Origin of the sequence: Methanosarcina sp. MTP4, from assembly GCF_000970045.1 — an archaeon.
Classification (GTDB): domain Archaea; phylum Halobacteriota; class Methanosarcinia; order Methanosarcinales; family Methanosarcinaceae; genus MTP4.
The window spans coordinates 2825312-2940654 of the sequence record NZ_CP009505.1 but is presented as its reverse complement, the minus strand read 5'-3'; the positions used below and the strand labels follow the sequence as shown (position 1 = coordinate 2940654).

Genomic DNA, 115343 nt, shown 5'->3' with positions numbered 1-115343 from the left:
TAATGGTGCAGCGGGGTAGTGATTCCATCATCGCTCACGGGAGTCTTGTGCTTGAATATGAAGATATAATAACCGTGATCGGGGAAGGGGATGCAGCCAAGCGCACTGCTGATATACTTCACAAATAATTTTAAATATTTTGCAAGGTATAGTCTTTGATAATGGTTCTTGATGTCCCTGAGAATATATTTCCTATAAATATACTTTATGAAAATAAAAAAACTGCGAAAATAATTTAGCATTATAAATTCAGGCTTAAAAAGGACGAGTGATTTTTTTCCTGTGTGTGAAAAACATATACGGAAGGGGATAATCACTCTGATTTTCTTCTCCTGAATTTTTTCCTGTGGGGGATAGCAGACTGATTAAAGACTGAACACTTTCACCCTGCTTTGTACAGATTTAAATATTCCAAATGCATACCTTAAAGTGCCTCTCTATAAGAAGACAACCAAGAGGCCTGAGGTAGAACTATGAGACAAATTGCAGAATCAATTAAAGACAGGTTTTTGAAACTTGGCGTCGATGTGCCTATTGAGGACATCGAAGAAAGACTCGACGAACTGATAAAGAAATTCAAAGTGCCTGACAATGAAGCGCAGCGCAGCGTTGTCAATTATTTCTTGAAGAAATATTCCATTCCTAAAAATGAGTTTTATGTGAGACAGGCTGAGCCTCAACTTACCAAAATTACTGATATCTCTGAAAATGGGCAGTGGGCAAACATTAATGCAAAGGTCATACAGCTCTGGGAAAACAATCACGAGTCTATTTCCCAGGTCGGACTTCTGGGGGATGAGACTGGCATCATAAAGTTTACCAAATGGCAAAACGCTGAACTCCCTAACCTCGAAGAAGGGGAAAGCTATCTTTTCCGGAGTGTGGTGACGGGTGAATATAACGACAGGTTCCAGGTCCAGCTCAATCGGAATAGCTCGGCAGAGAAGCTTTCCGAACCAGTGGAAGTCGGAGGGGGCGATTTCACTCCAGGCCAAAGGGAGTCCGAACTCAGGAATATTGTCGACCTTGAGGGAAATAACCAGTGGGTTACGGTCAGGGGAAAAGTGGTGCAGCTCTGGGAAAATTCCCACGAGTCAATAGAGCAGACAGGGCTTATAGGGGACGAGACAGGGGTTGTCAAGTTTACTAACTGGGCAAGTTCCGAACTTCCGGACATGGAAGAAGGCAAAAGTTACCTGTTGAAAAACGTGGTGGTGAGCGAGTGGAACGGCAGAGCTCAGATCCAGCTTAACAGAGGGAGTTCCATTGAAGGGCTTGATGAGGATATTGAAGTTGGGACCTCAACTTTCACATACTCCGGAGCAATGGTGGACATCCAGACTGGCTCAGGGCTGATCAAGCGCTGCCCTGAGTGTAAGCGGGCCCTTGTGAAAGGCGCCTGTGCCGAGCACGGGAAGGTAAGGGGGGAATACGATCTAAGGATCAAGGCGGTCCTGGATTCCGGAACTTCTACCCAGGATGCCCTGATAAACCGCGAACTTACCGAAGAGCTTGCAGGCATCTCCCTTGACGGCGCAATTGCCATGGCTGCAGATGCTCTTGATCCGGGGGTTGTGCTGGACAGGCTGAAACAGGAACTCATAGGAAGGTATTACATAGTTAGCGGTCCGAAACTTGACCGGTACCTCCTTGTGGAATCGATTGCACCGAAGGATTCTCTGGACAGGGAACTCCTTGAGGCAATGCTTGCGGAACTGGAGGTGGAGTAAAATGGCTGGCTTTTTCAGAGAAGTGGCACGTAGAGTATTTGCTCAGGAATTGAAGGATTCGAACCTGACCTCCAGGGACGAGAGCGACCAGTACGCTCCGCAGTATCTCCTGACCCCGACCGGGGCAAAAGTGAACCGCATCTTCCTTGTGGGCACCCTTATCGAAAAAGAGGACATCGGTACGGACTCCGAGTACTGGAGAGGCAGGGTCTCGGACCCGACGGGCTCTTTCCTTGTCTACGCAGGGCAGTACCAGCCCGAACCCGCACAGTTCCTGTCGGAGTGCGAACTTCCTGCTTTTGTGGCGGTGGTGGGGAAGGCCAGTACCTACACCACAGATGACGGAAATGTCTTAACTTCAATCCGTCCCGAATCTATCCAGCAGGTGGACGAACTGACCCGGGACCTCTGGGTGCTCGATACGGCAAAAGAGACTCTTGAACGGATTAAGGGCTTTGAGACGGAAGAAGACCCAAACGCAAAACTTGCAAAGGAACACTATGCAACGGATACGGCTTTTTACCGTTCTATAGTTAAGAAAACACTTGAGTCCCTAAGGGAAAATGTGTGATTGAAAACCTTTCCGGAGAACAGGAGATTTATTTTCCTTTTCTCTGTTTCTTTCCTTTCTTTTTCTTGTCCTTTCTCTTTATATATAGAGCGTAAAACCCCTGGGTCTTTAGCCCAGGGGCTATAAGCGTCAACTTACCCTTGATTCTTTATGTAATATTCTGCCGCTGCTCTGCTAAAGTTTCCGATATAAGAAGCAAAATAACCATCACTTTACAACGTCCTTTCTTTTATTTCGTTTGCTAATAAGGTTAAAGGCAAAATCTTGATAAACAAAAGAAGCATGCTTATAAATAAAAAAGCATCACGAGATGATCCTATGAAAACTTATCTTCTGGTCTGGTTCAACAGTGAAGGCGAGCGTCCTTCCGAGGTCAACAGGAGACTTATGTCTCTCGGTTTTGAACTCACCAAGGGCAGTTACGACTTTGAATTCCAGTGGAACGGCATCGCAAGCCTCGATCAGGTCCTGGAGCTTGGGGACAAGGTGTACCTTAGCCTTCATGGTACGGGTGCTATGTTCAAACTGGAAACTATGTGAGCTTCACGACAATATGAACCGCAAGACAATATAAGCCGCATGAACTAATGAAGCGGATAAAGGGGTAGCAGGGGCATAGGTGTCTCAGAGACTCCAGATGCCGGGTCATGGCTGTTTCCGGTAAAAAAGCTCGGTAAAATCAGTTCTTTGAAGGCATTGTTCCGGAAGTGTAGTCCGGGCTATCAATATATGCCTTAATTTGAATTAGTTCTTTTCGGCATGTTTTCTTTTCCTTCCGGCTCATCAGTATAAGTTCAGGGTGTACCTTTTTTGCCTTTTTCAAGTCCCTTGAGGGTATCCTTAAACTTCATGAACCCGCAGATGTCTCCTTCGAGGGAAATGATCCTGCCGGTTACGGATCCTTTTTCGATTAGCAGTTCCACGACGCTGGGCCTTGACATCCTGGGTTTGGTAGGCGAGCCCGGGCAGATCAGCATTACTTCTTTTTTCTCTATCAGGGGGTGGTGCAGGTGTCCGAAAATCAAAACGTCCACACCCATTTCCTGTGCAAGATAGCCCTGGGCAGTCGTGTCCGTTATGGAGAGCCCTCCTTCATGCACGACTCCGATTTTTACCCCCTCAACTTCGAATTTCAGCCTTTCGGGTAGGCGCTGCCTCAGTTCAAAGGGGTCCGTATTTCCGAAAACGGCTTTAAGTTTCCCTGTGGCTTTGAAAGCTTCGTAAGCTTCGAGAGAACTGAAATCGCCTGCGTGGACGACCAAGTCGCAGTCAGCGAGAATGGTTTGAAGTTGCGGAGGGATATTGCCGGTTTTCATGTGAGTGTCGGAGAGTACGATAAGTTTCATTGGAAAACCTCTTTCTAGCTCTTTACTTTTTAACTCCTGGCGTTTAACCCCTACTGATGGGATAAAGCATTGATTGTACAAAGTCTGTCCTTCAGATTAGGTGTACAAAAGATAAAAACGTGCAATATGGAATTAGCACGAGACCCTGATAACATTAAGTAACAGCCTCAGGTGCCTGACTGATCCGGATTAAAACCGTTTTCCGGGTTGAACCTGTGGAAATAAAAAATAGCCGGGAATTTCCCGGGAACTTATTTAAGATTCAAGGGTCAGGTCAACGAGTTCATATTCAAGGTTTTCGGTCTCGAGCCGGTTGAGGAGCGCCGCAACCTGTTCGTCGACGGATACGACAAGAGAAGAAAGCCCATGATATGCTGCCTCTATTACGGATTCGCTGGTGCCGAACATGACGTTCGGGGTTACCCCGATCTTGCGAAGAGCTATCAGGGCTTCTACTCCAATGGCTGATATATACGGTTTTGAAGCTGCGAGCATCTTCAAACGTTCTATGTCCACATTTCTTGAGCCCCCTCTCTCTACCCTGGGGACCTTGCAGACCGTAATGCTTGCGGTTTCCAGGTCGATGAGGCCTCTGAGGTTGGTTACTCCAACGTCTTCCCCGACTTCCGCATTGGAAATGATAGTCCCGGCTGCTCCTGTCTTATCAGTACTACTGACATACAGGAGTCCGCCTTCCATTTTCAGGTAGACCTCCTGGCCTTCCTTGAGTTCTTCCCTTGAGATGGCTGTCCAGGTCGAGACATGGCTGATGATGTCCTCCATGACAAAGCGGGCGTAGCGTTTAAGTTCTCCGGCGTTTTCAAGGACCCATTCAACGCCTTCTTTTGTAATCCTGTACCTCACCCGTCCTTCGGTGACGATCAGTCCGTCAGCAACCAGCTCTTTGATGTATTCGGAAACTGCCTGGGGGGTTATCCCTATCTTGGCAGCGATTTCCTTTTGCCTCACATTCGGCTGGTGGGCTGCGACCTCGATCAGGACCTGGAACTTCGTGACTCCGCTCTTTGTCTGGAGGATTTTAATCATCAATCGTAATTCTCCTCGTTTCCTTCGATTAGTTTTAATCTTTGTCCCATAACCGAAAGGTGTTCAGACCTGCGGGCAACGGAACATATGTAAAATGGGTTCTTGTTAAGGGTCCGGGTCAGGTTGCTCATTGAATTATTACCTTCTCCGACCAGTCTTTCCAGTTCTTCGATTGCGTCCTTGACCTCTTCATAGGGTTTAAAGGTCAGCATGATTATATCGCTCAAATCTTCAAAAGAACACTGGAAATTTACCTGTACTTTTGAATAGGATGTATGGAACTCTTTTGAGGGCTTCTGCCCCGCTTCGGGAACTCTCCACTGGCTCTCAAGAAGTCCGGCTTTTTTCAGAATCTGAAGACTTCTTCCCGAGTCAGTGCCCATAAACTCATCAAGTTCGGTTTTTGTCATCCATTTGCTCGAAAGTGCATCAAAAACTTTTTTGTGAGTTCGGGACCCGAAAGTCCTGAGTAATGGTACTAAATAGGAAGGATCGTTGATTATTCGAGTTCGTTTACCCATTTATTTCCTCTCCTTCTCGCCTTACACTATAAGCTTTCAAATATAATAAATATTTGTGAGGGTGATTAGTCCTCAAATCCGATTTCAAGCCCTTCCGTTCCTTTCCACTTGAAAATGGGGGCTGAACGCTTCATTCCGCGGCATTTCTCATGCAGGGCATGGACAACTATGGGAAGAGCAATGGTCGCATCCACAAAGACCTGTACTTTTTTTGCCTGGGCTGCTATTTTCCCCCAGGAAACTGCTTCGTCAAAAGTACAGCCTGAGAGTCCTCCCCAGTGGGGAGAATCTGATGTGTACTGGATTGCATAATCATGCCCTCCTACATCGTTTCCCAGGATGGACGCGATTACTTCCGTTTGCTGGATGAAATTCTTGGGAACTCCACCGCCAACGTAGACTACGCCGGTTCTCCTGGATTTTTCCACAATTTCCGTGATCTCATCCACATCTTTTATCTGGTCAATTTCGATTTTTATTCCTCTTCTCCTTGCAATTGTGAGCCCGATTCCAATGGAACTGTCCGAGATTGCCGGGACAAAGATCGGGATGTTGTGCCTGTATGCACTTACGACTATTGAGTCTTCTGGGGCTCCGCGCTTTGCCAGTTCCTTTCCGAGCAGGTACATGAACTCCCTTGACGAACAGGACATCTCTCCGATTTCCTCTGCAAAGTCCGCAATAAGGTTGTCAGCTACCCTGAACTCGTCTTCAACTGCAAAAACGTCGTAGATCCGGTCCACACCATGTTCAAAAAGTTTTTCGTCATTTGCCAGATGTGAACCCACGTAATGTTTCCTGCCAAGGGCTTCGTGGCAGTCATGGAACAGGTTTGCCCCGGTACTTACAAGGCAGTCGATCATTCTTTCCCGGATCATGTAGGAGATGACCCTGCGCATGCCTGCAGGGACCATGGCTCCGGATAAGCCCATGAGGACTGTCATGTTCTCTTCTTTGAGCATGTTTTGCCAGGCCTGGACTGATTCAGCCAGTTTTCTACCCTGGAAGCCGGTTCTGAGCATCCCGTCCAGTACATCGCTTACGGACCGGTCCTTTACATCTATTGGAACGGTTGGGGTGTTGGTAAATACATTGTGATGCATGCCACTCTCCGCAATGAATAATTGATTGATGAATTGGGGTTAATAGTTCTTCTTTTTGGGAGGCAGTAGGGTCTCCTATAAAGCGACTAATAAGATCTCATATAATAGTCTCTTCTGAATGATAACAGTTTCCGGATCTGTATGTATTCGGCAACAGGATTGGAGGTACTATTAGCTCATGAGTTTGTATATTATTTATTAAATATTAATATATGCTGACCCTCGGTTCAGACCTGCCGTCCCGACAGGACTTCAAAAGCATTAAATCCCTGAAAAAGGGATTTGTCTGCCGAATACGGGGCCCCTTTTTGACAACAGGTCCTATGTTTGATAACAGGTCCTATGTTTGATAACAGGTCCTATGTTTGATAACAGATCCTATTAGATTACAAAAACCGCTACAGAGATTACAGTCATCCAATCTCCGTTCTCCCCGACAACGGACGAGTCGGGAATGCTGAAAGTCTTGAGGGGTATCTCATTGGTCCAGGTACTGTACATGCTTTTTGCAAGCTTTACAGCATGTTCCCCTACGTCTTTTGCAGTTTCTCCATAAGCGTGGTATTCTGAAATATAACCATGCTTATTTATGTCTTGTGGAAGAGCGCATCCGACAGAAGTACTGAGCATCCTTCTCGGTTCGTTTGAAGAGATTCTGGACATTACACAAAAGACGACTTCTCCCGGACTTAACTCTTTCAAACCGTCTTCCCTGGATACAATTTCACATTTTGGGGGCAAGATCGAACTTACGGTCACGAGGTTAAAAGTCTCAATACCTGCATCTCGGAGCGCAACTTCAAATGATTCTAAGTGCTCGGGGTGGGTGCCCACTCCACTTGTAAAAAATACCTTCCTGGGAATTAATTTCGTGATCATTTTTACATCCTTGAAAAATAGTCAATTTAAACTGAGTTCAGATAGCAATTATTATTTTTAAGCATTGCCCTTAGATATTGGCGCAAAAAAAGAGTCAATTATTGTTTATCCTGGTAAATAATGGTTATAAACTATTTATATTTCCTATTGTTGTATTTTTAATGTCTTTTTGTCCAAAAAAACTCTTTTAATGCACATTTTTCTAAATATACTTGATTTAAATTTTTATTAACTTTTAAATATATCTAATCTACTGATTTTTTTCTGTCTCCTGGGTTCCTGCTCTTTCTCCTTTATCTCTACTTCTCTACTTCTCTACTTCTTTACTTCCCTACTTCTCTACTTCTCTACTTCTTTACTTCCCTACTTCCCTACTTCTCTTCTTCTTCTTCTTCTTCTTCTTTTTCTCCCCTTTTCTTTCTCTTTTTTTTCATTATCCCTCACAAACTTTATATCCTGTAGAAGAATTAAATCGTTATTGTGTTCACTCCCTGCAGTTTCTCATATTTTCGAGAGGCAATTAAAAGCGGCTTGCAACTGGCCTTCCTGGTCTTTATATCAAAAGGGAATCTTTTCCGTATGCTCCCGGCTGTGGAGGCATTTGCAGAGAAAAAAGCTTTCGGGCGGAATATCCTTATTGGGAATGCCTTTTATCTTATCTGATATCTGATATCTGATTATTGTTAATTGACCTTTATGTCGGTTTAAATGATAGAAAAGCTTAACCTTAAAATTCTTGAATTGCTGGTTGACAAACAGCTCTCGATAAGCGGGCTTACCAGGGAACTGAAAGCCGAAGGTGTGGACGAACACCGCCTGATCCTAACCGGCTACCTGAGGGCGCTCAGGGACCTGGAAATTCTGCAGGAAATAGAGGTCCCCCCTTCCAAAATCTATGCCATGCCCGAATCATTCGTGGACTCCCAATCTACAGGGCTCGCGGTTGCCGGGACTTCAGGGGTTTCCGAAAACTCTGAAAACATTTACTTCCTTATAAGGACTCAGCTCCTTAAAATCGACCTGGACCTCCGGATTCCCGTCGGTGTGCATGTAATCTCAAAGTTGTTCGAAAGACCCTGCTTTCGCAAGGAGCTGAAGCTTGTCGGGATTACCAGCAAACACCTGGATCAGTACTGTGAAAAGTCCGGTGTTGTAAGTGAAGCCTTCGCCACGCACCTGAAAAAATATCGTTCCGAGGTGACGCGGATAGAAATCCCTCCTGACGACCCTGCCTACGAAATTCGGGAAAACAGCGAAGAGATTTCCAGGTTTGCAAACGAAGTGCTTGCCGGGATAATTAAGCACAGGATCGACCTTGATGGTCTTGTCGCGAAGAGCAAACAAACAACCCTCCTTCCCTGAAAATCAGTTTTTTTCTTTGAATGTCAAATCATTTTTTAAGTTTTGGTGTTAACTGGGTAAAAATTAATCAAAGCTGACGGTGTTCTGACCATGAAAGTAGCCTGCGTCCAGATGGACGTGCAGCAGTGCATGAAGCAAAAAAATCTTAATAAAGCTCTCTCCATGGCGGTGGAAGCCGCAGAAAATGGAGCCGAACTTATCGTGCTTCCTGAGGTCTTTTCTACGGGTTTTTGTTATGAAAAATTTGACCGGGTTGCGGAAAGTTTCCCTGGTCCGACCCTCGACGACCTATCATGTTTTTCCGAAACTCATGACTGCATTCTTGTAGGTTCGGTAATCGAAAAAGTCTCTGCAGAAAGATTCACTGCCGAAAAAACCGCTTCAGAAAAGTCTTCTCCGGAAATTGGTTTAAAGGGTGGAAACGTCGATGAAAATTCCGCCCTCTTCTACAACATGGGCTTTTGCATTGAGTCCGGGAAGCTTGTGGGCACCTACCGGAAAACCCATCCTTTCAAAAGCGAAAACATTTACTTCTCTAAGGGTGACTCGATAGAGCCCATATTCCTGAAAAAACATAACCTGAAAATCGGTTTTGAGATCTGCTATGAACTGCGCTTCCCCGAAGTTGCGAGAAAACTCACTCTTGCCGGCTCCGGCCTCCTTATCACCACCGCCGCTTTTCCCAACCCTCGCTCGGAGCACTGGAAGACCCTTGTGAAAGCCCGGGCAATCGAAAACCAGCTCCCCCACATAGCCTGCAACCGTACCGGAAAAGCCCCTGACGCGAGCTATTTCGGAGGATCAATGATCATTGATGCCTGGGGAGATGTGAAAGCCGACGCCGGGCATAAGGAATGCATAATAATCTCAGAGCTCGATCTTAAGCACAAAGAAGAGGTAAGGGAAGCGATTCCTGCTTTTGAAGACCGGCGGCCGGAACTTTATTGATTTACTATCTGAAATTCCTTTTTATATCCTTTTTATAATATCTGAGATCCGGATTTTCGCATGTTTGAGCTTTAAACCCGTACATTTTTTTTGCTTTTTGATCTTGACAGGGGTTTTTGTTTCGTCGTTCATGCCCCTTGTCCACTTCCGGGTCTCATGTCCACTCCCGGTCCCGCAGGAAACGGCTTTTTCTTTATATAAATAGTGTCAGAATCCCATTCAAATACAAATTAGCAACCAAAACCCTTCTCCTTTTTCTTTTTGTACGTCCTTAAGTTTCAGCCACTGATTAATAACGCACCTGAACGTATAATTTTTATAATAGATGCTGGCAAAAAGAGATACGCCTTATCGGCAATCTACGGATTTCCAGTTTTATTTTTACGCCGGGTCCGCTACCTTAAAACACAGATGAGGAACAGCATAATGTCAGATGAGAACCGTGTCGGAAGTAAGATCCTACAGCTTAGAGAAGCCCAGGAAATGACCGTTGAAGAACTGGCTGAAGCAAGCCAGAGCAGCGTGGAATTAATCCAGCAGTTAGAAAACGGAGCCCTGGTTCCGTCCTTGACACCTCTTTTAAAGATTGCCCGGGCTTTAGGCGTCCGCCTCGGTACTTTTCTGGATGACATGCCCCAGAGTGGGCCTGTGGTAGTCAGGGCAGGGCTTTCCGAAAACGTCGTCCGTTTTTCGGGAAAGACCGAACAGCCCAAAAAGAGCGCCCTGGAGTTCTACTCCCTCGCCTCGGATAAGTCAGACCGCCATATGGAGCCTTTCATCATTGACATCCACCCCTCCCCTGAGGAAAGCCACAAGCTCTCTTCCCATGAAGGTGAAGAGTTCATCTATGTCCTTACCGGGGAAATCGAGATCTTCTACGGGAAAGACGTCCACAGGCTGAGTGCAGGAGACAGCATCTATTACGACTCAATCGTCCCGCATGATGTCCACGTGGCGGGAAGCGAAGACACAAAAATCCTGGCTGTCGTCTACGCCCCTCTCTGAGGATAGAAAACAGATGCAAGACACAGGGTAAGTGCAGTTAAGCGTAAAATATACCATCAAAATCTCGGGAATCTCGGGGATTTCTAGATACATAACCCCAAGAGTCTGAAGGTCTAAAGGAATTTACATGTTCAAAACAACGGTTGCTCCACGCTTTGGAGATATTGACGCCCTCGGGCACGTGAATAACACGGTCCTTCCTGTCTGGTTTGAAATCGGGAGAAATTCCATATTCCGGCTTTTTAGCCCGGATCTCGACCTGTCTCCTGAAATATGGCATTTGATTCTTGTCAGGATCGAGTTTGATTTTCTTTCCCAGATGTATTTCAGGTCAGATGTGGAGATCAGGACTTTTATTGAAAAGATCGGGAACAGTTCTTTTACCGTAGGGCATGAAGCCTGGCAGGAAGGGGAACTAAAAGTAAGGGGACAGGCAGTGCTTGTCTATTACGACTTCAAGCTCCAGAAAGCTCTTCCACTTCCAGACCCTGTCCGGAAGATGCTGAAAGAGCATATGCTCCCTGCGGCGGTAGAGAGTGCGGAATCCCCCGGTTTAGAAGCCTAAGCCTTATTCTGGACCCGAACCCGGGCTCATACTCGGGTTTATACCAGGGTTTAATTTAAGGGTTGATTTCACCATGAATCATGTTCGAACTTTGGCTAAGACTCGGGCTTGATTTCAGGCCTGACTTATACGCCCGAACTCAACTTAAACTCAGGCTCAGAACCGGAATCAGATGTAATCCTCGAGGTTCTGCAGCGCGCACGATATTTTACGATAGACAGAGTACTTTTTACCATTCACAGTTTTGAGATTATATACACGATTAAGAGGCTGAAACCATGCAGCTTATTGAAGATACAATAGGGGAGTATTTTGAAAAACAGGTGGCTGTGGACCCGGACCATGAATTCATCGTTTATCCGGACCGGAACCTGCGTTTTACTTACGGGCAGTTCGACGAAAGGGTTAATGACCTGGCAAAGGGGTTGCTTGCAATCGGCATCGGAAAAGGAGACCATGTCGGGATCTGGGCGAGGAATGTCCCTGACTGGCTGACTTTCATGTTTGCAACCGCAAAAATCGGGGCCGTGCTTGTTACGGTAAACACATCCTATAGGAGCCATGAGGTGGAATACGTCCTCAAGCAGTCGGACATGAAAGCCCTGGCTATTATCGACCGCTTCAGGGATGTCGACTACCTGCAGGTCATATACGAGCTGATCCCGGAACTCAGGAAATCCGAAAGGGGACGTCTGAGGAGCAAGGATTTTCCCCACCTGAAGAGTATCATTTATGTCGGGCAGGAAAAGCACAGGGGCATGTACAATACAAACGAGTTGATGCTTCTTGGCAGCCATTCCCCTGACGATGAGCTTCGGGAAATCATGGGGACCGTTCGCTCCGATGACGTGGTCAACATGCAGTACACTTCAGGGACCACCGGCTTTCCCAAGGGGGTCATGCTAACCCACAAAAACATCCTGAACAACGGGCTTTCCATCGGGGACCGGCAAAAGTTTACCCACGAGGACCGGCTCTGCCTGCCCGTGCCTCTTTTCCACTGTTTCGGGATCGTGCTCGGGGTAATGGCGATCCTGACCCACAGGGCAACCCTGGTGATGCTGGAAATTTTCGACCCCCTGCTGGTGCTGGCTGCGGTGCAGAAAGAGAAGTGTACGGCGCTCTATGGCGTCCCGACCATGTTCATTGCCGAGTACACCCACCCCATGTTCGACATGTTTGACATGAGTTCTCTCAGGACAGGGATCATGGCAGGTTCGACCTGCCCTGTGGAGGCCATGAAAAAGGTGGTCGATGACATGCATTGCTACCAGATTACCAGCGTCTACGGGCTTACGGAAGCTTCTCCAGGTATGACCCAGACCACGGTTGACGACCCCCTGGAGCTCAGGGTGGAGACTGTAGGCAAGTCCTTCCCGGGCGTGGAAGTCTGTGTCATGGACCCCGATACGGGAGAAATCCTTCCCCCGGACACCGTGGGAGAGCTCTGCTGTCGTGGCTATAATGTGATGAAAGGCTATTATAAGATGCCGGAAGCCACAAAGCAGGCAATCGACGAGCGGGGCTGGCTGCACAGCGGAGACCTCGGGACCTGCGACGAAAATGGGTACTACCGGATAACAGGCCGCATCAAGGATATGATTATCCGGGGCGGGGAAAACATCTACCCCCGGGAAATCGAAGAGTTCCTGCACGTCATGCCCGGTATCAGGGACGCTCAGGTGGTGGGAATCCCGGACGAGAAATACGGGGAAATCGTAGGTGCTTTCGTGATCCTCGAGGAAGGCGTGGACCTTGCTGAAGAGGACATCCGGGACTATGCCATAAGCAAGATTGCCCGGTATAAAGTCCCGAAACACATTTTCATTGTTGATGAGTATCCCCTTACTGCAAGCGGCAAGATTCAGAAGTACAGGCTCAGGGATCTGGCAGTGGAACTTTCTGAAAAGAGTAAGAACTGATTCTGTCTGGTATTCTCCTGGAACATCTGTCAGAAAACCCTATCTAACAGTCGGCTAACAAGTCGGCTGCTTTTTTCCTTTTTTTCCTTTTTTCAAATTGTGAGCCCCGGATAAGCAGGCTCTCAGGTCGGGCAGACACAGGACAAGTGAAACCTCTGGAGTTTAAAGCCGTTAAAAATTTGTTCCGCATTAAATTCTTTGCCTTAAAACCAAAATTTAAAGCTATCCATTTCTAGGGGCATCTATGAATATTTAAGCAATTTCAAATCTTTAAGCGGGGTTAAATATTAAGGGGACATTAAATTTTGGATGGGTATTAAAAAATCGACATAATTTATTATATATACAATTTCAACATTGAAAGGAGTGTAGTTGTAGAAGAAGTACAGAAGTACTTCAAAAACTCAAAGATAAGTAACTCAAAGAATATGTGGGAGTATTCTTTGAGTTGTTTGAGTTGGGGGGTTTCATCGATTGAGGGTCCAGGGCCAAAAAGGGCTCTCAATCAATCCTAAACCTGACGTTTTTAAGCAGTATAGAACAAGGAAACAAGGAGTAATTACTTTAGAATAATTGCTTTATGTTCAAATTACTTTTCTGATCTGTTCCCCGAACCCCTGTTACGTCCATCATAGATGAACACTAACTCCTTTCAGTTGCTTTTATATATACTTTACGTCACTGTTTCAATATTATGTGGGTTTAAGTTTTTTATACTGCTTTCTTGGTTTTCAGATTCTTCCTTTTTCCAAAGATTCTTCAATTTGCTAATTTATTGGAATGATGGGTTTTTATTGGATGTTCAAAATGCTTTAAATTGGATTCGAATGATCCTTAAATGTTCCAATCTTTAGACAACAGTTGCACAATATCAAAATTCTAAATCAGATTTCAATGCAGGTTTTAATGCAATGCCAAATTTTCAAATGGTTATAAACTTCTAAGGCGTTAAATTATTTAATGAAATAGTAATTTCGGAGACTTTAAAAAATTTTAAATATCCAACAATATTGAAGATCCTAAAAACATTGAGGAATATTGAAAATTTGACATAATTCATTATATATAGAATTTTGACATTAGAATTATTAGAAGTAGAAGAACTGCAATCCAGTTTAAACAAGACATATGGGAATATTTAAGGGGTTTTCATCGATTGAGAGCTCGGGGCCAAAAAGGGTTTCTCAATCAATCACTACCTTTTAATTCCGATTCTTGAATACCAGCTTTTAAATCTTCTTTTTGGATCTTTCGTTTTTCTTACACTATTTTTCTTACAATATGTCTCTTTTCTTACCCTTGTGCCTCTTTTTTTCAAATAATCGGTTTTGACATTGACCTTTTTCCACATTATTTTTTTCTTTTCTTTCTCCCCGAAATAAGCTTCAAAATTATTGCACTTTTTCCCGTCCTTTGCAGCTTTCTTTTTGTGTCGGTTGTAAATCTCAACTCCTGGTTACATAAAGAACCTTCTGAAGCCATCAGAATCTTCTGAATCAATCTCCTCAAGGAACCACATTTTTGAAGCAATTATAATATTTTAGCTTTTAATACCTTTTTAAGTGCTGGAAATATCCTAAAACCTAAAAGTATTTGACAGGCACAAAAGTTTCAAGCAACTAAAAAACTTTCACACCTTTAAAACATTCCGAATAATTGAAAATTCAGCGTAATTTATTATATATAGTAATGCCGCGTAAAAAAGATTGCAGTTGTATAGTGCAGTTGTATGAGTAGTACAACTTTCAGAGAATATATGGGAGTATTCTTTGAGTTGGGGGTTTCACCGATTGAGGGCTCAGGGCCAAAAAGGGCTCTCAATCACCAACATCTTAAGCAATCGATTATCTTCTTCTTGAACAATCAATTTTTTGTTAAGCCTTTTCGATTTTCTGCTCTTCCCGTTTTTTTCTCTTCCTTGAGTTAGTTCCCCCTTCAGTCAACAATTACCTTAAAGGGAAGACCAATTCCGGCTCTAAAGGATATATTGAAAGAGCCCGCTTGACCGGAAACCGAAATACTCCGCTTATTATAGTTAATCTGCTTCAGTAATTATGTTTTTTTACCCTGCTCCTTTATTCCCTTTTTTGCTGTTGGTCTATTTTTTAAAGTATTGATTATAATTTAATATGTTTCAATCAGATCTAAATTTTTTCATAACTTCCCTTTAAACGGGCTTAATTGGGAAGTTTTTAGGACTACTGAAAATTCCTCTTTAGTTTTTTAAATTACCCTCTTAACTTCATAATTATTTTTTTCCATTTTGGATGCATTTGCTTTGATCTATAGCCTCAAGTACGAGTTATAAATGCAACGCATTATATTTATCATCAATTATATATATTGGTACATGATATTTTTATATCGGAATTCTTTTCACGGCATGAGGTACGGAACCTGATATAAGCAGGTTTCATGAGTATGTTTTTCTCAGGTTTTCCGGGGTCCGCTTCCAAAAACATAGGTGCAGTGGAATTCTCGGAAAGTGGAGTTCCGGGATTAGGGGGTATTTCCAGTGGAGAGAAATGAAAAGGAACTTAAGTCTGCGGTGGATCTTAAATCTGTAATAGGCCTTAAGTTGGTAGTGCCCGATACGCCTGAAAACCTTAATATCTGCAAACAATACTGCGGTACATGTCCGAGCCTGCCTTTCTCACCGAATCCTTACCTGTTCTGTGCCCGGGGCTGTTCTTCCGCAAATGTTGAGAAGAAGGGTTGCAATTGTACGGGCTGCCCGATTTATAAAAAATACAGATTAGGGAGTCTATATTTCTGCGAAACAGGGAAGGCTGAGGAAAGGCGGGAATAATATCCTCTTCCGGGAAGGCCGAGGAAAGGCGGGAATAATATCCTCTTCCGGGAAGGCCAAGGAAAGGCGGGAATAATATCCTCTTCTTTCTGTGCCTCTTCAGAACTTCTAACTCTCTTTCTGAAGGGGGATTCTTACTTCCTGTTTTCGTTTTTTTTCCTTTCGTTTACCTTTCTTTAGTTTCGTTTCATTTCCTTTTTCTTTTTTTCTTTTTCTTGCGCTTCGTTTCCTATCTTTTACCCGGGAGCATCACTCTGTTTTTCGGATATCTCATGAATCAGGACAAAAAGCAGTCTGGGAACATGGCTTCAGAGGTTTGAATTACGCAAGTATACGGACTTTTTAAAATATTAATCTTTTATTATATATTTCTCAATTAAATTTATAAATGTTGCCAACTCCCCTACTGGTAAAATCGGTAATAAGAAATGAGGATGAGTTTGAATGAGGATCAATCCGGTTGTTTTTTTCGTTTCGGCAAGTATTGTTGTCCTTTTTGTGGTTCTGGGGGCGGTTTTTACGGAACCTGCAGGACTTTTTTTCGGAACGGTCCAGGACTTTATCGTTTCCTACCTGGGATGGTTTTACATCCTTTCGGTGGCAATTTTCCTGGGTTTCGTGCTCTGGCTGTACGTAAGCCCTTATGGGGAAGTGCGGCTCGGGAAAGATGAGGACAGGCCGGAATACAAAAATTCCACCTGGTTTGCGATGCTTTTCAGTGCTGGAATGGGGATCGGTCTCCTCTTTTACAGCGTTGCCGAGCCTATCATGCACTTCAGTGCTCCCCCGGAAGCTCCTGGGGGGACCGTCCTAGCCGCAAAGGAAGCCATGAACCTTACCTTCTTCCACTGGGGACTGCATGCCTGGGCGATCTACATCATAGTCGGGCTTTCCCTTGCTTACTTTGCTTACCGGCACGATCTTCCTCTTACAATCCGCTCTACCTTCTATCCCCTGCTCGGTGAAAAAATATACGGGAGTTTGGGGGACCTGGTGGAAATCATGGCTATTTTCGGAACCCTTTTCGGGGTTGCGACCTCTCTGGGGCTCGGTGTCATGCAGATCAATTCCGGGCTGACTTACCTGGGCTTTGCCGAGAGCTCAATCGAAAACCAGATCTGGCTTATCATCCTGATCACCTTGGCAGCCACGGCTTCCGTGGTTTCGGGGCTTGATAAGGGTATCCGTCGCCTGAGCCAGTTGAACATCGGGCTCGGGGTTCTGCTCCTTTTATTCGTGCTTCTCACGGGCCCCACGGTTTTTTTGCTAAGTTCCTTCGTAGAGAGCCTGGGTTACTACCTGCAGACCCTTCCTGCCCTGAGTTTTCAAACGGACGCCTTTAAGGGAGTCGAGTGGCAGAAAAGCTGGACCATGTTCTACTGGGGCTGGTGGATTTCCTGGTCTCCCTTCGTGGGCATGTTTATTGCCAGGGTCTCAAGGGGAAGGACGATCAGGGAATTTATCCGCGGAGTCCTTGTTGCTCCAACTTTTGTTACCTTTCTCTGGGTGATCGTTTTCGGGAATACTGCCATCCACATGGAACTCTTCGGCCCCGGCGGGATTGTGGCTGCGGTTTCGGATAGTGTGCCAACAGCCCTCTACGCCATGCTTAGCCAGCTGCCTCTGGGTTTTCTAAGCTCCGCACTTGCAACCCTGGTCGTAGCAACCTTCTTCATTACTTCTTCGGACTCAGGTTCCCTTGTAATCGCAATCCTGGCCTCCAACGGGGAGCCTACACCTCCGATTTCCCAGCGCATTTTCTGGGCTTTTACTCAGGGGGCTGTTGCAGCTGTTTTGCTCCTGACTGGCGGGCTTGTTGCCCTGCAGACAGCTGCCCTTACAACTGCTCTTCCTTTCTGCGTGGTCATGCTTTTCATGTGCAAAAGCCTCTTACAGGGCCTCCGTTCGGAGAGCTATGCCCTCAGTCCCGGAGAAAACCCCCCGCAAGCTCCGGATACAATCACAGCTGAAACTCATCCTGAGCTATCAGAAGCCTTTTAATTCATCGGATAACATATTTTCACATGAGGGAAAAGCATGAATAACTGGAAGGGCCGCCTTAGAGATATCCTGGAAGGAAAAATCGAAGATGAGTCGGAAGCCCCTGTCCTGGAGGAAAGGATAGAGGAAAAGGCTGAAGTCCATGTTACTTCTTTTATCGAAAACAGTGTGCTTCCTGCTTTCAGGGAACTCTCTGCCGAACTGGAAAAACATAAGCGCTGCTCTGTCATTGATGTCGATGAACAAAAAACCGAAGCTTCCCTGAAGGTTTATTTCCAGGACGCAGAGGAGTTTTATTACGCTGTCAGAGGGAGAACCTACCAGAAAGGCGATTTCGCATTCCCACAGCATGCCGAGACCCAAAATGAGTCTTCCCTTGAAGCCGAAGTGATACTCAGGAGCGGGAGCCATCATATGGGGGACATAAATTCTTTTTCCATGGATGATATCATCAAAGATTTTCTGGATGAGTATTCGAAGTGGGCGAAGTTTTGAGCGTGTGAGTCTTGTTTTTTTGAAGAGATTGAAAACAATTGAAAGGAATAATATTAATTTTTGAAGCTTTCTAAGAGATAAAATATATATTTTTACAAATTATGGCATTTTTAAGCTTTTATTTTTTTAATTAAGCTAAATTAATCTTCTATTAGCCTGGATAAATCTTTTCAAGCTTATTTTTTTCACGAAGACACTCTCATAAATTATTTTCCGTTAATTATATATTCGTTCGAATGTTTGTTATTATGATGGGGGTAGCTTTGTTCCTGATTATGCTGCCTTTACGGGGTTTGTATTTAATTTTTCATCGAATGTGGGTGGTATGGGTTTATGAAAATGAATATAAGGTTAATTTTTCTGTTGATATGCGTTGCTCTTATGACGGTCATTGCATCAAATGCAGCGGCAGCTGATGCCTTTGCAGTCGATAAGATTACAGCTGTGACGTCTGATACTGCGGACGACGGAGGGCCTGTCTGGTCTCCTGATGGGGATGAAATCCTTTTCCGAAGAAGTGGGGAGCTCTACAGGGTATTTTCTGACGGCTCTAGAGAAGCCCGGCTAACCGATACAGGAGGGAAGGTCGGGGATTATTCATGGTCTCCGGACGGGAATAAAATCCTGTATACCCTTGTAATTGAAGAGGAGTTTAATTCCAATCTCTGGGTCATGAATGCAGACGGGTCCTCGGCGAGCAGGCTGACCGTCCCGACGGAAGAATATGTGGAACCGACAAAAAATGATTTCGGGTCCTGGTCTCCTTCAGGCTCGAAAATAGCCTATACTTCCGTGCTCGGGCTTCACTCAAGCAACCTTATTGTAATGGAGCCGGACGGTTCCGGTAAACAGAGCCTTGCAGGTTTCAGCGGCAATTATTTCTCTTCCGTTGCCTGGGCTCCTGATGAATCAAAGCTGGTGTTCGAATCGGATTCGGTTGAGTTCGGAAGATATATCGGAGTTCTAAATTCCGATGGAAGCGGCCTGACAACCGTAGCATACGGATATCTGACTCCTCAAATCCAGTCCTGGCAGTCGGAACTGTGGTCTCCTGATGGTTCAAGAATTTTGTATTCCTCTTATGAAAACGACCCGGAGGAAAAGTTGTTCAGGGACATATTCACCGTAAACGCCGATGGTTCCGGAAAAACCTCGTTGACTGCAACTGACTCGGATAACCGTAATCCGCGTTTTTCGCCGGATGGGGACAGGATCGTCTTCGTGTCTGATACGACCGGAAACAAAGACATCTGGGTCATGGACGCGGACGGGAAGAACAAAGTTCAGTTGACTGTCAGTCTGGCATCTGACGACTGTCCCGTATGGAGCCCTGACGGCACAAAGATTGCTTTTTGCTCTGACAGGCCAGGAAACTTTGACATCTGGATAATGGAGCTCTCTGAAAGCACTCCCGGGGGTGTTCCCACTCCCGAGAATGCTCCATTGCCAAACATAACCGATGTTACGGTTGACCCTTCGGGTGAAGTTCCCGAAGACAGGACCGCCACCATCTCCGTAACCTTAATAAATGACGGTGGAATGTCATCCGAGGGCTATATCACTGTTTCTTTCCCGAACGATGAGGAAATCTTGAGTGTTACGGGCACCGGCGGCGAGTACAATAAATTTTATCCCAAAGGCAGTTCTATCTACGGAAAGAACGGCATTTCCTTTTTTTCAGAAGATCCGATGGGCTAGCTCCAGGAACTTAACTGGGACTCAGGCCAGGAAGAAACCCTGACGATTGAAGTGAAACCGAATGCAGGTTCGGATGAAATCCTGTTTTTCGCAAGAGCCGCTCTGAAAAATGACGCTGCTGTCGATTATGAAATAGACCCTGTTTCCTCAGAAAATGTTGACCAGCAGGGCTGGTATGTTTATACTCATTCAATTCCCGTGACCGCTGTGGACCCGGGCTCCCTCTCTGGCTCCCTTAATCTGGAAATCTTATCTCCTGCAGCTAATTTTACTGCCACGAAAAACGTTTCTGAGCCCGTGGAGGTCAAAATTACGGACGATTCCGGAAATCCGGTCACTGATTCAGGTCTCATTTTTGTTAATGCCAGTTTCAGCAACGGTAATTCCAATCTCCAGCTATTCGATGACGGGACAAACGGGGATACTTCAGCTCATGACGGGATATTCACAAATGAATGGATTCCGGCAATAATTGATGGTGGAGAAACGGCTACTCCCTGTACGGTCAGGGCTTCGGCCAAGCATGCAACTTTGGGTTTTGCAGAAGCCGCCGTTAACGGGACCATTTCCCCTCTAGCAAATCCTGATTCCGATGCTCCCGTATCAGATAGTCCAGAATCCGATGATCAGGCTCCTGATTTAATCATAGAGGATATTTCATGGGAACCTGCGGATCCTTATGAAAACGAAAATATGACTTTTGAGGTTACGTTACTAAATGAGGGTTCCGGACCTTCCGGAAGTTTCGGTGTAAAATGCTATATTGATGGGGATGAAGTGTCTTCAGATTCAATTTCCGGACTCGAAGCAGGTTCAAATACTTCCTTTACATTTGACTGGGTTCCACCATCTTCGGGTGACCTGAATATAAAGGCGGTTGCAGACGCGGATAGTCAGGTTCCTGAATCTGATGAAGGAAATAATGAAAAAGTAGAGCCATTTACCGTGAAAGCTCTCAATACCTCTTCATCTTCCGGTTCTTCTTCCAGCTCTTCCTCCAGTTCTTCTTCATACAGTTCCTCTTCTTCCTCATCCAGCAGTGGTAGCGGAGGCGGTGGAGGCGGGGGCTCTCCCGAACCTGCCAGCAACGTTGAAGTAAAGGAACTCTCCCGGGAATTCATAACAAATGGCAACCAGGCTAAATTCGAGTTCCCTCGGAACGTTACCTGTATCGCCTCGGTCGAATTCGAACCTAAGCGGAGTTTCGGAAAGGTAACCACCGTTGTTGAGATGTTGAAAGGGCAGTCAAAGATTGTCCCAAAGCTTCCTTACGGTACGGTTTACAGGCATGTTAACATCTGGGTGGGAAACCAGGGCATTGCGGACCCGAAGAACATTGAAAACGCAGTTGTCAGTTTCAGAGTGGAAAAGGAATGGATCGACTCTAAAGATGTCGATGAATCCGAAATAAGGCTTTGCAGGAACAGTGAAGAAAAGTGGGGTGAGCTTTCCACCCGGAAGGTCGGGGAAGATGACAGGTATGTTTACTTTGAAGCTGAGACGCCCGGATTTTCGCCATTTGCGATAAGCGCTATTGAGGAGGCAGGTGCGCTCAGTGGAAAAGATGTACCGCTCTTAAGCTCTTCTCCAGAGGAAGAAACCGAAGGTGTAACGGCGATTTCGGGTACGGTGCCGGAGGGGAATGCTTCAGTGGCAGTGTCTTCTGCCAAAGGGGTTGGAGAAGAATCAAAATCAAGTAACAGAACAAATGTCCTGCTGTCTCTTGGCTTGTTTTCGGTCATGATTTTGGTAGGATATATGGTTTTAAGGAAGCAAAGTTAAGGCTCTGTTTCCTTTTCCATTATTTGATTGTTTTACTGGGGCATAGGTTCCAAAAATATCAGATCAGTGGAATTTCCCGGGTGTCGGAGTTCTGGGGTAGATCTTAAGTCGTTAATGCTCGATATATGCTTGAAACCTTAATATCTGCAAGCAATAACGCGTCACATGTCTGTTCCTGCCTTTCGCGGCGAATCCTTTCCTGTTTTTTTCTGGTTCGTTTGTTTGAAACCTTAACTCCACAATTTTATAGGAAATATACTAACCTTTGTTGATAATTCGATCTCTTTTTCGCTTGCAACACATCAATTCAAATGATAATTTATTTCAGTCGAATACTCTGCAGCTTGCTGCGGGGTGCGCCAGCACAACTTTGATTTTGGACACTTAGCTAATGTTTTTTTGATCTATTTTTATTCACGAACGTACATTCTAATTTATATTTCCTCATGTTATTTAATTGATCATATAATATCATTCTTAGATTTCTAGTTTGTCTTTTATTACTCAGACTTTACAAGCATATATTTTACTATAATTTAATTATATTATATTTTGATTATTCCAATTGGGGGGTGTAGTAAAGGTATGTGTATAAAAGGAGATTTTCTGAAGAAATTCTTTAGTTTTGGATTGGCTTTGATGTTACTGTCTTCTGGATTTAACGTTCTGATTGTTGAAAAAGCGATAGCAGATCCTTCGATTCCAGATGAAGTAATACAAACTGCAGATAAATATAAAAAAAACGGGGAAATTTATTTCATCTATTCTGTGAATGATAAGGATCCATTTTCTAATGGGTCGGACCCTATTCATTATTGGTACGTAGTAGTTTATTCTATAATTGATCCTAATGAAATTCATGGAATAAAAATTACAGGCAGTTTGGTAATTGATGCAAAAACATATAGTGTTTTGCCTTTAGAAGATACTTCATCCTCTGAACTTGTTCCTTCCTCAGACATCTTTTATTATCCAGCTTTTGCTTTTCATTACAAACTAAACAAAAATGAGATTTTTCAAGATGATTTTGTGATCTTTGCTGAAGTTAGAGCTCAAGAATATTTAAAATTACACTTGCAGGCAATCTCAGATCTCAACCAAATTGAGGATTACATTTTGGTAGATAGTTATGTTGAGGTATTTGACACTCTTTTCTTTGTGGGAGGTTTGATTGTTGGTGGATTTGTTGGATCTCTTATTCCACCTGCTTCATTTGCAGCTGTTGCCAGTGGTTTATCGAGTTTAGTTAGTGGATGGATGACTGGAAACGATCTTGTACTACTTGAACAAGCAAAAATTAATTTTGAGCAAGTATCTGTAAATTATTCCGAACTTGCCACTCGTTTTGCTTCAGGAACCGATATATGGTTGGCAGCTTCTGAAGGTTCCTACGAAGGATTAAAATTACTTATTCCAGATTCTGATGGCTTGGATCATGATATTTTAGATAATTATATTCAGATTCTTAATAGCTTGAAAAATATTGCTGAGTTGGGAAGTGACCAAGTTCTAATTGCTGATTTAACGTCTAAAATTGATACGTTAGAGAATCAAAAGAGAGTTGGTGAAGATACCATAGGACCTAGAATTGAAGGTTACTACAACGATTTGCTTCTAAATTACCGCCACAAAAATATAACTGAAGAATCACCTTCAAATAAAGGTTTCACTTCCTATCCAAGTTCTGCAATAAGGGGTGAGGAAACTCTTCTTGGAATTTTTGATGATTTCAATGATGCAGTTAGTGACGGTACTCCAGTTCAGTGGTTCATAATAAAACCAGATGGTACCAACGTTATAGGTGAAGTTGATGCATTTAAATGTTGTAGGATTGGAGCTTATTATGACGAATCTTCCTACAATTTTCCCGAAGAGGGAACTTATATTGTTCAGGTAAAAATTGACAATTCTTATTTTATTTCTTGGCCTATTAATGTGACTAAGGGTCAAACGTCGGATGATTTTTATTTTTATCCTGATTTTGCAAAAAAAGGGGAAAATACCACTCTTGGAATAGTAGATATAGATAACGACCAAGTCAGTGACGGTACTTCTATTCGATGGTTCATAGTTGATCCTGATGGAAATGAAATCGTGGGTGAGACTGATACGTTTAAGTGTTGCAGACTTGGAGCATTTTACGATGAAGCAACTTATATTTTTCCGGGTGAAGGAATCTATACTGTTGAAGTAAAGATCGGCACTTCTTCTTTTGTTTCATGGCCTATTAATGTAACTTCGGAACATCAATATCCTGATAGCACCAAAAACGCCGATGTGGCCCTAGTAATCGATAGTTCCGGCAGTATGAAAGATAATGATCCTGAAAACAGGAGGAAACAAGCTGCAAAAATGTTCATTGACTTGGCAGGTGATGATGACCAGATAGCTGTGGTAGATTTTGATAGTTCTTCAAGGGTCTGGACAGAATTGTGCATTGTAAAAGAAAATATCCCTGATCTCAAGGCGGCAGTTGACAACGTAGATTCCGACGGGGGAACGGACATACACGAGGGGTTGAAGGCTAGTTATGATCAACTAACCGGTCTGTATGCAGTGGACAATAACAAAAAAGCTGCAATTTTGTTGACTGATGGGAAATCTAGTGCTGGAAAACCTGACCCTATGTCTTCAATAGTCCTTTCCTATGTTGCAAAAGGGTGGCCAATTTATACAATTGCTCTTTCAGAAAATTCAGATAAGGACCTACTTAGAAAAATCGCCGATGAAACCGGGGGAGCATTCTACGACGCGCCCACAAATGCTGTTCTTCAGGACATCTATAATCGTATTGGTCAGTCAATAACAGGCAAGGTTCAACTGAAGGAAGATTCCGGAAAGATCTCTCAGGGAGCAACTCTACAGGGTTCGGCAACAGTTGACAATTCCGTGGATTATATGGATCTCCTGCTCACATGGCCTGGAAGTGACCTTGATCTCGTATTGTACTATCCTAATGGCACAAAGGTCCAGGTTGACTCGAATAGTGTCAGTGGAACAGTAGATCCGAACATCACTTATATTCCGTCGGAGACCTATGAAATTTATAAAGTATATGATGCACTTTCTGGGAACTGGTCGTATGATGTATATGCTGCGGATGTAATAGGGGAGGAGGATTATACTCTTACAATATCTGCAAGTACTTCTACCAAGTTGTCAGCAAGCACTGATAAAACTGATTATTCAACTGGTGAAGTAGTTAATATTACAGCTGAACTATTCGACGATATTGGCGGAATAGAAAACGCCAGTGTTAATGCAGAACTCAAATTGAATGGAAGTATTGTTGAAAACATAATTCTGAACAATGAGGGGGATGGTCTTTATACAGGTATGTCTTCCAAGTTGGTTCAGGGAGGTAATTATCGGTTAGTCATAGAAGCTATCAAAGGTGATGTTGTGCGACAGAAAGTCCTTGATTTTGGTGTGCAAGGAGATCCGTTGCCACAGGATACGAAAATTGCCATCTACAGCACTTCCAAATACATCTCCGATGCAAGCATGACAAAATCCGGGCTTTCTTATTATTCGGATGCATTGAAAGCCGAAGGTTACACTGTTGATCAGATTTCCCGTCCCATTACCCCGGAAAAACTGAACGGGTACGATGCCCTGATAATAGTTGCACTTGAGGAATCTCTTTCTGATGAGGAAAAGTCGGCCATTCAAAACTTTGTTGTGAACCTGGACAGGGGATTGTTTTTGGCTGGAGGGACGATAGGTTTAGTTAATGAAATAACACATCTTTTTGATGATCTCTCATCCGGAGGAAGTTCTGTTGAGTGGTATGGCCAATACATCTTGTGTGATGCGACAGATAATGAGGGAGACGCGGACTGGGTTGTAATCAAAAGTTTCTCTCCACATCCTATAACTGAAAATGTAAACCGGATAGTAATGTATGACGGAGGGTATGTTCCCGTTGCAAATTCTTCCGGGAAAGTAATAGGGGTTGGATACTCGGATGAGGATAGCTGGCTGGACGCTGACAATGATAAGGTGTACGATTCCGGGGAAACCATGGGCTCGTGGCCTGTGATCGCTTATTCTTCACAGGAAAAAGTTGTAATTGTACCGGATTCCAATGCTTTTGACAATATGGATCTTGACAATGACGGGATTCCGAACTTTAATGAGTATGAAAATGATGTCCTTGCATTAAATATTGTCAGGTGGCTCACGGAAGGCGTTTCGGACAGTTCTGATGACGTTCCGCTTCCGGTTGTGGATTTCACAGCAGACCTAACCTGGGGTCTCGCCCCGATGACTGTTCAATTCACAGATTTATCTACCGCTTATCCTATATCCTGGGCCTGGGATTTTGATTCAGACGGAACTGTAGATTCCGGTGACCAGAATCCTGTTTATACTTATGAACAGTCCGGGATTTACTCGGTCTCTCTCAACGTAAGCAATGATAAAGGCAGCAGCTCTGAGGTCAAGAGCAACTATATCGAGGTATATGAAACAGGGGATGAAGAAGAAATCAAAAACATCATCGAAACACTGGAAGCTGATGAAAGCTTTACAACTTTTGTTTCAAATCTCAATGCCGCCAATCTAGCCGAAACCCTCAGCAGTGAAGGACCTTTCACCGTCTTTGCACCTACAGATGAAGCTTTTGCAGCCCTTCCGGAAGGAATTATGGATGCGCTGATGGATGACACCGAAGCGCTAACTGAGATTCTACTGTACCATATGGCTGATGGGAAAATGATGGCTGCAGATCTTGCCAATCTGGTTAGTATTTCTACTATACAGGGTGAAGACATCGCCATCAGTGTGAAAGACGACGGTAGGGTGTTTGTCGAGGATGCCGAAATTGTCCTGACAGATATCGAAGCTAGCAACGGCGTTATCCATGCAATTGATATGGTGTTGATCCCGCCGGAAGAAGATGAAGAAATTCCCGAATTCCCGTCTACTGAACTTCCGGATCTGATGGTTCAATCTGTCTCTCGAGACATTTCTTCCCCAAAGATAGGAGATACGATTACTTTTGATGTACATGTATACAATGAGGCTCCTGTACCTGCTGGAAGTTCTACTCTTGGATTTTATGTTGACGGAGTCGAAATTGAATCTAAGTTCATCCCTGAACTTGAAGCCTACTCTGGATTCATACAAACTTTTAGCTGGGTTGCAGACCGGGTAGGAAATGTTCATGTATCTTTTGTGTCACATGCCGATTTTGAAGTTGCGGAAAGGGAGGAGCCGGCTAATGAAATGATACAAAGTTTCAGTATTGGTTCCATAGATCCAGAATCCGGTTCAGGTATTCCTGAAAATAAGAGTTCTTCAGAGGATAGCGATGTTTCTTCTAGTGCTAACAATGGTGGTTCTTCTTCCAGCTCTTCTTCCAGTTCCTCATCCTCCGGCGGCGGAGGCGGAGGCGGCGGTGGAGCCGGCTCTCCCGAACCTGCCGGTAATGTTGAAGTAAAAGAACTCTCCCAGCAGTTCGTCACTAACGGGAACCATGTTAAATTCGGATTCCCGAGGAATGTGACCTGCATCACCTATGTTGATTTCGACCCGAAGCGGAGTTTAGGGAAGGTGACTACCATTGTGGAAATGCTGAAAGGCGTCTCTAAGGTAGTCTCAACGCCTCCTTCAGGCATGGTCTACAGGAACGCTAACATCTGGGTGGGAAATGCAGGGACTGCAAGTCCGGATAACATTGAAAACGCAGTTGTCGGGTTCAGGGTGGAAAAGGATTGGATTGCCTCAAATGGGGTTGATGAATCTGAAATAAGGCTTTGCAGGTTCAGTGAGGAAAAGTGGGGTGAGCTTTCTACCCGGAAAATCAGGGAAGACAGCAATTATGTTTACTTCGAAGCCGAGACACCTGGATTTTCACCTTTCTCAATAACTGTTCCGTCTCCGGAGGGCGGAGTTTCAGGTTCTGCTGCATCGGCAGCTGAAGGCGAGGATATTGTCAGGGGAGAATCAGGTGAGGTTTCGAGTGAAAACGATTCCTTTGTTCTGGAAGCTTCGGCAGTTGAGGTGGAAGATGGGGAGGAAGGCGCAGGGACATCCGGAAGCATGACAAAAATATTGCTGTCTTTTGGGCTGCTTTCGGTTATGATCCTTATCGGATTTATGGTTGCAAAGAAGCAAAGTTGAATTCTTTGCTCCTTTTTGACCTTTCTTTTTTGGATCCGGAAGTTTTCCGCTTGCTTCGAATTGGGAGTTTCCTTTTTGCTTCTGTGAATTTTCCGGGGAACCTTACATCAACCTTTACATCAACCCTGTCAGTATGACCCCTACACCCATAAGCGCCACACAGCCGACGGCTGCAACATCCGTCTTATTCCATTCGAGCCTGTGTTTTTCCACGTTCTGCCTGTTCCTGTAGCCCCGCATGTCCATGGTCAGGCCAAGCACCTGGGTCCGGCCAAGGGAGTTTGCTACCAGGGGGACGAGGATCGGCTTTACGCTCCGGATTTTCCCGCGGATGCCTGTCCCGGGGTTGTAGCCCCTTGCGAGCTGGGCTTCGTGGATCTTCTGGCCTTCTACCTGGAGACTCGGGATGAAGCGGAGTGCGATAATGAACATGAGGACGTAGTCCACAGGGACGTGGATAGCGAGCAGGGCTTTCATGAGGTCGCTCGGTTTTGTTGTGACTACCAGGAGCTGGAAGGCAAAGAGCATTGCGAAGAAGCGCAGGGATAGGACCATTCCGAAGTCAAGGGCTCCGGTTGTTATGGGGACCATTCCGGCGGCTGCAAAGGTACCCGGGGGGATGAGGTGGCCGATGGTGGCCCCGCTCTTAAGGGTGAAAACGGTGAGCAGGATCAGGGTGACGCTCAGGAAGACCAGGAGCTTGAGCTGGCGAAGGAGTTCTTGCTGGAGCCCGGCTTTAAGGGAAGCCAGGAAAATTCCCAGCACCATGATTGCCAGGACGGCAGGGTCGGTTGAGAGCACGCTGAGCGCTATGATCCCTGTTACTGCTGCGATTTTCGAAAGCGGGTTCATTCGGTGTAAGAAGCTGTTCGTATTTATGTACTGCATAATTTCTTTCATGCACACATGCCCCCTCTGTTATTTTCTGAGATATTTTCCGTGTTATTTTCCTTGATCCTGTCTGTGACGCTTGCTGCGGCAGTTCCGTTGAGAGCCGTTCCCTGTGCTGCTCCCTTTGTTGCTCCCTTTGTTGCTCCCTTTGCTTTATCTTCAATGATTTTTCCGGATTCCATGCGGATGACTCTTTCGGCGTAGTTTTCCACGATCTGCATGTTGTGAGTCACCATCACGATGGTGTGCCCTTCCTTCTGGAGCCGGCACATGAGCTGCATCATCCGGTCGGACTCTTCGGCGTCCAGGCCTGTGGTCGGTTCATCGAGCACGATCAGTTCGGGGCGCATGGCAATCACGCAGGCAACGGCCAGGCGCTGCCTCTCTCCCCTGCTCAGGTGGCGGGGGAAGACTTTTTCCTTGTCTCCGAGCCCTACGAGTTCCAGAGCACGGGCGATTGCCTCCCTGTCTCCTCCTGCGCCGATATTGTTAAGCCCAAAGGCTATTTCGGCTTCAACGGTGTCTTCAAAGAGCATGTTGTCCGGGTTCTGGAATACCAGGCCCATGTGCCTTACAAGCTTGTTTATCTGGGCCTGCCCGGTATCGAGCCCTTTTACGCTTACGCTTCCTGAGTGGGGTTTTAGGAGGCCGTTGAAGTGCTTTACCAGAGTCGTCTTTCCTGACCCGTTTTCCCCGAGGATGGCAATGAACTCGCCCGGATATATTTTCAGGTCTACGGCTTCGAGAGCCCGGACTTCGTCATAGCGCTGCGAGAGCTGCTTTACGGAGATGATCGGGTGATTATTGGGATTTGCCCCCGAAGGATGTAGGTCTGTTCTTCCTTTCTCCGGGGGGTGATGTGGTTTTTTATCGTGAGTTTCGGATATTGCTTGTTTGGCGGGGGCTTCGGTGGCGCTTTTGCCGGTGCTTTCGGCAGGAAGTTCGGCAGGTCCGGTGCCTGAAGCCGTGAAACCTTTTGGGCTTTTTACATCTCTTATTCTTCCTTTCTCAAGGAGCACTACCCTGTCCCCTATTTCCAGGAAAGCTTCCACGTTGTGGTCCACGATTATGATTGTCTTTCCTTCCTCTTCTTTTAGCCTTTTCAGGATGGAAAAAACTCTTTTTACTGCGTTTGTATCCATTTCCGAGGTTGCTTCGTCCAGGATGAGGACTTCGGTGTCCAGGGCAAGGGTGGCCGCAAGGGCTACTTTCTGCTTCTGGCCCCCGGAAAGGGTATGAGGTGCCCGGTGTTTCAGGTGGCTGATCTCGCAGAGCCGCATTACTTCTTCCAGCCTGCGTCCTATCTCGGCTTCGGAGAAACCGCGGTTCTCAAGCCCTGACAGGATTTCCTCCTCGACGCTGGTGAAGATGAGCTGGGACTCGGCATCATCAAAGACCATTCCCACGTGCCGGCTCAGTTCTTTCATGCCGTCGAATTCCCCTATGGCTTTTCCTTTAAACGTGACGCTCCCTTCGAAGCTGCCCCCTATTTCCTGGTGGAGGATGCCAGCCAGGGCGAGGGCAAGGGTGGTTTTCCCGGCTGCGCTGTGGCCGGTGACCAGGAGCAGTTCTCCGGCAGGGACTTCAAGGCTGATGTTTTCCAGGGTCGGTTTTTCCGCTGTGCCGTAGGTGTAGGAGAAGTCCCTTGCCCTGATCATGCTCTTCCCCTCGCAAGGACCTTTGAGGCCGGCATGTAAAGGATCTGGGCGATAATTGCGTTGGCGATTGCGGTCCCGATCACGATGGGGATTACGGCTGCGACAAAAGCTCCCATGGTTGCAAACTTCGAGAGGATTGTCGGGGCAATCATCACCATTGCAACGATGACAAAGGTGGTTCCGCTGGCAAGGGTCCCGGCAAGGGTTGCCAGGGCAGGAGAGATGGAAAACCTGCTCTTGAAAGCTGTGAATGTAAGCAGGCAGACCACAGCTCCCACAGGTTCGCTGATAAGGTTTGCAGGCGGGAAAATGGAGTGGCTGAGAAGCGCACACACTATTCCTGCCACTACCCCGATCCCTATTACTTCTTTGAAGGTGGGGACCACGAGGATTACGGCAAGACAGTAAAAAGCGATTACAAGGTTCGAGACAATGGGTCCCGGGATTACCAGGGATAAATAGCGCACGATTGCGCCAACTGCTAATAAAATTCCAACGACAGCAATATCCTGAGATTTCATAAGATTCACTTTCCATTATTGTTGATTGTTACCGTGTAATTGACCTGTGACTGGTGAACAGTGAAAAAGCATTAGACATAATAATACATCAAAGCATACTAATGTACATTGATATATATAACTTATGCTCTGGATCCTTTATTTGTTCCATATGCTTAGTCAGGTTCCGCTTATCTGATCCGGGTTCACTCCATTTTTGGTGGGCAATAAAAATCTCAGTACAAATCCAGATCACATTTAATATATATTTTAACAGGAAAACTGATCTGTGGGGCAGGACATAAAGTAACAAGGGAGTTATTCGTGAACTGAAGTTATTCGTGAATTGAAGTTATTTGGGGGTCTGGTATGTCTTCGGAGGAGCAAAGGGGTCTTGATGAGATAAGGGGTATTGAAGAAGGACTCAAAGCGGCTTATACAAGAAATACGAAAGAAGCAGTCGAAGCTTTTGATAGGCTCAGGGAGTTTGCCATCAGGTTGATCTATCTGAATGTTACTGCGGAGCACGAACTTGATGCAAAAGCGCTCATAGTGTCTATCGGGGATATGGGAAAGATTACTGCCAAACAGAGTATGGAAATAGCATCAGTGGCTGCGAGCCGTGCTCTTGGGGACATAGCCGCAGAGGCAGCGAGCCAGAGGCGGGATGCTCTCGCAATAAAAGCCGTATCAGTTCTTGGAAGCCTTTCCCGGGAACTTGCCGCCCGGGGGATGGACACGGCAGCAAAGAGTGCAGCCGAAGGTCTCGGGAAGTTCGGGGCGGTATCGGCAAGGATGGGCGTAGAAAACCAGGTGACCCTTTCCGAAATCTACCTCATGCAGCTGGTAAGGGAAGCCATGGAGGAAGATTTATCTGAAACAGGAATAATAGCCGTGGCTTTCCTTGGAGAGGTGGGGGCAGTTTCGGTTGAGAACAAACTCGAGGAAAGTGCCATAGGGGTTTCAATCCTCCTCGAGGAACTCGGGATTGCCGCTGTCAGGGAAAACCACGAACCTGAAGCAAAGGTTGTGATAAACGCCTTTGAAAAACTGGGCAAGGCCTCCTCCATGCATGGCATGAAAAGCTTGCTCTTCCAGGCAGCCTGGTCCGTGGAAACAATCCGTGTCCTTGCCGAGGATAAGGGCATGAATGCCGTCTCTCGGATAGCAAAACTTACACTGGAATCCGTAAAAGCGGCCGGTGCCCTGGACGAAGAGCAGACCCTGGAAAAAATCCAGGAAATCAAGAAATTCCACCGAAAGATTATGGAAAAAAGCTGATATCCGGGAATAGTTGTCAAAAACGATGCCGTTTCCCTTTTTACTCTTTTTCTCTCTTCATCTAAAGAGCGGCAAAATCTTAAAAAAGCAATAGCTCGAAAAAATCGTAAATCAGAAATCAAAACATTTAGAAAGCAGAAATCTGAGAAAAGAATTGGGTTTGGTGCTCCGGCCGGGATTCGAACCCGAGTCTTCGGCTCGAAAGGCCGGAATGATTGGCCGGACTACACTACCGGAGCACGTTTGTCACCTTACTGCGAGACCAACAATATACCTTGTAATATATAAATCTGTCCCTTTTTTGTGGAAGTTGGGTTTTAAATCTTTTTTGAGTGCTAGCCGCTATAGTTTGTATATTTTCTTTACGGACTTGAAAAGGTTTAATGTGGAAATACCATTACATTCTGATATTATCTAATTAGCAATCATATTTTTGGAAAAATAGCGGCACTTGATATCTTTTATGTTTATACGTTTTAAGTTGTGAGTGCTTGGAGCCACTTTATGTAAAAAAGAAAAAAGGGTTTAGATTGGATAGAAGCGTAACTTAATCAGCTTGTACCCGGGATTTTTTAGCTGCCAGAAGTAATCCAGATTATCATAGTTCAGATCATCGTTCAGATCATCATCCGCTAGATTTTCCAGTCCTGTCATGTAATCGAATATCCACAATCCGGGCATACCCTTGTAATTGTAACTATCATAATCATAGTCTAAGTAATTATCAGCGATGTATGAAGGGGCTGGGAGCTGTCTGTAAGGGTCAGACAAATCTTTATCGTTGTGAATACCAACTTCTTCATTCGTTATGTAGAAGATGGTTGAAGCGTCAACCCAGTCATCATTCCTTTTGACTGTTATTGTTCCTACATCAAGGAAGTAGTAAGTTTCAGTACCGTTTGTGTACTGCATCCATCCAGTGATACTTGCAGGTTCGGCGTTAGGGTCTTTAATTGGCTTGCCTTTGACAGCAATGTAGACAGCATATTTCCCTGTGGGCAATGTGAATGAGCCATGACCGTCGTCAAGCACATTTCCGTCAGTGACAACGTACTCGGTTCCGGTGTTTTCTACATCGATTTTGACGCCGTCAAACGTCCCTACTACGTCGCCGGTCTCATTATATATATAAAATTCCATGTTTTCTGTGCTCTGGGGCACGAACATTGTACTTCCGCCACCGCCTACTCCATTAAAGTCGGCTTTCTTTCCGATCAGGTTAAGGGTGTAGTGGAAGCCATTATAGTCTATTCCTTTTGGTGCCGCTGCTGCCACCGATACCATCAGTCCAGCGCATAGAAGCACTGCTGTAATTCCTAATGTCAGTATTTTCTTCACTATTTATATACCCCCGTTCTCTATTCATCAAGACTATATGAGGAATTTTGGGTCAACTGTCACATAGATTTTACTTGTATATAAAATTCAAAGAAATTTTGTTACTTATCTTTCTTATATTACTAAATTTTTTTACAAATTAATGTTCCATATTTTTCCTTTCAGATGAAATAATATGAGATGTTTTCAGTCTCAGTAAAGTATATATGTAAATTTGAGGAAGGTTCCATTTTCTGGAATTTTGGGGTCTTACAAATTGAAGGAAAGAACTTTTTATGAATTCACTTCCAGGCTTCTCCTTCTCAAAGAACTTCCTGGATCAAATTTTGAATATTGTTGAAATTGTTGATCATATTATGTTTTATGATGTAAAAGAAAATTCTATCCTATTTTCAATTTAATTTTTTTGTAAAGAAGCTTTATAAAATAATTTTCCCATTCTTGCAATCTTTTCGGGAGATTCTCTGCATATTTTCTTAGGCTATTCTTATACTGACTTTGTTGATATCCCACCCCTACTATTCAGTTTATATGATTGTAGCCTTAATTTTCAGTCTTTTTGTCCATAAACGGGTAAAAATGGACTTTGAAATCATTTTATGGAAAAATAGAAGTTAATATCTGTTTATTTCCTTATATTGGCTTGTAAAGTGGGAAGTGGATCAACAACTTCCAAAAGGCAAAGTATCGACTTATTAAAAATATACGTCTTATATTAACTAATTTTTTTGTAAAGAATTTATTGTAAAGACTTTATTATGGAGACTTTATTGTGGTGAATTTATTGTGGTGAATTTATTGTGGAGAATTTATACATTGGTTCCATTCCGGAGTGTTTGGAGTCTGGACTGTAAGCTCCTATTTAGAAGTAACTATGGAAATCCGGATTAGAATCCCTAAACTCCTAATTCAAGACTTAAAAATAGCTCTCGATGAAATTATAGTCCCGAATGTAAATATTTACACTTACATTATAACCACGGAAGAACAGAAAGCACGGAAGTATTGTGCCCCAATTTTCCTTTATTCCGTGTTTTCCGTGCTTTCTGTGGTTAAACTTTCACTTGAGATTGGTGAAGGAATTTGGGGCCTTGACTATAGATGCATGAACCAAGTTAAAATGACAAAATTAAATGACAAAATTAAACGACAAAAGACTTTAAGAAAAAAGTTTGGTGCTCCGGCCGGGATTCGAACCCGAGTCTTCGGCTCGAAAGGCCGGAATGATTGGCCGGACTACACTACCGGAGCACATTGTCTGTATTTTAAGGTAGGGGTCTTTTAGCCCTTATTGAACGGGGTCTTCAATAAGGACTTTTTGTATATATACTTATCGCTTGTCGGTCCGGTTTTCTGCCTTTCCTTTATTATGGATTCTTCCGTTCCTTCGGAAGCTTAAGCTTCCTCGGGTTCTTCGACATCTCCGGTTTCCCCGGCTCCTTCCTCTTCTTCCGGGAGGTTTGCGATCCACTCGGAAAGCCTTCCGCAGTACTCGGGCTGGCAGTCGCCGGTACAGCTGGTGCAGGCCGAAAACATCTCTCCGGAAAGCAGGAGGTCGTATTTCTCCTTGGCTTCTTCCTTTGCCTTCAGGAGGTAGGTTCTTGCCCCGTTGGAAACGGCAACTTCACGGATGATAAGTCCCTTGTCCTGGAGCTTCTTTATGAGCCGTGAGCATTTCCTGCTGTCGATGTCAAGCTCTTTCCAGATCGTGTTCTGGAAGATGCCTTCCTTATGTTTACTTATAATTTTGAATGCTTCTTCTTCGAGATCCATGCCTGTTTCCACTCTTTAGCCAATCCTGTTCGGACGCTTCAGTCTTCTACAGGAGTAATCAGTATGATGTTATTTCCCCTCAGGACCACGGAACCGAGGGAGCGGACTTTTTCTCCTTTCACGATCTCCATTGTGTCCATAAGGTGGAGGTTCATGTAGTCATCCACACTCTTGAGAGTGCCTTCAAGCAAGTTCAGGTCGCCTTTCATCTCTACCTGGATTTTGGATCCAACGATTTTCTGGACTTTTTTATTTGGGAACAAAATTAATCCCTCGCTGCTTAATGATTATTATTGAATATTGATTTCCCGTACTCCCGGGTGCTATCTTTTCAATCCAGAAGCCGGGGCTGCGCAAACTGCAAAATAGACAGTGCATTTCCAGTCGCATGCTTCCTTTACTCAGCCGCCTTAATAAGCAGCCGAAATTAATAAAGCGTTCTCACTCCACCGGCTTTCACGAAAACTGAGAAATACATATCCCCTTCAAAGATATATAACCATCGATGTCCGGGCTTCGCTTAAACTTTGTCCTGTCCGGGAGTTTTGGTCTGGAAATTCGGGTTTCCGGTTTTTATACTGGTGTTCGGTTCTTAATTTCGCTTCCGGTGTTTCGGTCCGTGTTTTTACCTGTCTCAGGTGTACAACCGGATCCAATCCGCTTTTAAGCCTTCAAATGTCTGCTGAGTTTTCGAGATATCCGGCAGTTCCGTGATTTTTATGCTGTTAAAGGGCTGTTTTGGGGAGTTGCGGCAGGCAGGGGAAGTTGGGGCAGCGGGACGGTGACAAAAAAGGAAATTTTACTTCTTAATTGAATCAAGGTAAAAAAACGAAGAATCCTAAAAAGATAAAAGATCCGCCTCATAACCGGGGCAGACCTTTCAACTTAATACCTGTTCAACTCAAACCTTATTTTCAAACCCTGTAGTTCCTGACCGAGTGGAAAAGGATCAGGGCAAAGAAGCCCACGATCAGAAGCATGAGGGAGAAGTAGCCTATGGGGTCCCATACGAAGCCTATGCCGGCTCCGCCTTCTTCCCAGGAGACCAGGACCGCGCCCTGGAGAGTTGTGGGAACTACCAGGCAGACGAAGGCCAGCACGAAGATGAAGGCGATGTCAAAGACTTGGGCGAGCAGGCTTTTTTCCTTTCTTTTTGCGCTCTTTTTTATGCTTTTGTTTACACTCATTTGGAGGTGCCTCCTTAGTCGTAGTAGCGGAATTCGTGCATGTGCTGCTTTATGGAATGGCGGACTTTCAGGCAGCCGATGGTCTCTACTGTGAACATCAGGCCTATGAAGAGCAGGTAGATAGGGGTAAGTCCGGGGAATTCCGCGAGCACGGGTTTTGTTGCGGTGAGGACCGAGTAGACCAGGAAGAGCTGGGCTCCATAGAGGAGGCAAAGCATGATTGCAATCAGAACGGAGTCCAGGTTCAGCTTGCCCCGGTATTTTGCCTGCAGAGCGGCATTTCCTGTTATGTTGCCGGCTGCTGAATTGCCAGTTATTTTACCTGTCGCTGCACTCAATGCAACTCACCTCCTTTAAGTTCCTGCTGCCTGTCTGTTCGGGTTCCGGCCAGCCGAGTTCGCTCCAGAGGGGGTCGTTTCCGGTCGTGTTCTTGCGTTTTGAAGAGAAGTAGAAGTACGCAATTGCATAGAAGAGGAGTCCGAAGATCAGGTTATACCTGTAGCCCCAGAAGAGGGTGGACATGATCAGCATGGCGATCCCTATCGCGAAGTAGGCGATGTAGGGCTGGAGCGGGGAGGCAAAGGGCCTTATCTTGCTTGTGGTTTCCGGGAAAAGTTTCCTGAAGCGGATCAGGGAGAAGGGGATCAGCACATAGCAGAGCAGGCCCGAAATGATCGAGAAGGTAATGACCTGGTCGAGAAAACCGCTGAAAGCAAAGGCAACGGCAATCGGGGCCGTAAAGATCACTGCCCTGTAGGGAGTGCTGTATTTTGGGTGGACTTTTGAGAACCAGGGGGAGACGTATTCATCCCTGGAAAGGGCGTACCAGGACCTTGAGGCATCGCAGATGCAGCCGTTTGCGCTGGCGATGCAGGTCAGGAGGGTACCCACTCCCAGAAGGGCGATGAAGATGAAAAGGCCTCCGTTCTGGGCAGCTTCAAAAAGCGGGTAGACGGAAACCCCGAGCACGTCCGTGGGGATCAGCGAGGTGCAGAGGTAGAGGGTCATTGCTGCTCCTACCAGGAGGGTGATCATCCCTGCCTGCTGGCCCAGGGGGACAGCTCTTGAGGGGTGCTTACACTCCTCTGCGCACATTGCCGCTCCTTCGATTCCGAGGAAAAACCAGGGCCCGAACTGCAGCGCTGCAAAAAGCCCGATAAGGCCGTTTGGCATGGCTCCTTCGAAGAGGTATTCGGGATGGACTTCAAGACCGCCGAGGCCGAGGGTACTTGCGAAGAAGAAGGTGATAATTGCAAAGAAAGCTAGCATTGTAAGGGCAAAGTTGAGTGTAAGGGCTCCCACGACTCCCCGGTAGTTGATAAAGGTCAAAAGTGAAATCACAAAAAGGGTTATGGGGAATACCTGAAGCTGGGGAAAGATCTCGGTTGCAATGAAAGCAACGACAATAGCATCTGCCGCCTCAAGGGCGATAAATTCCATATATACCGCAAGCCCTACGATTGCCGCAGCTCCTGGCCCTACAAAGAGCCTTGCCCAGTCATAGGGGCCGCCCGCAAGCTTTGTTGCCGAGCCGAGTTCGCTTGCACAGAGCGAAATAACCGTGTACATGGTCCCTGCCACGAGCATGGCAAAAAGGGAGCCTAAAACACCTCCTTTCGCAATCGTGAAGTTCCAGCCCATGTATTCTCCCACAAGCACGATTCCCACGCCTAAAGCCCAGACATGGTACGGCCTGAGGGTTTTTACAAGACCTCCGCTATGCGAGGTCTCTGATATCGATTCTGCCATTTTTTTAAACCTCCGTTTTTAAAAATCTTATGGGGTTTTCTCATACAATATTATTTTTTTGAAACTTTGCTTGCATCCAGCAACACCCAGCCGAAAAGGGCAAAGGAAGCCAGATAGATCAAGCCGTTTACAAGAGTCCATATATCCATGGATACACTCCATATTTTTAGTAGATAGTGTGTCCGGAAAAGCTCTTCAAACGTCCTCTCAAAAACGTTTTAGGATAGCCAGTCCCGAAGAGGTCAAACACACTTTTTATACGTTTTTTATGCGGCTTTATACGCAGTTTATGTACGTTTTATTTTGCCATTTTTATAACTTCTAATTGTACAGGCATTTTCATTATATTAAATATTCGCCTAAACTTTCCGATAATTAGAATTATATATAAATATGTATGTATTTTCTTAAGTCTCAAAATGCAAACTTATTTATACTTTATCTATCTAAACTGCATTTCCTAGGAAAATCTATATATACTTAATCACTTTGGCATGCGATCAATATTTCCAGTCTGCAAAAAAGTAGGTGGGGATAAAAGGTCCGGGAAATTCTATTCCCTCAGTTTCCTTAATCTTACAAAATCTGCCCTGTTCGGGAATTATAATCAGGATAGTCCTGTTTGAATAATTCTTTTCAGAAACTTCCTCTTTGAATAGCTTCGGGCAGTACGATTCCTGCCCGGAAATTCCTATCAGAATAACTTCAATCCGGACCTGCTGTCCGGGGTTTTCGGTCAGGGGTTCAGATGTACCCCTGGAGCTCGGTGCTGTCAACGGTTTTGGGTGGTTCTTTCTTTGGTCTCGCGACGGTTCTTGAAATTGGGCCGAAAACGGATTCATATTCGTTTATGTGCTGGGTCAGCCAGCGGTTCAGTTCAAGAGCGGCTACTGGAGAAAGTATGACTTCGGTTTCTACACGCCTTTCGATGACCCTTGATTCGGAAGAGTCCCCGAACATCTTGGGTGTGTCGTTGTAAAAACCGATCCTGAAATCGTAAGGACTGTGCCCGCCTGCGGCTCCTATGGCGTAAATTTGCCGGAAGTCCTCGGGCTTTAAGAATTCGATGGTTATGCCTTTTTTTGCTTTTTTGGGGGTCACACTTTCTTTATCTTCCCTAGATTTGACATCTTCGGTCATGAAATCTACCTCCTTGTTTGCTTGTTTGCTTGTTTGCTTGCTCTTCCTCAAATTCCGGAGCCTGGGATCCTGTTCCAATATTGTCCGGGTTTCCCTCTCAATATTGCCCGATATTTAGATCTTTATTATTATATTAACTTTTGATTTTGCATCTCTATTCTTATATTGACTTCCGATCTGCAAAAACGTTACGATTTTCATTCCCGGATTTTTAGCCCTGGATTTGTTTTTTCAACTTGTGGGCTTCTTCAGCAATCCCTTTCTTTGAATGGACTTTTGCAATCAGTTCCACAGCGTCAAGATTTCTCACCGCGCCATCCAGGTACCCAAATATATCCCCCTGATATGCGGAAATCCCGTACTTATCTTCAAGCTTTTTCACTATCCGGGTAGGGTCCAGTCCTTCTGTCCGCAGCCGGACTATTTCTTCGGAAAACTTCTGCTCGGCACAGCCGCAATATGGCGAATCCTTGCAGGTACAGGTAAGGAAATCATCGGCAAAATTCATTAGAAGGTCCTGGATTTTAATGTTGAGAAGAGCCAGGGAATCTCCGTCAAAAACGATGTCAAGGGCTGCTCCCTGGAAGACCCTTGAAGGCATGTTCACGTGGAGGGTGCTTCCTATCTGGTTGGCGTACTTAAAATATGCGGCATCGAAAAATTCCAGGTTCGTCACGATCCTCAGGGGGCTGTTTTCCATAAGCACGGCGTCCCTTATCAGGAAGGCTTTCGAGAGCGAAAGGAAGTGGGCGGAAACTATCTTTCCAAAGCGGGTAAGCGTTACCCTGTCCCCTTTTCTTTCTATAAAGCGGTACTTCTGAAGCCGGGAAACCAGTTTTTCCAGTTCGAAGCTCCCGAACATAAGTTGATGGATGCTTTTCAGGTCCCGGATCGAGGCGGTCACGGCAACTGATGCCAGAACTTCTTCCAGCTGTTCGGCTTCCCCATATTCAACCCCTGATGAGAGCATCTCTCCCTGCAGGAGTTTGATTGCAAGCTCTTCTTCCGTTTCCGACTGGGAACTGGCGTAGGATTTTCCGGGGACCGGCATGAGCACGACCACGCCCCTGTCGTGGTAATCAGGCCTCCCTGCCCTCCCGCTCATCTGGAGGAAGTCCTGGACAGAGAGCCAGTCGATTCCCATTGCAAGGGACTCGAAAATAACCTGGGACGCCGGGAAGTCCACGCCTGCGGCCAGGGCTGCGGTGGTCACTATGACCGGGAGTTTTCCTTCTCCGAATTGGGTCTCCACTTTTTTGCGCTCGTACTGGGAAAGCCCCGCATGATAGGGAGCCGCCTGGATCGAAATTGCGGAAGCTAGCCTGTGGCAGTTTCGCCTGGAGTTTGTAAAGACAATGGTCTGTCCGCGGTGCTTCTTTGAAGATATCCGGGAGTATTCTTCCTTTGAAAGCCGGGTAATTAGCTGGGTTTTCTCACTTTCCTGGCAGAAGAGCAGGTGCCGGTCAATAGGTACAGGGCGGTGTTCATAGAGGATCAGTTCTGCACCGAGCTTTTTTGCATAGGACCCGGGGCTTGCAACGGTTGCGGAAAGATAGATGAACTGGGCTTCCGGGGCTATATAACGCAGCCTTGCTATGGCCCCGTCCAGCCTGTGTCCCCTTTCCTGGTCTTCCAGGGTATGGACTTCGTCAATTACTACAGTTCCTATTTTCCCGAGGAAGTCCGCATTCCCGGACCGGAGGATGTGGTCCAGCCCTTCGTAGGTTCCGACTATGATATCCGAGTTCAGGGTGGTATGCATCTTCACCCGCTGGGTTGTCTTGATAAGGATTGCCCCGATTTTAATGGATGTGGTGAGCCCGAGTTTCGTGTAACGTGTTGTGAACTGGTCGTATTTCTGGTTTGCCAGGGCGACCAGGGGGACCAGGTAGAGCATTTTTCCTTTCCTTTTCAGGAGGTTCTGGATACCTGCCATCTCCCCGATGAGGGTCTTCCCTGTTGCCGTTGCCGAGACAACGAACTGGTTCTTCCCTTCCAGCAGTCCGGCTTCCACGGAAAGTGCCTGTACGGGAAGCAAGGTATCGGATTTTTCCAGGAGCATTTGCTTGAATTTTTTTGCCAGGGGCAGCTCCTTTATCCGCACCGAAGTCGTCGAGGGGTTTGTTTCGATGGTGTCATAACGGGTGAACTCCGGGTCCAGTCGCTCAGGGGTAAGCATCCGGAGTGTCCGGTCCAGGTCCCTGGTCTTGAGCAAGACCTGTTCCAGGAAGTCCACGGACTTTTCCCCGTAATTTCCTTCCGCGGTCCGCACTCCTCTCAGGAGTTCTTCTTTTGCACATTCCCTGCAGATGAGTTCGTTATGGAATTTGATTGATTTTTTGTTGACAAAGTTAAAGCGTTTATTGAGCAGGCAGTGCCTGCAAATATCAACTTTGTCTGCCTTCAACTGAAAACCTTCCAGCATTTCCAGGAAAGCAGCCGAATTTGCAGGGTCCCCTCCCTCTGCCAGCATGACCCTGTTTGCACTGCGGAGCAGTTCTATGAATTTTTGAGGCGGAAGAAACTCCTCTTTTTTCTTGTTGTTCGCAAGAACCCTTATTTTGTGTGGACGCGGTCCCTTTGACCCGTTTTTCAGGACGAGTTCAGCCACCGCGAGAGGTTGTTTCATCCGGTCCTTTATCGTCATTAAGGTTAGTTTCGATTTTTCAGCGGAGATGAGGACCCAGAGCGTCATTGCATACCCAGTTATGTGAATGTTATAAGTAAGCTTCCTTCACAGGCCTGTTTCAGGAAGCTTGCTTCAGAATTTTTGGTTTTCTGAATTTGTTTTTCAGAAGTATAACTTGCTCATTATATTATTTGATTTTCCTGGAGACTTCCCTGACACAAAAAGCTACGTATCAACCCCCCTCCTGAAATCTAGTCTCCCTTAACCCTGAAATCCAGTCTCCCTTAACCCTGAAATCCAGTCTCCCTTAACCCTGAAAGAAGGTCTTACTCGGATGATTTTAAAACAAACTCCCTCGCGAGAAAGGCAGGTTTAAAAGCAGTCCCATTCAAAAAGGAGAACCGGTTTAAAGTGAAACCCCTTCGGTGAAGGGCAGGCTTAAAGACAGGCCCCCACCTTTGCAAACCTGCACCTGCAGTTACGGGTTTCGGGGATGTTTTCGATTGTATCGGAAAGGATCTCGAAGATTGCGTCCTGGGCTTTTCCAACAACTTCCGTGACCTCGTCAGCTGTCAGTTTTTCCGTGGTCATTCCGCAGGCCTGGTTCGTGACAATGGCAAGAGAAGAGTAGCAGAGGCTGAGTTCCTTTGCAAGGGTGACTTCCGGGACCCCGGTCATGCCCACGACGTCGGCAAACTGGCTAATCATTCGGATTTCTGCCCTGGTCTCGAAGCGGGGGCCTTCGGTGCAGGCGTAGATGCCTTCGGTATGGGCTATCCCCTGTTTTTCAAGGGCCTTTATGAGGCTCTCCTTGATTTCCGGACAGTAGGGTTCTGAGACGTCTACATGGACGGTATTCTCGTCGTAAAAGGTTGAAACCCTGCTCCTGGTAAAGTCAATGAAGTCGTCGAGCACGACAAAGCTGCCCACGGGGTGTCCCCGCATGGACCCTACGGAGTTTGTGGAAATGACACGTTCGGCTCCCAGGGCCTGCACGGCCCAGACGTTGGCCCTGTAGTTTATCCTGTGAGGAGGGATGTGGTTCTTGCCGGCATGCCGGGGGATTACCGCGATGGTTTTGCTTTTTATGTCGGTCAAATAGGCGTTTACTTCCCCGTAAGGGGTCTCAACTTCCCGTTTTTCAAAGTCCCTGTATGAATCGAAACCAACGCCCCCCAGAACTGCAATCTCAACGTTTTCGGCTGTTTTTTCCATTTCCTTTCTCCTCTCCTTTTCTGCCTGTATTAGTTTCCTTTTTAGAGTGAATTGCCCTTCCTTTTCAGGCTGGCTCTTTCCTTTCTCAGGCTGCTTCTTTCCTTTTTTTCCCTCTTCCCCTTGCTTTCTTCTCCTCTCCTGAGTCAGGGTTTCCAAGGGAAACTTTGATTCCTGCAAGGGCTATGAGGATTGCGACGATTACCGAATATACGAAGTACTGGAGAGCCAGGGAAGCATCCTTCGGAAACCCGGTTGTAAGGGAAGCTTCTGTCAGAAGGTAGGTACTGGCACCCCAGAAGAGCAGGCCGGTTGCGATAATGAATAGGGATACAGAGATGGTTTTTTGGGTGGGTTTTCCTGCCATCCTAAGATCAAACATTTTTCCACAGTCTGCAAGCAGGAATGCGCCTGCATACCACCAGACTGAGGCATTGATGAATACCGAGATCAAAGTGAGGGTCCCATGGTACCAGATCCCGCTTTCGGAGTAAAGTCCCCAGACTTCCGCTGCCCCGTGGGCGGTGGCAACGATCCCTGTAAGCAAGGCGGCGGTATAGCTGACAAAGATAAGCCTCTGCTGCTTGAAAGCCTCTCCAAGGCGTTCTTTCTGGAGGGCCAGGGTGTCGTCAAGCCCGAAGCCCCGGTAGAGCATGTACATCCCGACGGCAGCGAGGATCCCCACGACTGCGCCTTCGGGGTAGCGGGCAAGCAGGAAGATGGCATAGATAAGGAAGGCGAGCCCGACCGGAACGAAAAAGGTCTGGGATATTTTCGGGTCACTAAAAGCGTGTTTGAGGATATAGTAGGTGCTTTCCAGGTTTTCGCTCTGCATAACCACAATACGTTTTACTGAATCTATCTTTATGCGGGACTGCACAATCGGGATAAGGGTCTCGTCTTCTGCCCCGTCCGAGACAAATACGGCTCCTTTCACCTCGTGCGTGGCCAGGAAGTTCTCCAGCTGTTCGGCAATCTTCTGGTCGGAGATAACCCCTACGTTCCTGTCGCCTGCAAATGAGACAATCTCCGCGTCGATGCCCTTTGCCCGCAGTTCGTCAAGGACCCGGATTCCCCCGAAAATGGTGTTTGTGTCCGAATCCTCGGGATCGGCGATTCCCAGTGTTGTGGCAGCTTCAATATTTGCTTCCCTTCCAACGATAGGGGTTGTGCGTTTTGCCTTTTCGCCAAGGTCGTTGTCCCGGTCTATGCAGATAACTAAAGTTTGCATGGCTCCTCTATTTCTTCTCATTACGTGTTTTGCGGGTCCCAGAGCTAGATTGGAAGAATATTCTTAATCCGGTGCTATCATCTAAAGCCATTATCGATATATAATGCTTGGGTATATTCCGGCGTCCGGGGAGTTCAGGTTGTCGGAATAATTTTTCCCCTTTTTTAATACCTTCTTTTAATTCCTTAACTGTAGTATTATTCTTTGATAACATACTATTTCAATTTATACTTTTATAGGTATGGGGATTTTTCTTTCTTGAAGTTGTTTCTTTCTTGAAGCGTTTTTTCTTGAAGCGTTTTTTCTTGAAGCGTTTTTTCTTGAAGCGGTATACTTTTTTCTGCCTTCTGGATAACAGGATTAAAACCCTTCAAATTTTTCTCTTCTTCATATGGCATTTGTGGAGCCGTTTGATGTTCTTTGGGGCATTGTATGTCCCGTATGTAAACTTTTTGTATATCGGTTATTATTGGATATTTTTGAGATAATTTTATAATTTCTGATCTCCAATTAATAATTGTATTAAAATAAACTATTCTTAAAAGACAGCTACGGGGGTTTTTAGTGGCTAAACTAATGGAAGACGAAAAGAAAGAAGAAACCGTCAAGAAAGGTTCCGGGGTTCAGGAAAGAATCGGGAAACTTGGAAGCGACATAGATGACCTTGCAAAGAGGACCGGTGATGAAGCCTCAAAGCTTGCAAAGAGCATAAACGGGGATATAAAGTCCCTTTCCGGAGATGTCAAATCCATTGATGTGAAAAATGAGGTCAAAAGAATCACAGGCAAAGTTGAAAAACTGGCTGATAGCACAGGAGATTCTGCAAAAAAGCTTGCATCTGACGTTAAGGGAGACGTCAAAGGGTTAATGGCTAAGGTTACAAAGAAAAAAGAAAAGTGAAGACAGAAATTTCTTCTGTCTTCTTTTTCCGATTTTTATTCTCGATTTTTATTCTCGATTTATTTTCCCGGATGCTTCTTTATTTGAGTATCTCTTTTCTTACAAGGAACGCAGAACCAAGGATTCCAAGGGCCGCAAAGATGCTTTCGAAGCCAGGTGCACTTTCGCTTTCTCCGGGCTTAGTCTGCTCTTCTCCGGTTTCGGTTCCGGTTTCTTCTTCGTTTGGAGTAATTACCTCAGTTCCATCCACTTCTCCGCTGCTTTTCGCTTCTCCTGTGATTGCATAGAGGGAGAAGCCCGGGGTTTCGGCTCTGAAGTAGTAGAATTCCTCATCTTCCCCGGTCATCTCGGTTGAGAGAGGGTTCCAGGCTTCGTCGTGGTACCTGTTCAGGCCAATTGTAGCCGGGTCGATGTTATTTTCTTCCATCCAGCTTTTCGGAACCCTGAACTCGATGTAGCCCTGGTCTATGTTTTCCTCGAAGCGTTCGTTTCCGACAAGGATCTTCACGTGCCTGTAAACTTTGCCGTTGGGCTTATTGTTGCTGCCACTGTCTCCTTCATCGGCTCCTTCAACCCTTACAATAACCATTCCGGAGTATCCTTTTGACTTGAAGCCGACTCCGAGCACCCCGTTCTCCGGGTTCGGGAATTGGACACTGCTTTCCTGTCCTGCAACGACTTTTTTCTGGGCCGAGTCAACAGGTCCTGCATTTTCCCCTGCCGGAGGCGGGATATAGGTGGGAGAACCGCTGCTGCTGCTTCTTTTCACAGGTGCCGGTTCTGGCTCTGGTTCAGGCTCCGGGAAATCGATCAGCGGGAAGTAGTCCACGCTTTCCCCATCTTCAGTGACATTGTAGGGAAGGTCGCAGATCCAGTCTCCGTCGGTATCGTTACAGGTCTGGCTCCAGCCTGTTCCGTTCGGAAGCGCCCAGAAGTTTCCTCCAAGGTAAGGCCCGCCCATGATGTTCGTGCCTTCAGTCAGGTTGATGTTCCAGGTGTTGTTTCCTTCTTCTTCAACCGGAATCTCTGTGAACAGTAATCCATCTTCGAATTTGGTGTTATTCGTGTTGTTGAAGTAGTTGTCGTAAATTGTGTTGTTCCAGGAACCGATGAAGTAAAGTCCGGTATCGCTGTTGTTTTCAACAGAGTTGCCAATCAGGCAGTTCTCGCTGGAAAACTCAAGGTAGATGCCTGCTCCAAAAGGACCCATGCCTTCTCCCAGCACCAACTCTGAAGCCATTACAATGTCAGGTTCTTCTGAACGCTTGCTGCATTCTTTCTTTTCATCAGAGTTAACGACTGAGGCTGCCCCGTAGTATTCTTCCTCTTCTTCCTCTACCAGGTACCCGTTTGAGTTCACGATGTTGCTTTGCAGGATGAGGTTTTCGGACTCTGAAAGACAAATTCCAATTATTCCGTTGTCAGTTACGGTATTGCTGGCCACCTCACTGTCATAGAGGCTTCTGAAAACAATACCCATGAGATTGTTCCTGACAGTGTTTTCAATTACTGTATTATTGCTTGATACGTCGCAGGTTCCGACGAAAATACCCCAGTCTTCATTATTGCACACGGTATTGCCTGCAACGTAGTTGTCCGAACCCTTTACGCGGATACCGTTGCAGCCGTTGTTGTTTACAACATTGTTTTCTATGGTTGTGTTGTGCGAGTCATCATCATAAATGACAATCCCGGCACCGTCGTTGAAACTTACGGTGTTTCCTGTAAGGGTGTTGTAGCAGCCGTCTTCAACTTTGAGACCCACGCACTCGCTGTATGTTATAACATTATCAACTACGGTATTGTAGGAGCTGTAGTACAGGTGCAGACCCATGGCTCCACTATTGTTTACAGTGTTTCCTATCAGGGTATTGTGGTCGCTTTCGTAGACGTTGATACCTTTTGCATCCCCGTCAAGTACCGTGTTTGAACTTACGGTGTTGTTGTCCGCATAGCAGAGCACGATTCCGGGGTAGTCATTGGCGTTTACAATGTTGTTGCTTACGATGTTGAACTGGGACTCATCCAGCCTTATCCCTTTATAGTTCAGGCTTGCGTTGTTCCCGGTGATTGTATTGTTGTTGGAGTACTCGAGGTTGATGCCTTCGTCATCATTCTCAATTACGGTATTATCGGATATTGAGTTGTTTTCCCCTTCCATGTAAATCCCGCAACAATAGTTAAAGGAAGCGTTATTTCCGCTTATGATATTATCGCTGCTCAAACAGTCATAGTATGCATTCCCCATGCGAATACCGCTTCCGTCGTTGCCGATCACATCATTGTCGGTGAGTGTGTTGGAGGAGCCGTCTATGCGGATCCCGCTTTCCCCGTTATAGGACACATCGTTATTGACCAGTGTGCTGTGGTTGCTCTCAAATATGATGTAACCTTCTATGCTGCTTGTCTTGCTGCCTATGCGGATGCCGCAGTAGTTATTGTCAATTACGTCGTTTTCCCGAAGCTCGTTGTAATCGCCGTCTATGCGGATTCCGCAGTACCCGTTCAGGGACACGTTATTATTGACCAGTTCATTGTTGTTGCTTGCAATTGCTGTGTAATTGTCCCAGTCAATCTTCCCCAGACGAATTCCACAGTATTCGTTGTCGTTTACGATATTGTCGTAAAGGTCATTTTCGCCGCCTTCGATATGGATTCCGGACCAGCAGTTATTGCTAACGTTGTTGCCGTCAAAGCTGTTGTCATATCCTCTGGCATAAATCCCGGTTTTCCCGCTGAGGGTTACATCGTTGCTGTCAAGGGTGCTGTGGTTACAGTTGAGCATGTAAATGCCGTGGTACTGGTCCCCGTAGGAACACCCTTCCGAAGACTCGTAATCGACACCGTAGACCTCTTTTGCCATCTCCCTGTCATGGGGCTTTTCAGGATCTTCACTGCTGTATTCTTCGAGGGAGCCAGAGCTTTCTTCAAAGGAGGACTCCACGGTTGCCCAATATAGCTCAGGGATCCCGGTTACGTTATTGTTGGTGAACTCGGCATAATCGGAATCTTCGATGTAAATGCCTCCCCATTCGTTCAGACTCATTTCATTGTTGAGGAAGCTGTTGTAATCGGAACAGTTTACAAAAACACCGTATTTCTGGTTGGATGCTATTGTGTTGTCATTGATATCGTTGTTGTCCGAGCAATCCAGATAAATGCCGTAACTGGTTCCTGATATTATATTGTTTGATATCGTGTTTTCCGACGATGTCAGGTATATTCCGGCGTTCTCAAAGCTTAAGGAATATGTATATATGTCAGGATTCAGCAGGCTGAATCCGCTTATTGTGACGTTGTTTGCGCTGACGTCGAAAACATGTTCCATTGTGTCATCAGGAAAAATGATTGTGTCTTCAGGGTTTCCCGAAACTGAAAGGATGCGCAGGTCTGCCACATCCACGACCACGTTTTCCCAGTATTCCCCGGGATAAACGTAAATCGTGTCTCCGGGCAAAGACACACTCACAGCTTCCTGTATTGAGGAGTAGTTTCCTCCTATGCCTTCACCGTCTACATACTTGTCTCCTGCCATGGCAGGTGCCACTGCTGTTGATGCTCCCACCAGAAGTATCAGAAGAAGCATAAAAGGTATGAGGATCGAAATTTTGTTTTTAGCCACTTTTTCTCACCCTTGGGTTTTTATGAAACACATTCAACTTTTTTTCCATCTACTTGCAAAATAATTTTTAATACATTTATCAAAATTAATTACTTAGTATTATATTCTTAGTTAATATATTTAAGGGTTTTATAATCTTATATTTTTAAAAATGATTTTTTATACAAGCTTGTTTTTTCTGCCTTTTCTAGGACTTAATTTCAAAAAAGGGCTTTTTGAAGGTTTAAAATCAATACGAAAATCAGGGGTCTACAAAGAAATTTTTGAACCTGTAAGAACTTTTCCGGATAAATATGAAGAATTTAAATCTTTGTTTTCTTCTGAGTTTTCACCCTGAATTTCAAGCAATAAAACTCAACATGTTTCTTTTTCAAAAATAAGAAATAAATAACGAAGTGAAATAAATTCAGAAAATAGAGAAAAGGTGAAAAATGTGAGGACTGTAAAAGCCCTTGCACATCTATCATTTTTTGTTTATTTAAACATCTCTTTTCTTACAAGGAACGCAGAACCAAGGATTCCAAGGGCCGCAAAGATGCTTTCGAAGCCAGGTGCACTTTCGCTTTCTCCGGGCTTAGTCTGCTCTTCTCCGGTTTCGGTTCCGGTTTCTTCTTCGTTCGGAGTAATTACCTCAGTTCCATCCACTTCTCCGCTGCTTTTCGCCTCTCCTGTGATTGCATAGAGGGAAAAGCCCGGGGTTTCGGCTCTGAAGTAGTAGAATTCCTCATCTTCCCCGGTCATCTCGGTTGAGAGAGGGTTCCAGGCTTCGTCGTGGTACCTGTTCAGGCCAATTGTAGCCGGGTCGATGTTATTTTCTTCCATCCAGCTTTTCGGGACCCTGAACTCGATGTAGCCCTGGTCTATGTTTTCCTCAAAGCGTTCGTTTCCGACAAGGATCTTCACGTGCCTGTAAACTTTGCCGTTGGGCTTATTGTTGCTGCCACTGTCTCCTTCATAGGCTCCTTCAACCCTTACAATAACCATTCCGGAGTATCCTTTTGACTTGAAGCCGACTCCGAGCACCCCGTTCTCCGGGTTCGGGAATTGGACACTGCTTTCCTGGCCTGCAACGACTTTTTTCTGGGCCGAGTCAACAGGTCCTGCATTTTCCCCTGCCGGAGGCGGGATATAGGTGGGAGAACCGCTGCTGCTGCTTCTTTTCACAGGTGCCGGTTCTGGTTCCGGTTCAGGCTCCGGGAAATCGATCAGCGGGAAGTAGTCCACGCTTTCCCCATCTTCAGTGACATTGTAGGGAAGGTCGCAGATCCAGTCTCCGTCGGTATCGTTACAGGTCTGGCTCCAGCCTGTCCCGTTCGGAAGGGCCCAGAAGTTTCCTCCGAGGTAAGGCCCGCCCACAATGTTCGTGCCTTCAGTCAGGTTGATGTTCCAGGTGTTGTTTCCTTCTTCTTCAACCGGAATCTCTGTGAACAGTAATCCATCTTCGAATTTGGTGTTATTCGTGTTGTTGAAGTAGTTGTCGTAAATTGTGTTGTTCCAGGAACCGATGAAGTAAAGTCCGGTATCGCTGTTGTTTTCAACAGAGTTGCCAATCAGGCAGTTCTCGCTGGAAAACTCAAGGTAGATGCCTGCTCCAAAAGGACCCATGCCCTCGCCCAGCAGCAGGTCTGAAGCCATTGAAAAGTCGGTTTCTTCTACAATATCGTGCTCTTCCGAACGCTTGATGCATTCTTCCTTTTCATCAGAGTTAACGACTGAAGCGGCCTTGTAGTATTCTTCTTCCAGGTATCCGTTTGAGCTCACGGTGTTGTCTTGCAGGGTGAGGTTTTCGGACTCTGAAAGGTAAATTCCCATTATTCCGTTGTCTGTTATGGTATTGTTGGTTACCTCGCTGTCATAGAGGTCTCTGAAAACAATACCCACGAGATTGTTCCTGACAGTGTTCTCAATTACCGTGTTATTGCTTGACCCGTCACAGGTCCCGATGAAAATTCCCCCGTATTCATTGTTGCACACCGTATTGCCTGCAACGTAATTGTCTGAATCCTTTACTTGGATACCGTTTTCGCCATTATTGCACACTGTATTGCTTGCAGCGTAGTTGTCCGAACCCTTCAGGATTATGCCGTGTTTGTCATTATAACTAACAACGTTATCTGTCAGGGTAGTGTTACCAGATTCGTCATCATATAAGCCGATTCCTGGACCGCCATTATAGCTTACGTTGTTGCCTGTAAGCGTGTTGTGGTACCCGTCTACATTAATGCCCTTGCAGCTGCTGTGGGTCACGGTATTGCCGATGAGGCTGTTGTAATTGCAATCTGAATACAGGTCAATTCCTTTCGCTGAAGACCCTATTACCGTATTGTAATCCAGGATGTTGTTGGAACTGTAATACAGGTTTATACCTTTTCCATTGTTGTCAAGCACCGTGTTTGAACTTACGGTGTTGTTGTCCGCATAGCAGAGCACGATTCCAGGGGCGTCGTTGGCGTTTGCAACGTTGTTGCTTACGGTGTTGAACTGGGAATCTCCTAGCCTGATTCCCTTATAGTTCAGGCTTGCGTTGTTCCCGATGATGGTATTGCTGTTAGAGTACTCGAGGTTGATGCCCTCTTCATCATTGTTGAAGACATCGTTCCCGATGAAGTTGTTGTCGTTTGAGTACTCAAGGTAAATGCCATATTCGTTTGAACTTACATTGTTATTTTCAATATTAGAGTCGCTGGTGTTGAAAAGGAATATTCCATGGTAATTGTTTACCAGGGTCTGGTCCCTGACCGTTACGCCAGAACAGTTAATAAGGTATATTGTTCCTGCATTGGAGAAATAATCCGCAGAAATGTCCGACTCATTTACAAGATAATAAATCGGTTTTCCATTTACGAGATTGCTGGTATCGATATCATTGTTAAAGTCTTCCCATCCAGCATGGAAGTTGTAGGAATTATTCTCCATTATGTTGTTTCTCAGTTCGTTTCCTTCGGAATAATGGAGTTGAAGGCCGTAATTACATTCTGTGATTGTGTTGCCGAGAATCCTGTTATTCGGGGATGCGCGATTAAGATATATGCCGTATACGTTCCCGTAATTACTTCCTGTGATTGTGTTGCCGAGAATTGTGTTATCCCGGGCTGAACTTCCTGTCAGATAGATTCCGTATGTGTTATACCAGGACCCCGTGTATGTGATCGAGATGACATTGTTGAGGATTGTGTTATTCCGGGATGAAATGCTTACCGCTGCTTTGCCGTAAGTAGCCATGGGGAAATTGATTTTAAATCCGCTGATGGTCACGTTATTTGCACTGACATCAAAAGCATTGTCAGAACCGGAGGGATTAAGAACCGTATCTTCCGGATTGCCGGATACGGACTGTATTGTCAGTTCTCTGAATACATCAACATTTTCCGTGTATGTGCCCGGGTAAACCAGGATTGTGTCTCCGGAAACCGCATAGTCTACGGCTTCCTGTATCGTTGAGAAGTTGCCTCCTTCGCCGTCATCCACGTCATCGACATAAAGGACGCCTGGCTCTGGAGGTGCCACTGCTGTCACTACTCCCACCAGAAGTATCAGGAGAAGCATAAAAGGTACAAGGGTTGTAATTTTGTTTTTAGCCACTTTTCTCACTCTTGGGTTTTTATGAAACACATTCAACTTTTCTTTCATTTACTTACAAAATAATTTTTAATAAATTCTTTAAAATTAATAAATTAGTATTATATTCTTAGTTAATATATATTCGGGTTCTATAATTTTTAACTCATCTTTAATATTTGCACTGTAGGGTGTACTTTTTAGCTACTTTTTTTAGATTATTTCAAAAAATAAGCTTCTAATGGGTTTATAATCCGAAAAAATCGCCTAAAAACCTGTAAAAAATATAACTTGCAGGATTAACCACGTGTAGTAAATATTTACTTTCTTTCAGGTTTTAGTCCCAAATTTCAGTTAATATAAACTTAAATAGAATATTTTATTTTTTTAAGGAAGAAGTGCCTCTCACTTCCAGAGAGAAAAAGGTTCATCGGGGATAAGGCTAAGAAGGAATAAAACCGGGGAGTAATATTTCAGTGGAATTAGATTTCTATAGGATAAGTCCGGAGAATAAGGTTCCGGTAAAATCGTATTTTAAGGAAATGTGGTTTCAATGAAATGGGGCTTCATAATGCCTTCAGTCATTTCACCACAGGGGAAGCTTCCCTATCAAAGGGGTTCGTCCGCATGGAAAGCGAAAAAAGATACGGATAATTGTTCTTCAGGTACTCCATGTAAGCTACCCACTCGTAGACCAGGAGGCTGTATACCCTTTTTACGTCCCCTTCTAGGTGTTCAAGGTCGCTCGGGGGAAGCTCGTCCAGGTCTTCCCGGTTCAGCAGTTCCTCGGTCAGGTGGAAGACGGCTCTCAGGAGCTCGGTAAAGGTCTCGTGCTCGAGCATTACCGGGTTTTCGAGCAGGCGAAGCAGGGAAGTGTTCCTCTGTTCAAGAAAGTCCCTGAGGTCTTCCAGGTCCAGGAGACCGGCTGTGATGGCGTATTCATAATTTTTCAGCCTCCGGTTCACGTCGGTAAAATCCTTCTTTTCCCAGTCCTTTTTCACGAGAAGGTACTTTCTGATCTCTTCAATTTCCGGATCTGCCTCGGAAAAGTACCCTAACAGCCGGGTCCCAGTCTGACTGAAAAAAGTTCCGATGACCATGTTCAGCTTCTCGATACGGTTTTTCCTTTCCATATCGTTGATCAGCCGGTGGATAATTATCGAGACCAGGAGGACGTTTATCGGGAGGAATGCCAGGTTGCCTATGAACGCCGTAAGGATAGTCCCCGAGTCCCCGAGCATAAGGTACTCTACGCCGTACAGGAGTACTGAAGTTACTAGCAATGCAAGAACAAAGCTGCGGTAGAGTTTCAGGTTTTTCATGCTGGCATTTCCGGGGTTCTTTTATCTCTATATTTCAATCCTGACCAACTTTTTCTTCCCCGAAACCTCCCACATGCTCGGCATCGGAAAGGATCTTTCCTTCCATATTCCTTATTAAGGCCCGGATGGTGTACGTGCTCCCGACTTTTACATCATCGACCCTGAGTTCGATGGGATTTTCCGGGGAAATGTTTTCAAAAATTTCTTCTGCTGCCGCCACTTTCAGGTAATCTTCCCATATTTCGTACCTGACGCGGTAGCTCTGGGCGGTCGCGTTTCCGGGAATTTCATGGACGACTATCGCTTCTTCGTTCACCTGGACCATCTCGCTGCTGAAGATCTCGTCCTCTGAAAGGTCTTCGGTCTGGACCATTTTTGCGAGAAGGACATGTTTCTTGCCGCCTTCGGTTTCATTTTCATTTCCGTCTTCTTTTTCGGCTTTCAAGCTCCCTGTAACGATGACCCAGTCCCCGTTTTCTATGTCTTCAATGCCCGAAGCCGCTACTACCGTTTCCACGTCCAGGACAGCTCCTTCCCAGTTCAGCTTAAATGAGGCTGCCGGCTCTTTTTCAAGATCCGAAACCGTGCCGTATACGAAGATTTCCGCACCGTAAAACGGTTTTTTCAGAAGGGAATCCACACCCATGGAACCTGTGGGCATTCCCAGTTTGTACCTGCTGCCCTGTGCATAGACCGAATCCACTACTTCTCCTTCGATAACCGTGACTGTTACTGTGGCAGTATCGATTACTTCAGGATCTTTTTCAGATACCAGGTCGAATTCGTAGACGAACTGCCAGGAGTATGGAGATCGCAGGGTCATGCTTTCTAGAAGTACCGGTTCTGTCAGGTGATACTCTATGTAAGAATCCAGGTTTTTTACATAGGCTTCGGCGATCTGCTGGCTTTCTTCCTCAGAAGTTTCGTTGAATTCGGCTGGGCCGTTTTCACCGGATTCCGTGCAGCCGGAAAAGGCTGTAACGATGCAGATAATCATGAGAATTGCGGGGAGTAGAAGGTACTTTTTCATGGAGAGCCTCTTTTTTCTTCTCTTTTTTTCTTGCCGTTTATTATGAAGTGAGAATTATTTAAGAATTGTTTAAGGTTTGAATCGTTTTGAACTTAAGTTGCAGAATGATTTCACATCTTTTAGTGGCCCTTATTTAAAGTAGCCGCTTTTTCAATAATGGGTAATTTTATTATTTATCGCCGTCTAATGTTTGAAATATCTTAGAGTGAGATTAATGAAAGGAATCCACGAAGAAAATCCATGAAAAGAATCCGTGAAAGGAATTCATTAAAGAATTCATGAGGAAAATCCATGCATAATTATTCCGGCTTTCTGAGGAGGTTCATCGCCTCAATCATCGATTTGTTCATAATCATAGTCCTGGTGGCTTTCTTCCAGTTCATCTCGGGCATGAGGGAAGGAGGTGTGCTGGGGGGGCCTTTCTTTTACATTTTGGTGATACTCGTCTCCTGGAACTACTTTGCCTATCAGGAAAGTTCGTCTCGGCAGGGGACCGTGGGCAAGCAGGCAATGAACATCATTGTAACCGATCTTGAGGGGAACAGGATTTCTTTTGACCGGGCCACAAAGAGGTTTGTTGCTAAGATCCTGGCTGCTCTGCCTTTAGGCGCCGGTTTCCTGCCAATAATCTTCAACGAAAAAAGACAGGGTATACATGATATGCTTGCAAAGACCCTTGTACTGGTAAGAGATGACTTAACTGAAAGCTGAATCAACCTCTTTTGATCTCTTTTTCATTTTCTTTTCATTTTTTATCCTGCATCCCCTGAATGAAATGCTTGAGGTAAACTTTCGCTTCAGTGTTTTGTCTCCATCCATTCACAAACTCTTCTCTTTTACTTACAATGTATATTTTTTTATACTGGCTTTTTTATGCATTCAATAAGAAATATGCTAATCAAGAAAATCACCATGTGGTTGTGATACTATTTCCATCGACCAATGCAGTAAAGGAGGATTCCGGAATACAATTCCCGATTTATCCTCCGTACGGTTCCGGGCTCCGGAAACCCCGGGCCTAAAAATATTCCTTGATATGGACGGGGTACTCACGGACTTCAACGGGGCTTGCGAAGAAATTGAGCCGAATATGATGACCTGGTACATGTGTGATAAAGACCGTTTCTGGAAAAGGTTAACAGATGCGGGGATTAGTTTCTGGTCCGACATGTCCTGGATACCGGGGGGAAGGGAGCTTTACGCTCACCTGAACGCTTCGAATTTACCTCTTTCAATCCTCTCGGCTCTCCCCTTTCCGGAAAGAAGAGAAGCTCTGGCAAACGCCAGGGCCGGAAAAATAGAATGGCTCAGGAGAGAACTCGGGGAAGCTTATGCAAAAAAAGCTATTCTTTGCCAGAGGACGGAAAAAGCCCTTCATTCCGGCCCCACCAGGGTACTTATCGATGATAACTTCAAAAATATCAGTGAATGGGAGGACGCCGGGGGAATCGGGGTACTGCACAAAAATACGGACCGGACAATTCGGAATTTAAGCCGAATAATTGAAACCGAACCTAAATTCTGAGAGCTTCAAATAATCCTTTTCTTTGTTTCCTTTCCCTTTTTCCTTTCAGCAAAGGAAGCGACCGGTTTCCCGGAGATTTGCTCCCGCCAGATAAGCGAGCTACTTATCTCTGGAAACATCTGCTGTAGGATAGTTTTGGCGGAAGCATCAAAAATAAAAACGTTATGCAGTGATTTAAACTAATTTATTCGGGTAACGAACCTTACTTTTTGCTTATAGGTTCTTATTATCCTTTTTCTTTTACCCAGGGTGCTAATAAGCATTAGCTGAATCAGCTGGATTAAATAATTACAAAGTATCTTCTCTATTGCGTGTGCTCCCGTCCACTTTCTGCACGTTAATCAAAGATGTAGCCATTTTCATCTTGACGGGAGCGCATTCTTTTCTCTTACTTCTGCTCTTACTTCTGCTCTTACTTCTGCTCTTACTTATCTCTTTATTTCTTCTCTTTATCTTAAAAAGATGTATGGGAAGGGGTTTTACCCCTTCAATTTTCCGCAGGTAACGGTGGTTTTGTCTTTTTCTTAATTCCTACCTTCTCATCCCTGTCTTCTCTGCAGTAAAAAGCCGATTCCTAGCACTCCCATAAGGGTTGAAAGCAATCCGAAACCGGGGGTTGGTTCCTCTTCATCAAGCTCTTCAACATCTTCTGCTTCTTCATACGCCGTGTTCCTGTCGTAGGATGAGCCTGCGCCAGGCTTTGGCTGTGCCGGGTAAGATTCGGCCATTTCATCTTCTTCTTCTACAACTTCCTCTTCGTCCCATTCTCCCCCGGCTTCCTCTACTTCTTCTGCAGGCATTTCCATTGCTTCTTCTGCTGCCTCAGAGTCTTCGCTTTTGTCCTCTTCCGGGGCCGGTTCAGGCAGTTCCACGAAGAGGGAGGTATAGGGAGTCACGAATCCGAATTCCAGGGCAAGTGCCGTGACTTCGGACACAAGCTCTTCGGTTTCCCCTTCGACCTCGATCCTGTCCATCAGGGTTTCGATGGTGGTGTAGGCCCAGAGGCGTGGAATAAAAGAGTTTACCTCTGCCGGGTCTACCTCGAACTCTTCTGAGAAATCCCTGTCTCCCGTCCTGGTAGTTGCCGTGACATCCGTAAGGACTCTGCCGGTTTCAGAGGGGTATTTGCCGAGGATAATGGCATCAGAGCCTGCAAAGAGGTTCTTTACCCCGGTGTTTACGATTTCCGAGACTCCTTCGCCGTAGGAAAATTCCATGTCCGTGATCAGGGGCGTTGAAATTGTTTCGTAGAAGCCGCCTATTTCTTCGGCTGCGTTATCTTCAGGGGAAAACCACTCTGCGGTCCCGTAATTCTCAAGGCTCATGGCTCTGAGGAACTGGTAATTGCTTTCGGAATCGATCCCGAAGGCGATGGAGAAGACCGAGACCTGTGCCTCGTTGACACCCTGGATGTTCTGTCGGATTGCGTAAGGGGAGGTAACCCCTTCCGTGGGTTCCCCGTCGGTCAGGAAGACGATGATAGGCACCCTTTCACTTGCAGGGTCGAACATCCCGAGGGCGGTAAGGAGGGCTTCATTGATGTTCGTGCCGCCTCTTGCATTGAGGCTGTTTACAAAGTCCAGGGCTCCGGCTTTTTCCTCGGAGCTTGCTTCCATGAGGCTTTCGGAATAGCTCCGGACGTACCCGTCGAAGGAGATTATGTTAAAGCGGTCTCCGGGAGGCAGGTCCTCAATTATGTCTCCGAACACTTCCTTTACCTGCTCCATTTTGTAGCCCTGCATCGAGCCTGATTTGTCAAGCACAAAGATTATTTCCTTGCTCATGGCCGAAGTCCCCATATCCTCTTCACTCGGGGAAAAAATGTGCATCATGTATCCCTTACCCCCGTTTTCGTAAAAGAGCATGTTCCCGTTCAGGGGTGGGTTTGCCGTTTCGAAAATTACCCTGAGTTCCGAGGAAGACAGCGAGTTTGCCTTATATCTCACCTGTCCGCTGTTTGCAGAAAGGTACTCAACTTCGGCTCCGGGGAAGTCCGGGGCTTCCAGGCGGGTGAGCTGGTTTGCAGCATTTACGTTTACGTTTACCGAGAGGTTGTTAACCGGATGATTGCTTTCCAGGAGCTGCACCAGTTCGTACTCACCGAGCGTTTTCTTAAGCGCCTGTTCATAGCTCAGTTTCACGGTAATGCTCTGGCCGGGTTCGAAGCTGAGGACATAGGAAAAAAGGTTTTCTTCTTTCGTTTCCAGGAGTCCGGCTGTCCTCCCTTCAGATGCCGCAGTTTCGTATTTCTCGGAGGCTTCCTCTTCAGGAAGGACTTTGGCCCTGTATTCTTTCCCGTCAACGATCAGGGAAAAACCAGAGATGAAAGCCTCTTCCGGGATCAGGAAACTGAATTCGTCGTTTATCGCCGTATCTGTCGGGTTGTTAAGCTTTTCCTCAACTGTGGTAATTGCATATCCGTTGTTCACATCCGTAGTAATTTTTAAGTACTCGGAGCTGGAACTGGCAGCGCCCACCTGTACTGCTGCCAGCAAAATTAAGCAAATGATAAGAATTTTCTTTATGCAAAATCCCCCTTTGTTCTGTAAGGATTGGAAATGAAATGTTCTTTTAATTTTTTTCAAAATTCCGAATAAGCAGGGAAAAATGCTTACTCGGGACATATTAGAAAATATACACTGTTATTATTTATAGGTGGCTTTAACTGCAGGCCTGTTCGAAGTTATTTTTATTAATCAGGGTCTATTGACGCTTTAAATTATAAAAAACCCTGAACATGGATATTTTCCCCCTGGAATTTTTCAATCCCTTCCCAAGGGCTTTTTTCCGGCTTTCCCCTGCACCATCGGCAGGAATACTCTTATCCTAAAGTTTTGTCCCGAATTCCAGGAAACTGTCTTTAAACTCGCAGCTTCGGATCTTAAAATATGTGAAGTTTTGTTTCCCATATCACTTTTTTGTTTCTAATATTACTTTGTAACTATACTGGCATTGTGTTTCTCAAATAAATATATACGGATCACGTTTGTTTTTGTATGCGATAATTGTTTCTGGTGTTCAGGAAATTATTGGAGGGGAATAGTTGAATATCTGCAAAAAATTGGTTTTAATCAGCTTAGTCGTTATGATGCTGTTTTTAGGAATGGGGCTGGTTCCGGCGGCAGGAGCTGCTCAGGAGAACAAATCTCCCTGGAATGAAGACAGTGGAGAAAAGCCCGTTGATTCTTCCTCCTGGGAAGAATGGAAGCAAGCTCACACCGTGGAAGTAGAGGTGGCAACGGTTTACAAATACAAAAAAGACGGGAAGTTCGAAATTACCGAGACTTATTCCGGAGAGAAACTTAAACAGAAATTCAAAGTTGATAAATTAACAAAAACAAAATCTTTTACCGCCCCTTCGGGAAAGCAGGTAACTGTCAATACACAGGCAGGTCCTTTTGCGATGTATCCGGGAGACCGAAAAGAGGTCCTGTCCGAGAAATCCGTGGTCCTGACAACTGCCGATGACCCATATGAATGGTGGCTGGCTTGTGACTCTGCTTCTGCCCCGGTTTGTGACTCTGCTTCTGTCTCTTATTCTCAGTGGACATGGTCAAAAGTCCTGTGGTTCTATGAACTCGAAGACCCGGTGAACCTTGTCTGGGAACAGAGTAACCTGAAAACAGTGAAAAGCGTAATCCTGCGGCAAAGATGGGTTGACAACCCCTCGGAATACACTCACTACCTCTCATACCCTGACGGAAGCTGGGTACGTGGGGACGGTATGGCCGACAGCAAGTACAGGGTGCTTGGGGGCTATCATGTACGGCTCTGGGAGCTTCCGAACGGTGCGGTGGTAGCAAATGCCCACCAGGACGATGACATATTCATTATTCCCGGACATCAGGTGAAAGGGTACGAAAACGCTGAATACAAAGTTGCAGGGTTTTTTGGAACCGTGCAGGGGAGCTATTGGCTTGACAATGAATGCTACAATGGCTACTATAATGCCTATAATAATGGATGGGCAACACTCATCTGAGTTTCTGCCACACAGACCTTAAGCTTTTCTCAGATCCTGTCCGTAAAAATATTTTGATTAGGGAAAAACAATATGAAACGCGGGGTTTTCCTGTCCCGCTTTCTTTTTTCCTTTTTCTTCCTGTTTTCCTTTTTCTTCCTGTTTTCCTTTTTTCTTCCTGTTTTCCTTTTAATTTTTTTAGAACTTTTCAGTAAATGCTTACACCCTTCACGCTGGGGAGTTTCAGGATATCGTCCACGAGATCGCCGGGGACTTTCTGGTCGGTGATGATGGTTAGCCGGGGGTTGTCGGTCAGGTAGGGGTCGTCGGAGACTGCCTGGCGGATGCTCACTTCGTGTCTTGAGATGAGAGTTGCAACTTCTGCAAGTATGCCCACATGTGCGGCGTCTTCGGGGATGATTATGATGACTCCGAGGTCCAGAGAGGGAGCAACGTCTCTTAAGAAGGGAATGGAATGGACGTTTTTGAAAATAGTGCTGAGCAGTTTGTCCGAGACGATGGTTTTTGTGGTTGCGTCAACCACTCTCCGGTCAACTCCTGCTTCTTTTGCAAGCTGGGTGTGCGCTATCTCGATACTTCCGGAAGTTACTTTGCCTTCTTCATTTACCTGGAAGCCGCGTTCGAATAAGAGTTTAAGCACCTTTGCCTGAGCCGGGTATTTTTCAAATTTTTTGAGTAATGTCTGCCACATATAAATTAGAGTTTAAATTGGGTTCTGGATATAAAGCTTACTGATGAATTTTTGGTCTGCGTTGATTGCTGGAAAGGCGAGGGTTTTTTCCGGGTGGTCTTCCCGGTTATTTTCTTCTGAATTTACTGTGAAATTTTGTGCCGTTTTTTCGCATAACAATTCCTGCGTTAATTTGATGTAGCAGCAGGGTACTGTGAAGTGCAATATCTGTGAGGTGCAGTATGAAAGGTTCCAGTTCAGACAGCGGGCAAAAATCCAAACAAAATTCCGGGAAAACAAAGTTCCAGCTCCTTTTGATTTCCGGCCTCAAAAAAGAAATCGAGGCAGCCCGCAGGCTTGACCCTGAAAAACTTGCAGCCGAAATTGAAAAAACAGGCTTTTCCTGCCGCCAGTGCGGGAAGTGCTGCAGAAGGGCTTTCGGGGACAACCGTGTCCTGGTAATTCCCCGGGAAATAGGGGAAATTCGGGAGTACAGCGGGCTGTCAAAGCTCGAAATTGCAGGCCCCCTTATCCCGGACGTTTTTGAATCCGGGTCTGAGGTTGATGAAGTTAAAGGTGCCTCTGAAGATGGTGTTTACGAGGGCGAAGAGGCAGAAAAATCTGCAGGACAGGAGTTTGCGGAACAAGAGTCCGCAGGACGTGATAAATGTGGGGGCATCTCTGGTGATACAGGTGGGAATTCCCTGCAGTTCCTGGAACTACTGGAAGAGGACGTCGACTCCGAAGGCAATATCCATGCCTTTGGCTGGATGCTCAGGCGAAAAAGGAACGGGGACTGTGTTTTTCTGGAGCAGGGGGCAAACAGGTGCAGGATCTACCCAGTGCGCCCGATGCTCTGCAGGACTTACCCTTTTTACATGGAAGACCTGAAGCTTTATACCTGTGAATGTGAAGGGCTGGGATGCCCAATATCCAGGGAAGAGAGCCTGAAACTGGCTGAGGACCTGCTTTCCAGATACCTTGCCGAACTTGAAGACATGCTTGCTGTGTACGAAAAGTTTGAAAATTTCGAAAAAGATGGTGGCGGCCTGGAACTCGCAAAGAAAAATGCGGCAAAAGGTGCTTTTGCCTTTATTGTCCATGACAGCAGCGGGGTTTCAAAGATCCCCTGGAAAATTCCGGAATATGATTGAACTTTCTATGTGATTGCGCTTTCTCTTACTTCTCATTTTATTTCTATCTCTCTTTTCTTCCCTTCTCTTCCTCTTTTCTCCCTATTATCTCCTTTTATTCCCCTTTTTATCTTCTTTATTTGTGCTTTTTCGGACATTTCCGGGCACTTCTGTACAACGTTTCTCTTCACAGTCCATCTCCGAACCATCAATTAAATTTATTTATTATAAAGCGTAGTATTCCCCATGACCGGGATGTCTGGTAGTGATGAACGTCCGATGACTGTTTCGGAGAAGATATTTTCGAAAGCCTCCGGGAAATCCGTAAAGGCCGGGGATTTTGTACTGGCAAATATAGACCTGGCAATGACGCATGACATTACAGGTCCGCTGGCGATCCAGGGCTTTTACGAGATTATGAATGGCCAGGAAGAGAAAACAGTCTGGGACCCCAGCAAGATTGTAATCGTATTTGACCACCAGGTCCCTGCGGATTCCATCCACGCCGCGCAGAACCATATCATGTTAAGGAAGTTCGCGGAAGAGCAGGGCATTTTAAATTATGACGTTTATGAAGGGGTCTGCCACCAGGTCCTGCCCGAAAAAGGGCACGTGATGCCTGGAGACCTTATCGTGGGATCGGACTCTCACACCTGTGCTTACGGGTCTTTAGGGGCGTTTTCTACCGGCATAGGCTCAACCGACATGGCAGCCGTCTTTGCCACGGGGAAACTCTGGTTCAGGGTACCTGAAACCTTCCGCTTTGATATCAAAGGAAAGTTGCCTGAGCGTGTTTATTCCAAGGACCTTATCCTCCACCTTATCGGGGACGTCGGAGTAGAAGGAGTCAGGTATATGGCTGCCGAATTCGGAGGTCCCGCCGTCCGTTCCCTTTCCATCCCCGAGCGTATGACCATGTCCAACATGGCAATCGAGATGGGCGGAAAGGCAGGCATCATCGAGGCGGACGAGGTAACAGCCGCATATCTGAAAGAGCGCATTCCAGACTACGAGTTTGACCCGTACTGGAAGTCTGACGAGGATGCCGCGTACTTCGATGTAAGGCATTACGACATCTCGGACCTGGAACCCCAGGTTGCCTGCCCTCACAACGTGGACAACGTAAAGCCCGTTTCCGAAGTCGAGGGTACGAAAGTCGACCAGATTTTCATGGGCTCCTGCACGAACGGTAGGTTTGAGGACATCAAGATTCTGGCTGATATCATGGGAGACGAGCCCGTGGCAAAGGGACTGCGTCTTCTGGTAGTCCCGGCTTCAAGGACCGAATACATGAAACTGATGAAAGCCGGCTACATCGAAAAGCTCATGGAAGCCGGGGCAATCGTTGAATCCCCCTGTTGTGGACCCTGTATGGGTGGCTCTTTCGGCCTCCTCGGTGCTGGAGAAGTGGGGCTGGCAACCTCCAACCGCAACTTCAAGGGCAGGGAAGGAAGTGCCGAATCCTTCGTATATCTATGTTCCCCGGCAACAGCGGGAGCATCCGCCCTTACCGGAGAAATTACCGACCCGAGAAAGGTCTGAAAACCTTTCTCACTCATTTGTTTTCAATCAATTCCCATTTAATTTCCATTTCCATTAGTTTCAGTTAATTTCAGTTAATTTCAGTTAATTTCAGTTAATTTCAGTTAATTTCAGTTAATTTCAGTTAATTTCAGTTAATTTCAGTTAATTTCAGTTAATTTCAGTTAATTTCAGTTAGTTTCAGTTAGTTTCAGTTAGTTTCAGTTAGTTTCAGTTAGTTTCAGTTAGTTTCAGTTAATTTCAGTTAATTTCAGTTAATTTCAGTTAGTTTCAGTTAATTTCAGTTAGTTTCAGTTAATTTCAGTTAATTTCAGTTAATTTCAGTTAATTTCAGTTAATTTCAGTTAATTTCAGTTAATTTCCATTAATTTCCAATTATCGATGTTTTTACAATTCTTGAACAGGTGTTAGAATGCTGGATGCCGACTTATCCATTTTAAACAGAGTGTATGATATTATCCTGGACCGAAAAATGAACTATGACGAATGTTCATACGTCTGTAAACTTTTGAACCACCGCAAGGGTATGAACAAAATCCTTGAAAAAGTAGGGGAGGAGTCCATTGAAACGATCCTGGCGGTTCGAAATAATGACCATGAAGAGATCGTTTCGGAAACTTCAGACCTGATTTTCCATCTTCTGGTGATGCTTGCGGCAAATGACATCACTCTGGATGAAATTGCAGCCGAGCTTAGCGCCCGCCATGAAAGTATGAAAAGGGATTGAAAAGAGGAATTGAAAAGAGGAATTGAGTTAAGGGCTCACGGCCCCAATCTATTACCGGATATACTGATTCCGGATACCTTCGGGCCGGAGATTTCTCCTGCAAAATTTCCTACTTTTTTTTCATTACTGTACTTTTCAATAAACTGCGAGTTCGTTAAGCACGTCGGTTTTTGAGAGGGTTCCTTTGGGTACCCCGTTTATGGTGACAACCAGTCTTCCTACGTTGTATTTGTGGAAGAGTTTCACGACGTCGTAGAGCTGCATGTCCCCGTCTACGGTGATCAGCTCTTTTGTCATGATGTCCTTTATTTTTATGTTGAGTTTGCCCTGGGCAATGGCATGGGCGATGTCGGTGTATGTTACAATCCCGACGATTTTCCCTTTGTCATCAACCGGGGCACCGTGGACGTTGTTGCGGATAAAAAGCCTGGTTGCTTCCTGGATGCTGGCGTTCACGTTCACGAGCATGGGCGGGTATTTCATGTAGTGTTTGACCTGCTTTTTCGGAAGGGAGATCATTTCGTTGATGTTGAAAAGAATGGAATTGTTAGTATCATCTCTCCCTGTAACTTCCCCCCGGATGATCAGCCGGTTTACAGGAGTCGGCCCTACCTGGATCTTGTCGTCGAGTATGAAGTCCTTGGTGTTCCCGAGTACCCGAATTATCCCATTGCACATGTCCGGGCTGCGGACTGTCGTAAAGCTGATCTCGGCAGCAGTCGCCCCGTTAACAATAACGTTGTTTTTGTAGATCGGGACTACGGATTCATGTTTCAACTGCTGGATCCTCAGGGCACCGTATGCTGCTCCCATGGGTTTGTACCCTCCTTTCGGTCCGGGTACCCCTTCTACCAGACCTAAGGCTTTTAAAAGCTGCATCTGGTTGCGGATGGTCCCCGGGTTGCGCTGTATGACCTCGGCGATTTCTTCCCCTTTGATCGCCCGGTCTTTCTGCCGCTGGAGATTGAGTAATGCAATTATAATATCTTTTTGAATAGGTGTGAGTTCCATACAACCACCATCAATTTCATATACATGTATTCTATTGATGTATAGCGCTATATACACCGATAATAATATGCAACATGACGATTTGCCATAATTAATTATTATAAATTCCTATTACAAATTACAATTACAAATATAAAAAGAGTCCGGTCCTGCTTTGAGTATTCAACAGATTACGGGCTATATCTACAGTTTGTTGCTTCAATTTGTAATTACAAATATATAAAAAATGGCGGTAATGTCATTAAACGTTCATTGGTTTGTCGCCACAGATTAAGAATGGTCAAGATGTTGGTAGTTTGTGCCCGGGTCTTCTGCCTGAACCTTCTGATGCTGCGGCAAGTAACAGCCTAATCTTTATGTATGGTTTATCGGGTAGTTTCTTCCGGCACACGTAAAAGCCCGGAAAAACCTTCATAAGTAAATTTTACCGGGGTCAGGACAGCCTGAAGAAGTATTCAGTCATAGGGGCTTTAAGCCATAGGGGCTTTAAGCCATGGTGCCTTTAAGATATTGAACTTTTAAGTTTTTGAGCCTTTGAACGGCCCTGAAAAGGGTTTTTCCGCAAGAAGCCAGTAGAAGAGCGTCTATTAAAGAGTCTGAAAAGTATGATATTCGAGAAAATTCACACAGTTCCCACTTCCGAGGAATTAATCAATAAATCCTTCAGAAGGGCTTCCAGGGCAATGTCCGGGAAAACCATTGACGGCAGAGATAGCCGAATCAGTGCAAATGAATCCATGCTGCTGACAGCAGCAAACATTTTGTCCGATAACCTCGCAAATATTGTCCGGCGTTTCCCGACTTTTGAAAACCTTCCCCGTTTCTATTACGAAATCACGGATATCCTGGTAGGGGTGGACCAGCTCAGGATGTCCCTGGGTTCCGTAGAGTGGGCCAGCCAGAAAATCCACGGGCTTGCCAGGTCTTATGTCGGGAAGATAAGGGTTGCCGACAATCCCGACACTGTCCGGAAAGAAGCTTTCGGGAGGCTGGCTTCGATTATCAAGTCCATTAACAAGGACCTCCTCTTCCTGAACAAGGCGAGAAACATCCTGAGGAAGCTTCCTGAAGTCCAGGACGAGCCCACACTCGTGGTTGCAGGCTACCCGAACGTAGGAAAGTCCAGTTTTGTTTCGAAAGTTACCGGGGCAACCCCGGAAGTCGCTTCCTATCCCTTCACCACAAAAGGGGTCAGCATAGGGCACTTCACGCGGGAAGGAGTCCGCTACCAGGTCATGGACACTCCGGGTCTCCTGGACCGGCCAATGTCCGAGCGAAACGACATCGAACGCCAGGCAATTACTGCAATCAGCTACCTGGATGCAGTTGTCATGTTCATCATGGACCCTAGTGAAAGCTGCGGGTACGAGATCAAAGACCAGAGGCATCTCCTTGAAGAAATTAAGGAAAACTTTGACCTCCCCGTACTGGTAGTTTCAAATAAGGCGGACAGGCCGGAATTCCAGAAGCTTGAAGAAGTCGAAATGAACATCTCCGCCATTACAGGGGAAGGGATTGAAGAGGTGGTTGAAAGACTGGTCGGAATGATTGAAGAAAAGCGTCTTCAATCTTTAGAAGAGTCTGAAGAAGAGTCCGATGAGGGATCCATTCTTTGATTCCTTATTTGACCTGTATTTAGTTTTGGAATTTCTTTTAGCTATAAGCTGCTTCATTCAGGACTTATTTCGGCTGAAACCCTATTTTAGCTGGAATCTGATTTTAGCTGAGATCCCATTTTAGCTGGAATCCCATATTAGATATTCTTGTGGCTGTTCAGAGTATCCTGAACTGCATTAGCAGGGCCAGGGCAATAAGGATAAGCCCTGTCACCAGCCTGATTTCGACTCTCCTTTTTTCCCTGAATTCCGTGACTGTTTCCGGGCTCATGCCGATGGTTAGCAGTATTCCCAGGCCAATTACCGGGAGCACCAGGCCAAGGTTGTAGATGGCAAGGTAGAATGCTCCTTCGAGCACGCCGGTTTTCGTGACCAGCATGTTCAGGATGGAGAGGTAGATTGCTCCCACGCAGGGGGCTTTAACCAGCGAAAACATTCCTCCGGCCAGGAAAGAAAGGAGCAGGAGGTTCTTTTCCCCGATCCTTTCCATGAAACTTTTCAGGGCTTTCGGGGTCCTGAAGGTTGATTTTGCGTCCACTTTGAGCCTGTATGCATCGTAGATATGCCAGAGCCCGACAATCCCGGTCATCAGTGCCAGGAAAGTCGTGACAGTCTCCCTGATTCTCGGGATGAAACTGACCGTGCCGAGGATGCTAATCCCGGCAACCATATACATTACAAAGATCCCGGCAGAAAAGCCGGCTGTGATCTTGAGCATCTCCCCTTTTCCTCCTTGCTGGGAAAGGGTGATCGAGGCCAGAAAAGCCATTACGGCAAGGAGACAGGGGTTGAAACCTGCAAGGATGCCTGCGGCAAGGATAAAGAAGGGATTCATTATCCCCCCGTTCAGCTCCTCCGGGGTTTCATTGTTAGTCTCATTATTATAATCCGGACTTTCTCCTGCAGGAGGCTCGCCTGCAGGAAGGGGCGGAAGAGTGGAGGTTTCGATTGCCTCCTCAAGCAGGGCTTTGAGAATTGTCTCGTTTCCTTCGTAGTCCCGGTAAGTGATTACCGTACTGCGGTTGACGACGATGGTGGGGACGGTAGTTATCCCGTATTCTTTCATGCGGGTATAGGAACTCATTATTTCGTAAATAGAAAAATCGACGTTAGGGTAGCTCTTAACGACCTGGCCTACCACAGGCAGGGCCTGCTGACACTTCAGGCAACCTTCTTCATAGAAATACTCCACTGAAACTGTCCCGTTTTCTGCAGCAGAAGCGGGCGCAGGGCTAAAGGACAGAAGGCCGAACAGTAATAAGAGGTATATTTTCAGCCCCGGTTTCATATCAATGGCATGCCGTTGAGGAGCAGGTCGCTTTTTCATAGCCGCTTTCCGAGGAGATTTTTGTGGATACATCCAGGAGTTCACCCGTGTCTGCGGACACGTAGCCTTCGATTACGTAGAGGCTGTTCACCCCTGCGCAGGCGCAGTTCCTTTCCATCATCTCGACTTTCCAGACATCTTCTCCCTCCTGGGTTGCAGTCCCGTTCACGTCGTATGTGCTGTGGCAGATGAGGGTGGTTCTGACAACCCTCCATTCCGGAACCCTGAAGTTCTCCGAGAGGTACGCGGATGCATTGGAGTCGTTGACAACCGTTTGAATTGCCCGGGAAGCACTGACTTTCAGGTCCGGAACGGCCTCTTCTTCTCCCTGTCCCAAAAAAGTATGGACTGGAAAGATGTTCCATAATATGATAATGACGAGAACAGCTGCCGTAAAAACAGCAAAGAGTTCGCTGCTTTTCATGGTGTACTATTCGGGGTATCTAGATTTAACTTTTTTTAAATTGAAAAGCGTGAGGAAAAAAGTGATAAAAGTGATAAAAGTGATAAAAGTGATAAAAGTGATAAAAGTGATATAAACGATAAAAGTGAAAAAATAATGCTTAAAAGGAGGGGAGAGAAGGTTTTAATCCCCTGCTTTGAACTTAAGGGTTTTTAAAGCACTTTTTCCATGATGCCGAGTGCCTTTTCTATATTTTCCATGGAAGCTGCATAGGAAAGCCTTATGTAACTGTCGCCTCCGCTTCCAAAAGCCGTTCCCGGGACGACGACCACGCCGTTCGAGATGAACCTGGAAGCAACTTCCTCAGAGTTTTGGACTTTCGGGAAGGCGTAGAAAGCCCCTTTGGGGGTAGGGCATTCCATTCCAAGGTCGTTGAGGCCCTTTACCAGCACATCCCTGCGTTTTCTGAATTCTTCGCGCATGGTGTTTACCGAGTCTTTCGGGCCGGCAACAGCGGCATAGGCGGCTTTCTGGGCGACCGAGTTGGCGCAGGCCTGGATGTACTGGTGGACTTTGAGCATCTGGTCCGTGTACTCCTTCCTGGCTGCCACATAGCCGAGTCTCCAGCCGGTCATGGCATAGCTCTTGGAGGTGGCGTTCACGGTGATGACGTTGTCCGAGTAGCTGGCAGGACTTACGTGTTCCCCTTCGTAGATGAAGTACTCGTAGACCTCATCGGAGATGATGGTGATGTTATGGTCGTCGGCAATTTCGGCAAGAGCTTTGATGTCGGCTTTGCTCGTCACGGCTCCGGTGGGGTTCGAGGGGGAATTCAGGATCAGGGCCCTGGTCTTCGGGGTGATCTTCTCGAGAACGCTTTCGGGTTTCATGGTGAGGTCTTCCGAGAGGGGCACGCTTATTGTCTTGCCGTTCAGGATTTCGACAAGGGCATTGTAGGAAACGAAACCGGGATTCGAGATCAGAACTTCGTCCCCCGGGTTCAGGAGGGCGGCAAGGGCAATACTAAGGGCTTCCGATGCTCCCGAGGTGACAATAATTTCCTGGGGGGAGACTGAAAACCCGTTTTCCTCTTCGAATTTCCTGCTAAGGGCTTCCCTGAGTTCCGGAATTCCCGGGCCCACGGTGTAACCGGTAAAACCTTCGCTTATGGCTTTAATCGCCGCCTCTTTGATATGTGCCGGGGTGTCAAAGTCCGGCTGCCCGAGCCCGAGATTTATGGCGTCCGAGCCGGCGGCTTCGAAGATCTTCCTGATTCCCGATGTGTCTATCCTGAGTACATTCTCTGAAAACTTCATGTCCTTCATCTTAAAACCCTCTTGCTCCAATTCCCTGCCAGGGCAAATTTAGGCGAAATGCTACCTCGGAATGCGGGTATTGGCCGATTTCAGAATTTTATTCGATGTTCGTGTGCCTGGACTTGAGCTCGGCTTCGGATGCTCCGGTAAGCGTAATCAGCTGGGCGATTACCGAGTCCAGGAATACAAGTGAGGTAATCTCGAAAGCCGTTCCGAGAGGTGGCAGGTTCTTGTAGTCTCCTCGCATGTTCCTCTCAAGGTAGCCCCCGGCGTCAAGGTCGTTTTTGGTTTTGCTCGGGAGGACCACGGCTATATCCGAAATCCTACCGAGGGTTGACTCCTTTTTAGAGGTGACCGTTATCAGGGTGGAACCTATGTCCTTTACGATCTTCCCGAGGTTGGCGATGGAACGGGTTTCCCCGGAGCCTGAAATGGCAATCACGACATCTTTTTCCTGGACAGCAGGGGTTGTTGTTTCTCCAACCACATAGACGGTAAACCCGAGGTGCATGAGGCGCATGGCAAATGCCTTGGCAACAAGCCCTGACCTGCCTGCTCCCATCAGGAAGATCCTCTCGGCATCGAGGGTCTTCTGAAGCATACCCTTTATGGCTTTATTGTCAAGCCTGTTAATCACGTCATTTAGCTGATCCACTATCAATCTCATCGATAATATTACGTCTTCGCAGTCTGTAACCTGACAGTCTGTCATATGAGTTCTCCAAAAAAATGTTGGGTAAAGTCCCGATTATTTTTTAAGTATATCTTTGATTGTTTAGCGCTTGATTTAGCACTTGATTTAGCGGCTTGATTAACGGTTTCCTTCAAATAATTAACGTTCCTCAAAAAGTCCATTAAGCATTATTCCGGTAAGAAGCATTATTCTGGTAGGAAATTTATCTGCCATTAAATCCCTAAACGGGTTGTAAGTTATAAAAGTTTCGTAACCTATGTACGGTTTTTCAAAGAGACGTACAAAACAACGTACTTTTAAAATCCTTTGACAGGTCAGTCCTGACTGCAGGTTCCCGGCTTATTGAACCGGTTAATTTGCCGTACCTTCTTTTCCTTCCTTATAATTGATGGTTTTTAGTTCCCAGTTTTCGATACTGGATCTCAGTTCCTGGTATAGCCGTTGAATATCCGAGTCGTTTCCGTTCCAGTAGAAGTCTTTGTGGACGTCTCCCCTCCGGAGTTGTTCAAGAATGAATTTGGATAGGTGGAACAGGGCTTTTTTGCTGGAAAAAGGGATGCTGTAGTTTACCCTGTACCCACCTGTGGTTTTCCCATAGGAGACCAGGGTGTACCCCTTGCTTTCGTATTCCGTGATCTCCTCAAAATCACAGATTACCTCAAATTCGTGGACTGTTGACGGGTCCACTTTAGATATTCCTATGAGTACCTGCGCGATGATGTAATCGGGAACCTTTCTTCCGAACCATACGGCGATTTTACCGTAGGTACATATCACATCGACATCATTCCTGCCCATTTCAAAGGATCCGAGGGATTGGGGAGGGGATATTCTTAGTTCCAAATCTTGGCTCTTATGGGCGCACATTGTTTCCACTTCATTTATTTACTTGCAGAGACAAGTGCACTGATCAGATTCCGGTCCTTCTTGAGGGTCTTGAGCTGGTTTGCAGGGCCTATCACTGTAAGCCTTTTATTACCCTGTTTTTTGAAGATCTTACCAAGGATGGAGGCTTCCCCATTTGAGGGATAGCTTTGCATCTCGATGCCTGAAAACTCATCTGGCTGGATAGCAGACATTGTCACTTCAATGAGCTTTGCTTCCTCCATCGGGTTTAAGCCTTTTTCAAGCACGAGGATTTTTCCCTTTCTTACTTCGTCGATTATGTAGCGGACTTTTTCCATCGAAGCCATCTGGGAAATCTTGGCTTCGGATATAAGGTCCATTTGAATTCCCTGCATATCGATCACCCGAACTGTTTTGCCAGAGCTTCGTAAAAAGAGTCCATCCCGACTCCGTCAAGGGCTGAAATCGGTACCATTGGGTGCTGGGGGAAAGCTTCCTTTATGACTCCCGGGTCAGCTTCCGGAAGGTCTACCTTATTTGCAACGATAAGGAGCGGAAGGTTCCTGGCTTCCATATTTCCGATTACCGTGACATTGACCTGTGTGTACGGGTTTTCCGTGGAGTCCATAACAAGGATCACGCCGTCCAGGTCTTCGAGCCACTTTACTGCTTCGATAACACCTTCCGTTGCTTCCTTGGACCTCTTCTTCGATTCGGAATCACTCATCCCCTGTCCCATGAAGTCATGGAAATCTATTTTTGTCGCAAGTCCGGGGGTGTCCACGATATCCAGGCTGATCGTATGCCCTTTAGATTCTATGGAAACCTCATTACGGCGTTTTGCGTGCCTTGTTTCGTGTGCGATGTGGGACACCGAACCCATGGTTTCTTCGTTTCCTACCCAGTCCCGGAGGATTCTATTGCTAAGGGTCGTTTTGCCGGCATTGGGGGGTCCGTAAATTCCTATGCATGCGCCCTTTTTCTTGAACAATTTGTCAAATATTCTTGAAAAGCTTATCTTAAATCGTTTTATCATACTCATCGCTTCCCTCCCTTGGGAACAGCATAAACACCAAAGGATTTTCAGATTGCTTTCCTGATAGGGTAACTGGTGTTTTTCATAATTTTTCTATCTTAATTGGCCCTTGTATATAAATAATTTTCATTTGTTAATCCCCGGGTACCGGAGAAGCTGAAAAGGGTAGGTTTTTCCTAAGGTATTCTACTCTGAACCTATATATATTATTGAAACTTTAACTCCTGCTTCCCCGAGGAGGTAAGTGTATCCGGGGAAAATGCATCCCGGAGTATAAATAAATATTCCTGTACAGCTTCCGGTTCCCTTGAATGCGATCATTGAAGGCCCTTACTCATACAGAAAATTTCTGGTCCCATGAAATTTTTTCTTATTACGCGAAATTTTTTCGATGTGTAATAATGTTCAGTACTTTCCTTTATATAAGTTCCTATCTTTTGGGGTTTCTTGAAACCCCTTACTTTTTCCGAGAGGGTAGTTTACTTGCTGTTGATTGCGGAATTTATGGCTATTTCGGCTATGTTCTTGCCGTAGTCCCCTATCCTGGTGAGACTGTCCACAACCGTTCTGAGGTAGACCATGGTTTCATGGGATTCGAGTTTGAGGATGGATGCATCCAGGTCTTTTGCCTGGTCACGGAGGATTCCGTCGCTGTCTATTACCCTGTTTGCAAGGGCCGTGTCCGCGTTAAAAAGAGCGTCAATTGCCTGTTTGACGAGTTCCATTGAAGCGACGCTGAGGTCCTCTACTCCTCCCATCACATCGGATTGAATGGGAGTTTCCAGTTTTGAGGCAACGTTTGCTATCCTCTGGGAGTGGTCCCCTATACGCTCCAGGGGACTTGCCGCCATCCTGAAGTCGTGGTATTCCTCGATACTTGTTTCCGAAGGATAAGGTATCTTCGAGCCGCAGAGGACAGACCTGAATTGTTTTGAGATCAGGAGATACAGCCTGTCAACCTCGTCGTCCCTGAGGCTGACATCAAGGGCCAGGTCGTGGTCAATGGTTTTGAGTGCCCTTATTGCATCCTTTTGCATGGAACTTGAGATCAGGTACATCCGGTGTATCCCTTTCTTGATTGGGAGTTCGTTGGGGTTCAGGAGATCCTGGATGACCAGGCAGTTTGAACTCTCTTCAATGATTTCAGGGCCTATCAGTTTATAGCAGACTTTTCGGATGATCTGCTTCTGTTCGGAAAGAATCCGTTTCGATACGAACTCCATTTTGTCGTATCCGTAGATATAGGCGGCAATAATGTCTCTTTCCAGGGCCTGCCCTTCACAGCCGGTGACATCAATCCTTTTCGTTTTAATCGTGCGGCCTTCAAGGATAGGGTCGATTACCAGTTTCCCGTCAGGCTGGGTCTGGATAGAAACCCGCACTCCGGTCTTGATCCCTACCTTTTCGGCCCATGGTTTGGGTAAGGAAATTATATATGTGGACCCGCCGGTCTGTTGAACTTTCCTTGTCTCTATATCTATTCCTCTTTTTTAGATCATTAGGGGTTTATGGTTATTGGTTGCTACATACTAACTAATTATGGCATATATCCTTTAGTATTAAAATAAGTCTCTGTTAAATATATAGAATTTCCATGTGCTATGTACATATTTAAAACAATGCTACTTTTTATGGTTTCGCCTCTTGAAATTTTTGGTCTTTAAACGTTCTAGGCCTGAGGCAAAAAATATTAACTAACAGTGCATCTGGGGGGTGATGACGTTTGAAGGGTATGCCTGTGCTTCCGGGGCAGGAACCATCATAAACGCGATTGCCACCTGGAAAGGTTCGGCATTCGGGATAGACTTGAAGACTTTTGCAGAAGTGGAACTTTCGGAAGGTAAACCCGGGATTTCCGGCTCAATCGAGGAGTTGCCTGAGGGAGACACCAGGCTTATCGAACGCTGCGTTGAGATGGTCCTGGGGCAGTTCGAGCTTGAACTCGGGGGTACCGTGATGACCCGGAGTGAAGTCCCTCTCGCAGGGGGGCTCAAGAGCAGCAGTGCAGCGGCAAACGCGGCTGTCCTTGCAACCCTGAGGGCAATTGACAAAACTCTCCCCCCGCTTGATATTGTGAAACTGGGGGTCAGGGCTGCAAAAGATGTAGGAGTTACGGTCACAGGAGCTTTTGATGATGCGTGTGCCTCCTTTTTCGGGGGAGTCGTGCTGACCGACAACAGGCAGATGGAGCTGGTACGAAGGGAAGAGTACGAGTCAAAGGTCCTGATATTTGCCCCTGATAAGAAAGCCTTCAGTGCGGAGACTGACGTGAAGCGTTCCCGCCTGATTGCCCCCTATGTGGAAATGGCATACGACCTTGCTCTCGGGGGTGACTATGAGAGGGCAATGACCCTTAACGGTTTTCTCTACTGCGGGGCGCTTGGGTTTGATACCGAATACATGCTCAGAGCCCTGGAATGTGGTGTAAGGGGCGTAAGCCTTTCCGGGACAGGGCCTTCCTACGCCGCCCTGGTCAGCGCCGGGGAACTGAAGGAAGTCAGGAGTGCCTGGGAAAGTTGCGGGCTTGAAGGCCGGGTCATAGAAACCACTATAAATAACAGGGACGCAATATCTTTAAGCAGCGAGGGATCCATTTGAGCGAACTTGAAGTTGTCCGTAAGGAAATAGAAGAAATCGACAGGGAAATCCTGGCCCTGATTAGCAGAAGGGTCAACCTTGCCGAAAAGGTCCTGGAATCAAAAAGAATAAATGGGACCTCCATAAATGACCGTACGCAAAACGAGGTTGTAATCAACCGGGCCGTGAGCGCTGCCACAGAACTTAACCTCGACGTGGGATTCGTAAAAAATATTTTCGATATCCTGATCCGGATGAGTATCGAGCGCCAGGAAGAGTTAAGCGGTAAGGGGAACTTTCCCTGAAGCGGTTTTCAAAGGAGTCAAAAATGGCAGACATTTCACTGATAATGGGTTCTGAATCTGACCGGGCAATCGCCAACCGTGCGATTTCGGTTCTTGAAAAAAGCGAGTACACATACGAAGTAAGGGTAATTTCCGCCCACCGTAACCCGGATGAGCTTGACAGCTACGTTGCGGGCTCAGATGCAAAGGTCTTTATCACCATAGCAGGCTTATCGGCTGCCCTCCCAGGAGTCGTTGCTTCTAAAACCAAAAAGCCGGTCATAGGTGTCCCCGTAAGCGCAAAGCTTGGGGGTCTTGATGCCCTTCTCTCCATAGCCCAGATGCCTCCGGGGGTGCCTGTAGCAAGTGTGGGGGTCGATAACGGGGCAAACGGTGCGCACCTTGCCTTAAGGATCCTGGATTTAACGAAAAAGGAATAATTTGACACGGATTCTCTTAACCTGCAAATTTTCCATTTCTTCCCATTCATTTTTCCCATTCTAATCTTTTCATTCTCTTTTTTGATTCCTGTCTCTTGCTTTACAGGAAAGGGCTAAACATGCTTCACACTGCCCACGCTTCATGCTGCCGGGAAAAATCGTGGTCATATATTTGCTCTTGATATTTTTTTGCCGGGCTTTAGGGTTTGTAGTGCTTTTTTATGATGGATGGGGGCAGCTGAATTGATTATTTTTATAACACTGTCCTTATTTAAATCCGAGTTAGCAGGATTTGTTGAAAATAGAGCTTTGTTACTCACATTCCGAACCCTGGCACTTTTGTGTCAATATACTGCACAAAAAGATCATTTTGCTGACATGAAGTCAACAAAACAACCTGGAATCGTGAATTATTTGCCTATATTGGCAGGGGTTCGAAATGTGCATTTGTTGAAAATAGAATTTGTTGAAAATAGAATTTGTTGAAAATAGATTTGTCAGAAATCGGATTTTGGGGGGTGGGCATCTGAATTTTGGAAGTAGTGGGTGGGAATAGGGGGGTAAAGAGTTGGTTGAGATTTACAACGAGAAAAGATTTTTCTCAGATGCCCTAATTATAAATTATCGCTTACAATATATATAAACAGGCTTATACTGTCATATTTCTGCTATTTTTTGCAGTACTTTTATTTTTTTAATAAGATCTTCTCACTTTGAGAAGTTAGGTCCTGAATTATGCCGGTATAGGCTTATTGATGAAATATTGAATTTGAAATCCTCAAATCTGGAGCCTGGAAATCCTCAAAGCTGTAAATCGGAGGATACAAAAGCTGGAAATTTCAGTTCTTCCAAAATCGAAGCTTATGGCTTGAATAAAATAAAAAATTGAAAAAATAGGTGAAAGAATGTGGTCTGAACAGACATCTGATCAGGAAGATATTCTGGAGAAGGGGTATCTGGCGGAATTCAGACTTCTCAGATGCCATATTAATATATATTTCTATATTATATATATATTTAATATTATATTATACAAAGTTGGCGGAGAGGGTGCTGTCAGCCAGAAAAAGGCAGGCTTAAACGGCTCTCAGGTGTTTTTATGCTGCTGATGAAAGGACGCAGAGCTAAACAGGGGCTTTTTCCGTAGAAATAATGTGAAGGACCTGAATTATGTGAAGGTTTGAATCATATGGGGGACGTGTCCGGGTTTAAATCAAAAATAGGGGTACTTTCGTTTTTCGTGATAAAACACCTTCCTTAGGCTTCATAGGGTGCAGGGCATGTGTCTCTGAAGCGAATATTTTGAAGAACCCGGGCGTAGAGTTGGGGTTTGGCCCGGGGGTTTCCGGGCTTCTGGAAGGGATGATTGAAATCAGGTCTTGTCGACAAGTTTTGCTTCAATGATGTTCAGGGTCCCCTGGTCTCCCAGCCATTCGATTTCGCTTCTTACGATTTCGATGCGCTTTTTGTAGAAGGGGGCGTCCAGGACGACGGTTTCGTATTCTCCGCCTTCCCCCGCCATGTGGACCATGCGCCTGCGGTTCAGGGCTTTAAGCTGTTCGATGGAGGTGCTGTTGATCGGCCTGCCCAGCCAGGACTCGTCCATCCCGTCGGCTGCGACCCGGACAATCCGAACGTCGAGCACTTTGGCCATTTCCTGAAGCAATTCTTCAGGGTCCCGGTGCCAGAGGGGGGAGTAGACCTCAAGGCCCAGGGAGGCGCAGATCTTCTGCACCCTGTTTGCCTGGTACTGGGACTCGATGGCGCCGACGGTTACTCCATCAACGTCAACTTTCTTCAGGGCAAGGGTAAGATCGTCGAGTTCAAGCTCTTTTATCCCACTGGACTCCTGCTGGATGAGCGGAATTTCGGAGGCTTCGGAGATAAGTTCCACCATGTGCAGGTTGATGGAATGGTACATATAGGAGTCATCCCTGGCAGGGATGATATTTATGAGGTCGGTGACCTCATGCCCTGCTTCGAGAGCTTTTTGAATGGCGAAGATCGAGTCCTTGCCACCGGAAACCAGTGCTGCGAATTTCATCTGCATCCCCATTTTATTTTTTTCATTTATTCTTTGTATTAATAATTCGATTTTTTTGAGTTGTATCCATTGGACCTTTATAAGGTTCCTCTTCTTAAGGAGGCTTTGATAACTCGTTTGAAATTATATAAAAGTGATTAGAAGGGTTTTTTTAAGGTCTTTAAGGTCTTTAAGGTTTTTAAGGGTCCTTTAAAGCGATTTTTAAGGGGTCCTTTTAGGTGGCTGTTTTTCAGATTTGGCTTTTTCAGGTTTTTTCCAGTTTCCCGAAATGGGCTTCGTAGCGGGCCTGCATTTTCTCCCAGGTTGGGAGTTCGGTCTGGGGGCCCCGGGTCTCCACGGCATAGGATGCCACGGTTGCCCCTATTTTCCCGCAGGTGGGTAGCTGATATCCTCTGGTGTAGGCGAGCAGGAACCCTGCCCTGTAGGCATCTCCAGCTCCCGTGGGGTCCAGGGCCGTAACGGGGACGACCGGAACCGGGTATTCTTCGGCTTCGGTATAGATGCGGCTGCCCTCTGCGTCATAGGTGATCACGATGGTAGCGATCATGTTTTTGAGTTCGGAGAAGCTTTTTCCGGTCATCTCGGAGACTCTTTTGATCTCATGCCGGTTTGCAAAGAGGATATCGGTATTTGAGAGGATAGTTTCCAGGTTTTCTTTAGAATAGGTTACCAGGTCCTGTCCGGGGTCAAAGGAAACGAAACCTGCGATTTTTGCCATTTTCGCGTTATAGACGGAATCTGCTGTCGCAAGGTGTACGAAATCCACGGGTCCGGGTTCGAGTTCCTTGAATTTCGAGGAAGCTCCCCAGTAAAAGTAGGTCGCCTGGTCGTCTTCCCTGTCGTTGAAAATGAAGGCTTTGGACAGCTTCTGGTTCTCGAGCCGATAGAGGTGTGAGAGGTCAATGCCGGCGTCTTTCAGGTGCTTTTCGTATCCCGAACTTTCAAAATCCGCACCTACAGGGGAGATGAGCTGGCATTTTCCCCCAAGCCTTGCAATGGCGACCGCGATGTTAGCAGCCCCTCCTCCGGGATGTTCCTCGTAATCTGTAACCGGAGATGACTCGTTTTTTCCTGCTATCCTTTCAACGTCCACGATGTAGTCCAGGGCAGTGTGCCCGACCACGGAAATCACTCTATCCATGTAGCTGTCCTCATTTTAAGTGGGTTATGGGCGCCACCCCTTCTTTTTTTGCCCGGCTAAATCTCAAAAGGTGAATTGCAGGGAATAAAGCATACATTCCTTAAAAGATAAAAATTACTTAGTTTAGTTACTAAGTTTAGTTACTAAGCTTAATTGCTAAGTTTAGTTACTTAGCTTAATTGCTAAGTTTAGTTACTAAATTTAATTAATTAGCTTAATTCCTTGTTTAATCACTTAGCTTAATTGCTAAGTTTAGTTACTAAGTTTTAATTAGCTTAATTTCACTAAGACTCTCTGCTAATTAATGCCCTGTCTTAAGTTTTAAATCCTCGGAAACCTGTACCGGAGCAAGTGCAGAGCCAGCTGTATGCTGGCTGTTTATCTTTACTCAGTATGCGGGTTTCCGGAGAATGAATTATTTCAAGCCTGCTTTTTCTGCATTTCTTCCTTTTCTGAGGACCTTTCGAATTCCGTAACTTCGACTACGTTCAGGGGGATGTCTCTGAGAGACTTTCCGATCACGGACTTTGCAATCCTTTCTGCATGTTCCGCAGATTCGGCGTCAAATACCTTCATCTCAAAAACAAGTCCAACGAGGGCGGTGTTTGCCGCTATGAATACACTGCCGAAAGGCTCGTTACATGCTGGGCAGTAGGTGGTTCCCACGTCGACCTCTACAAAATCCAGTTTGGGGTTCAGGCGCTTTCCAGCTTCTGAAATCGCAACCCCGATTGCATCATCAGCCGTTTTTACATCTCTAACCAACCAAGCTGCTTCAAGTACCACATGAAAGTTCTTCATTAATGTCACCGTAATTATCCGTTTAAATGTTTTTCTTATAAAATTTCTCTTTAAATGTTTTCTCTTCAATAATTTCTGTCCAAAAATATCCTGAATCCAGGGAAATATTCCTGCAGAACCTAAAGAATAGGGTAAAGGATATAATTATTTCTGTTTCACAAAAGTTATTACTGTTGGGGAAGTTTTCCTTTTTACCAGGTTTTATACCCTGGCTTTAATTTGCCTCTTTATCCGGAGATCTGTTTTGCTCGTTTAGCTCGTTTAGCTCGTTTATATGGTGAAGAGTGTTTCATCATCCACAGCAAAGACCCCAAGTTTCGCTCCCGCATCAAGCCAGGCATGCCCATAGCTGAAAGAGGCAAGGGCGTTTACGGGGTCCCCGTTTTCCAGGAAATAGAGCCCGTCTTTATAGTAAGCTTCTGCCATTGTGTGATAGTCCTCGGCCACGGAGTACATGTGGGATTCGGGGATTGGGGCATATTTTGCTTTCTGAAGCGCTCTTTTTAGCATATTTTCGTATCTGTTGACCTTCTCGTTCAAATCCGCAGGCATCAGGACTACCTCTGAGGATGGTTTTCTTTCACTTGCTTTTCCTTACTCGATCTTTCCTTACTCGATCTTTCCTTGCTCGATCTTTCCTTACTTAATCTTTTCCTTATTCGGCTTCTTTCAGGATTGCCCCGGGTCCCCCTGCGAGTTCCACAAGGGCTTCGGCTTCGAGGAAGTGCAGCTTGCCGGGAATGACAAGGATGTGGAGGGGTTTTCCGAAATCGAAATTTTGGAGCTCTTCCGCATAGTCTGCCTTTACTACGGGCAGTTTTGAACCTGCCCTGGCAATTCCCACGGCAACGGCACGGGTCATAACGCCTTCGCCTCTCCTTTTTTCCACCTCGAGCAGGAGGTCCAGGGCTCTGTTTACGGTCATATAGCCTTTGTCCTTATCGATATCCAGGAAGACAAGGGTGTGCAGCCCCAGTTCGGAGTTCTGCTTTATGGTATCGTAGGGGGTTTCGGTAATGACCAGGACCCCCCGCTTGCTTTCATAAGGGTGGGGTATGCTTACGGATTTCCCGAAGCGGTAGTTCTGGAGTCCGGTCAGCCCTGAGACTGCGGAGGTAATGGAAGCCCCATGGACCAGGCGGGTTTCGATGCCCAGCTTTTTTGCCCTCAGGCGCAGGTCAACGTGGGTCGTGGAGACCATGGTGTCCCCGCCTGTCAGGAATACCACGTTTTTTGTCTTTGCTTCCTCCAGCCAGTCCGGCTGCTGTTCCACATCTTCCCTTGAGAGCAGGCGGACTTCCTTTCCGTAGAGTTCCTCCATTTTTTCAGGAGTTGTGCCCATAAGGTAGGAGGTGTAAAACTCCGCGTAGACCAGATCGGCTGCCCTGACAGCTTCAAGCCCTTTTAAAGAAATGTCATGTTCGTCAAAGAGGCCCAGCCCTATGAATGTGAGCATAGCCGCTTTTAGGGGGCTTATTTGCTTAAAGCTTTTTGGCGTCAGCGGGTTTCTGGCCCGCGCTCAACGTATAAATATCTGGAAATTAATAATAGAAATGAGGTTAAGCCTGAAATTTTCCCGGGAGCTCTTTAAATGGTCAAAGTCACGCTTATACACGCTAGCTGGTGTACGGTCTGCCCATCCGCACGCAGGCTCTGGAATGATCTTAAATCAAAATACGATTTTGAGTACGAGGAAATAGATGTGGAAACGCCCGAGGGAGAAGAACTGGTCGAGAAATTCGGTATAGTTGGGATCCCCGCAACCATTATCGATGGGGAACTTGCTTTTGCAGGACTTCCTAAAAAAGCCGAGGCTATCGCCCGCATTACCTGAATATCCTGTATCGAACGTTCCTGTATCACCTTAACATTTCATTAGCTGGTTCAATCGCCTTAGTCACCTTAACATTTCATCGGCTAGCGTTTTATCGGCTAGCGTTTTATCGGCTAGCGTTTTATCGGCCAAGCTTTCATTTATTTTTTTATGGGGTAAACATGTACGATCTGGTTATTGTTGGAGGAGGGCCTGCAGGGCTTACTGCGGGAATTTATGGCGTGAGGTTCGGGTTGGAGACGCTCGTCCTGGAAAGAAGTGAAATCAGCGGGCAGATAGCCCTTACTGATGTTGTGGAAAATTATCCCGGTTTTCCTTCTATCACGGGCTTTGAATTGATGGAGAAGTACAAAGAACATGCTCTTGCAGTCGGTGTGGAGACTAAAATCACGGATGTCCTGACGGTCCGTTCCGAAGGAGAGAAAAAGCTTGTCTCGACAGACAGCGGGGACCTTGAGGCAAAAGCCGTGATCATTGCTACCGGGGCCAACCCGAAACACCTGGGCGTGCCCGGGGAAGAGGAACTGATTGCCAAAGGAGTTTCCTACTGTGCCACCTGTGACGGGCCTTTTTTCAGGAATAAAACCGTGGTTGTGGTCGGAGGGGGGGATTCCGCCCTTACGGATGCCCTGATCCTCTCTAAGCTCGTGGAAAAAGTTTATGTCGTCCACCGCCGGGATGAACTGAAGGCTGTAAAAGTCCTCCGGGACCGAGCTTTTGCGGCGGCAAACATTGAGTTCATCTGGGACTCCCTTGTCCAGGAAATCGTGGGAACCGGAACCGAAATCCGGAAAGTGGAAAAGGTCATCCTGGAAAACGTGAAGACCGGGGAGACCAGGGAACTTCTCACAAACGGCGTTTTCATCTACATCGGTATCCACCCTAACACAGAAATCGTGGATGTAGAAAAAGATCCGAAAGGTTTCATCAAAACAGGCCGCTGGATGGAAAGTTCGGAGAAAGGAATCTATGCTATAGGAGACTGCCGGGACACTCCTATCTGGCAGCTAGTGACAGCCGTAAGCGACGGGGCGGTGGCTGCTACGGCTGCAAATGAGTATATTCAGGGGCTTGAAAAGTAGTCTTTTTAAGCTCTGCTCCTAACACTTTTGTTTTGTGTTTTCGGATTCTTGCGGACTCTCCAACGGACTCTCATATTTGTTCAGAAGCTCCTGTTTTCCAATGCATACGCTCAAAAGCCCGGAATTTTTGTCTCATTTCCGGGGAGTTTCGGAAATGAGCTGTTAAGCTGTACGTTACGGTTTTCCGGCCTTTTTACAGTTCCGGGCAGGCTTTTGTTTGCGCTTTGTGCCCAATCAGGCTTTCTGTTTTTTCCGGGCGCTGCTGATCATTCCGATTCCTGCAAGTCCTGTCAGGTAACCGAAGCCTGCGAATACCCTTATGAAGAGTGGAAGTTCATCTTCTTCCGGGGCAACTCCGCTTTCCAGGTTTATGATTTCTTCTCCCCTGTGTCCTCCTTTGGCGCTTGCAACCACTTTGTATTCCGAGACCCCCAGTTTGGGGGTGAAGTAAAAGAGCCCTTCTTCGTCGGTGCTGCCAGTAAGGTACAGTTCTTCCTCTTCGTTCCTTATCGTGTAGATTTCCACGTCAGCGTCCACCATAGGGTCGCCTCCGCCGTACCAGGCTTTTACCTGTATACTGTCAACCTGGCCCATTACGTGTACCCTGTGGGCGGATGCTGCAGGAGCAAGCGCCAGGCAGAGGATGAGTGTGAGGGCCAGAATTCCAAAACTTCTAATTTTCTTCTGAGTTCCTGTCATTTTTTCAGACCTCCGTGTTCAGGGGGAGCAGTTCAGGCTTGACCTTTGCAAGATAACTTACAACAGCCCCGGTAATCACTGCTTCGATAATTATAATCGGAACATGAGTCAGTGCTGCAAATTTTGCAACTTCGGTGAAAGCTTCTCCAGAACTAAGGAGGGTGATGGAGAGAAACACGATATTAATGATTACGGCAAGCCCTCCGGCAAGAGCCCCGAATAAGCTTTCGGACACCCCTCTGTTAGTCTTTACTTTCCCGGCCCCTGCCCTGAAGACGGCATAGGCCAGGAGAGCCGGAACGCCCATGTTCACAGTATTAATTCCGATTGTGGTAATTCCTCCGTGCTGGAAGAGTATGGCCTGCAGGGTGAGCCCCACAAAGATCGAGGGAAAAGCCAGAACCCCCAGCACGACTCCCACAAGCCCGTTCAGGATCAGGTGGACACTTGTGGGGGGTACGGGAATATGGACCAGGGATGCCACGAAAAAGGCCCCGGTGATAACCGATAGTTTAGGGACCTGTTCTGAAATATTTCCCTTTTTCCTGCTCAGGCCAAGGGTTACCGCAAGCAAAATTAGTGTTATTACCCATCCGGCCGCAACAACTGAAGTTGGTAGCACTCCATCCGATATGTGCATTTTTCAACCCTTCATTTTTTTTAAGATAATTATTTCTTGAGATGATTATTTTTTAAGCTCTAATTTTTCCAGATTTTTCCTACTTTTTGTATTTTTCGGATACAAATCAGGCCATTCTTCTACCCACTAATCTTTATCATAAGGCTCGAATAAGACTCGAAAACGATCATATCTAACAATCAAATATATATTGGACAATTGTCATATAAATGAATTAAAAAGTAATGGGGGTTAGCCCCCTCGTTTTTAGATGTTTTTCAATTCGTTTTTAGATGTTTTTCAATTATTTTTTAGATGTTTTTCAATTATTTTTTAGATGTTTTTCAATTATTTTTTAGATGTTTTTCAATTATTTTTTAGAGAGATTTTCAGAGATAATTATTAAAATTTTTCGATTTTTTCCTTTACTTTCTCCTTGTGAGGAAGAGGACTGCAAGCATTCCGCCTACGGCAAAGACAGCTCCAAAGCCAGGAGCGCTTGTGCTTTCCTCGCCTTCTTCTTCGGCTTCAGCTCCTTCTTCCGAGAGAATGACAGTCTCGACAGGGGTCTCTTCGGTCGGGAAGGCTTCCAGGACAGGCACTTCCAGTACGCCTCTTACGCTGTATTCTCCTTCATTTTCCTTTGTTGCGCCCACGTACCAGATTCCCGGCTCATCAAGGGTGTATACGAAGTACCCGTCGGCGTTGGATTTGACCTGCCTGGTGAAGACCATGGGGGCGTCGTAGGGGAAAAGAGCTTCGGCATCCTCGACAATTTCCCTGCCTGCTTCGAGGGTGTGGTATTTTTCGACTTCCACTATGGAGTCTGCGAGAGCTTCTCCTTCATACAGGGCTTTTCCTGAGAAGACGAAACCTTCTTCCATGCCGTAGGGCCTCACATAGGGGACCAGTTCGGTCTTCTGTCCAACTGCAGCGTCCCAGCCTTCCCAGACTTCTTCCCCGCAGTGGATAACTGCCTTGGTGTAGTCAATAAGTTCCTCTCCTTCGGAGACGTACCTGACAGCCACAATGGTGTCGCCCATCTGGTCAACGATAAAAGAAGCTTTATAGGCTACGAATTCCCCATCGTTGCCTTCCTCATCCTGGCCGGGGACGCTTATCTTGCTTACTTCAAGTTCCTCGACGCTTCCGTCCGGCTTGTAAATACTTACCGTGGGGGCAGGGTCCAGGTCAAAGAGGATGTGTTCGTAGGGGTGTCCCCAGATTATGTAAACGGTTTTTTCTTCGCCCAGATCTGCTATGAAATCTTTGGGGGTTACATCGAAAACACTGGCTTCATCGTCACTCGGGAAGATCATGGTAAAGTGTGCACTTGCCATCCCCGTCGAGCAGAGAATGAGCCCGATAATAAAGAGGTATTTTAATGCATTTTTCATGACTCTACAACTCCTATATTTTCTATTAATGAGATAACCCTAGATTGGTAACATATATATTAAATTTTGTGATATTTTGTGATATCAAAAGTGTATTTAATACTATTTATCATTTCAAATATTTTTAAATGTGTACTGGCTTCTAACAAAATTCTGCTTATCATAATGTATTTATGGAGTTTGTTCCGCGCAGATGGTCCGGATGTATTACTTTTTCTTTCTCATGAGGTCGAATTCAAAAATCCGGGAAACATGTTTTAAAAATATCGAACAAGGTTTCAGCCAGTCTGGAAATGGATTACCTCGAAAATAATGGTCTCGAAAGTGATGAAAGGAATCGAAAAAAGGACAGATCAAGGATAGATCAAGGATAGATCAAAAATCGAAACAGAATTAGAAAAAGAATCTGGTGAATGATCCGATTAAGCTAGAATACTAAATATTCTCGAAACTCCGGAACTTACAGGCTCAGAGTTTGGTAAAAATAAAGTAAAATGAAAAAGAGAGAAAGGAACTCTTTTTCGGTCTCTATTTTATGTCTATACTTTATCCTTGCTTTCCGGATTGTCCGGGGCTTACTCTACCATCTGGTTGATCTTACTATAGAAGTCAATGATTAGCTGAGTTGCCTCGTTTTCCATGTCTAACTGGAAGGTCCGGATCTGCTTTCCGAGGGGTTTTTCGATTACTATGCCTGTTTCGATCAGGGGGGTTATAACCCTTGAAACGCTTGAGTGAGACAGGCCGGTTTCTTCTGCAATCCCGGAAAGGTAGGTTGATTCATTCTGGTGTCCGATCAGGTTTTTAAGTACTGTCATCTGTGCAGTTTTTCCAAATATTTTTTCTAGTGTGTCCATTAATATCATCTCAGAGGTGGCTGTTATTGGAATTTAATTTTCCTTTCCGATATTAAGTCATCCTTTATGATTATAAAGGTATCTCCTTATTGATTAAGTCTGGCGATTGATATGAAATCCTCTAAATATTTGGGAAATTCTATTATGTTTCCCCGGAAATCTCCGGTTCTTTACTGTTAGTTTAAATATTTGAGAAATGTTTAATACCTAATAAAATGTATAAAGAAAGGAGTGTGGTGGGTATGACTGAGAGAAATCTCGATTTGGAAATTTTGAAATTAATTGAAGAGCATCCTGAAATCAGTGACAGCGTAATTGCAGACAACCTTTCGGTTCCCGAGGAACTGGTAAAAGCCCGGATTACAAGCTTTCAGGACACGCGCGAGAAGATCCTGATAGCTGATGATGATCCGGAAGCCCTGACATCTCTTTCGAAGGTGCTTGAGGCTGAGAATTACAGTCTTGCCGGAGCTTCGGATGGTTTTACTGCTCTTGAGGCGGTTAAATCCCAGAGGCCGGACCTTGTCCTGCTCGACCTGAAGCTTCCGGGGATTGACGGGTTTGAAGTCTGCAAGAAGTTAAAGAGTGACCCCCTTTGCAGGCATGTGCCGGTGATGCTGCTCAGCTCAAAGGACGAGCCGGGTGTTAGAATAGAGGGTTTCGAAACCGGAGCTGAGGACTTCATTGTGAAACCTGTTAATCCCCTGGAGCTGAAAACCCGGATAAGGATGATCCTGCGGCGGAACTGGGCCTGAAAAGAAGGTCCTGGGAGTCCGGCTTCGGATGAGAATATAAGCAGATTTTGCCTGTTCCATTTATTGCCGGACTTCCGGATTCTGGAAAAACGGTTGAGAAAAGATTCCGGGAAAAGCAAGCCGGGTTAACGGTCTTGAAAAGTTTTCAGGAAAAGTAAACGGGAGATTGCGTGTTTGAAACTGGAATTACACATGTTTTTCAAGGGGGGTGGCATAAGAGCCTGGAACACTTCCTTCCAGGGGAATTGTTTATATATGTGAAAACCCGCTGCTGAAAATAGAAGGAAAATAAGGCGGGATAATTTTTTGGACTTGCTCCAAAATTACCTTCTTTTTTTAAAAATATAGCTTCAGTTTTCAAAACTCTATTTTTAAATAATTACTGTCTGTGAAAATTTCAAAATGTTTAAAACAGAACAGAGCGTAAAGTATTACGCGTAACTGTATATAGGTCCTTATTTTGGATAAGGATTTCAAATACAAAACGGCTTTAATGCTCTGAATGCATATAATATTGTTGTTCAGGGATAGTGGTTAAAACGGTGGAAATACCAAAAAAGATCTGGAAAAAGATTATGACGTCCAATGACTGGTACAATAAAGGCGTTGCATTCCAGGAACTTAAAAGGTTTAAAGAAGCCCTGGATGCTTACAACAAAGCTCTTGAAATTAGCCCTAATAATGCAAAAATCTGGTTCAGCAAGGGAATGGTTCTGAAATGTATGATGAATCATGATTTGGCCCTCGAGGCAATGAATAAATCCCTTGAGATCAATCCCGTGGATGCTAAAACCTGGTACTGCAAAGCTGAGTTGCTCTACGACCTGATGCAGTATGAAGAGGCTCTTGATGCGTATAACAAGGCTGTGGAAATCGCTCCCGATGACCCTGAAGTCTGGCACATGCGCGGGGTAGCCTTTCGGGAAATGAGGTTATACGAAGAAGCCATGGATGACCTGGAAAAAGCGATCAAGCTCTATGAGAAGAGCTATGACCTGAACGCCATGAGCGCAAGCGAATGGTGCAAGAAGGGAATGGGCCTCTGCAAGGTAAGAAGTTACGAGGAAGCCCTGGAAGCTTTTAACCGGGCAATCGAATTGAACCCCGGGAATGGAAAGGCCCTCTACAACAAAGGGGTTGCTCTCCGCTGGCTTGGAAACAATGACGAATCAAAGCTGTACATTAAAAGAGCCGTGGAGATTTTTGACAAAAAGATCAAAGCAAATCCCGAGAACGCCAGGTTCTGGTATAACAAGGGCATTGCCCTGAGGGACCTGGAGAAATACAAAGAAGCCCTTGAAGCCTTCGAAAAAGCCATTGATATCAACCCGAACTTTACCAAAGCCTGGATAGGCAAAGGTATAGTATACGACAGGGTCAAGAAGCATCAGAAAGCTATGGAAGCCTACGAAAAAGCAGTAGACGTAAATCCGGTATACTCGGACCTTCTCTAAAAAGTTGTTTTGACACTGTCTCCGAAATAGCTTTGAACCAGAGCATGCAAACGCCGTTATCTGGGGATTTCTTCCGGATTTTATCTTCCCGGAATTTTTCAGATTCAGCGGCAATATCTTTTCTTTTTTAGTGTCAATATCTTTTCTTTTTTAGTGTCAATATCTTTTCTTTTTTAGTGTCAATATCTTTTCTTTTTCAGTGTCAATATCTTTTCTTATTTACATTACGGGTTTTTTTTCAGTTTTGCTCTTTCAGGGAGCAGATGCAGTGAAGCAGATCCGGGAAGGTATTGAGCCGGAAATCGAAGGCTTGAGCGATTTCCCCGGATTTTCTCCAGTCTTTCCAGTCTCCATAGGCGGCGTATGCCGTGTGCAGGCCGAGTTTGCGGGCAGGGGCAATGTCTCTCAGGAGGTTGTCCCCCACGACAAGGGTTTCCCCGGGTTTCACTCCCAGGTCCCGGAGGGCGTAAAGGAAAGGTTCGGGGTCAGGTTTTTTTCGACCTGTCATGTCCGCGGCAACCATTAGTTCAAAGGAGTCAAGGAGCCCGACTTTTCCGAGCCTTGCCCGGGCATGGGCGCTGTCGGCATCCGTTATGACTGCGAGTTTCAGGTCCAGTTTTTTTAGTTCGTCAAAGGTAGCCCTTACGCCGGGATAGAGTTCGAGGTTTTCCAGTTTTTCCTTCTCGTAGATTTCACAGCACTTGCTGTAGGCAGGGAGTGTAAAAAGGTTCCTTTCCTGCATGTAGTCCTTTATATTTTCGTAATCTTCAAAACCATGGACTCCTCTCAGGAAGTACCTGAAAAGTTCTTCCGCATTTGCGGCTTTCTCTTTTTTTTCTTTACCCCTATTGTTTTCCGTTCCCAGGTAGGCAAGGATCTTCCTGCAGGCTACGAGCTTTGCTGCTACGAAGTCGAAAAGGGTATTGTCCATATCAAAGAGGACTGCTCTCAAAAAGCTGGGCTGGTTTTCGTTCATGGTTTCCCGTTTTATTTTTAGTTTTTAGAGTATCTTTGCTCGGGCTTTTTTGAAGGGCGAGCATATAAAAGCCATGAAGTACGATGTATAGGTCATTACAAGGGACAGATACGAACAATAGATTTAAGTATGTAACGAATCCGGGTAGTACAGAAACCTCTAATTTGAATTTATTATGAAAATATTATAGGAAATTGTGGCATGAGTTCTGAAGAAGCGAAGGAAACGAGTTTTAAGGGAAATGCCGATGAAAGCAGCGGGGAAGCATCCTTTGAGGAAGTGGCCTATGTTCTGGACGATTCGGAAAATGCTGGTGAGGATGTTTCCGAAGAAGAAGTTGCAGCCGAATGGAACGGGTACGGGCTTGACCTCGTTAAGATGGGGAAGTACAGGGAAGCAATAGTTGCTTTTGACAATGCTATCAAACTGGACCCGAAGAATTTCTGCCTCCTGAACAACAAGGCTGCAGCACTCGAAGGAATCGGGAAATACGAGGAGGCCCTCAAACTGTATGAAAAAGCTGTTGAGATTTTCCCGGAAGACCCGGACCTGTGGAACAACATGGCTTTTTCCCTTTCCCAGGTAGGAAAATACGATAAGGCAGTTGTAGCCTACGAAAAAGCTCTCAAACTCAGGCCTGACTATCCCAACGCCTGGTACGGAAAGGCCCTTAACCTGAACCAGATGGGAGCCTACGAAAAGGCTGTTGAAGCTTTTGAAAAGGTCCTTGAGGAAGACTCGAATTACAAGGAAGCCTGGGTAGGGAAGGGAATCGCCCTCGCACAGCTGGGAATGTATGACGAAGCCGTTATTGCCTATGACAGGGCAATCGAGTTAGACCCCGGTTTTTCCGAAGCCTGGTACTACAAGGGCGTGGACCTAGACAGTATAGGGAGCTACAGGCAGGCCATGAAAGCTTATGAAAAGGCGCTGGAACTCGATCCCCTTAACGATGATGCCTGGAACAACCTGGGCATAGACCTGGAAAACCTTGAAGAGTATGAAAAGGCAGTAGAAACTTTTGAAAAGTCCATTGAAATCAACCCTACAAACGCCGATGTCTGGTACAACAAGGGTTTCACCCTGAGCCAGATGCAGAAATTCGAGGAAGCCCTGGAAGCCTTCAAAAAAGCCCTTGAGCTTAACCCTGAATACTTCGATGCCTATTCAAGCCTGGGCTTCGTGCTCGCTCAGCTCAAACGCTTTGAAGAAGCTGTGGAAATCTATGACAATGTTCTCAAAATCAACCCGGAGATCGCCGATGCCTGGTTTGGGAAAGCCGTCTGTCTCAGTTTCCTCGACAGGGGAGACGAAGCCGATGCAGCTTTCCGGAAAGCCGTTGAACTGGACCCCAGGTATGCCGGAATTGGCGAGAATATTCAGTGAGGTCTCATCGGGATTGCAGTTAGGTTGCGGTGAGCTTGAAGTGAGGTCGGAAGGCTTTACTCTTCCTTCAACCTTTACTTTTCTTCTTATTTTTTCTTTGCTTCCGAACCAGCTTTCATGTTTACGATTTTATTATGGCCAGGCTCGGTATGTTCTGAAATTCGGGTTAAAAACGAGGGCTCATTGATCCAGGTGAGTTGCCAGCCGGTAACCCTATGTACTTTTTTTGCTCAGGAGGGATTAAAAACCGGGGCGTCGTTAATAGCGTATTCCCGTGGCCCTTTTCCGAGCGTCAGCGAGGCCTTCCCGAAATGACTGCCATGACTGAAAAGGAGCGCAGAAAAAAAGAGAAGCTGAATAAAGCGAGCGGTTTTTCCCGGAAGTTGGCTGTAAAAAAGATCCTGGAAGATACAGCACATAAGAATCAACCTGGTCTTCAGAGTTTATTCAATCTTTTTACTTCGATTGTTTCCTTTTTTCCGTCCAGGTTCACTATGACATTGAATGCTTCCTCTCTGTCTACCGTAGCTCCTCCGTGAGAGAATCTATGTCCATAAACCTTTTCAGAGGGATTGGCATCCATCCCTCCTCCTCCCCCTGAATTACGCGCATAAGAATATTCCATTTTTTGTACGGAAGATAGCTCTGAAAGATTGCCTTTATATGTCAGGATCATCTCACCATCAACATCATAAAGTATTACGTCCTCTTCTGGAGGGATAAATTCAGTTACGTTTTGTACAAACCTTACTTTCCAGTTCTCACTTTCCCCTTCATACACATCCTGATATGCAGCTAGCTGCTTTTGGCTGGTTAACTCTTTTTCCAGACACCCAGTAGCCATTATGGCAACACAAAAAAAGAAAAATAAAATACAGATTAATATTTTTTTATTCATCTTTCCCCTCTTTCTTCTGGATAAGTGATAATTGATCTATTTGCTCTATGAGCCGCTTCACGATATAACTTCCCTAATTTTTTAGAAAATATGATGTATCCCTGGGTAGTGTTCTCGGGTTTTTTCCGAGCGCCAGCGAGGCCTGCCCGGAACAACTGTCATGAATGATGAGCAGCGCAAAAAAGTGAAAAGCCGAATAAAGACTAATTTTATGCTACACAACCGCCAGTTTTCAACTCTTCTTTCTTATTTTTTGGCAGATGGCTGTATGCACTTCGCCGAAGTAATCTTAATTATTAGTAAAGCAGAGACTGTGAAAATGCCTTCCTAATATTTTGGCAACTACTTTCTCTATTCAATGGCTGCTTGGTCTTTGAACTTCTTTCTTCTTTTTCATTTTATTCAGGGAAAAGCCGGTCGCTGGCGCGCCCGGGGGCTGCTGCCGGGAACCTGGAACTGGTAAGGGCCGCATGTACTGAGAAATGAATCAAAAAAAGTGACCTGGATTTCCAGGAAAAATCTCTCAAAAGTTGTGCGGCCGGCTTTCTATCTGTCTCGACAATAAAGCAGCCCTGCACGGTCCCTATCGGTTCAGTTTGGTTTTTCCCACCACATCTTTACCCTTGTAGACCACCCTCTCTGAATAAGGGCTCCGTCATCTTCCTCAAGCACGCCTTCAAAGTAGTCCCTGAGGATGGTTTCCTGGGTATCGGAGCTTGCATTGTAGTAGGACTTGAAATCCTCAACAGCTTCATCAAGGGTTGTATACCTGTGGACGTGCTCGAAGGGAAAGACGCTTACATTCGGGTAGATCCCCATGTCATAGAGCACGTTGTAGAGAACATCGCACTTCGGGGCTGGCTGGTACTCCCTTCCGTGAAGAAGGGGCCAGAGCTTCCGGGAATGCATGTCCCAGGAGGTTTCCCCTGCAAACCAGTAGAGGTAAACGTACCTTGAGGAAGCGTCCAGCATCTTTTGAACCGAGGCGCGTATGTCTTTCATACCCAGGGAATACGAGGCAAAAACCACGTCATAGGGGGCGGAAAGGTCGGATTCGACATCAACGGCTTCCCAGTCTTTGTGCACACATTCGACGTTTTCGAGTCCGTGCTCATCGATGTTGTCCCGCATGACACTCACCATGCCTTCCGAAGGCTCTACGGCGGTTACGTGGGCGACCCGCTGTGAAATCGGGATTGCAAGGGTCCCTGGCCCGGCTCCTATATCGAGGACCCTGAAGTCGGGGGAGAGTTTCATGCCTTCAATTCTCTTCTCGGTTATTGCCCTTGCCTTATCATCCTGGAACATCCTCCAGAAGCGCCTGGCGTTTTCCTTACTGTACCAGATAGTTGAACAATCCACATTCCTGTTTGATTTTAGCTGTTTTTGCAGCGTATCTTTCCAGATCTCGTTCCAGTCAATGGCATCTGATTCCATGTTACAACCTCAACCGGCCTCCATCCTGGAGTTCGCGGTGTTACAAAATGATAAATAAGTATTAACTGTAATAATAGTATTAACATATATACTTTTTCAGGATGTGGGGGAACTGGTTTTGCCTGAGCGGGCTTAAAATTAGGGTTGCGTTTTATGCCGTATTTCCGTTTTTTTTCCGAGCGTAAGCGAGGCCTTCCCTTTTTTTCCATGAATTAAAAAAGCAATTAGGAAGGAATGAAAAGCCCGCAAGAATATGATCAGTTCTGAGTTGTACAAAATTCGATTTTCAAGTCTTATCTTTTATTTTTTGGTAGTGGCGGGACGCTCGGATGCACTTAGCCGTAGCAGCCTTCCACCTTCATTCTGCTCCGAAAACAGAATGATGCCCGTAACTTTGTTCCTAATACTGCTCAAAGTACCCTGAAAGAGCAGATAATATTGTAAAGCTTGCAATAAGTTATAAACAGAAGTGAGCATAACTTCATGAGCAATCCATTATATGCGATTAACTCTACGTGATTAACAATGTTTGATTAACTCTATGCGATTGGTGATATGCAGCCCTCTACTCCACAAATAGCCCTCGAAGAGCTTGAATATAAGCTGAGCGAGTTTTTTTCCGCCGTGGATAGTGTTACGGTTGCTTACCTTTTCGGTTCAACCGTCCGGGGAGAGGCTAACGGGCTGAGCGATATAGACATCGCTGTGCTTTTTGATGAAGCCGTTACAAGAAAGGAAGCTTTTGACCTTCAGCTGGAGCTCATCGGGGAACTGGGAGTCCTTCTTAAAACAAACAATATAGACCTCGTGATCCTTAACGAGTCTCCCCTGCTCCTCACCTATAACGTTATCCGTGATGGAATTATTTTGAAATCCAATGAGCGAAAAAGGGTTTTGTTCGAAACCAGGATCATGTCGAAATACCTGGACCGGGATTACTACGTTAAAAGGCACATGAAAATGACGCTTGAAAGAATGGCAAAGGGCAGGTTCAGATGGGACTGGAAATAATTGACAAGCTCGAAATGCTTGAAGAGTACATAAATAATTTGCGGGAACTCCAGCAGCACAGCCTTGAAGAACTGGCTAACGATTACGTCCTGAGAGGAGCTGTCGAAAGGTACATGCAAGTCTCTCTGGAGTGCATGCTGGACATCGGGGAGATGATTATTTCGATGGAGAGGATAAAACGTCCTGATGCTTACAAAGAAATATTCCGTACCCTGGGTGAAAATGGAATCCTTCCCGAAGCCTTTGCCAGGAAACTCGAACCTGCTGCGGGTTTCAGGAACGTGCTTGTCCATATGTATGCAAAAGTAGACCTTGAAAGGCTTTATGATAACCTGCAAAAAGGCGTTGAAGACATGGAACTCTACCTTGAATATATTGCACGGTATCTTGCCGGGAAAGAGGATTGAGGTTTGTTTTTAGAATGTTTGATGAGCTTTCCCGGTCTTCTCCAGGTAATTTTGGTAATTTTTTAATTCCAAACTGGCCTTAATATTGAACTCTCATGTTTTTTGGGGTTGCGCCCGCCCTTAACTCTGTGGAAACCTGCGTTCTTCTGGATTTTTGGATTTCAAAGCTCTTTTTCGGGCTCCTCTCCTTCGTTTACAAATCTTCCAGCTCACACTTTTTCGTTAGGTGTTCCTTTAACTCGTTAGCTTTTGCAGCGTATTTTTCTGCTTCTTCTTTCCTGCCCAGGCTTGTGAGTAACTCTGAGTATTTTGCATATGTTACTGCCACTCCACCCATGTATAAGAAATTTTCAGGTTCTTCATCAAGCAGTTTTGCGTTTATGGGAATACTTTTTTCAAAGGATTCTTTTGATTTCTCGTACTCGCCGGCCGAATGATACGCAATGCCTAGCTGGGTATGTAAAACACTCATCATTGACTGGTATTCAAGGTTTTCGGGCTCGGACTCAAGGTGCTTATTCAGTATTGGGAATGCTGATTCGTAGATCGGGATGGCTACTTCGTAATTTCCCATGGATTCATGTAAAATCCCGCTAAGGGTCCGTATTTCACAGACAGCCTTCCAGTTTTCCGGTTTTTCAGGATCTTTTTCGTATGAGTCCTCGCAGTAATCGCGGACAAGGGCCAGGTATTCTTTCGCAAGACCGTACTTTTCTTCATAGATATAAGAAGTTGCCTGCTTCTGGAGTTCCACCACCAGAAGATCTTTTGTAAGGGTTTCTTCGGTTTCATCTTGCAGGATATGCCTGAAAACATCGGCTGATTTTGAATACTGCTGTTTTGCAAGTTCCGGCTTTTCTGCTTTTTCAAAAAGTATTCCAAGTTCTTTGTAGGAAAGAGCCAGGTCTTTTTTGTAGCTCAGGACTTCGGGGTTTTCACTGGCAATCCGGAGGCTTTGTTCCGTAATGCGTTCACGGTGAAGGATTGCGTTTTCATATTGTTCTTGCCTGACAGCTAAGGATTCAAAGTTTTTCAGGGTATAGATGAGTTCTTCCATGCAATCGGTACTTTCCGGGAAGAGTTTCACTGCTTTTTCGTTAATTTCGAGAGCTTCTTCATAGTATCCGAAAGCGGTTTCGGGTTCAAAGTCCGCATACAGTTCTCCGATGTAATTAAGGGAACTTGCGATACCTATTTCGTGGTCGATATCTTCGGGATAGGCTTCAAACAGTTTTTTATAGGCTTCAAGGCCCTGTTCATAGTACTGTTTTGCAGTTTCCGTTTCTCCCTGATCTGCATAGAGGTGTCCGATCTGGTCGAGGGTGGCAGCTATATTTGATGCACTTACCTGGTCTTCCGGATTCTCTTTGTGTATGTTCCTGTAGGTTTCGATTTCCTGCATACGGCATTCTTTTGCATGCTCTATATCCCCTCTGTCACCAAACAGTAACGCAAGTTCGTTGAACTTGTCGGAAATCTTATGCTGATAGAGCAGGTCGTCCAGGTTTTTCCCGGCTAATTCTTTGAATACCTCAAGGGTTTTTTCAGCGTATTGAGAAGCCTTTTCAGCTTCCCCTTCTTCATAAAAGGCCCTGCTGAGCGTCTGGTAAATTTCTCCCTGCTTCCGGATATAAGAAACATTTCCTGGTGACTTCCGGAGTATTTCACTAAGGAAATCGAGAGCTTGCTGGCAGGTTTCTTCAGTTTCTTCGATGCTCCCAATTTTTCCGTACAGATCCCCGGAAACTTCGTATAAGGAAAGGAGATTTTCAGAGACAAACAGGTTGCCAGGTTCTCTTTTGAGGATTCTTTTATAGATTTCCTCTATCTGTCCAAAGACCCTTTTTGCGTCCTCAAATTTTCCGAATAAAATACAATATTTTTCAAATTGTTCAGTCAGAACCTGCAGGTTATTAAAGAATTCCGGTTTTTCATACCCCAGTTCAAATATTTTTCCATAATATTGAACTATTTTTTCGACAAGTTCGGACTCAGCTTCAAGTATCTGGGCCCTCAGGTGATAGGTCCTGATATTTTCCAAAACTTTCAAGTAATTCTCTATGTACTCCGGGTTGTTCGGGACCTCGGCAATGAGATACTCATAAGTGGCTAAAATTTTATCGAAATATTTTTTATTACTGTAAAAGGTCTCCTCTATTTTTGAAATACTGCCTATCTCGGTGAGTGTTTTTATTGTAAAACCAAAGGAATTATAAACATAGTACTGGTGATCAGGCTCCCCCGGATCATCAAGGAAAAGAGACACGGCAAGTTCCATCAAACTCTGGAACTCCTCAAGAGCCTCTTCATTCTTTTGCTCCGCAAGCAAAGCTCTCCCCCTCAACATAAAAATCGGGCAGAGGTATTCCGGCATTTTTGCCTTTTCGGAAAGCTTTTCGGCCTTTTCAAGGTTTTCAATCGCCTTTTTAGTTCTCCCCGTATTAACTTGTACCAAAGATCTATCAAGGATCCGGTGTATCGTATCTATAATCTGCTTGGACATACAAATAGATTGTAATTCCGATAATAAAAGGTCTTTTCAGGTCCGGTGCCTTTGTCTTTGAGCTTCTTTCTCCTTTTTTTCAATTTTACTCAAGGAAAAACCTTTCGCCGTTGAGACCTGGAATGCTGTCGGGAACTGCGAATTAATGGGAGCCGGGATTCCGGAAAAGGATGATGAAAACCTGACCGGTTTTTTGGATATTTATTTTGAATACGGGGCGGCCGGAATGTCGTATTTCCGTGGTTCTTTTCCGAGCGTCAGCGAGGCCTGCCCATAATAACTTCCATGAATGAAGAGTAGTGTAAAAAAGTGAAAAGTGAAAAGTGAAAAGTGAAAAAAAGTTATTTCATTCGAATACCCCGTAGCTTGCTGCGGGGTGCGCCAGCGCAACTTTGATTTTTAACTAATGATAACAATGTATTTTTCATCAAATTCTTTTATCAGTTTTGAAACCTCTTCATATGTTTGATATTCACTTTTGTTTTCATCCAGACACATCAATTTTTTTGCGATATTGCATTCAGCGATCTCTTTTGAGAGCTCCCATGCTGGAACCGCATAAAAATTAATTGCAGAACATTCCACTAAACTTGTGAGGTATTTATTCTCTTGAATTTTTAACGTAGCTAAAGTGGCATGATATCTTCTTTCATCTCGATTTCCAATTCTGACTCTTATTATTGGTTCGCAACAAAGTCCGTCATCATATGCTTTTTGAATAAATATTCTTGAAAAAATAAATGGATCGTATCCAACTACACTAAACCATGTCCAAGGTTCATCTAATGGAATTTCCCCATGATCCTGCGCATCTAAGAATGTTTTGTGTGTGAAATACAGTTCTGTGATCCAATTTAATATACTTGAAAAGTCCCCTATTTTCTCGAAGTATTCAGAAGTTACTCTTAAAAGAGGAAGTTTTAATTTACAGCAAATACTATTCTTCAGTTCATCTCTAAGAATTGCAGATTTGTTGTACTTATGATATTTTTCATCAAATTCGACTACGAATTCTGGGAATGTGCCTTCATTTGTGACTACAAAGTCAAAGTGAGCTTTTAATGCATAAGTGTATTCTTTGTTGGATATTCCACTATTGTTTATGTCCAACACATCTGCAATTCTGATTTTTGAAAAAACTCGAGCTTCGTATTTACTTACTGTTTTTTCTAATATTTCGTCAGTAAGCCTTTCTTGTTTGTTTACGAGTAGTGGTTTTCGATGCATAGATATTTTTTCAATTTTTAAATTGTTTCTTCGATATCGCTACAGTGTTTATTATTACATAGATGGATCAAAAAATAGAAAAGATATTATTTACTCATTCCATAATTGTTTACTGTATTTACTAACTGATCCGAATAATCATATATTTCGTTCAATTCGGTGATCGGATTCTTTTCGGCTTTTCTATTCTCATCGATGAACACTTCAAGGTATTTTTGCTTGGTATTAAAGTGCAACCTGCAGATCGGTTTTCTGTTGTTGTCATCTAGCAGTATCCCACAGTATCTTTTTTTATCTCTCATGGATATTCTTTTAGGATCAATGGTTGCGCGCAGGATTGATTTTACGATATGGTATCCTTCGATTTCTTCTTCCGTTGTCACGATACCGTCATTTGATTCTTCTGTAGTGTCGGTAATTTCCTGTCCATCGGTTTTCTCTATGATAGAGTCTGAAGGATTTTCCGACATGGCGAATTTCAGTCTCTCGTTTATTTTCTCATTTATGAACTGACTGAGTGCATTCTTTGTAATCACGGTAAACTTTTCGCGTACATTTTGAGTTAAAGGGCCGCTGTGCACTTGTTTAGCAAAAAATTTGACAAAATCTTCTGATGGCAAATTTGTCTCTTTTGAAAGAATCTGTTTTATCTCTCTGGTATACTTCAATTCGCAGGCAACAGGAGCCAGATCATCTATATCGAAAGATTCTTTCCTGAATCTTTTAAGTTCGTTTATTAACGGTTCTTTAATGTCCAGAAAATTGATCTCAAGGAAAGACTTATCATCCATTTTGTTGGGGGAATCCAGATCAGTGTAAAAGCGATAAATGATTCCGTTTGTCAGTATGCCAATTTTTGCTTCGGTTACACTGAAGTATCTGAAAAGCTGTGAAGCATGCACTCTATCCAGGTCAGCATCAATATTTTTACACTCTATCAGTATTACCGGATTTCCATCTTTGAATATAGCATAATCGACTTTTTCGCCTTTCTTTGTCCCAAAGTCTGCCGTATATTCAGGAATAACTTCAGTAGGGTCAAAAACGTTGTATCCCAATATGTTTATCAGGGGCATTACAAGGGCATTTTTTGTAGCCTCTTCAGTTTTTATATTTTCACGTAACTTTGGAATCCTTGCGGCTAATTCTTTAATCTGATCAATGAAATCCATCTCTACTCCTTCGTGACACATGACTTGTTGAGAGTTTTAATTATTTTCATTTCATACTGTTCAACATATTTCATTTATTTGATATATAGTTCTTTAGAATTTTATTTAAGATTTGTGTTTGGATCCTAAACCTTCCTATATTTTTAGAAAAAAGGATTTATTCATCTTTCCTCTCCTCCCTAAATTATAATACCCAAAACCCCCAAATTACTAAGCAGGGGGGAACTAATCTGAAAATCAAATCCGTTAATCCTTATACTGAAGAACTCAACTGGACCTACGACCCGCTTTCTTTCAAAGACTGCCAGCAGCAAATAGAACTGTCAAGGGCTGCTTTTGAGGGCTGGAGTACCCTTTCGGTGGAGGAGAGGGTCAGGTACATCGCCCGGGCTGCAGGCGTGCTCAGGCAAAACAAACGGGTTTATGCCGAGGTCATAACAAAGGAGATGGGAAAGCCTATCCGGGAGTCCCTGTCCGAGATTGAGAAATGTGCCTGGGCCTGCGAGTATTATGCGGAGAACGCGGCTGGCTTTTTGAAGGACGAGGTTGTGGAAACGGAGGCTGAGAAGAGCTACATCAGCTTCGAGCCGCTTGGAGTCATTTTCGGGATCATGCCCTGGAACTTCCCGTTCTGGCAGGTGTTTCGCTTTGTGGTGCCGGCGCTGGCTGCGGGAAACGTCTGTTTGCTCAAGCATGCTTCGAACGTGCCGGGGTCGGCACTGGAGATCCAGAAGGTCTTTCTGGAGGCGGGACTGCCTGATAACGTGTTTAAGACGCTGCTGATCGACTCGAAGACTGCGATGAAGATGATTGACTGCGGGCTTGTGGACGGGGTCTCGCTGACCGGAAGCGTTGCAGCCGGGTCTGCGGTAGGAGAGCTTGCGGGAAAGAAGATCAAGCCGCTTGTGCTGGAACTAGGGGGGTCCGACCCCTTCATCGTGCTCGAGGACGCGGACGTGGACGCGGCTGCGCAGATGGCGGTAAAAGCTCGCTTTATCAATGCCGGGCAAAGCTGTATTGCTGCAAAGCGCTTTATCATTATAGAAGACGTGGTCGTGGAGTTTTCCGAGAAGTTTGACGAATATATGCAGCAGCTCAAGGTCGGGGACCCCATGGACCCGGAGACCGACATCGGGCCTGTCGCGAAAAAGGTATTTGTGGGGGAGCTTGAAAAGGTCCTGAAAGACGCGGAAAAGAAAGGTTCCAGGCCAAAAATCCATGGGCAAGAGCACCAGAAGGGCTTTTTCTTCAGGCCTGCACTTGTCCCGGCTGCCAGCACCGACATGAAGGTCTGCAGCCTGGAAATCTTCGGGCCGATTGCGCCGGTTATCATGGTCAAAGACGAGAACGAAGCCGTGGAAGTCGCAAACTCCACCGAGTTCGGGCTGGGGGGCACTATCTGGTCAGGGGACCCGGAACGGGCAGAGCGGCTTGCAAAGCGCATAAAGTCCGGCTTCGTCGTGGTCAACGGGATGGTCAAGTCCGATCCCAGGCTGCCCTTCGGCGGGATCAAGAAGTCCGGGGTAGGAAGGGAACTTTCCCACTACGGGCTCAAGGAGTTCGTGAACATCAAGACCGTGGTGGTCAACAAATAAGGGACCATCGAGGTCAACAAATAAGGAACTGAGCTGCCAACAGGTGGAGGACCTTTGTGCTCAATTATAGTCCGGAAAGTAAGCATTTACAGCCGCATTACAACCACGGACAATTACATTAAAACCACGGAAGACACGGAAAGCACGGAAGGATTGTGACCCTGTCTTCTTTATTCCGTGTTTTCCGTGCTTTCGGTGGTTAAACATTCACCTGAGATTGGTTAAGATATTTGGGGTATAGACTATAATAATGAAAACATTCAGGAGATTTTTATATGAAAGCTTCAGATCTTTTCGTGGCCCAGCTTGAAGAAGAAGGGGTCGAGTACATTTTCGGGCTTCCGGGGGAGGAAAACCTGGACTTCCTTGAATCGCTCAGGAAATCGAAGATCAAAATTATCATAACAAGGCACGAACAGGCAGCGGCTTTCATGGCTGCGGCTTACGGGCGGCTGACCGGGAAGGCGGGGGTCTGTTTTTCAACGCTCGGGCCGGGAGCAACCAACCTCGTAACAGGCGTTGCCCAGGCACAGCTTATCGGTGCTCCTTTCATCTCGATTTCGGGGCAAAAAGCCCTTTTCGATAACTGGCAGGCCCGCTTCCAGCTTGTGGACGTGGTCCGGATGATGGAGCCGCTCTGCAAAAAGGCGGTTTCCATAGCCGATCCCGGGACTATCCCCACCGTGATCAGGAACGCTTTCAAGCACGCGGAAGCCGAGCGGCCCGGGGCGGTCCATATAGAGCTTCCCGAGGACGTGGCAGAGAAGGAGACCGATGCCGTGGTCCAGAGGAAGGCTAAAATCGAAATCCCGTACCCTGAACCTGCTGCCATTGAAAAGGCTGCAACCATGATCTGTGAGGCAAAAAAACCCCTGATCATCGTCTCTTCCGGGGCAAACAGAACATCCATTACCGACGAGCTTGAGGACTTTGCCAGGAAGACCGGGATCTACCTGGTGCATACCCAGATGGGAAAAGGCGTTGTCCCTGACGACTGCCCCTGCAGCCTCTTTGCCACGGGGATCCATGCCCACGACTACGTAAACTGCGGGATTGACGAGGCAGACCTGATCATAACCGTAGGATACGACATAGTTGAATATCCCCCTTACCTCTGGAACAGGATGCTGGACAAAAAAATCATCAACATTGATTTTGTTGAGTCCTTGCCTGACAGGTACTTTAACCCCGACCTGGAAGTCATAGGGGACATTGCAGCCTCGATCCGGGAAATAGCTGCAAGGATCCCCGGGAAACGGGAGTTTCCCATCTTTGCAGCAACAAGGGCTTTCATCGAGGGGAAAATCAATGCATATGAAGGGAAAAGTTATCCTCCCCTTCCCCATTCGGTTGTCCAAAGCGTCCGGGAAGTGCTCGGCAGGAAAGACATCATCAGCCTGGACAACGGGATATACAAGCTCTGGTTCTCCCGCCTCTACAAGACCTATGCCCCGAATACTGTCCTCCTGGACAACGCCCTGGCGACTATGGGAGCCGGGCTCCCTGCAGGGATTGCCGCAAAAATGGTCAACCCTGATAAGCGGGTGCTTGCCATCTGCGGGGACGGGGGCTTCATGATGAACTGCCAGGAACTCGAAACCGCAATCCGCTATAAGATCCCGGTCGTCGTCCTCGTCCTGAACGACAACGCCTTTGGCTTCATCAAGTGGAAGCAGAAGAAAATGCATTTTGAGGACTTCGCCCTTGACTACGGGAACCCTGACTTTGCCCGCTTTGCCGAAAGTTTCGGGGCTACAGGTTTCTGGGTGGAAGAAGGAGACGACCTTGCCGAAGTCCTGGAAAAAGCCTTTTCCCTCAACAAAGTGGTGGTCGTCGAGTGCCCTATCGATTATTCCGTAAACTACGAGACCTTTTCGATAGAACTCGGGAACCTGGTCTGTGAACTTTGATTGTGCAGGCTCTGATCACCCTGCACCTTTTTACTGATAATGATAATCCCAAAGCCAAATCCTAAATTAAATCTGATAAATCAAATCCGATAAATCAAATCCGATAAATCAAATCCGATAAATCAAATCCGATAAATCAAATCCGGAATCAAATCCAAAAAATTAAATCCGAGAAATCAAACTTCGGGGGAATTATTTGGGGGGAGAAGAAACAGAATCAGGATATTCTATCCACACCCATGACGTCATCATTATCGGGGCCGGGCTGACAGGGCTTCGGGCAGCCATCGAAACGGTGGACTCCGGGCTTGATACTGCGGTAATTTCCAAGGTACACCCGCTCCGCTCGCACTCGGTGGCAGCCCAGGGCGGGATGAACGCAGCACTCGGGAACGCGCAGGCCGGGGATTCCTGGGAAGACCACGCCTTCGACACCGTCAAGGGTTCGGATTACCTTGCCGACCAGGACGCCGTGGAACTAATGTGCAAAAATTCGCCCGGTGCCGTTATAGAGCTTGAACACTTCGGGACCGTTTTTTCGAGGCTGGAAGACGGGAGGATTGCCCAGCGCCCCTTCGGAGGAGGGATGTTCCCGAGGACCTGCTACGCAGCCGACCGGACCGGGCACAACATCCTGCATACCCTTTATGAGCAGCTCATGGGCAGGGAACTGGAGCAAAGTAAAGGAAGTCAAGGAAGTGAAGAAAGTAAGGGAAGTAAAAGCAGCGTAAAAAGCAAAAGAAGTGGAAGGATCACTTTTTACGAAGAATTTTTCGTAACTTCCCTGGTAAAAACCGGGGGACGCTGTGTGGGCTGTACCTCTATAAACCTTGCCGACCGGACCCTGCACGGCTTTTCCTGCCGGGCTCTGCTCCTTGCAACCGGAGGTTTCGGGCGGCTCTTTACCCGTTCCACAAACGCCCTGATCAATACCGGGGACGGGGCTTCCCTGGCGCTGCGGGCAGGGGTCCCCTTAAAGGACATGGAATTCGTGCAGTTCCACCCGACCACCCTTTTCGGGACCAACATCCTGATCACCGAAGGAGCTCGGGGGGAAGGCGGGTACCTCCTGAACAATAAAAATGAGCGTTTCATGAAAGCTTATGTCCCGAAGTCCATGGAACTGGCTCCAAGGGACATCGTAGCCCGTTCGATCCAGCAGGAAATCGATGAAGGCAGGGGTTTTGACAATAAGTACGTCCTGCTCGACCTCCGGCACCTGGGAAAAGATAAGATCCTGGAACGTCTCCCCGGCATCCGCCTGATAAGCATGGACTTTGCAGGCGTGGATCCGATAGAAGAGCCCGTTCCCGTGCAGCCCGGGCAGCACTATTCCATGGGGGGAATAGCTGTCGGAAACGACCTTGCAACTGAGCTTCCCGGGCTCTACGCGGCAGGGGAATGTTCCTGCGTAAGTGTGCACGGGGCAAACCGGCTCGGAGGCAATTCCCTGCTCGAAACCGTGGTCTTTGGAAAACTTGCCGGACAGGGGATAGGGAAATCCCTCTCCTCTTCAGGGTTCGGAGCCCGGCCGGCAGAAGCGGATAGAAAAGAGGATAGAAAAGCGGATGAAAAAGCAGTCCTGAAAAAGCTCTCCGAAGAAGATGGAAGAGTAAAAGCCCTGCTTGCCAGGGACTCGGGCGTGAAAATGGCCGGGCTCCGGGACGAGCTGAAGAAGCTTATGTTCGAGTCTTTCGGGGTATTCCGGGAAGGAAAGAAGATGGAAGAGGGGCTGGAAAAGCTCCTGGAACTCAAAAGCCACTACCCTGAGGTCTACATTGACAACAAATCCGCTATTTTCAACCAGGCTCTTATCTACGCCCTGGAATTAAGGGGCCTCTTCGACATTGCAGAAGCCGTTGCAAGGGGCGCAATAGCCCGGAAAGAGAGCCGGGGTTCCCATGCCCGGACCGATTACCCTGACCGAGACGATGAAAAATTCCTTGCCCATACGATTTACCGCCTGGAAGTTCCGGGGTCTGAAAGAAAGATTGAGGGGAAACCCGAAAGAAAGCCTGAAGAGAAGGTTGGAAAGCCAGAAGAAAAACCGGTACTTGAGTACCTGACTGTCAGGCTCGGAAAATTCCCGGTAAAGGAGCGTGTGTACTGATGGAGTTTGTGCTGATGGGGGGTGCATACAAGTGAAGCTGAAAGTGTTTCGATATGACGGGGAAAGCGGGGAGTCTCGATACGACAGCTTTGAAATCAAGCCCGAACCCGGGATGACCGTGCTTTCCGCTCTCTTCAAAATCCAGGAGGAGCTTGACGATTCCCTGGCTTTCCGCTACTCCTGCCGGGGTGCCGTCTGCGGGAGCTGCGGGATGCTCATAAATAAGGTGCCGAGGCTTGCCTGCCGGACCCAGGTGGAGTCCCTCCTCAAAGGCAAAGGGCAGGTAAAACTCAGGCCCTTCCCGGGAATGGAAGAAACTGTTGACTGGGACCCAAAAGAGGAGGTGCTCATAGAACCTCTCCCGAACCTGGCTAAAATAAAGGACCTGATAGTGGACATGGACAAATTCTTCGAGTTCTACCGGGCGGTCGAACCTACCTTCAAGCCGACTTCCGAAGCTCCCGAAAAAGAGCGTTTAATGGATCAAGAAGCCGTTTCAGAGCTTGAAAAGTATACGAACTGCGTGCTCTGCGCCTCCTGTGTAGGTGCCTGCCCGATTTCGGGAAAAGCAGAAAGTGATGAACAAGGAGATGGAGAAGGAGAAGGAGAAGGAGAAGGAGAAGGAGAAACAAAAGAGTTCCTTGGACCCGCAGCCCTTGCCAAACTTTACCGTTTCCATATCGATCCCCGCGAAGCGGAAGACGATTCCAGGCTCATGCTTGCCAATGACAAAAGAGGATGGTGGGGCTGCGAGTTCAACGCAAACTGCAAGGCTGTCTGCCCTAAAGGCGTTCCTCCGATCCTCGGGATCGGCAAGGCAAGAAGGGAAATCCAGAAGCTTGGAAAGGAGCCGGAATAAAAAAAGGAGTCGGAATAAAGAAAGGAACCAAAATAAACAGATTTCAGAATCTTTTTACTGATAATTAGAGGAGGTATGATTATTAACCCGAAAACCCGGATTGAGCGTGATTCCCTTGGAGAATTGGATGTTCCAGAAGACGCCTATTACGGCGTCCAGACAAGGCGAGCTATGTACAATTTCCCTGTCAGTGGTAGGCGGGAAAGGCCGGAGTTTGTGAGAGCCTATATCCTTGTAAAAAAGGCGGCAGCTATTACGAACATGGAGCTCGGGGTACTTGACGAAAAGCGGGGAAATGCCATCGTGAAAGCAGCCGATGAGGTGCTTGAGGGGCTTTCTGGCCGGTACCATGACCAGTTTCCTGTGGACGTTTTCCAGGCGGGGGCAGGGACTTCTTTTAACATGAACGTAAACGAGGTGCTGGCAAACAGGGCGCTGGAACTGCTTGGGCGAAAGCGGGGAGACTACGCTTTCCTTAGCCCGAACGACTATGTGAATAAAGCCCAGTCCACCAACGATACCTTCCCCACGGCGTCCCATATTGGGGTTATTTTTGCAGGCGAGCGGCTCCTGGACGTCCTCTCCGGGCTTTCGGACGCTTTCAGGGAAAAAGCCGTTGAGTTTTCGCAGATTCCCAAGTCCGGCAGGACCCATCTGATGGATGCGGTTCCAGTTTCCCTGGGTGCCGAATTCGGGGCTTACGCGTCCTCCCTGGAAAGGGCAGCTTCCAGGATAGAAGAAAGGTTGGGGGACCTCCTGGAACTCCCGATCGGAGGAACGGCAACCGGGACCGGGGCAAACACGCATCCGCAGTACAGGGAAACGGTAATTTCGAAGCTTACCCGGCTTTGCTCCCTGCCCTTCCACCCTGCCCTGGACAGTTTTGAAGTCCTGCAGAGCCGGTCCCAGCTTGCAGCCTTTTCCGGGGCTCTCCGGGAACTCGCTCTCGAACTCATCCGCATTGCAAACGATCTCCGGCTCCTGAACGCAGGGCCCACCACAGGGATTTCGGAAATAGTGCTCCCTCCCGTGCAACCTGGCTCTTCCATCATGCCCGGGAAGTACAACCCGGTTATGGCAGAGTGCCTGGACATGATCGGCTTCCAGATCGTGGGCAATGACACAACCGTTGCCATGGCAGCCCAGGCAGGGCAGTTAGAGCTCAATGTCATGACCCCGGTTATGACCTGCAATATCCTGGAATCCATTGCCCTGCTAACGAATTACCTGCCGGTCTTCCGGGAACGCTGCGTCGAGGGGATTAAGGCAAATGAGGAGAGCTGCAGGGCTTATCTTGAACTTAACCCGATTCTGGTTACGTTCCTTACCCCGAAAATCGGGTATTTGAAGGCGGCGGAGCTTGCAAAGGAAGCGCTGGAAAGGAGGGTTCCGGTTGCGGAAGTTGCGGTGATGAGAGGGGTTTTGAGCAAGGAAGAGGCGGATGAACTGCTAGAGAAAAAATTGCTCAAACCTTCAGCTCCAAAATGAGTGGTACTTAGATTCCAAAATTTAGTTGTCTCAGTACTCTCAATAGGCATTCAACCAACTTTTTTGGTTGCTCGGGTGCCTATAAAAGTTACTGCAATGCCTATAAAAGTTATTTCAATACCTGCTAAAGTTATTTCAATGTCTATTCAAGTCATTGCAATATCCATTTTATGCAACGGAGTACGTTCTCAAGTACCTGAATAAAACTCAATATGTAATCAGAAGAATATCAATAATTAGCAAAAGGAATATTACCCTAATATCAAAAAATTAAAGCTAAATTAAAAAATATATGAAAATTTTCCCGGGTTCAAAACTCCAGGTTTATTTTTTCTCCCTCTTGAAAATCGCCGTCGCTGTTCCATTATCATCAATGTCGTCCTTGATCAGGACAAGTTCCCAGCCTTCGTTCCCAATTTTTTCAAGGTCGGTCATCTGCTGCGGCATGTGCACAGCGTGGATCTTGCGAGAATCATATTCCCATAGTTTCATCATCTTAACCCCCTCTTCCGTTAGCGATAAAACACAATCTGTATTTATTATATTTAATATCGTGATAAAACTATAAATAACCAGAACAAAAGAAAAAAAGCGATTTGGTTCTTCCGGTTTAAGGTCCATTTGAGTCCGGGATTTTCGGGATTTCGGTCCGGTAGATGACCCCTTTTTCATACCTTATCATGCGGATCCGTTCCCGGGCCATGAAATCGAAGATCAGTTCGATCTCCGGGGGGTAGGTGGCATCGGTATAAATGGGAATAATGGGTTCAGAGTCCGTTCCCGCGACATAGAACATTTCTCCCCCGAAGTGAGCTATGTGCTGTACTTCGTATTTTTCAAAAGCCTGTTTGATGAATTTTTTCGAGAGCGGGGGTTTTGCAAGTTCGAAGTCTTCCACAGTCATTTTTATGTCTGCCCCGTACATAAAAAAGGGATTGACGGGATCGGATATAAAATCAATTGAATGGAGGCGGGAAGGCTGGCAGGAATTTCAAGGTAGGGGTTGACAACTTCAGGGGTTCATAGCTGCCGTATTTGAAAAGTTTGGGTTTCCCGTCCGGAACCCTTTCATTTCCTTGAAGGCATTCTGGCTCCTGGGATAAGGCTCACGAGCCTTGCAACTTTTTTGTAGCGTTCAAGCAAATCTTCTTCCTGCCGGATGTCTTCAATTTTCTCGAAGATGTACATGTTTTCAGGCACAAAGGGGATTTTGCTCCTGAGGACGTTAAGCAGGGACTCAAGCTGCCTGTCCAGCTCCTTCCGGTCTTTTTCAAGGGCTTCGAACTTCCATCCTCTCACCTTCAGGCTGACCGTGCACGCCAGGTTTTCGGCAGGGGTCCCTTTTGCCTTGAGGCAGGTGATCCTGGCTTTGTACCGGATCCCGGAGAGGGTCTCTTTTAGCTTCTGTTCAAGGAGCACTTTCCCGATTTTCGGGTATTCTTTTTTCACAATTTTCTTTGCAGTAATCGCCTCTTCTTCGGTGTTCTTAAAGAGCTCCGTTGCCCTGTCAAACTCCCGGATGCAGGTCTCAAGCAGTTTTTTCCGGGCAGGCAGGTCTTCGGGACTGAGTTTTCCCGCAGCCTGGAGAAGTTCGGCGAACTTTTCACCTTTGTCGAGCAGCTTCCGTTTTTCTTCAAGGTCTCTTGCTTCCCGTGCTGCCTTAGAAAGGTAGAGTTTGGTCTCAAGCCTGGCTTTTTCTAAAGGCCGGTCGCTGACAATTATGTAGAGGTAGGCCTCGTAAAAGGGCCGGTAAAATTCGGGAGTGTCGCCTTCGAAGGGAATTTCCGAGGCTTCCTTAAAATAACCCGCAGCCTCTTTCAGCCCGTAAATGTATGTAGCCTCATTTTCTGCCTTAAGCGAACGCCAGAGGGAAGCCCTGGCAAGGGTCCGGAAGGCATACTTCCTGACATAGGTGTATGGGTCCTCGATAAGCAGCTGCAGGTCCCTCCAGGCTCCGGTTTTATCCGGCACATGAAAAAAGGCAGGCGTAAGGGTCCGGGCTGCAGCCCTCTGCACAAAACTGTCGCTGTACCCTGAAAGCCGGACCAGGTCCTTCCAGGCTTTCCCTTTATCGGGGACCTCGGGATAAGCCGGGGCAAGGGCTTTTGCAGCTCCCCTCCGGACTTCCCTGTCCTCGGAGGAAGCAAGCCTGACAAGTTCTCCCCAGGCCCTTTTTTTGTCTTCAGCATGGGAAAAAGCCCCGGAGAGAAGTTCCGCTGCCCTCTTCCGGAGCTGGGTATCCTGCCCTGAAGCCAGGTGGACTAGGTCGAAAAAGACCCCTGCTTTTTCCTCAACCCCGGGCAGCACATGGGCCAGCAGTTCGGCAGTCTCTTTCCTGACAGCGCTGTCCCCGTCCTTCGTCCTTTCAAGGAGCTCCCCCCAGATGTCCTGCATTTTCCCCGTCCTCCGGGAATAAAGGGCAAGCAGAGAGTCCATTGCCCCTCTCCGTACCAAGGGGTCGGGGTCCGAATTCAGGCGGATAAGTTCGGCAACAACTTCTTTTTTATCCGGCAGGTTGGCGGGATATGATCCGGCAGAGAACTCTGCGGCATCTTTTCGCAGGCATCTGGCTCTTTCAAAAGCCCCTGCTTTTTCGGAAGATGGTTCGTAATCATGAAATCTTTCAGGTTTTCCAACTTCTTTTTTCTCTGATTTTTTCTTCCCTATTAGTTTTTTCTCACTTTCTTTCCTTCCCTCTTCTATACTCTCTTTTTCTCCACATTCTTTCCTGCTCTTTTCTTCACTTATTTTTCCCTTTTCTTCACATTCTTTCCTGTCCTTTTCCAGATCTTCTTCAGGGAATTGCGGATTGATTGAATCAGGGTTTTCTATAAGCTCCCTCAGCACATCGCTGTCCTCCTTTTCAGCCAGGTGCACGAGGTCCGAATAAGCTTTTTTCCTGTCTGGAATGTGGAGGAAAAGGGTGGGGAGCGAACGGATAATTCCAGTGCGGACATCTTCCAGGCTGGAATTTGAGTTTACCAGTTCCATAAGGTCTTCCCAGGCATTTTCCTTATTCGAGTTGTGTGGAAAAGTAGAAACTAGGGCCTGGACTGCGGCTTTTAATATTTTCTCGGAAGGGTAAGCCGTGAGGTTTATGAACCTCTCCCATGCCTGGATTTTGCCGCTTTCCGGAAGCTTCGAAAAAACGGTTGAAAGGGAGGAAACTGCGCTTTCCCTTACTTCATCGCACTTATCGGAAGAGAGCCTGAGCATGTCTTCAAAAGCCTGTTGCCTGTCAGGAACCGATTCAAAAGAAGCACTTAGCTGTCCCATAGCCTCGATTCGCTCGCTTGAAAGGGGGCTGAAAGTTTTATCGTGTACGATGTCCTGGTCAATCAACTGTTCCCACCAACTGTTCCTTTTTCCTTTCCGTTTTTTTCCAGGTTTTCTTTCCCAGTTCTTTTTTTTACTATCCAGTTTTTCCGTTTCCTTTCTTTCCAACTTACTACTTCTTGTAAAACAGTTGGTGGGAGTTTTATTAAAGGTATTGATTTTATTTTTAAAAAATTCCTTGATTCATAGTTTTCGGATTCACAATATTTTATAGTCAAGGCCCCAAATTCCTTCATCAGTCTCAAGTGAAGTTTAACCACAGAAATCACGGAAAACACGGATAACGGAAATAGGGGCACAATCCTTCCGTACGTTCCGTGTCTTCCGTGCTTATAAAGTAAGTGTAAATTTTTATGTTTGGGACTATAATTCACAATCCGCATGGAAGCTTTCTGCTTTATGGAATAAGAGATGAAAACAATAAAATTTAGTAAAATCTATAAATAATGAAAGATGTATCCTTCATATATAATAATTCAATATTAATTATGAGGATACCTGAATGGAAGCCTCCCTTCTTGATCTTGTTTTTCTTTCCGAGAAAAGGGAAAAAGTTCTTCTGTTGTTGAGGGAAGGTCCGAAAAGCATTAAAGAAATCGAAAATTCCCTGAATTACAGTTCTACATCGGTTCAGCCGCAGATAAAAATACTTAAAGAGAGACATCTCCTGTACCGGGAGGATAATAAATACGGTTTGACACTCATCGGGGAGACAATAGCTGAAAATATGCGGGAGCTGGTCGATACTTTAGAATCATTTGAAAATAAACATGATTTCTGGAATAATCACAGGCTTGAAGGAATACCCCCCGATCTATTAAATAGAATTTCCGAACTTAAACATTCCACTTTTGCCAGCCCACTTGATAAGAGTAATATGTTTTCCCCTCACACGGAATTCGTGGAAAACATTGCAAAATCGGAATTCGTTAAAGGCATCTCCCCTTTTCTCCATCCACTATACCCGAAAATGTTTCTGGAATTTGCAGAGAGAGGCATCGATGTTTCCCTTATTGTGACTGAGCCTGTTTTTGAAAGGATGAGGACGGAATTCAGGCCTGAAATTGAGCAGTTCCTGAGCCTGAACAACACCCGGCTCTATGTGTATGAAAAAGAAATGCTGCTTTCAAGTGCGGTGACGAACTGCTTCCTTTCTCTTGGCCTTTTCTACAACAATGGGACATACGACCATGACAATGATATTTTGTGTTTTGAACCCGAAGGCCTGCGCTGGGGAGAAGACCTCTTTGCGTACTACCGGGGCATGTCCAGAGAGATAACGGAAATCTGACTTTCAGCTTACTACTTACTACTTTTGTTCTGTACCATTTGTTCCTTATCTTTTCTTCTTCTCCCTTTTCTTTCCCCCCTCTTATTCTTCATCTTGAAGGGAGCTGTCGCTTTTTTTCCGGGAATCCCCAACCTCGGAGCCGCTGGCAGCTTTCCATTTTGCATAAGGAGCCTTTTCCCTCGCAAGCTTGTAAAGCTCCTCAATCGGGTCCTGTGCTTCGAAAAGCTGGGGATAGTCAGGCCCCAGCACCTCTAAAGCCCTCTGGACAATATAGTCATATCTTTCCCCTGCCAGGCTCTTGATGTCTTCCCTGACTTTTTCGCCATCAGGCTGCTGGTGGAAGATCCGTGCCAGGATGTCTGCAGCACTTCCCCGTACATAGTTATCTCCCTTTCGTGCAAGTCTGATCAGGTCATCCCAGACTTTCTCCCGGTCTTCCTGGTAGGGGTATAGCAAAATCAGTGCATCCGATGCCATTTCCCGGACATTTTCATACTTGCTCCCCGCAAGGGCTGTAAAATCCGCCCAGACCTTTGTTTTGTCCGGCATGGAGGGAAAAAGCAAAATGAGAGCTTCCATCGTTTGTTCTCTTGCATAAGTGCTTTCTTTTCCGGTTAACCGGAGGAGTTTGTCCCAGGCTCTCCTTTTGTCCGGGACATAGGCAAATGAAGAAACAAGGGACAAAACAGTAGCTTTCCAGGTTGCCTGGTTCTCCGTCCCTATCAGCCCCAGAAAGTCTTTCCAGGCTTCTTCCCTCTCCTTTTCCGAAAGTTCCGGGAAAACCGTTTCAAGATAAGAAGCTGCCTTTTCCTGCACACGGCTGTCTTCAGAAGCAGTTATTTCGATCAGTTCCGTCCAGACCTGTTTCATGTCCGCAACTTGTGGAAATATTGATGGAAGGACGTTGATGATCTCCCATCTGACGGTTTCCGGCACCGAAACCGATTTTACAAGTCCTGCAAGCTCTTCCCAGGCTTTTTTCCTATCAGGCACAAGAGGAAAAACGGCTTCAAGGGCATTAATTGCCTTTTCCTGTACAGTTTCATCTTCATCGGAACAGAGCCTTAAAAGGTCATCAAAAACCTGCTGTCGATCCGGAAATGATTCAAAACTGGCTCTGAACTGTTCCAGGGCATCGATTCTTTCATCTGCGCTCAAGCTGAAGGTTTTATCGTGTATGCCTGATTGGTCTACCAAGATTCCCACCAACTATTTCCTGTGTCCCTTTTTATCTCCTTATCCATAGTTGAGCGGGATTTTTATTAAAGGTATTGTCGTTGGGCTTTTTCGGTTTGCTTTTCGGGTACCTGTGTCTTCATCGTCAGGAGAATGAAGCGAAGCGGAAGGCTTTTCCTGAAAGCCAAAAAGGAGGAAGAGAGGGTTTTGAAATCCAAAAACTCAGCAGTTTTTCTGCTTCTGGTTTTGGGTTCAACTGCGTAAGTCCTATTTCAGTTACTTTTTCTATTACAGGCTTCAAAGCCCTTCAGCTTCCTCATACTCCGGGTATTCAACTTTCCCCATGAAAAGAATGCAATTTGTCCTTTTGTCCTCTATGAAGAACATGAACGGGTGGTCGGCTTTGAATTCCTTGGGTTTGGAATCCCATGAGAAATCCATACCCATCTCCATCTCGACCTCTGTTGCTGCGGCAGCTTCAGTGCCTTCTTCCTGCACATCTATGAAAGTTTGGTGAATCACTTCGGATATTTCTAATTGCCCGTCACTAATTCCTGAAAAATTCGCCCGGTTGGGGTTAAAGGCATCCACGACACCCATTTCAATTAGGGAATTGGTAAGCCTGGTTTTAGTCCCAAACTTAAATTTCGGTATCGAAGTCTTCACTTCCTCCGTTAATTCCATGTCGTTTTTAAGTTTTTTATAATCGTTTGCCGTGAAATCGGTTTCAAAGTCTTTAATGTCGTTGTCTTTCGGAAGCACAATGTACATGGATAAGTCATTGCCTTTGTAAGGAAGTTCTATGATTTTTGCTTTTGAGTTTTCACCATAATTAAAACTTTTAAACATGTACATCATGTCCACAGGAATTTCTTCCCCTTTCGCCGGATAGAAAGTTCTTTTGCCCGTCATCTCCTTATCAAATTCATACACCCATTTTCCATTGAAGTAAATAGCATTCGTGATAATTATCCGTGTATCAGGCGTAATCGAATCTTTCGGAACCAGGTCTTTTATTTTATCATTGGTCCTGTCTTCGACCCATTCGTTGATGGTGTCTCTTGAGTCAACCGGTTTTCCCACAAAGTCGAGATTTGTCACTTCGCCGTCATAGTAGTTTTTCACGTTGAAAACATACGCTTCTTTTATGGGATACCCTTCCTGAACCCAGAGCGCATTTGCAGTTTCAAGCTCGTAATCGCCGCTTCCGGAATTGATCCCGTCGTTCATCTCTTTCAAACGAACTTTCAAAACCGTTTTGTTCGTGGGGAAATAAAATACGTTTGATATCTGCTCTTTAGTTGTGTTTTCAGCCCCCTCATAACAGATCGCCATGGCAGCCGATATGCTGTGCGGTGAAAAGAAGACGTTTCTTTCTTCCCCTGCTTCCATTTGCGCAAACTGCGAATACATGTCAAAAGCAAAAGCATTGTTTGCGGCCGCGATATCGTAGTCTTCAACCGAGTCCGCATTGATTGTATTTTCCGTAATTACAGCCGTATCTTCAACGCAGCCTGTACACAGCAACGTTAGAGTAAATACCAGAAAAGTAATTTTTATTTTGCACATACATTCTAATATTTAAATAAGCTATACTAAAGTTTATTTATATGTGGTCTATATAATATATACATCATGTAACTAAATTAAAAGCTGCGCTCTCTTCCGATTTTTCATTTCGTTTTTCCATTTTGTTTTCCATTTTGTTTTTCCATTTTCGTTTCATGTCTCAGTTTTTCATCAATCACTGGATTTTGGAAAAGAGTAATATTTCAATCCTCAATATATAATCAGAAATTATATATGATGAAACATCGT

The 115343-nt window shown here is 45.9% G+C and carries 97 protein-coding genes, 2 tRNA genes and 1 pseudogene (1 of these 100 cut by a window edge); 40 read left to right on the top strand and 60 right to left on the bottom strand.

Translation table 11 applies throughout. From position 1 onward, the window contains the following. The 3 genes from MSMTP_RS12150 to MSMTP_RS12140 all read left to right on the top strand — a co-directional run. Positions 1–128, top strand: the 3' end of a protein-coding gene (locus MSMTP_RS12150; protein WP_048179776.1) for a cation:proton antiporter. It extends 1711 nt beyond the left edge of the window; only the last 128 of its 1839 coding nucleotides appear in the window; its start codon lies off the left edge, out of view; its stop codon occupies positions 126–128. A 345-nt stretch (positions 129–473) separates the two neighbouring features. Beyond that, complete coding sequence (locus MSMTP_RS12145; protein WP_048179773.1) at positions 474–1730, top strand: replication protein A; 1257 nt, start codon at positions 474–476, stop codon at positions 1728–1730. Between the two features lies 1 nt (position 1731). Then, complete coding sequence (locus MSMTP_RS12140; protein WP_048179770.1) at positions 1732–2301, top strand: RPA family protein; 570 nt, start codon at positions 1732–1734, stop codon at positions 2299–2301. A gap of 134 nt (positions 2302–2435) precedes the next feature. On the opposite strand, the pseudogene MSMTP_RS19360 reads toward MSMTP_RS12140, so the two are convergent. After that, positions 2436–2513: pseudogene (locus MSMTP_RS19360) on the bottom strand (IS200/IS605 family transposase); the annotation flags it as partial. A gap of 106 nt (positions 2514–2619) precedes the next feature. Here MSMTP_RS19360 and MSMTP_RS12135 point away from each other — a divergent pair. Beyond that, positions 2620–2841, top strand: a complete 222-nt coding sequence (locus MSMTP_RS12135; RefSeq protein ID WP_048183505.1) for a hypothetical protein — start codon at positions 2620–2622, stop codon at positions 2839–2841. Positions 2842–3095: 254 nt separating this feature from the next. Here MSMTP_RS12135 and MSMTP_RS12130 read toward each other — a convergent pair whose 3' ends face one another. The 5 genes from MSMTP_RS12130 to MSMTP_RS12110 form a co-directional block, all read right to left on the bottom strand. Beyond that, the gene (locus tag MSMTP_RS12130) at positions 3096–3647 is read right to left on the bottom strand and encodes a metallophosphoesterase (RefSeq protein WP_048179768.1); all 552 of its coding nucleotides are present in this window, start codon (positions 3645–3647) and stop codon (positions 3096–3098) included. 255 nt (positions 3648–3902) lie between these two features. Beyond that, entirely contained in the window at positions 3903–4694 is a 792-nt protein-coding gene (locus MSMTP_RS12125) for a MarR family transcriptional regulator (RefSeq protein WP_197076194.1), read from the bottom strand. Then, positions 4694–5215, bottom strand: coding sequence for an ArsR family transcriptional regulator (locus MSMTP_RS12120; protein WP_048179762.1), 522 nt, complete (start codon positions 5213–5215; stop codon positions 4694–4696). The genes MSMTP_RS12125 and MSMTP_RS12120 overlap by 1 nt, the downstream gene beginning before the upstream one ends. 65 nt (positions 5216–5280) lie before the next feature. Then, positions 5281–6318, bottom strand: a complete 1038-nt coding sequence (locus MSMTP_RS12115; protein WP_048179759.1) for a deoxyhypusine synthase — start codon at positions 6316–6318, stop codon at positions 5281–5283. 381 nt (positions 6319–6699) lie between these two features. Further along, positions 6700–7197 carry a pyruvoyl-dependent arginine decarboxylase gene (locus MSMTP_RS12110; RefSeq protein WP_048179756.1) on the bottom strand — a complete coding sequence of 166 codons (498 nt, stop codon included), beginning with the start codon at positions 7195–7197 and terminating at the stop codon, positions 6700–6702. A 708-nt stretch (positions 7198–7905) separates the two neighbouring features. Here MSMTP_RS12110 and MSMTP_RS12105 point away from each other — a divergent pair. From MSMTP_RS12105 to MSMTP_RS12065, 11 genes are all read left to right on the top strand, one after another. Then, the gene (locus MSMTP_RS12105; protein WP_048179754.1) at positions 7906–8559 is read left to right on the top strand and encodes a hypothetical protein; all 654 of its coding nucleotides are present in this window, start codon (positions 7906–7908) and stop codon (positions 8557–8559) included. 90 nt (positions 8560–8649) lie between these two features. Beyond that, the gene (locus MSMTP_RS12100) at positions 8650–9507 is read left to right on the top strand and encodes a nitrilase-related carbon-nitrogen hydrolase (RefSeq protein ID WP_048179751.1); all 858 of its coding nucleotides are present in this window, start codon (positions 8650–8652) and stop codon (positions 9505–9507) included. A gap of 426 nt (positions 9508–9933) precedes the next feature. Then, entirely contained in the window at positions 9934–10512 is a 579-nt protein-coding gene (locus tag MSMTP_RS12095) for a helix-turn-helix domain-containing protein (protein WP_048179748.1), read from the top strand. 127 nt (positions 10513–10639) lie between these two features. Next, positions 10640–11077: a thioesterase family protein gene (locus MSMTP_RS12090; RefSeq protein ID WP_048179745.1), complete on the top strand. Its 438-nt coding sequence runs from the start codon at positions 10640–10642 to the stop codon at positions 11075–11077. A gap of 278 nt (positions 11078–11355) precedes the next feature. Beyond that, positions 11356–12999: an AMP-binding protein gene (locus tag MSMTP_RS12085; protein WP_048179743.1), complete on the top strand. Its 1644-nt coding sequence runs from the start codon at positions 11356–11358 to the stop codon at positions 12997–12999. 2515 nt (positions 13000–15514) lie between these two features. Then, positions 15515–15808, top strand: coding sequence for a DUF2769 domain-containing protein (locus MSMTP_RS18570; protein WP_082090612.1), 294 nt, complete (start codon positions 15515–15517; stop codon positions 15806–15808). A gap of 444 nt (positions 15809–16252) precedes the next feature. Next, positions 16253–17809 (top strand): BCCT family transporter, encoded by a 1557-nt coding sequence (locus tag MSMTP_RS12080; RefSeq protein ID WP_082090611.1) that lies wholly within the window; start codon positions 16253–16255, stop codon positions 17807–17809. Between the two features lie 36 nt (positions 17810–17845). After that, positions 17846–18304 (top strand): hypothetical protein, encoded by a 459-nt coding sequence (locus MSMTP_RS18080; protein WP_052718396.1) that lies wholly within the window; start codon positions 17846–17848, stop codon positions 18302–18304. Between the two features lie 381 nt (positions 18305–18685). Then, a complete protein-coding gene (locus MSMTP_RS18075; RefSeq protein WP_052718395.1) occupies positions 18686–20002 on the top strand; it encodes a PD40 domain-containing protein in 1317 nt (438 codons plus the stop codon). A gap of 51 nt (positions 20003–20053) precedes the next feature. Further along, positions 20054–21784, top strand: coding sequence for a PGF-pre-PGF domain-containing protein (locus tag MSMTP_RS20015; protein ID WP_052718394.1), 1731 nt, complete (start codon positions 20054–20056; stop codon positions 21782–21784). 585 nt (positions 21785–22369) lie between these two features. Beyond that, positions 22370–27910: a PGF-pre-PGF domain-containing protein gene (locus tag MSMTP_RS12065; protein WP_048179740.1), complete on the top strand. Its 5541-nt coding sequence runs from the start codon at positions 22370–22372 to the stop codon at positions 27908–27910. Positions 27911–28024: 114 nt separating this feature from the next. Here MSMTP_RS12065 and MSMTP_RS12060 read toward each other — a convergent pair whose 3' ends face one another. The 3 genes from MSMTP_RS12060 to MSMTP_RS19755 are packed head-to-tail and all read right to left on the bottom strand — an operon-like array spanning position 28025 to position 30980. Next, positions 28025–28810, bottom strand: coding sequence for an energy-coupling factor transporter transmembrane protein EcfT (locus tag MSMTP_RS12060; protein WP_048179739.1), 786 nt, complete (start codon positions 28808–28810; stop codon positions 28025–28027). After that, the gene (locus MSMTP_RS12055) at positions 28807–30459 is read right to left on the bottom strand and encodes an ABC transporter ATP-binding protein (RefSeq protein ID WP_048179735.1); all 1653 of its coding nucleotides are present in this window, start codon (positions 30457–30459) and stop codon (positions 28807–28809) included. The genes MSMTP_RS12060 and MSMTP_RS12055 overlap by 4 nt, the downstream gene beginning before the upstream one ends. Further along, complete coding sequence (locus MSMTP_RS19755) at positions 30456–30980, bottom strand: tryptophan transporter (RefSeq protein WP_048179733.1); 525 nt, start codon at positions 30978–30980, stop codon at positions 30456–30458. Before MSMTP_RS19755 ends, MSMTP_RS12055 begins: the two co-directional genes overlap by 4 nt. 348 nt (positions 30981–31328) lie before the next feature. Here MSMTP_RS19755 and MSMTP_RS12045 point away from each other — a divergent pair, with 348 nt between their 5' ends. Continuing rightward, a complete protein-coding gene (locus tag MSMTP_RS12045; RefSeq protein ID WP_048179731.1) occupies positions 31329–32240 on the top strand; it encodes a hypothetical protein in 912 nt (303 codons plus the stop codon). 161 nt (positions 32241–32401) lie between these two features. Here the strand turns inward: MSMTP_RS12045 and MSMTP_RS12040 are convergent. The 13 genes from MSMTP_RS12040 to MSMTP_RS19350 form a co-directional block, all read right to left on the bottom strand. Next, a tRNA-Glu gene (locus MSMTP_RS12040) sits at positions 32402–32479 on the bottom strand. Positions 32480–32765: 286 nt separating this feature from the next. Beyond that, on the bottom strand, positions 32766–33578 hold the full coding sequence (locus MSMTP_RS12035; RefSeq protein WP_048179727.1) for a hypothetical protein: 813 nt from the start codon (positions 33576–33578) through the stop codon (positions 32766–32768). A 1173-nt stretch (positions 33579–34751) separates the two neighbouring features. Further along, positions 34752–34829: transfer RNA gene (locus MSMTP_RS12030), tRNA-Glu, on the bottom strand. 144 nt (positions 34830–34973) lie between these two features. After that, on the bottom strand, positions 34974–35351 hold the full coding sequence (locus tag MSMTP_RS12025; RefSeq protein WP_197076082.1) for an Lrp/AsnC family transcriptional regulator: 378 nt from the start codon (positions 35349–35351) through the stop codon (positions 34974–34976). Positions 35352–35389: 38 nt separating this feature from the next. Beyond that, positions 35390–35614: an LSM domain-containing protein gene (locus MSMTP_RS12020; protein ID WP_048179722.1), complete on the bottom strand. Its 225-nt coding sequence runs from the start codon at positions 35612–35614 to the stop codon at positions 35390–35392. A 651-nt stretch (positions 35615–36265) separates the two neighbouring features. Next, entirely contained in the window at positions 36266–36538 is a 273-nt protein-coding gene (locus MSMTP_RS12015) for an efflux RND transporter permease subunit (RefSeq protein WP_048179719.1), read from the bottom strand. Positions 36539–36552: 14 nt separating this feature from the next. Then, the gene (locus MSMTP_RS12010) at positions 36553–36876 is read right to left on the bottom strand and encodes a hypothetical protein (RefSeq protein WP_052718393.1); all 324 of its coding nucleotides are present in this window, start codon (positions 36874–36876) and stop codon (positions 36553–36555) included. Further along, complete coding sequence (locus MSMTP_RS12005; RefSeq protein ID WP_197076081.1) at positions 36857–38287, bottom strand: APC family permease; 1431 nt, start codon at positions 38285–38287, stop codon at positions 36857–36859. Before MSMTP_RS12005 ends, MSMTP_RS12010 begins: the two co-directional genes overlap by 20 nt. A gap of 744 nt (positions 38288–39031) precedes the next feature. Further along, positions 39032–39427: a DUF3467 domain-containing protein gene (locus tag MSMTP_RS11995; RefSeq protein WP_048183493.1), complete on the bottom strand. Its 396-nt coding sequence runs from the start codon at positions 39425–39427 to the stop codon at positions 39032–39034. A 211-nt stretch (positions 39428–39638) separates the two neighbouring features. Further along, complete coding sequence (locus MSMTP_RS11990) at positions 39639–42122, bottom strand: DUF5814 domain-containing protein (protein ID WP_048179712.1); 2484 nt, start codon at positions 42120–42122, stop codon at positions 39639–39641. 372 nt (positions 42123–42494) lie between these two features. Further along, positions 42495–43271 carry an S-methyl-5'-thioadenosine phosphorylase gene (mtnP, locus tag MSMTP_RS11985; protein WP_048183491.1) on the bottom strand — a complete coding sequence of 259 codons (777 nt, stop codon included), beginning with the start codon at positions 43269–43271 and terminating at the stop codon, positions 42495–42497. An 85-nt stretch (positions 43272–43356) separates the two neighbouring features. Further along, entirely contained in the window at positions 43357–44499 is a 1143-nt protein-coding gene (locus MSMTP_RS11980; protein ID WP_048179709.1) for a DUF373 family protein, read from the bottom strand. A 233-nt stretch (positions 44500–44732) separates the two neighbouring features. Next, positions 44733–44897 carry a hypothetical protein gene (locus tag MSMTP_RS19350; protein WP_156153823.1) on the bottom strand — a complete coding sequence of 55 codons (165 nt, stop codon included), beginning with the start codon at positions 44895–44897 and terminating at the stop codon, positions 44733–44735. A gap of 166 nt (positions 44898–45063) precedes the next feature. Here MSMTP_RS19350 and MSMTP_RS11975 point away from each other — a divergent pair, with 166 nt between their 5' ends. Further along, positions 45064–45399 carry a hypothetical protein gene (locus MSMTP_RS11975; protein ID WP_082090609.1) on the top strand — a complete coding sequence of 112 codons (336 nt, stop codon included), beginning with the start codon at positions 45064–45066 and terminating at the stop codon, positions 45397–45399. A 79-nt stretch (positions 45400–45478) separates the two neighbouring features. On the opposite strand, the gene MSMTP_RS11970 is transcribed toward MSMTP_RS11975, so the two are convergent. The 4 genes from MSMTP_RS11970 to MSMTP_RS11955 form a co-directional block, all read right to left on the bottom strand. Then, positions 45479–49021, bottom strand: a complete 3543-nt coding sequence (locus MSMTP_RS11970) for a NosD domain-containing protein (RefSeq protein WP_048179704.1) — start codon at positions 49019–49021, stop codon at positions 45479–45481. A gap of 474 nt (positions 49022–49495) precedes the next feature. Then, positions 49496–52603, bottom strand: a complete 3108-nt coding sequence (locus MSMTP_RS11965) for a NosD domain-containing protein (protein ID WP_197076080.1) — start codon at positions 52601–52603, stop codon at positions 49496–49498. Positions 52604–53160: 557 nt separating this feature from the next. Further along, the gene (locus MSMTP_RS11960; protein WP_048179699.1) at positions 53161–53901 is read right to left on the bottom strand and encodes a hypothetical protein; all 741 of its coding nucleotides are present in this window, start codon (positions 53899–53901) and stop codon (positions 53161–53163) included. 34 nt (positions 53902–53935) lie between these two features. Then, positions 53936–54931, bottom strand: coding sequence for a hypothetical protein (locus MSMTP_RS11955; RefSeq protein WP_048179697.1), 996 nt, complete (start codon positions 54929–54931; stop codon positions 53936–53938). A gap of 291 nt (positions 54932–55222) precedes the next feature. Here MSMTP_RS11955 and MSMTP_RS11950 point away from each other — a divergent pair, with 291 nt between their 5' ends. Together MSMTP_RS11950 and MSMTP_RS11945 are read left to right on the top strand one after the other, a co-directional pair. Further along, a complete protein-coding gene (locus tag MSMTP_RS11950) occupies positions 55223–55642 on the top strand; it encodes an RDD family protein (RefSeq protein ID WP_048179695.1) in 420 nt (139 codons plus the stop codon). Positions 55643–55967: 325 nt separating this feature from the next. Continuing rightward, the gene (locus MSMTP_RS11945; RefSeq protein ID WP_082090607.1) at positions 55968–56456 is read left to right on the top strand and encodes a hypothetical protein; all 489 of its coding nucleotides are present in this window, start codon (positions 55968–55970) and stop codon (positions 56454–56456) included. Positions 56457–56995: 539 nt separating this feature from the next. On the opposite strand, the gene MSMTP_RS11940 is transcribed toward MSMTP_RS11945, so the two are convergent. Further along, a complete protein-coding gene (locus MSMTP_RS11940) occupies positions 56996–58951 on the bottom strand; it encodes a VIT domain-containing protein (RefSeq protein WP_048179686.1) in 1956 nt (651 codons plus the stop codon). A gap of 608 nt (positions 58952–59559) precedes the next feature. Here MSMTP_RS11940 and MSMTP_RS11935 point away from each other — a divergent pair. Then, complete coding sequence (locus tag MSMTP_RS11935; RefSeq protein WP_197076079.1) at positions 59560–60438, top strand: hypothetical protein; 879 nt, start codon at positions 59560–59562, stop codon at positions 60436–60438. Positions 60439–60625: 187 nt separating this feature from the next. On the opposite strand, the gene MSMTP_RS11930 is transcribed toward MSMTP_RS11935, so the two are convergent. Then, on the bottom strand, positions 60626–61129 hold the full coding sequence (locus tag MSMTP_RS11930; RefSeq protein WP_048179680.1) for an amino acid-binding protein: 504 nt from the start codon (positions 61127–61129) through the stop codon (positions 60626–60628). A gap of 221 nt (positions 61130–61350) precedes the next feature. On the opposite strand from MSMTP_RS11930, the gene MSMTP_RS11925 reads away from it, so the two are divergent. Next, positions 61351–62262, top strand: a complete 912-nt coding sequence (locus MSMTP_RS11925) for a YkgJ family cysteine cluster protein (protein WP_048179677.1) — start codon at positions 61351–61353, stop codon at positions 62260–62262. A gap of 32 nt (positions 62263–62294) precedes the next feature. Here the strand turns inward: MSMTP_RS11925 and MSMTP_RS19345 are convergent, their stop codons facing one another. Then, positions 62295–62432, bottom strand: coding sequence for a hypothetical protein (locus MSMTP_RS19345; protein WP_156153820.1), 138 nt, complete (start codon positions 62430–62432; stop codon positions 62295–62297). An 88-nt stretch (positions 62433–62520) separates the two neighbouring features. Between MSMTP_RS19345 and MSMTP_RS11920 the strand changes: the two genes are divergently transcribed. Both MSMTP_RS11920 and hisE read left to right on the top strand, forming a co-directional pair. After that, entirely contained in the window at positions 62521–63783 is a 1263-nt protein-coding gene (locus tag MSMTP_RS11920; RefSeq protein ID WP_048179674.1) for a 3-isopropylmalate dehydratase large subunit, read from the top strand. 412 nt (positions 63784–64195) lie between these two features. Continuing rightward, positions 64196–64510 (top strand): phosphoribosyl-ATP diphosphatase, encoded by a 315-nt coding sequence (gene hisE / locus MSMTP_RS11915; protein ID WP_048179671.1) that lies wholly within the window; start codon positions 64196–64198, stop codon positions 64508–64510. A 135-nt stretch (positions 64511–64645) separates the two neighbouring features. On the opposite strand, the gene MSMTP_RS11910 is transcribed toward hisE, so the two are convergent. Continuing rightward, positions 64646–65521 carry a CBS domain-containing protein gene (locus MSMTP_RS11910; protein WP_048179668.1) on the bottom strand — a complete coding sequence of 292 codons (876 nt, stop codon included), beginning with the start codon at positions 65519–65521 and terminating at the stop codon, positions 64646–64648. A 605-nt stretch (positions 65522–66126) separates the two neighbouring features. Between MSMTP_RS11910 and MSMTP_RS11905 the strand changes: the two genes are divergently transcribed. Continuing rightward, positions 66127–67137, top strand: a complete 1011-nt coding sequence (locus MSMTP_RS11905; protein ID WP_048179664.1) for an NOG1 family protein — start codon at positions 66127–66129, stop codon at positions 67135–67137. 157 nt (positions 67138–67294) lie between these two features. Here MSMTP_RS11905 and MSMTP_RS11900 read toward each other — a convergent pair whose 3' ends face one another. The 8 genes from MSMTP_RS11900 to MSMTP_RS11865 form a co-directional block, all read right to left on the bottom strand. After that, entirely contained in the window at positions 67295–68464 is a 1170-nt protein-coding gene (locus MSMTP_RS11900) for a cytochrome c biogenesis protein CcdA (protein WP_082090605.1), read from the bottom strand. Continuing rightward, complete coding sequence (locus MSMTP_RS11895; protein WP_048179661.1) at positions 68427–68888, bottom strand: hypothetical protein; 462 nt, start codon at positions 68886–68888, stop codon at positions 68427–68429. The genes MSMTP_RS11900 and MSMTP_RS11895 overlap by 38 nt, the downstream gene beginning before the upstream one ends. Before the next feature lie 191 nt (positions 68889–69079). Continuing rightward, on the bottom strand, positions 69080–70192 hold the full coding sequence (locus MSMTP_RS11890; RefSeq protein WP_048179660.1) for a pyridoxal phosphate-dependent aminotransferase: 1113 nt from the start codon (positions 70190–70192) through the stop codon (positions 69080–69082). A gap of 88 nt (positions 70193–70280) precedes the next feature. Continuing rightward, complete coding sequence (gene hxlB, locus MSMTP_RS11885) at positions 70281–70895, bottom strand: 6-phospho-3-hexuloisomerase (RefSeq protein WP_048179656.1); 615 nt, start codon at positions 70893–70895, stop codon at positions 70281–70283. A 333-nt stretch (positions 70896–71228) separates the two neighbouring features. Next, the gene (locus MSMTP_RS11880) at positions 71229–71744 is read right to left on the bottom strand and encodes a hypothetical protein (RefSeq protein ID WP_048179654.1); all 516 of its coding nucleotides are present in this window, start codon (positions 71742–71744) and stop codon (positions 71229–71231) included. A gap of 14 nt (positions 71745–71758) precedes the next feature. Further along, complete coding sequence (locus MSMTP_RS11875) at positions 71759–72118, bottom strand: DUF2073 domain-containing protein (protein ID WP_048183486.1); 360 nt, start codon at positions 72116–72118, stop codon at positions 71759–71761. A gap of 5 nt (positions 72119–72123) precedes the next feature. Beyond that, positions 72124–72765, bottom strand: coding sequence for an Era-like GTP-binding protein (locus MSMTP_RS11870; protein ID WP_048179650.1), 642 nt, complete (start codon positions 72763–72765; stop codon positions 72124–72126). A gap of 473 nt (positions 72766–73238) precedes the next feature. Continuing rightward, positions 73239–74234 (bottom strand): phosphate uptake regulator PhoU, encoded by a 996-nt coding sequence (locus MSMTP_RS11865; RefSeq protein ID WP_082090604.1) that lies wholly within the window; start codon positions 74232–74234, stop codon positions 73239–73241. A 241-nt stretch (positions 74235–74475) separates the two neighbouring features. On the opposite strand from MSMTP_RS11865, the gene MSMTP_RS11860 reads away from it, so the two are divergent. From MSMTP_RS11860 to MSMTP_RS11850, 3 genes are read left to right on the top strand one after another with little or no spacing between them, the layout of a single operon-like run. Further along, the gene (locus tag MSMTP_RS11860) at positions 74476–75357 is read left to right on the top strand and encodes a shikimate kinase (RefSeq protein ID WP_048179644.1); all 882 of its coding nucleotides are present in this window, start codon (positions 74476–74478) and stop codon (positions 75355–75357) included. Then, positions 75354–75641, top strand: coding sequence for a chorismate mutase (locus MSMTP_RS11855; RefSeq protein ID WP_048179641.1), 288 nt, complete (start codon positions 75354–75356; stop codon positions 75639–75641). The genes MSMTP_RS11860 and MSMTP_RS11855 overlap by 4 nt, the downstream gene beginning before the upstream one ends. A gap of 23 nt (positions 75642–75664) precedes the next feature. Further along, the gene (locus tag MSMTP_RS11850) at positions 75665–76060 is read left to right on the top strand and encodes an AIR carboxylase family protein (RefSeq protein WP_048179639.1); all 396 of its coding nucleotides are present in this window, start codon (positions 75665–75667) and stop codon (positions 76058–76060) included. A gap of 1372 nt (positions 76061–77432) precedes the next feature. Here the strand turns inward: MSMTP_RS11850 and MSMTP_RS11835 are convergent. The 5 genes from MSMTP_RS11835 to dph5 all read right to left on the bottom strand — a co-directional run bounded on the left by MSMTP_RS11835 (position 77433) and on the right by dph5 (position 81502). Beyond that, positions 77433–78104, bottom strand: coding sequence for a diphthine--ammonia ligase (locus MSMTP_RS11835; RefSeq protein ID WP_048183483.1), 672 nt, complete (start codon positions 78102–78104; stop codon positions 77433–77435). A 244-nt stretch (positions 78105–78348) separates the two neighbouring features. Further along, on the bottom strand, positions 78349–79245 hold the full coding sequence (locus tag MSMTP_RS11830) for a carbohydrate kinase family protein (RefSeq protein ID WP_048179632.1): 897 nt from the start codon (positions 79243–79245) through the stop codon (positions 78349–78351). Positions 79246–79665: 420 nt separating this feature from the next. Continuing rightward, positions 79666–80046, bottom strand: coding sequence for a DUF555 domain-containing protein (locus tag MSMTP_RS11825; protein WP_048179629.1), 381 nt, complete (start codon positions 80044–80046; stop codon positions 79666–79668). 270 nt (positions 80047–80316) lie between these two features. Then, positions 80317–80598, bottom strand: a complete 282-nt coding sequence (locus MSMTP_RS11820; RefSeq protein WP_048179625.1) for a DUF357 domain-containing protein — start codon at positions 80596–80598, stop codon at positions 80317–80319. A 103-nt stretch (positions 80599–80701) separates the two neighbouring features. Further along, a complete protein-coding gene (gene dph5 / locus MSMTP_RS11815) occupies positions 80702–81502 on the bottom strand; it encodes a diphthine synthase (protein WP_048179620.1) in 801 nt (266 codons plus the stop codon). Positions 81503–81637: 135 nt separating this feature from the next. Here dph5 and MSMTP_RS11810 point away from each other — a divergent pair, with 135 nt between their 5' ends. Further along, positions 81638–81880: a thioredoxin family protein gene (locus MSMTP_RS11810; protein ID WP_048179616.1), complete on the top strand. Its 243-nt coding sequence runs from the start codon at positions 81638–81640 to the stop codon at positions 81878–81880. Between the two features lie 161 nt (positions 81881–82041). Beyond that, entirely contained in the window at positions 82042–82962 is a 921-nt protein-coding gene (trxB, locus tag MSMTP_RS11805; protein WP_048179614.1) for a thioredoxin-disulfide reductase, read from the top strand. Positions 82963–83196: 234 nt separating this feature from the next. Here trxB and MSMTP_RS11800 read toward each other — a convergent pair whose 3' ends face one another. The 4 genes from MSMTP_RS11800 to MSMTP_RS11785 all read right to left on the bottom strand — a co-directional run bounded on the left by MSMTP_RS11800 (position 83197) and on the right by MSMTP_RS11785 (position 86534). Then, positions 83197–83661, bottom strand: coding sequence for a carboxypeptidase-like regulatory domain-containing protein (locus MSMTP_RS11800; protein WP_048179611.1), 465 nt, complete (start codon positions 83659–83661; stop codon positions 83197–83199). 4 nt (positions 83662–83665) lie between these two features. Next, on the bottom strand, positions 83666–84301 hold the full coding sequence (gene cbiM, locus MSMTP_RS11795) for a cobalt transporter CbiM (protein WP_048179609.1): 636 nt from the start codon (positions 84299–84301) through the stop codon (positions 83666–83668). A gap of 404 nt (positions 84302–84705) precedes the next feature. Next, positions 84706–85677 carry a DUF4198 domain-containing protein gene (locus MSMTP_RS11790; RefSeq protein WP_048179606.1) on the bottom strand — a complete coding sequence of 324 codons (972 nt, stop codon included), beginning with the start codon at positions 85675–85677 and terminating at the stop codon, positions 84706–84708. Positions 85678–86252: 575 nt separating this feature from the next. After that, positions 86253–86534: a helix-turn-helix domain-containing protein gene (locus MSMTP_RS11785; protein ID WP_048179605.1), complete on the bottom strand. Its 282-nt coding sequence runs from the start codon at positions 86532–86534 to the stop codon at positions 86253–86255. Positions 86535–86776: 242 nt separating this feature from the next. On the opposite strand from MSMTP_RS11785, the gene MSMTP_RS11780 reads away from it, so the two are divergent. Together MSMTP_RS11780 and MSMTP_RS11775 are read left to right on the top strand one after the other, a co-directional pair. Next, positions 86777–87289 carry a PleD family two-component system response regulator gene (locus tag MSMTP_RS11780; RefSeq protein ID WP_048179602.1) on the top strand — a complete coding sequence of 171 codons (513 nt, stop codon included), beginning with the start codon at positions 86777–86779 and terminating at the stop codon, positions 87287–87289. 575 nt (positions 87290–87864) lie between these two features. Next, positions 87865–88743, top strand: coding sequence for a tetratricopeptide repeat protein (locus tag MSMTP_RS11775; RefSeq protein WP_048183480.1), 879 nt, complete (start codon positions 87865–87867; stop codon positions 88741–88743). Positions 88744–88981: 238 nt separating this feature from the next. Here the strand turns inward: MSMTP_RS11775 and MSMTP_RS11770 are convergent, their stop codons facing one another. Beyond that, the gene (locus tag MSMTP_RS11770) at positions 88982–89719 is read right to left on the bottom strand and encodes an HAD family hydrolase (RefSeq protein ID WP_048179600.1); all 738 of its coding nucleotides are present in this window, start codon (positions 89717–89719) and stop codon (positions 88982–88984) included. Positions 89720–89920: 201 nt separating this feature from the next. On the opposite strand from MSMTP_RS11770, the gene MSMTP_RS11765 reads away from it, so the two are divergent. Further along, positions 89921–91105, top strand: a complete 1185-nt coding sequence (locus tag MSMTP_RS11765) for a tetratricopeptide repeat protein (protein WP_048179597.1) — start codon at positions 89921–89923, stop codon at positions 91103–91105. A gap of 436 nt (positions 91106–91541) precedes the next feature. Here MSMTP_RS11765 and MSMTP_RS11760 read toward each other — a convergent pair whose 3' ends face one another. Both MSMTP_RS11760 and MSMTP_RS11755 read right to left on the bottom strand, forming a co-directional pair. Further along, positions 91542–92003, bottom strand: a complete 462-nt coding sequence (locus MSMTP_RS11760) for a hypothetical protein (protein WP_048179594.1) — start codon at positions 92001–92003, stop codon at positions 91542–91544. A 591-nt stretch (positions 92004–92594) separates the two neighbouring features. Continuing rightward, positions 92595–93440, bottom strand: a complete 846-nt coding sequence (locus MSMTP_RS11755; protein WP_048179591.1) for a class I SAM-dependent methyltransferase — start codon at positions 93438–93440, stop codon at positions 92595–92597. Between the two features lie 555 nt (positions 93441–93995). On the opposite strand from MSMTP_RS11755, the gene MSMTP_RS11750 reads away from it, so the two are divergent. Continuing rightward, positions 93996–94451, top strand: a complete 456-nt coding sequence (locus MSMTP_RS11750; protein WP_048179588.1) for a nucleotidyltransferase domain-containing protein — start codon at positions 93996–93998, stop codon at positions 94449–94451. Next, complete coding sequence (locus tag MSMTP_RS11745) at positions 94436–94858, top strand: DUF86 domain-containing protein (RefSeq protein ID WP_048179585.1); 423 nt, start codon at positions 94436–94438, stop codon at positions 94856–94858. The genes MSMTP_RS11750 and MSMTP_RS11745 overlap by 16 nt, the downstream gene beginning before the upstream one ends. 193 nt (positions 94859–95051) lie before the next feature. Here the strand turns inward: MSMTP_RS11745 and MSMTP_RS11740 are convergent, their stop codons facing one another. The 3 genes from MSMTP_RS11740 to MSMTP_RS11730 form a co-directional block, all read right to left on the bottom strand. Next, positions 95052–97313, bottom strand: a complete 2262-nt coding sequence (locus MSMTP_RS11740; protein ID WP_231582769.1) for a tetratricopeptide repeat protein — start codon at positions 97311–97313, stop codon at positions 95052–95054. A 447-nt stretch (positions 97314–97760) separates the two neighbouring features. Then, the gene (locus MSMTP_RS11735; protein WP_048179579.1) at positions 97761–98588 is read right to left on the bottom strand and encodes a DUF2726 domain-containing protein; all 828 of its coding nucleotides are present in this window, start codon (positions 98586–98588) and stop codon (positions 97761–97763) included. A gap of 86 nt (positions 98589–98674) precedes the next feature. Then, positions 98675–99760 (bottom strand): type I restriction endonuclease, encoded by a 1086-nt coding sequence (locus MSMTP_RS11730; protein WP_048179578.1) that lies wholly within the window; start codon positions 99758–99760, stop codon positions 98675–98677. Between the two features lie 230 nt (positions 99761–99990). Here MSMTP_RS11730 and MSMTP_RS11725 point away from each other — a divergent pair, with 230 nt between their 5' ends. From MSMTP_RS11725 to MSMTP_RS11705, 5 genes are all read left to right on the top strand, one after another. Next, the gene (locus tag MSMTP_RS11725; RefSeq protein WP_048179575.1) at positions 99991–101355 is read left to right on the top strand and encodes an NAD-dependent succinate-semialdehyde dehydrogenase; all 1365 of its coding nucleotides are present in this window, start codon (positions 99991–99993) and stop codon (positions 101353–101355) included. 275 nt (positions 101356–101630) lie between these two features. Next, the gene (locus tag MSMTP_RS11720; protein ID WP_048179572.1) at positions 101631–103265 is read left to right on the top strand and encodes an acetolactate synthase large subunit; all 1635 of its coding nucleotides are present in this window, start codon (positions 101631–101633) and stop codon (positions 103263–103265) included. A 196-nt stretch (positions 103266–103461) separates the two neighbouring features. After that, positions 103462–105375 (top strand): FAD-binding protein, encoded by a 1914-nt coding sequence (locus MSMTP_RS11715; RefSeq protein WP_048179569.1) that lies wholly within the window; start codon positions 103462–103464, stop codon positions 105373–105375. 31 nt (positions 105376–105406) lie between these two features. Beyond that, entirely contained in the window at positions 105407–106234 is an 828-nt protein-coding gene (locus tag MSMTP_RS11710; protein ID WP_048179566.1) for a succinate dehydrogenase/fumarate reductase iron-sulfur subunit, read from the top strand. Positions 106235–106309: 75 nt separating this feature from the next. Next, positions 106310–107722, top strand: coding sequence for an aspartate ammonia-lyase (locus MSMTP_RS11705; protein WP_048179564.1), 1413 nt, complete (start codon positions 106310–106312; stop codon positions 107720–107722). A 324-nt stretch (positions 107723–108046) separates the two neighbouring features. Here MSMTP_RS11705 and MSMTP_RS19340 read toward each other — a convergent pair whose 3' ends face one another. From MSMTP_RS19340 to MSMTP_RS19335, 4 genes are all read right to left on the bottom strand, one after another. After that, positions 108047–108217, bottom strand: a complete 171-nt coding sequence (locus MSMTP_RS19340; protein ID WP_156153819.1) for a hypothetical protein — start codon at positions 108215–108217, stop codon at positions 108047–108049. A gap of 115 nt (positions 108218–108332) precedes the next feature. After that, on the bottom strand, positions 108333–108626 hold the full coding sequence (locus MSMTP_RS11695) for a hypothetical protein (protein ID WP_231582768.1): 294 nt from the start codon (positions 108624–108626) through the stop codon (positions 108333–108335). Positions 108627–108790: 164 nt separating this feature from the next. After that, positions 108791–111064 (bottom strand): HEAT repeat domain-containing protein, encoded by a 2274-nt coding sequence (locus MSMTP_RS11690; protein WP_048183477.1) that lies wholly within the window; start codon positions 111062–111064, stop codon positions 108791–108793. Continuing rightward, a complete protein-coding gene (locus tag MSMTP_RS19335; RefSeq protein ID WP_156153818.1) occupies positions 111061–111303 on the bottom strand; it encodes a hypothetical protein in 243 nt (80 codons plus the stop codon). The genes MSMTP_RS11690 and MSMTP_RS19335 overlap by 4 nt, the downstream gene beginning before the upstream one ends. A 257-nt stretch (positions 111304–111560) precedes the next feature. Here MSMTP_RS19335 and MSMTP_RS11685 point away from each other — a divergent pair, with 257 nt between their 5' ends. Beyond that, positions 111561–112349 (top strand): winged helix-turn-helix domain-containing protein, encoded by a 789-nt coding sequence (locus MSMTP_RS11685; RefSeq protein WP_048179556.1) that lies wholly within the window; start codon positions 111561–111563, stop codon positions 112347–112349. Positions 112350–112430: 81 nt separating this feature from the next. Here MSMTP_RS11685 and MSMTP_RS11680 read toward each other — a convergent pair whose 3' ends face one another. The 3 genes from MSMTP_RS11680 to MSMTP_RS11675 form a co-directional block, all read right to left on the bottom strand. Further along, positions 112431–113546, bottom strand: coding sequence for a hypothetical protein (locus MSMTP_RS11680; RefSeq protein WP_156153817.1), 1116 nt, complete (start codon positions 113544–113546; stop codon positions 112431–112433). Between the two features lie 124 nt (positions 113547–113670). After that, positions 113671–113826 (bottom strand): hypothetical protein, encoded by a 156-nt coding sequence (locus tag MSMTP_RS19330; protein ID WP_156153816.1) that lies wholly within the window; start codon positions 113824–113826, stop codon positions 113671–113673. Continuing rightward, on the bottom strand, positions 113823–115094 hold the full coding sequence (locus tag MSMTP_RS11675; RefSeq protein ID WP_048179552.1) for a serpin family protein: 1272 nt from the start codon (positions 115092–115094) through the stop codon (positions 113823–113825). The genes MSMTP_RS19330 and MSMTP_RS11675 overlap by 4 nt, the downstream gene beginning before the upstream one ends. Between the last annotated feature and the right edge of the window lie 249 nt (positions 115095–115343).

Bases quoted from the DNA above. Each gene is read 5' to 3' on its own strand.
- MSMTP_RS12145 (WP_048179773.1), top strand. From the start codon at position 474: ATGAGACAAATTGCAGAATCAATTAAAGACAGGTTTTTGAAACTTGGC.
- MSMTP_RS12140 (WP_048179770.1), top strand. From the start codon at position 1,732: ATGGCTGGCTTTTTCAGAGAAGTGGCACGTAGAGTATTTGCTCAGGAA.
- MSMTP_RS12135 (WP_048183505.1), top strand. From the start codon at position 2,620: ATGAAAACTTATCTTCTGGTCTGGTTCAACAGTGAAGGCGAGCGTCCT.
- MSMTP_RS12130 (WP_048179768.1), bottom strand. From the start codon at position 3,647: ATGAAACTTATCGTACTCTCCGACACTCACATGAAAACCGGCAATATC.
- MSMTP_RS12125 (WP_197076194.1), bottom strand. From the start codon at position 4,694: ATGATTAAAATCCTCCAGACAAAGAGCGGAGTCACGAAGTTCCAGGTC.
- MSMTP_RS12120 (WP_048179762.1), bottom strand. From the start codon at position 5,215: ATGGGTAAACGAACTCGAATAATCAACGATCCTTCCTATTTAGTACCA.
- MSMTP_RS12115 (WP_048179759.1), bottom strand. From the start codon at position 6,318: ATGCATCACAATGTATTTACCAACACCCCAACCGTTCCAATAGATGTA.
- MSMTP_RS12110 (WP_048179756.1), bottom strand. From the start codon at position 7,197: ATGATCACGAAATTAATTCCCAGGAAGGTATTTTTTACAAGTGGAGTG.
- MSMTP_RS12105 (WP_048179754.1), top strand. From the start codon at position 7,906: ATGATAGAAAAGCTTAACCTTAAAATTCTTGAATTGCTGGTTGACAAA.
- MSMTP_RS12100 (WP_048179751.1), top strand. From the start codon at position 8,650: ATGAAAGTAGCCTGCGTCCAGATGGACGTGCAGCAGTGCATGAAGCAA.
- MSMTP_RS12095 (WP_048179748.1), top strand. From the start codon at position 9,934: ATGTCAGATGAGAACCGTGTCGGAAGTAAGATCCTACAGCTTAGAGAA.
- MSMTP_RS12090 (WP_048179745.1), top strand. From the start codon at position 10,640: ATGTTCAAAACAACGGTTGCTCCACGCTTTGGAGATATTGACGCCCTC.
- MSMTP_RS12085 (WP_048179743.1), top strand. From the start codon at position 11,356: ATGCAGCTTATTGAAGATACAATAGGGGAGTATTTTGAAAAACAGGTG.
- MSMTP_RS12080 (WP_082090611.1), top strand. From the start codon at position 16,253: ATGAGGATCAATCCGGTTGTTTTTTTCGTTTCGGCAAGTATTGTTGTC.
- MSMTP_RS18080 (WP_052718396.1), top strand. From the start codon at position 17,846: ATGAATAACTGGAAGGGCCGCCTTAGAGATATCCTGGAAGGAAAAATC.
- MSMTP_RS18075 (WP_052718395.1), top strand. From the start codon at position 18,686: ATGACGGTCATTGCATCAAATGCAGCGGCAGCTGATGCCTTTGCAGTC.
- MSMTP_RS12065 (WP_048179740.1), top strand. From the start codon at position 22,370: ATGTGTATAAAAGGAGATTTTCTGAAGAAATTCTTTAGTTTTGGATTG.
- MSMTP_RS12060 (WP_048179739.1), bottom strand. From the start codon at position 28,810: ATGAAAGAAATTATGCAGTACATAAATACGAACAGCTTCTTACACCGA.
- MSMTP_RS12055 (WP_048179735.1), bottom strand. From the start codon at position 30,459: ATGATCAGGGCAAGGGACTTCTCCTACACCTACGGCACAGCGGAAAAA.
- MSMTP_RS19755 (WP_048179733.1), bottom strand. From the start codon at position 30,980: ATGAAATCTCAGGATATTGCTGTCGTTGGAATTTTATTAGCAGTTGGC.
- MSMTP_RS12045 (WP_048179731.1), top strand. From the start codon at position 31,329: ATGTCTTCGGAGGAGCAAAGGGGTCTTGATGAGATAAGGGGTATTGAA.
- MSMTP_RS12025 (WP_197076082.1), bottom strand. From the start codon at position 35,351: ATGGATCTCGAAGAAGAAGCATTCAAAATTATAAGTAAACATAAGGAA.
- MSMTP_RS12015 (WP_048179719.1), bottom strand. From the start codon at position 36,538: ATGAGTGTAAACAAAAGCATAAAAAAGAGCGCAAAAAGAAAGGAAAAA.
- MSMTP_RS12005 (WP_197076081.1), bottom strand. From the start codon at position 38,287: ATGGCAGAATCGATATCAGAGACCTCGCATAGCGGAGGTCTTGTAAAA.
- MSMTP_RS11995 (WP_048183493.1), bottom strand. From the start codon at position 39,427: ATGACCGAAGATGTCAAATCTAGGGAAGATAAAGAAAGTGTGACCCCC.
- MSMTP_RS11990 (WP_048179712.1), bottom strand. From the start codon at position 42,122: ATGACGCTCTGGGTCCTCATCTCCGCTGAAAAATCGAAACTAACCTTA.
- mtnP (WP_048183491.1), bottom strand. From the start codon at position 43,271: ATGGAAAAAACAGCCGAAAACGTTGAGATTGCAGTTCTGGGGGGCGTT.
- MSMTP_RS11980 (WP_048179709.1), bottom strand. From the start codon at position 44,499: ATGCAAACTTTAGTTATCTGCATAGACCGGGACAACGACCTTGGCGAA.
- MSMTP_RS19350 (WP_156153823.1), bottom strand. From the start codon at position 44,897: ATGCCATATGAAGAAGAGAAAAATTTGAAGGGTTTTAATCCTGTTATC.
- MSMTP_RS11960 (WP_048179699.1), bottom strand. From the start codon at position 53,901: ATGAAAAACCTGAAACTCTACCGCAGCTTTGTTCTTGCATTGCTAGTA.
- MSMTP_RS11955 (WP_048179697.1), bottom strand. From the start codon at position 54,931: ATGAAAAAGTACCTTCTACTCCCCGCAATTCTCATGATTATCTGCATC.
- MSMTP_RS11950 (WP_048179695.1), top strand. From the start codon at position 55,223: ATGCATAATTATTCCGGCTTTCTGAGGAGGTTCATCGCCTCAATCATC.
- MSMTP_RS11945 (WP_082090607.1), top strand. From the start codon at position 55,968: ATGGACGGGGTACTCACGGACTTCAACGGGGCTTGCGAAGAAATTGAG.
- MSMTP_RS11935 (WP_197076079.1), top strand. From the start codon at position 59,560: ATGGGGCTGGTTCCGGCGGCAGGAGCTGCTCAGGAGAACAAATCTCCC.
- MSMTP_RS11930 (WP_048179680.1), bottom strand. From the start codon at position 61,129: ATGTGGCAGACATTACTCAAAAAATTTGAAAAATACCCGGCTCAGGCA.
- MSMTP_RS11925 (WP_048179677.1), top strand. From the start codon at position 61,351: ATGAAAGGTTCCAGTTCAGACAGCGGGCAAAAATCCAAACAAAATTCC.
- MSMTP_RS11920 (WP_048179674.1), top strand. From the start codon at position 62,521: ATGACTGTTTCGGAGAAGATATTTTCGAAAGCCTCCGGGAAATCCGTA.
- hisE (WP_048179671.1), top strand. From the start codon at position 64,196: ATGCTGGATGCCGACTTATCCATTTTAAACAGAGTGTATGATATTATC.
- MSMTP_RS11910 (WP_048179668.1), bottom strand. From the start codon at position 65,521: ATGGAACTCACACCTATTCAAAAAGATATTATAATTGCATTACTCAAT.
- MSMTP_RS11905 (WP_048179664.1), top strand. From the start codon at position 66,127: ATGATATTCGAGAAAATTCACACAGTTCCCACTTCCGAGGAATTAATC.
- MSMTP_RS11900 (WP_082090605.1), bottom strand. From the start codon at position 68,464: ATGAAAAAGCGACCTGCTCCTCAACGGCATGCCATTGATATGAAACCG.
- MSMTP_RS11895 (WP_048179661.1), bottom strand. From the start codon at position 68,888: ATGAAAAGCAGCGAACTCTTTGCTGTTTTTACGGCAGCTGTTCTCGTC.
- MSMTP_RS11890 (WP_048179660.1), bottom strand. From the start codon at position 70,192: ATGAAGGACATGAAGTTTTCAGAGAATGTACTCAGGATAGACACATCG.
- hxlB (WP_048179656.1), bottom strand. From the start codon at position 70,895: ATGACAGACTGTCAGGTTACAGACTGCGAAGACGTAATATTATCGATG.
- MSMTP_RS11880 (WP_048179654.1), bottom strand. From the start codon at position 71,744: ATGTGCGCCCATAAGAGCCAAGATTTGGAACTAAGAATATCCCCTCCC.
- MSMTP_RS11875 (WP_048183486.1), bottom strand. From the start codon at position 72,118: ATGCAGGGAATTCAAATGGACCTTATATCCGAAGCCAAGATTTCCCAG.
- MSMTP_RS11870 (WP_048179650.1), bottom strand. From the start codon at position 72,765: ATGAGTATGATAAAACGATTTAAGATAAGCTTTTCAAGAATATTTGAC.
- MSMTP_RS11860 (WP_048179644.1), top strand. From the start codon at position 74,476: ATGACGTTTGAAGGGTATGCCTGTGCTTCCGGGGCAGGAACCATCATA.
- MSMTP_RS11850 (WP_048179639.1), top strand. From the start codon at position 75,665: ATGGCAGACATTTCACTGATAATGGGTTCTGAATCTGACCGGGCAATC.
- MSMTP_RS11835 (WP_048183483.1), bottom strand. From the start codon at position 78,104: ATGAAATTCGCAGCACTGGTTTCCGGTGGCAAGGACTCGATCTTCGCC.
- MSMTP_RS11830 (WP_048179632.1), bottom strand. From the start codon at position 79,245: ATGGATAGAGTGATTTCCGTGGTCGGGCACACTGCCCTGGACTACATC.
- MSMTP_RS11825 (WP_048179629.1), bottom strand. From the start codon at position 80,046: ATGAAGAACTTTCATGTGGTACTTGAAGCAGCTTGGTTGGTTAGAGAT.
- MSMTP_RS11820 (WP_048179625.1), bottom strand. From the start codon at position 80,598: ATGCCTGCGGATTTGAACGAGAAGGTCAACAGATACGAAAATATGCTA.
- dph5 (WP_048179620.1), bottom strand. From the start codon at position 81,502: ATGCTCACATTCATAGGGCTGGGCCTCTTTGACGAACATGACATTTCT.
- MSMTP_RS11810 (WP_048179616.1), top strand. From the start codon at position 81,638: ATGGTCAAAGTCACGCTTATACACGCTAGCTGGTGTACGGTCTGCCCA.
- trxB (WP_048179614.1), top strand. From the start codon at position 82,042: ATGTACGATCTGGTTATTGTTGGAGGAGGGCCTGCAGGGCTTACTGCG.
- MSMTP_RS11800 (WP_048179611.1), bottom strand. From the start codon at position 83,661: ATGACAGGAACTCAGAAGAAAATTAGAAGTTTTGGAATTCTGGCCCTC.
- cbiM (WP_048179609.1), bottom strand. From the start codon at position 84,301: ATGCACATATCGGATGGAGTGCTACCAACTTCAGTTGTTGCGGCCGGA.
- MSMTP_RS11790 (WP_048179606.1), bottom strand. From the start codon at position 85,677: ATGAAAAATGCATTAAAATACCTCTTTATTATCGGGCTCATTCTCTGC.
- MSMTP_RS11785 (WP_048179605.1), bottom strand. From the start codon at position 86,534: ATGGACACACTAGAAAAAATATTTGGAAAAACTGCACAGATGACAGTA.
- MSMTP_RS11780 (WP_048179602.1), top strand. From the start codon at position 86,777: ATGACTGAGAGAAATCTCGATTTGGAAATTTTGAAATTAATTGAAGAG.
- MSMTP_RS11775 (WP_048183480.1), top strand. From the start codon at position 87,865: ATGACGTCCAATGACTGGTACAATAAAGGCGTTGCATTCCAGGAACTT.
- MSMTP_RS11770 (WP_048179600.1), bottom strand. From the start codon at position 89,719: ATGAACGAAAACCAGCCCAGCTTTTTGAGAGCAGTCCTCTTTGATATG.
- MSMTP_RS11765 (WP_048179597.1), top strand. From the start codon at position 89,921: ATGAGTTCTGAAGAAGCGAAGGAAACGAGTTTTAAGGGAAATGCCGAT.
- MSMTP_RS11760 (WP_048179594.1), bottom strand. From the start codon at position 92,003: ATGAATAAAAAAATATTAATCTGTATTTTATTTTTCTTTTTTTGTGTT.
- MSMTP_RS11755 (WP_048179591.1), bottom strand. From the start codon at position 93,440: ATGGAATCAGATGCCATTGACTGGAACGAGATCTGGAAAGATACGCTG.
- MSMTP_RS11750 (WP_048179588.1), top strand. From the start codon at position 93,996: ATGCAGCCCTCTACTCCACAAATAGCCCTCGAAGAGCTTGAATATAAG.
- MSMTP_RS11745 (WP_048179585.1), top strand. From the start codon at position 94,436: ATGGGACTGGAAATAATTGACAAGCTCGAAATGCTTGAAGAGTACATA.
- MSMTP_RS11735 (WP_048179579.1), bottom strand. From the start codon at position 98,588: ATGCATCGAAAACCACTACTCGTAAACAAACAAGAAAGGCTTACTGAC.
- MSMTP_RS11730 (WP_048179578.1), bottom strand. From the start codon at position 99,760: ATGGATTTCATTGATCAGATTAAAGAATTAGCCGCAAGGATTCCAAAG.
- MSMTP_RS11720 (WP_048179572.1), top strand. From the start codon at position 101,631: ATGAAAGCTTCAGATCTTTTCGTGGCCCAGCTTGAAGAAGAAGGGGTC.
- MSMTP_RS11705 (WP_048179564.1), top strand. From the start codon at position 106,310: ATGATTATTAACCCGAAAACCCGGATTGAGCGTGATTCCCTTGGAGAA.
- MSMTP_RS19340 (WP_156153819.1), bottom strand. From the start codon at position 108,217: ATGATGAAACTATGGGAATATGATTCTCGCAAGATCCACGCTGTGCAC.
- MSMTP_RS11695 (WP_231582768.1), bottom strand. From the start codon at position 108,626: ATGACTGTGGAAGACTTCGAACTTGCAAAACCCCCGCTCTCGAAAAAA.
- MSMTP_RS11685 (WP_048179556.1), top strand. From the start codon at position 111,561: ATGGAAGCCTCCCTTCTTGATCTTGTTTTTCTTTCCGAGAAAAGGGAA.
- MSMTP_RS11675 (WP_048179552.1), bottom strand. From the start codon at position 115,094: ATGTGCAAAATAAAAATTACTTTTCTGGTATTTACTCTAACGTTGCTG.